Origin of the sequence: Erwinia sp. Eh17-17, assembly GCF_039675725.1 — a bacterium.
Lineage (GTDB): Bacteria > Pseudomonadota > Gammaproteobacteria > Enterobacterales > Enterobacteriaceae > Erwinia.
The window spans coordinates 860,252-975,594 of the sequence record NZ_JBDFQT010000001.1 but is presented as its reverse complement, the minus strand read 5'-3'; the positions used below and the strand labels follow the sequence as shown (position 1 = coordinate 975,594).

Here is a 115,343-nt window from a genome sequence, read left to right as displayed (position 1 = left end):
CCAGCGCATGCTGAAAATGTTCCGTAAAAACTGAGGGGTAGTCCATGTCTGGCGGATTAGTGACGGCAGCGTATATCATCGCTGCGATCCTGTTTATTTGCAGCCTTGCCGGGTTGTCTAAACATGAAACCTCGAAGCAGGGGAATATTTTTGGTGTCAGCGGAATGGCGCTGGCGCTGGTGGTGACCATCTTTGGGCCGGAGACCGGCAATGTTGCCTGGATCCTGCTGGCGATGGTGATCGGCGGCGCTATCGGTATCCGCCTGGCGAAGAAAGTCGAAATGACGGAAATGCCGGAGCTGGTGGCGATGCTGCACAGCTTTGTCGGGCTGGCGGCGGTGCTGGTGGGCTTTAACAGCTACCTTGACCACGGCCCGGGTCTGCTGCCGGTGATGGAAAATATCCATCTGACCGAGATCTTCATCGGTATCTTTATCGGCGCGGTCACCTTTACCGGTTCTATCGTGGCGTTTGGCAAGCTGTGCGGTAAGATCTCTTCCAAACCGCTGGCGCTGCCGCATCGTCACCGGCTGAACCTGTTGGCCCTGGTGGTTTCACTGGCGCTGCTGATTATCTTTGTGCGCACCGACAGCACAGGTACGCAGGGCTTCGCGCTGTTTGTCATGACGCTGATTGCGCTGGCCTTCGGCTGGCATCTGGTGGCCTCTATCGGCGGTGCCGATATGCCAGTGGTCGTGTCTATGCTGAACTCCTACTCTGGCTGGGCGGCGGCGGCGGCGGGCTTTATGCTCAGTAACGATCTGCTGATAGTGACCGGTGCTCTGGTCGGTTCAAGCGGGGCGATCCTCTCTTACATTATGTGTAAGGCGATGAACCGTTCATTCTTCAGCGTGATTGCCGGTGGTTTCGGTACCGACAGCAGCTCGACCGGTGACAGCGAAGAGATGGGCGACTATCGCGAAATTGATGCTGCCGGCACCGCAGAACTGCTGAAAAACTCCACCTCCGTGATCATCACCCCAGGCTACGGCATGGCGGTGGCGCAGGCGCAGTATCCGGTGGCGGATATCACCGCTAAACTGCGCGAACGCGGCATTAAGGTGCGTTTCGGGATTCACCCGGTGGCCGGGCGTCTGCCGGGCCATATGAACGTGCTGCTGGCGGAAGCCAAAGTGCCGTATGACATCGTGCTGGAAATGGATGAAATCAACGACGATTTCAGCGACACCGATACCGTGCTGGTGATCGGGGCAAATGACACCGTGAACCCGGCGGCGCAGGAGGATCCGCGCAGCCCGATCGCCGGAATGCCGGTGCTGGAAGTGTGGAAAGCCCAGAACGTGGTGGTGTTTAAGCGCTCGATGAATACCGGCTATGCCGGTGTACAGAATCCGCTGTTCTTCAAAGAGAACACCCAGATGCTGTTCGGCGATGCAAAAGCTACCGTGGAAGCAATACTGAAAGCGTTATAAACATCAGAGCGGCCGGGACAGGGCCGCAGAAAAAAAGAGCGACCGCAAACGGGTCGCCCTTCACAAGGCTGACCCTTTCTGGTCAGCCTTTTTTTACGGTTATTCAGCCTCTGCTGTTCGGATCCTTTTCGCCAATAAACCAGTACCACAGCGGGATGGACAGCAGCAGGGTAAACACCGAGCTGTAAATCAGGATCATAAAGAACTCAGAGATATACAGCTCGACCGGCCAGGTCGAGAGCGGCATGTTGTATTCATCGATAGCGCCACCGATGATGGCTTTGGTCATCACCATGGCGGCACAAACCCAGAGAATGGCCTGGGCGATGAAGAAGTTCCGGCGTTTTTTGCCGGGGGGGAATAATGACATGATATGTACTCCTGTACCGTTTCCTAGAATTTAACGTTAACTTTCGCCCACCAGGTGCGGCCTGGCTCATTAACCGGGGTATTCGCCGAATAGCCGAACGCGCTGTTTCCGGCCAGGTTAAGGTGTTCGCTGTAGTTCTGATTAAAAATGTTATCCAGCCCGGCGCTGAGTTTCAGCGACTTATTGATCTGCCAGGCCGTATTGGCCGAGAAGACAACAAAGCCCGGACTGCGCTCAAAGTCTTTACCCACGACGTTCCCCTCATTACGTGCGATGCGGCTCTGTGAGCTGACCATGCGCAGCAAACCGCCAGTGCTCCAGTCGCCCTGTTCCCAGCTCAGCCCGACGCGGCTTTCCAGCGGGGGCATCTGCGGCAGAGGCCGGTTATCAGAGGTATTTTCACCCCAGGACCACGCCAGGCTGCTATCCAGTTTGAGCTTTTCCGTCAGTTGATAACTGAAGCCCGTTTCTGCGCCCATAATTGTCGCATCGACGTTACCCGCCCGGCTGAAATAGGGATTGCTGGCGTCGTAGCTGAACAGTATAAAATCACTGACGTGCCCGACATAGCCCGACAGCCAGCCATCGAAACGATCGCCCGAATATTTTGCACCAAAATCCAGCTGGGTGGTCTTTTCCGGCTGCACGGAGTCAAACGCGCGGGAACGTCCGTCGGCTCCGGTCGTGGGGGAAAACAGCTCCCAGTAATCCGGGAAGCGCTCGGTATAACCCACCCCGGCGTACAGCATCAGCGGCAGATTTGCCAGCGTATGCTCAAGGCGCATAAATCCTGCGGGCATTGTAGCGTTTCTTGCCGCCCCGCCGGAAGCGGTGAAATTATCAACCCAGGCGCGATCGAGACGCGCACCGCTGACAATATTGTTACTTTCATCGGCTGCCCAGCTCAGTTCAGCAAAAACGCCCACGTCATGGAAGCGGGCATCCCTGACCCAGCCTTCATCTTCACGGTTACGATGGCTGCTGGTCTGCATATCCATACCGCTTTTCAGCGTGAAGTCAGACCAGAGCCAGGTTCCCATGGCGCGGCCCCCGACGGTACGGCGATCCAGCTGCATCGACATGGCAGAATCCATGCCCATTCCCATATCCGACGGGCTGCGCAGACTGTCATTATCCATAATATGGTTAGCGTAGCTGTAGGAAATCTGCGCCTCAAACTTGTCAAACACCTCGCTGATATGGTTTTTTTCAAACCGCACTCCCAGGCTTTCACGTTTAAACTGCGAGCCATCCATACTGCGTCCGGCGTAGCGAGCCTCCCCATTGCCGCGCCCGGCGGTCAGCTCCACCAGCGTGTCGCTATCCGGCGTCCAGCCCAGGGCGATATCGCTGTTCCACTTGTTCCAGCGCGAGGGCACGCGGTCACCGCTGCCATCTTTATAGTCGGCAGAAATGGAGTGATTACCGATTAACCGCAGATAGCCCCGGTCGCTGCCCATGCTCAGGTCGGCATTCTGATCGAAGCGATCGTTGGAGGCGGCCAGCAGGCTGGCATCCCCCTGCACGCCGGGTTTATCAAAGCGCGGTTTTTCACGTTCAAAGCGGATCGTTCCGGCGGAATTGCCCGGTCCCCACAGCACCGTCTGCGGTCCTTTGGTGATGGTCAGCAGGTCGAAACTCTCCGGTGAGATATAGGAACTTGGGGCGTCCATCCTGGCCGGGCAGGCGCCGGGCATTTCACTGCCGTCCGTCAGTATGCGCAGGCGCGAGCCAAACATGCCGCGAAATACCGGGTCTCCGTTGGTTCCGCCGTTGCGGATCTGAGAAAACCCTGGAATAGTTTTCAGATAATCGGAGCCGTCGCTGGCGGGAACGGGCTGGCGCGGCGTTTTAGGTGACGTGACAACTTCCAGCGGCGAACTCAGCGGAGCCGTCACCGTCATCACGGCTTCATCATAATGGCTGTTGTCGCCGGCCACTACCGGCTGGGAGGCAGCGATCAGCGCGACGCTTATCAGCGATAAGCGAAAGTGTGGGTGCTTCATATAATAATTCCTTGCCTGAAACGAAACAGTCCTGTTAATCAAAGTTCTTACGCGGAATGTCTGATATACATTCCGCGTCAGCAACGGCGAAATAAGCCTTATCGCCGCTGTTCAGATACTTTTATTTATTCGTGACGTATCCTGCGATATTCGCCTGTTTATTTCAGGCGAATATCGCTACTGAAAAAATCATCAGAAAAAATGGCACAGAAAGAGATTAACAGGCAGGCGGGGCGCGCGGCTGGCAAGTACCGGGAAAGAGGGGCGCAGGGAACCAGAGGGTCATGCGCGGCGGTGGGACACGCGATGCCAGGCGGAACAACAGCCACAATAGCGGGGTAAACAGGCACAGCAGCAGCGGGAAATGAACCAGCAGCTGACAGTAGCCGCAGGCAAAACCGTCCATCATGTCCGTGCCGTCTGGCATGGTGTGGTGCTGAACGTGGTCAGCCGGGGGAGCGTCGGTGGATGGCTCAGGCGGTGCGTGCATGGCGGACATATCATCCATGCTCATGCCACTCATATCCATGTTGTGCATTGCCCTGGGGGCTATTGAGGAATGATTTTCACTCGCGGAAGCCTGTGCAACGGATGAGCGCTGGTGTTCCAGTGACATGGAGACATCCGGGGCGATAAACAGCAGCAGGATCGCGATAATAGCGATCAGTGCAGGTATCCGGCACTGCGACAGGCGATATAAGGAAACCAAACAGAAACCTATAGCAGAGTGAAAAGGTGACGAGAGTGTAGCGATTTTTATTGCCGATGTTAATGGGGAATTTAATTAAACCTCTTATTTATCCTTTTCAGCCACCGGGATTAATTCGGATAATATCCCGGACAGCTTCAGATGTTATTTTATTGTTAGTAAATAAAGCGATAATTATTTCTGGTAGCAATCCCGGACTCTGCATCACGAAAAGGCGGACCCTGAATTCCGGTCCGCCTGAGCACTTCACCCTCCGCGGTGAGCGGTGGATTAATCGTCTGCGTCGTTATCCAGTTCGACCGGAGAGACAAAACCATCCGGTTTGATGGCCAGCAGGTCACAGCGCAAATGGTCAATTACCTGTTCAGCGGTATTGCCGAGGAATGCAGCCGACAGTCCGGTACGGCCGATGGTGCCCAGCACCACAACACCGGCATCAAGATGCGCAGCCAGCTCCGGGATCACCTCTTCCGGCAGGCCTTTTTCCACGTGCGTGAATTTTTCATCGATAGAGAACGACTGACGCAGCGCTTTCATTGCCACCAGGTGTTGCCCGCGGATGGCATCGTTGTAGACGCTGGGGTCAAAGTCCGGCAGTTCAATGGCAATATTGATCGGCGTGACCGGATAGGCGCCCACCAGATGGACTTCCGTATGATTGACCCGGTCCGCCAGCTCAAGGGCTTCTTTCACCAGCTTGCTGTTTAAAGGGTCGTGGTGCGGCTCTTCGCTGGCGAGGTTAACGGCAACCACCGCTTTGCCGCCTTCGGGCCAGGCCTGATCTTTCACCATCCACACCGGGCAGGGACATTTACGCAGCAGATGCCAGTCGGTTGGCGTAAACACCACGGCCTGCAGGCGGTCGTGCTGGTGTGCCATTTTAATCACCAGGTCATGTTTGCCGATCAGGACTTCCTGGATAATGGCTTCGAAAGGGCGGTTGTGCCAGATCACCTTAATATCAATCTGCACGCCGGCCGCAAGGTAGGCCTGCGCCTGTTCGCGGATCCATTCCGTGCGCTGACTGACGACCCCTTTACGCATGGTCGTCCGCTCATCGGGAGACAGCAGCGTGGTCATCTCGTAGGAGAAGTCGTAAATGGGAAGAAAACAGGTGATTTTTCCGCCAAGACGCTGATTGAGGTAGACAGCGCGGCGAAGTGCGGGCTGATCGTCCTGCTGGGGATCGATCGCCACCAGAATGTTTTGATATTGAGCCATAACGGTTTCTCCTTACACTGAGCGTGTCAGTTTAAAGATAGCCCAATCGTGGCAAAGGAAGAAGGGAAAAAGTCATTGCCGGATCAATAAAATACCAAATATTGACCCGGCAAACGGTCAGGCGACGGAATGACTCTGACCGGCCAGTTCTGAAAGAATTTCGTGATTTTCGATGGTGATGTACTTACCTTTTACCGCCAGCATGCCGCTTTTCTGAAAACGGCCGAGCAGTCGGCTGATGGTTTCCACCGTTAATCCAAGGTAGTTTCCAATGTCACCACGGGTCATGGTCAGACGGAACTCGCGCTGGGAAAACCCGCGCTGGCCGAAACGGCGTGACAGACCATAGATAAAGGCGGCAAGACGCTCTTCCGCATTTTTCTTAGACAGCAGCAGGATCATCTCCTGGTCGCCTTTAATTTCGCCGCTCATCAGACGCATCATCTGCTGGCGCAGGCTGGGCATTTTACCGGAGAGGTCGTCGAGGGTTTCAAAAGGGATCTCGCATACCATTGCGGTTTCTAACGCCTGAGCAAAGCTCGGATGCTGACTGCCGCTGATGGCATCGAAGCCCACCAGATCACCCGCAAGATGGAAACCAGTAATCTGTTCGTCACCCTGTTCGGTGATGGTGTAACTTTTAATGGTCCCGGAGCGAATCGCATAGAGGGAGCGCAACTCGTCGCCTGCTTTAAACAGGGTTTGTCCTTTTTGAATCGGCTTTTTACGCTCGATGATGTTATCAAGCTGGTCCAGCTCATGCTCATTGAGCGTGAAGGGGATACAAAGCTGACTGATGCTGCAATCCTGGCAGTGAATGGCGCAACCACCCGATTGTATGCGTCTAGTGATAATTCGCTTTTCCGGAATCATAATGTACGCTCGATGATAATTGACTGACATCAATTTACCATTTTTTGTGCGCTGAATGGAACTCATCTGAGCAGTTTTAGGCACAATAAAACTGTGGGTGTTATTAATGAATTAAATTGGTGTAAATTTCGTGTGAAAATTAACCGCCTGATAGGATGATTCGTAGGAATTAAAGGCCTCAATAACGTTTTTGCACTCTACTGATTTTCTGTTTCGATAAACTGCCTTAATGATCGGCATCAACTTTCGGGGGAAAAATGGCTATCAATCTTGAAGAGCAGATGCTGTTTCAACAAGCGATGGAAGACGTCAAGCGGCTAAAAAATGATGATATTGCGCTGAGGCTGAAAAAGCCCGCTGTCCGTACGCCGGATAGCGTGGATGCGCAGGCTGATAATCCGTTAACCAGCGGTCTGCTCGATATTGTGCCGCTGACCACGCCGCTTGAGTTCAAAGCCGACGGCATTCAGCAGGGCGTACTGGATAAACTGTATCAGGGAAAATACCCGCCGCAGGCCACGCTGAATCTGATTCGTCACTCCGTTGAGCAGTGTCGGCAGACGCTGTATCTGTTTATGTTACAGGCGACACGCGACGGGCTACGCAATCTGCTGATTGTCCACGGTAAAGGGCGCGATGACCGTTCCCATGCCAACATCGTGCGTAGTTATCTGATGCGCTGGCTGCCGCAGTTTGACGAGGTGCAGGCATTTTGCTGCGCCCGCGCAAAAGACGGAGGCGAGGGCGCGTGCTACGTTGCCCTGCGGAAAAACGATCAGGCGCGGCTGGAAAACCGCGAGCGGCACGCCAAACGCAGCCGCTGAGGGTTAGCCAGCATGTGATTTGCGGATGGTGGAGAGCAGGATCTCTGCACTCAGGCTCAGGGGCATTCCGGAACGGGTCATGATGCCGATAGGCTCACCGGGGCCGTGTGAGGCGATGGGCAGGGCCGCAAGCGAGTGGTGCAGCAGATCCTCTTTAATGGCTCCAGAGGGGACAAACCAGACGTAGTCATAACGCAGTGCCAGCTGGCGCGCCAGCGAGGTTGACGAGGTTTCCACCAGCGTACCGGGCAAGACGCATCCCTGTTCTTTCAGCATTGACTCGGCAATCCTGCGCGGGGCAGTGCCTTCCGGTGAGATGACCACCGGCCAGGATAATGCCTTTGAAAGCGTGACGTTGTCACTTAAAAGAGGGTGATCGGGCCTGACAACCAGCCGCAGTGACTCCAGAAACAGCAGTTCATAGGTCAGCCCGGTCATCAGAGACGGATCCGCCATGCGTCCAATCCCCACATCGAATTCACCGGCCTTGATGGCGGCAATCAGCACGTTATTGTGCAACGTCGCCACCTGCACGATGGCCTGCGGCTGTTGCTGATGGAAGCGGTCAAGAATGGACGGCAGCATGCCCAGCGCCACGGTGGTCAGCACGCCCAGGCGCATCACTTCGGGCGCGCGCTCCTGCGGCAGGTTGAACGACTGTCCGGCGTGATTGAGCGCGTCGAGAATGCGTACCGCATGGGTCAGAAACTGCTCCCCCATCGTGGTCAGCTGGGCACCCAGCCGCCCGCGTTCAAACAGGCGGACACCCGCCAGCTCCTCCAGCTCGTTAAGGGTTTTTGACAGGGCAGGCTGGCTGAGCGACAGCGTTTCAGCGGCGCGCCCCAGCGTCCCCTGTTGAGCAACGGCGACGAAGGTGTGCAGATGTCGCAGACGAATGCGCTGATTAAACTGATATTTTTTATCCATAGTGCAGAGTAATAACGGCGCAGAGTGGCTGGCAAGTATTCTCTGAGCGTTTTGTTAACCTTATTGCAAAATTTGATTAACATCTTTCCAGGCGTTCTTCGCCCCGACGATCGGCGAACGGGCGGCGGCGCTGATGCGGCGAAATAATGAATAATCCATTGAAAAAGTAGGCGATTCACGGCTCTCTGAGTGAGTGCGATCCCGCCCTCACTTCCGGAAATAACGCGGTTTTTTTTCAGGGAGTATTCCATAACAATCCGTTATGATAGCCAGCACTTTTCTTACAAACCCTGGTCACTGACGTTACAGGCCAGGGTTTATACAGCCTGTGATGGAGCGCGAAGTGGACAGTACCGCAGCGATCGATATCCGTACGTTGATTAATCAGGGCGCATTGAGTCGATATCAGAAACGCATTATCGCCATGAGTTTTGCTGTCGTGGCCATGGATGGCATGGATATCGCGCTGATGGGGTTTATTGCTCCGGCGCTGAAAAGTGCATGGGGTGTGACGAATCACCAGTTGGGTGCCGTGATCAGCGCCGCGCTGATTGGCCTGGCGCTGGGCGCCATGGTTGCCGGGCCGCTGGCAGACCGTTTTGGCCGCCGGGTGATTATTATCTCCAGCGTATTTTTCTTCGGACTGTGGACGCTGGCGACCGCATTTTCCCAGAATCTTGACCAGATGATGCTGTTCCGCTTTCTCACCGGGTTAGGGCTTGGGGCGGCGATGCCCAACGTCGGCACGCTGGTGGCGGAATACTCCCCCGAACGCAAACGCGCCTTTCTCATTACCGTGGTGTTCTGCGGCTTTACCTTTGGTGCCGCGACCGGTGGGTTTGCCGCCTCCTGGCTGATCCCTAATTTTGGCTGGCATGCGGTGCTGGTGATGGGCGGGATCCTGCCGCTGATCATGGTGCCGTTGTTACTGCGCTGGCTGCCGGAGTCCGTTCGCTTCATGATTTCCCGCCATGCACCGGCCGCAAAAATCCGTCAGATTGTCGCTAAGATGCACCCCGGCGTGGTGCATGAAACCACCACCTTTATCCGCAGTGAATCCCCTGCCGATGGCGGGGCGATAAAGGTGGTGCTGTCGCGCCACTACCTCTTCGGCAGCATGATGCTCTGGGGCAGCTACTTTATGGGGCTGTTCCTGGTCTACCTGATCGGTTCCTGGCTGCCGTCGCTGGTCAAAGATGCCGGTATGACGGTGACCCAGGCTGCGCTGGTGACGGCGATGTATCAGGCCGGGGGTACCGTCGGTTCGTTATTTGCAGGCTGGATGATGGACCGTTTCAATGCCAATCTGGCACTGGCAGGGATCTACTTTACCGGGGCGATAGCGACGGTCTGCATTGGCTATGCGCCAGCGGAGGTCTGGGTGCTGGGCGCGGTGGCCTGTTGCAGTGGGTTCTGCCTTAACGGTGCGAATACGGGAATGAATGCGCTGTCAGCCAGCTACTATCCTACTCATGCCCGCGCCACAGGCTCCAGTTGGATGCATGGCGTTGGGCGCATCGGTGCCATTCTCAGCGCGTTTGCGGGCGCACAGATGCTGTCACTGGGCTGGAATATCACGGATGTTTTCTCGTTCCTGGCCATCCCGGCGGTACTGACCACCCTGATGCTGGTGGCCAAATACCTCTACGGCTACCAGCGCACGGCGTGATACGGCACGGGACGACCGGAAAAAAAGGTCTTCATCACGGGTGGGGGCAATCTTTGGCACGGGACGACCGGAAAAAAAGGTCGTCCCCTACGGGGCGGTGGCGGGGTGTTTTCCGTTGTAGGGGCTGACCTTTTTTTCCGTTGTAGGGGCTGACCTTTTTTTCCGGTGTAGGGGCTGACCTTTTTTTTCGGTGTAGGGGCTGACCTTTTTTTTCGGTCAGCCCGCCCTGGAGCCCTGGATCTATTGCAGACTACTATTGCTGACCAGGGTAAATCGACCTGCGCCGATAAACATTACGGCCAGCGCGCCGAAGAAGTAAAGTGCTTCACCTTCCAGCGCCCACGCTCCGACGCTGGTGCGGTCCCAGACCGCGCCTGTTTTCACCAGCAGCGTCGCCACCACCAGATTCACAGCAATCACAAACGCTGCCGGACGCGTCATCAGGCCGATAATCACCATCACCGGGGCGACCACCTCACCTATATAAGCCCCATAGGCGACAAAGCCGGGAATGCCGTGCGCATGCAGTAAGCGAGCGATCCAGCCGACCCCATGTTCGACCTTAAAGATGCCGTGAAACAGCAGCAGGACACCAAGGGAAACCCGCAGTACCAGCTTACCCAGGTCCGGATGGTCGCTGAGACGGGAAAAGCCATTATTGATTGCGCTAAACATAATCTGGTCCTTAAACGTAGCGGCGAAAGATTATCCACCTGCGGCGGGCGATCATCGCACTGAGTAAAATGCCCCTGATATCAGCATAATCTGCAAATCTCTCAGCGTGGTGGACTTTCTCCCCGGCGCTGCAAATAATAACGGCAGAGAGGATTGGAAAAGCCGATGAGAAACGAACGTACATTACGGATTATGACTGCAGAAGGTTGCCTGCGCGGGAGTGTCGAAGAGGAACTTGTCGTCTTTAAAGGGATCCCTTATGCCGCACCGCCGGTGGGCGCGAACCGCTGGAAAGCACCGCAGCCGGTCACGCCCTGGCGCGGTGACAGAGAGGCGACGGCATGGGGGGCCGCCAGCTGGCAGAGCCTGGAGTATTGCCAGGCGATGGGCGGCGGCGATCCCGGCAACCTCAGCGAGGACTGCCTCTATCTTAACGTCTGGACGCCGGACGCTGAACCCGCCACGCCGCTGCCTGTCATGGTGTGGATCCACGGCGGGGGGTTCGCCGTTGGCTCCGGCGGATTAACACCCTATCTCGGTGCGCCGCTGGCCCGGCGCGGCGCGGTAATTGTCACACTCAACTACCGCCTGGGTCATCTCGGATTCTTCGCTCACCCGGCGCTGGACCGCGAATATGCGGACGGCGAAGTGGTCAACAATTTTGCCCTGCTGGATCAAATTGCCGCTCTGCAGTGGGTACAGCGCAATATCCGTGCCTTCGGGGGTAACCCGAAAAACGTCACGTTGATGGGGGAGTCCTCCGGCGCGCGCAGCGTACTGTCACTGTACGCCTCACCGCTGGCGCGGGGTCTGTTCCACAAAGGGATTGTGCAGAGCGCCTACGGCGTACCGGATGTATCGCGTAGCGAGGCGCTGAAAAAAGGAGAGGCGCTGGCGCGCCATTTCGGTCTGAAAGAGGCCAGCGCGGAGCAGCTGCGCGCGTTACCCGCCGATTCCTTCTGGCCGCTGGCCCCTTCACAGGGCGTCGGGCCGGTGGCCATTTCCGGCGACCGGGTATTGCCAGAGCCGATGCTCAGCGTATTTTCTGCCGCCCGGCAGCAGCCGCTTCCGCTGATGATCGGGAGCAACAGCGATGAAGCCAGCGTGCTGGCCTACTTTGGCGTGGATGCGGCAAAAGTGATTGCCGGGATCCGTGATAAACATCCTCTGCTGTTGCGCCTGATTAAGCTGCTGTACAGCGGCGTCTGGGATGACGCTGAGCTGGGGAGGCAGGTGGCGCGCGACATGACCTTTACCACCGTGGGATATATGGCCGCGCTGGCCCAGCACCGGATTGGCAGTCCCGCCTGGCGCTACTACTTTGATTATGTCTCGGAAAACGCCCGCGATCTGTATCGTCATGGCACCTGGCATGGCAATGAAATACCCTACGTGCTCAACACGCTGGAGCAGCTCGATCCGGCGGATGCTGCGCGGCCATTCACCGGGGGGGATCGTGATTTTTCCCGGCGAGTCAGTGAATACTGGCTGCGTTTTGCCCGCGACGCGACTCCCTTCTCCCATCAGATCGCCGGTGAAACCGACTGGCCAGCCTGGCACCCCTGGGGGGATGTAACGCTGCGCTTTGGTCGAAAAGGGCTTGCCGACGTCGTCGTTGAAAAACGCTTTATGCGTCGCAGAATGCAGATTTTTCGTTTGTTGATGAGGGCATTTGTCCATCTCCGCCACGAATAAAGCGTCTGTAACAGCAGGATACTTAATTTATTCTGCTGTATCGAAAATAACCAGAGGTGCGTGAAATTTGCGTCATAGCAATAAGTTATGTTTTATCTCAGATGATTTGACAGGCCAAATCCAGCAATATAAATCGTGTGAATTTCTTTAGTTTTAACACGCTCCGTGCCGATAACTTAGGGTGATAGCCCCTGATAACAACACATTTAATCGGTATCACCAGGTTACGGAGTCACTATGAGATTTTTAAAAAATTATACTATCCGCGCAGTTTTGCTGTGGATTTTGGGCTTTTTCTGCCTGCTCTGGGGCGCTGTCGGTTTGTACAGCGTTTATTCACTGAATCAGCTGAGCGAGGGGAACGCTGTCGATCGACATCTGGTCGGTCAGATGAGCACCCTGAGTAAAGGGAACGACCAGTATTTCCGCGTGATTACCCGACTGTCCCGCGCCATCGATTCAAAAAAGCCGGAAGATATGGCCTCGGTGCAGAAAGCGCTGGATAACATGAGCGCGCTGCTGGCTGATTTTAAACAGCAGTCACCGGGCCCGCTGGATGAGCAGTACGCGACAGCCGCCATCACCAGCTGGCAGAAACTGCTGGATGAAGGCGTGGCACCGCAGGTACGCCTGGCACAGCAGGGGACCCTGGATGACTACCGCCGCCACGCCGCCAGCGTCACCCCTGCGCTCAGCCGTGACTTCGGTGCCAGCGTGGAGAAATTCAACACGGCTGCGGCAGACAAACTCGATGCTACCCGTGTCACCGTCGATCATCTGACCCACACCACCAAAGCCGTGCTGGTCGTGGCGGTGATCGTCGGTCTGCTGATTCTGCTGCTAACTGACCGTTATCTGGTGGTGATGCTGGTGCGTCCGCTGGATACCATTCGCGAGCACTTCCGGGTGATCGCCGATGGCGACCTGACCCAGCCCGTCAATGATTTTGGCCGTAACTGCGTCGGCAAACTGGTGCCGCTGCTGCGGGCGATGCAGGACAGCCTGCGTGAAGCCGTCAGTTCGATCCGCAGCGGTACGGAAAATATCCATCGCGGTGCGGCGGAGATCTCCTCCGGTAACAACGATCTCTCTTCACGGACGGAAGAGCAGGCTTCGGCGCTGGAGCAGACGGCAGCCAGCATGGAACAGCTGACGGCAACGGTGAAATTTAACGCCGACAATGCGCGCCAGGCCAGCTCGCTGGCGGATACCGCGTCAGTGACCGCCAGTAAAGGCGGCAAACTGGTGGGTGAGGTGGTCAGCACCATGCAGGGCATTGCCGGCAGCTCGAAGAAAATTGCCGAGATCACCAGCGTGATTAACAGCATTGCCTTCCAGACCAATATCCTGGCACTGAACGCCGCGGTGGAAGCCGCGCGTGCAGGTGAGCAGGGCCGTGGCTTTGCCGTGGTAGCCAGCGAAGTGCGCAACCTGGCGCAGCGCAGTGCGGCGGCGGCAAAGGAGATTGAAACGCTGATTGCCGATTCCGTTTCGCGCGTCGATACCGGATCAAAACTGGTCGGGGAAGCCGGCAGCACCATGGATGACATCCTGTCATCGGTGGCGGAAGTGACCGAAATTATGAAGCAGATTGCCTCGGCGTCGGAAGAGCAGAGTAAGGGCATTTCTCAGGTGGGGACTGCCATTTCAGAAATGGACAGCGTCACTCAGCAGAACGCCTCGCTGGTTGAGCAGGTTTCTGCCGCCGCCAGCGCGCTGGAGCGTCAGACTGAAGAACTGACCCTGTCGGTGGCGAAATTCCGCCTCTCCGCCAGCAGCGCACCTGCGGGTCATGCCGCTGCACAGCCAGCGAAGCTGAAAAGCCCGCTGAGAACGCCGGGCGCCCCTAAGGCCGGCGCGGCTGACGAGTGGGTGTCTTTCTAAGGCTGTTCACTTAACCACGCCACCAGCTCATCCAGCAGCGGGGGCGACACTAACGACGGGCGACGGATCAGACTATAGACCGCGCCCGTTTTCACACTGCCTGCAAACGGGGCCACCAGGCGCTGCATCGCCAGATCCTCCGCTATCAGCGTCACATCCGCCACCGTCACGCCAAAACCCTGTATCGCCGCGCTGATCGCCAGGTCCATGGTTGAAAAATGCTGATTGCGCTTCATCGGCAGCGTCTGCTGCTGCGCCTGTAACCACAGCTGCCAGTCGCGTTTATCGGCGGTGGGATGCAAAAAAGTCATCTCTGCCAGCGCGGCGACGTTGACCGGTTCGGGCGTACGCAGAGACAGAGCCATCACCGGGGTCAGCGCCTCCTCAAACAGCAGCACGCTGTTGCCCGGCCTGCTGCCGTAGAGGATTGCCGCATCAAAATTGTCCAGCTCGCTGCTGTGGTCAACGGTCGTGGTCAGCGAGACGTGCAGCTCCGGACGAGTCCTTTCCAGCGCCACCAGCTTCGGCACCAGCCAGCGCATGGCACAGGTCGGTGCCTTCAGGCGAATAGCCGCGTTCTGCCTGCTGGCCTGCTGCGCGGCATCAGCCATCTGCTGATAACCACTTTGCAGCGCGGGCAGCAGGCTGGCGCCCTGAGGGGTCAGATGCAGCCCGCGCGCGTGGCGGTCAAACAGCGTAAAGCCCAGCCAGGCCTCCAGTGCGGCGATTTTACGGCTTACTGCCCCCTGAGTAATACACAGTTCACCAGCGGCGCGCGTCAGGTTGAGGTGACGCGCGGTCACGATAAAAGCATGAATGGCATTTAACGGCAGCGGGCGCTGGGGCATGGGGGTCTCTGAGCTATGAGTAAACGTCATGGCTATTATGACAACAATTCGCTTGTCGCCTCAAGTGCCGCCACGTAGAACTGGCATTATCTGTTTTTCCCGACCGGAGTTCCCATGACCATCACCTCTGCGGTGCAGCAGCGCTCTAAATTACCCGATGTCGGCACCACCATCTTTTCGGTGATCGGCCAGCTCTCCGCACAGCACAATGCGATTAACCTGTCGCAGGGCGCACCAAACTTCCCGTGCGATCCTCTGCTGGTTAACGGCGTCACGCGCGCCATGCAGCAGGGGCATAACCAGTACGCACCGATGACCGGTCTGTCCGCGCTGCGGGAAGTGCTGGCGGCCAAAGTAGAGGGACTGTACGGGCAAAAATATGACGTCGCCAGCGAAGTGCTGATCACCGCCAGCGCCAGTGAAGGGCTCTACTCTGCCATAGCGGGTCTGGTCCATCCGGGGGATGAAGTGATCTTCTTTGAACCGGCGTTCGACAGCTATGCGCCGATTGTGCGCCTGCAGGGTGCGACCCCGGTAGGACTGAAACTGCAGGTGCCTGAGTTCGCTATTAACTGGGATGAAGTGTCGGCAGCCATCACCTCCAGAACGCGCATGATCATCATCAATACGCCGCACAATCCAAGTTCGCAGGTGCTGAGCGCGGAGGATCTCGACCGCCTGGCCGCGCTGACCCGCAACACCGATATTGTGGTGCTGTCAGATGAAGTCTATGAACATATTCTGTTTGACGGGCGCAAACATCACGGCATGGCCACTCACCCGGAGCTGGCGCAGCGCAGCGTGATTGTCTCGTCCTTCGGTAAAACCTTCCACGTCACCGGCTGGCGCGTTGGCTATCTGCTGGCCCCGGCTGAGCTGATGGAGGAGGTGGTCAAGGTCCACCAGTTTATGATGTTCTCTGCCGATACCCCGATGCAGGTGGCCTTTGCCGACTATCTGCATCAGCCGGCTAACTATCTGGGGCTGGGCGACTTTTACCAGCGCAAGCGTGACACCTTAGCCAGCCTGCTGCAGTCATCACCGTTTACGCTTTTGCCGTCGGCAGGGTCGTTCTTTATGCTAGCCAGTTATGCAGATTTCAGTGACGAGACTGACAGTGAAATGGTAAAACGTCTGATCGTCGATCACGGCGTAGCCACCATTCCGCTGTCGGCGTTTTACACCGATGGAACAGACAATAAATTGATCCGTCTCTCTTTCGCAAAAGACGAAGCCACTTTGCAGGCGGGCGCCCGCGCACTCTGCCAGGTCAAGCCTCGCTAACAGCATCACTTTGAGGGTAAATGAATGAAGAAACTGAATGCGCTGTTTGTGGCAGTAGGGTTGCTGACGTCGGTGTCAGCGCTGGCGCAGGAAACGCTGCGTTACGGGCTGGAGTCACAGTATCCCCCGTTTGAAAGCCGCAACGCTTCGGGCGAGCTGGAAGGGTTTGATATCGAGCTGGGCAAGGCGATCTGCCAGGTTGGCAATTTCAAATGTAGCTGGGTGGAAAGCAGCTTTGACGCGCTGATCCCGGCGCTGGCCGCGAAGAAGTTTGACGCCATTAACTCCGCGATGAATATCACTGAAGCGCGGATGAAAAGCATCGGCTTCACTAACCCGATTTACCGCATTCCCAGCATGCTGATTGTCAAAAAAGGTTCCGGCCTGCTGCCGACCGTGGACAGCCTGAAAGGCAAAACCATCGGCGTACTGCAGGGTTCCATTCAGGAAACTTTTGCCAGGAAACACTGGGAGCCGCAGGGGGTGACTGTCACGCCTTACCAGGACCAGAACCAGGTGTATAACGACATGATCGCAGGCCGCCTGGACGGTACGCTGGTGATGTCCGCCGCCGGTCAGTCAGGCTTCCTGGAAAAACCGCAGGGTAAAGAATTTAGCTTTGCCGGTAAAGCGGTAGAGGACCCGTTGGTGCTGGGCGTGGGCATCGGCTTTGGCCTGCGTAAAGACGACGCTAAACTGAAAGCAGCGCTGGATGCCGCAATCGTCAAAGTGCAGACCGATGGCACCGTGACCAGGCTGGCCGCGAAGTTCTTCCCCGGCATTGATGTTGCCGTGAAGTAGGCCTGATAACGCCGTGGCGAGGCAAGCCTCGCCACGGCCATTTTACTCCGCTGCCAGCAGGCAGATTTTCTCCGCCAGCTGATACGATTTAACAAACGACGGGATCGGCAGGAACTCGAATTTCGAGTGGAAGTTGTGTGCGCCGGTAAAGAAGTTTGGCGTTAATAACCCCTTCGCTGACAGTGCCGCACCGTCGGTGCCACCGCGCATCGGGATCACTTTAGGCGCAATATCCAGCGCTGCCATTGCGGCAAAGATCAGGTCGATCGGGCGGCGATCGTCGCCGATCGCATTGCTGATGTTGCTGTAGGTGTCGGAAATACTCACCTCGACTTTACCCGTCGGGTAAGCCTGACGAATCACCTCCGCGACCTGATGCATCTGCTGCTTACGCTGTTCAAAACTCACCAGATCGAAGTCACGGATCGAAGCTTTTAATCGAGCCTCGCTGGCGTTGGCCTGCATATCATTAAACCAGGTGTAGCCTTCACGTCCGGCGGTGTGCTCCGGCGTCTGCTGACGGTCAAAATGACCGATAAAGTCCCAGGCCATCAGCAGTGGATTCACCAGCACGCCTTTGCCCGACATCGGGTGGGCGGTCACGCCGGTCAGCGTAATCTCAGCGGCGGCGGCGTTAAAGTTCTCGTACACCACTTCGCCCAGTTCACAGCAGTCGATGGTATAGGCGAAATCGACGTCAAAACGCGTTTTCAGATCCAGCGCTTTCGCTCCGCGCAGGCCGATCTCCTCATCCGGGACAAATGCCACCACGATATCGCCGTGCGGTTGGGCATCGGTCAGATTTTCCATCAGCGTCATCACCACCGTGACGGCGGCTTTATTATCGGCACCCAGCACGCTGGTGCCGTCGCTGAAGATAATCTCCTGCCCGCGATAGGCGTCAATTTCCGGATGCTGCGCCCGGCGCAGCCAGATATCCTGCGCGGCATTCAGGCACAGATCTTCACCCTCGAAGCGCAGGGTCTGAGGGTGAATATGTGGGGAAAGACCGACGTCAACGGTGTCAATGTGGGTAATAAAACCAATGCGCGGCGCGTGAGGGCGGTTACCCGGTTTCACCGCTGTCACCGTCGCAAACTCGTCAATCACCACCTGTTCTAAACCAAGCTGGCGCAGCTCATCGGCCAGCAGCCGGGCCATCTCATGCTGTTCCGGGGTACTGGGCAGAACGGTGGCGGCCGCATCACTCTGGCTGGTCACGGCCAGATAGCGATAAAAACGTTGAGTGAGCTGGCGTGCCAGTGAATCTGTCATAAGCTTTCCTTATTTGTCTCAGGCGGCATGATTTCTGTAATGTGCAAAATCATGTTATTCATGAAAGAGTTATTTACAGGTTTACCCACCACCCCCTGACAATGTCAAATAAAAAGCGAGGATGGAGATGAAGAAAGTGGTATTGCGCACGGTACTGGCGGCTCTGGCGCTGACCGTGGCGTCAGCGGTTTCGGCGAAAACGCTGGTGTTCTGCTCTGAGGGATCGCCGGAAAACTTTAACCCGCAGCTGTACACTTCAGGCACCAGCGTGGATGCCAGCGCGGTGCCGATTTATAACCGCCTGGTGGACTTTACGCCCGGCACCACTCAGCTTATCCCCTCGCTGGCGGAAAGCTGGGATATCAGCCCGGACGGCACGGTTTACACCTTCCATCTGCGCAAGGGCGTGAAGTTCCACAGCAATAAAAACTACCAGCCCACGCGTGATTTTAACGCCGATGACGTGATCTTCTCGTTTATGCGTCAGAAAGATCCGGCCAACCCCTATCACAACGTCTCCAACGGCAGCTACACCAACTTTGAAAGCCTGGAGTTCGGCACGCTGCTGAAAGGCATTGATAAAGTTGATGACCACACCGTGCGCTTTACCCTGGCCCATGCGGAAGCACCGTTCCTGGCCGATCTCGGCTGGTACTTCGCCTCGATTCTGTCAGCCGAATACGCCGATGCGATGCTGAAAGCGGGCACCCCGGAGAAAGTGGACCGTGAACCGATTGGCACCGGGCCGTTTGAGCTGGCGCAGTACCAGAAAGACTCGCGCATCCTGTTCCGTGCGTTCCCCGGCTACTGGCAGGGCAAGGCAAAGCTTGACCGGCTGATTTTCACCATCACCCCGGATGCCTCGGTGCGCGCCGCCAAGCTGGAGAAAAATGAATGCCAGGTGATGCCGTTCCCGAATCCTGCCGACCTCAAGCGTCTGCAGGAGAATCCCGATATCACCATGATGCAGAAAGCCGGACTGAACACCGGTTTCCTCGCCTTCAATACGCAAAAAGCCCCGCTGAATAACGTTAAAGTGCGTCAGGCGCTGAGCATGGCGATTAATAAACCGGCGATTATCGAAGCGGTATTCCAGGGCACCGGCACGGCGGCGAAAAACCTGCTGCCACCGGGGGTGTGGAGCGCCGACCAGGATCTGAAAGATTATGATTATTCCCCGGAGCAGGCGAAAGCGCTGCTGAAAGAGGCGGGAATTGCCCCTGGCACCACCATCGACCTGTGGGCGATGCCGGTACAGCGTCCTTACAATCCGAATGCGCGACGCATGGCGGAGATGATCCAGGCCGACTGGGCGAAAGTCGGTATCAAAGCGAAGATTGTCAGCTTCGAATGGGGAGAATACCTGTCACGGGTGAAAAACGGCGAGCATCAGGCGGCTCTGATGGGCTGGACGACGGCAACAGGGGACCCGGATAACTTCTTCGGACCGCTGTTCAGCTGCACCTCCGCCAACGGCGGCTCCAACTCGTCGAAATGGTGCTATGCGCCGTTTGATAAGCTGATCACCCAGGCCCGCGCCGAGCAGGATCACGAGAAGCGGGTGGTGATGTACCGCGAAGCACAGCAGATCATGCACGATCAGGCCCCGGCGGTGATGATTGCGCATTCGACCATTTTCGAACCGGTACGCAAGTCAGTCACGGGTTATGAAGTGGATCCGTTTGGTAAGCATATTTTCTATCCGGTGGATGTGAAATAAAAAAACCGGGTTGCCCTCCGTGGGGGGGCGACCTTTTTTTCTGGCGCCGCGCAGCGTCTTAAAAATCAAATTTCGCCCTGATCGTGTCATCCTGCCGCTTTAACTCCTGACATACGAAGTCAACAAACAGCGACAGCGCCGCCGACGGCTTGCGGCCGATAGCGGTCTGCACCTGTAGCGATCGCTGGCTCAGCTGATCGGCACCCACCGACTTCAGCACCAGCCCGTGTTCAACCGCCTGATACATCACCGTGAACTGGCTGCAAATAGTGACTGCCAGCGGCGTCTGCAGCAGGAACGTATACAGCGTACTGAAGTTGTTGCAGGTCAGGGCCGGTTCGACAAAGGTGCCGCTCATGCGGCAGGAGAGGTCAAACAGCTGGCGCACCGTGGTCCCCGCATCCGGCAGCGCCAGAGGGTAGGTCAGCAGGTCACTGAGGTGTACCTGCTGCTGCGCCAGCGGATGGTTGTGCTTCATCACCAGCAGCACCGGCGCGGGCCAGGCTGCCACCACCTCCACGCCGCGCTCCGGGTAAAGGCTGAACTGAAACGCCACGTCACACTCGCCGCGCCGCACGATATCAGCCACTTCCAGCGCGCTGGCGACCGTCAGATGGAAGCTGACGCCGGGGTGTAACAGACGAAACTGCGTAAACAGCACCGGCAGCAGGCTGAACGCCATACCATCGGTACAGGCCACGCGCAGCGCCGTGCGTCTCACCGCTTTCAGGCCTTTGATCTCCGCAATGGCATGTTCCATATCCATCATGCTTTTACGCACGTGGTTCTCAAAAATCTGCCCGGCGTCATTCAGCACCATGCCGCGCGCGTGGCGCTCAAACAGCGGGGCGCCGACTTTGGCCTCCAGCCGCTGAATCTGACGGCTGATGGCAGAGACGGCGACAAACAGCTGCTGGCTGGCGGCGCTGAGTGAGCCGCTGTTAGCGACGGCGAGAAAATAGCGAATTTCACTGCTGTGCATCAGTTTGCCTCTTGCGGGTGCATGTTCACTTTTCGTGCATCGCTGCTTTGCCTTTAAAGCAATGCTTGTTTGATTATTTGATGATTGTGGCAAGGCTGAATTCTAGCTTAAAACGGAGTGGCAAACATAAAACAAACATCATAAAAACGGGCAGACACAATGACAGGTGAACAGGCGGTAGCGCAGGCCACGGCGTACTTTGACAGTGGCGAATTCAGACGGGTACTGGCACGCCGGGTGGCATTGCGCAGTGAAAGCCAGCGTGACGATCGTGATGACGTGATCCAGCGGTACCTCGATGAGGAGATGGTTCCGGCGATGCAGGCGCTGGGTTTCAGCACCGAACAGCTGGCGAACCCGCAGGCGCTGCAGCGTCCTTTTCTGCTGGCCACGCGCATTGAAGACCCCCAGCTGCCGACCGTGCTGTGTTACGGCCACGGTGACGTCGTGTTTGGCGACGATGAAAACTGGCGCAGCGGCCTGACGCCCTGGGAACTGGTGGAAGAGGGCGACCGCTGGTATGCCCGCGGCAGCGCCGACAACAAAGGCCAGCATTCGGTCAATATCGCCGCGCTGGAACAGGTGGCCGCCGCCCGTGGCGGCAGGCTGGGCTTTAACTGTAAATTCCTGTTTGAAATGGGCGAAGAGATCAGCTCGCCGGGTCTGAAGGAGCTGTGTCAGCGCCACGGCGAACGGCTGAAGGCCGATATTTTTATCGCCTCTGATGGCCCACGCCTGAACGCGGTGCGCCCGACGCTGTTTCTCGGCTCGCGCGGTGCGGTCAACTTCCGTCTCAGCATTCAGGCTCGCGATCGCGACTACCACTCCGGCAACTGGGGCGGGCTGCTGACTAATCCGGGTACCCAGCTGGCTAATGCGCTGGCCTGCCTGGTGAACCAGCACGGTCAGCTACAGGTAGCCGCCCTGAAGCCACCGGCCATCAGTGCGGCGGTAAAAGCGATCCTCAGTGATATTGAGGTGGGCGACGAAAACGGTCCGCAGATTAACCCGAACTGGGGCGAGAGCGGCCTGACGCCGACCGAACGCCTGTACGGCTGGAATACGCTGGAGGTGCTGTCTTTTCTGACGGGCAACCCGGCGCGTCCGATGAACGCCATCCCCGGCAGCGCCACGGCGGTGTGCCAGCTGCGTTTCGTGGTAGAGACTGACTGGAAAAACATTGGCACGCATCTGCGCCAGCACCTTGACGCCCACGGTTTTCACCAGGTTGAGGTCGAGGTATTACGCGGCTCTCCGGCCACCCGTCTCGATCCGGGCGATCCGCTGGTGGACTGGGCGCTGGGGATCATTGCCCGGACCAGCGGTAAAAAACCGGCGCTGTTGCCGAACCTTGGCGGTTCGCTGCCGAATGACGTTTTCGCCCAGACGCTGGGATTGCCCACGCTGTGGATCCCGCACTCCTATCCGGCCTGCGGCCAGCACGCCGTCGATGAACATATGCTGAAGTCGATAGCGCGAGAAGGTTTACAGATTATGACCGGTCTGTTCTGGGATTTAGGCGAGCAGGGCAACACGCTGCTCGCCCGTCATCGTGCGCACCGCGCACAGGGGGAAGGCCAGTGAGCACCATCGTTCAGCCACCGCAGGCGTTAACACCGAACCTGTATAAAACCCTGTTTGCCACCTGCGTCGGTAACGCGCTGGAGTGGTTTGATATTGCGGTATATGGTTTTTTTGCCAGCTATATCGCCCATGCTTTTTTCCCGACGCAGGACCCGTCGGTGTCACTGCTGCTGACCTTCGGCAGTTTTGGCGTCTCGTTCCTGATCCGCCCGCTGGGTGCGGTGGTGCTGGGGGCTTATGCTGACCGGGTGGGGCGCAAGAAAGCCCTGCTGATGTCGATTACCCTGATGATGCTGGGCGGTCTGATCATTACCGTGATGCCCTCGTATGAAAGCATCGGGCTGCTGGCACCGATCATGATCCTGCTGGCGCGTCTGATTCAGGGGTTCTCCGCCGGGGGCGAATTCGGCAGTTCAACGGCATTCCTCGTCGAACACTTCCCGGAGCGCCGGGCATTTATCGCCAGCTGGCAGTTTGCCACGCAGGGAGCCAGCACGCTGATGGCCTCGGCGTTTGGCCTGGGCCTGACGGCCTGGCTGACAGAAGCCCAGATCCAGGACTGGGGATGGCGCATTCCCTTCGCCTTTGGCCTGCTGATTGGCCCGGTCGGACTATATATTCGCCGCCACGTGCATGAACCCGCCAGCTTTGTGGCGCAGCCCAAATCCCATGCGCCGCTCAAGGACCTGATGGGCCGTCAGAAAACCCTGCTGCTGCTGGCAATGGGTCTGATGGTGATCTCCACCGGCGTTAACTACATGCTGAACTATGTGCCGACGTATGCCACCAAAACCCTGCACCTTCCCGGCTCGGCGGCCTTCACCGCCACGCTGGTGGCGGGCATTATTCTTACCGTTGTCACGCCGCTGATGGGGCTGTGGGCGGAAAAAGTCGGGCGCGTGCCGCTGATGTGGGGATCGCTGATCCTGCTGGCGCTGACCATTTATCCGGCCTTTAAAATGGTGGCGAATAACACCACGCCCACGACCCTGATCCTGCTGGTCGGCTGGATGGCACTGCTGAAATCGGTCTATTTCTCGACCGTGCCGTCAATGATGGCGGACCTGTTCCCGATGGCAACCCGCGCCAGCGGCATGGCCATCAGCTACAACGTGGCGGTCACGGTTTTTGGCGGGTTTGCTCCACTGATCTGTACTCTGCTGATCGCCATGACCGGATCCAGCCTGGCACCAAGTTACTACCTGATGCTGCTGGCGGTGTTCAGTGCCGTGGCGCTGTTCAACAGCCAGCGTCGGGTAGGGCGGTAATACTGACTGGCGCCGACGGATGCGGCGCCATCTCACAACGGACAGGCAGGGTGAGTGGAATGCATTAATTCACCGGCGAAAGAACAATAACAGACGCGTTTTGCCATCATCTGACACCCTTCTGGTGATTTTTGAGACGATTAAATGTGATGCTCATCACATTATTGGCTAAAAAAGTGCCCCTGCACGCCGAATCTCTTTTCTGGAATAAATTGATATTTATTAATGAGTTAACCTGGTTCTTGCGATATTTCCACTCCTTGTAAGGAACACGTAAGTAAAAATGTCTAATTATTCCGGTTGTTACCGTAAATGATAATGATAATAATCGCATTCGCATTTTCACTGGCACCGTCAGGTGCATTTAGCCTGCTCACAGGGCGGGTTTTCCCCAGGTAAAAGGATCGTGAGATGAAAGTCAGGGCGCTATATTCGCTGATGCCGCTGTTGATGGCAGGGCCACTTTATGCTGAAGAATCCGCCGACAGCGGCGGGGAGATGGTCGTCAGTGCCAGCCGAACTGCCAGCGAGAAGAAAGACTCGCCGCAGGTAGTGACAATTATTACCAAACAGCAGATTGAACAGCAGCGCCAGATCACCTCTGATACTTCGCAGATCCTCAGCAACCTGTTGCCGTCCTTCTCTCCCAGCCGCCAGAAAATGAGCGGCAGCGGTGAAACCCTGCGTGGCCGGATACCGCTGGTAATGATTGACGGCATCCCGCAGTCAAACCCGCTGCGGCCGACCGGGCGTGAAATGCACACCATTGATGCCTCGATGATTGAACGCATTGAGGTGATCCACGGCGCCAATGCCAGTAACGGCATCGGCGCGGCGGGGGGAGTGATTAACCTGATCACCAAACGCCCGGAACCCGGTTCGATGAATCAGCACTTCGGGGTGGAGGCCACATCGCCCACGTCGCAGCTGAAAGGCGACACCATGAGCTATAAAACCACCTATGCCGTAGACGGGCGCGAAGAGTATGTCGACTATCTGTTCTCGGCCAGCTATGAAGATCAGGGGCTGTACCTTGACGGCAACAACCGTCCGGTCGGAGTCGATAACACCCAGGGCGACCTGATGAACTCGCGCGCCTATGACCTGCTGGGGAAGGTGGGCTACTGGCTGGACGACGACCAGCGCATCCAGCTCAGCGCCAGCTATTACCAGCTGAAAGGTCAGAATGACTATCTGAGCGTCACCGGCGACCGCGACCGTGGTATTCCGACCACCTCCATCAAAGGCACCCCCGAAGGGGATGCCCCGCACAACAGCGTGTGGAACACGGCGGTCACCTACGACAACTACAACCTGGCCGGGATGAAACTGTCAGCCCTGGCTTACTATCAGCACTACGAAGCGCTGTTTGGTTCCACTCTGTCCGGTTCGTTCCAGGATGCGGCTATTGCACCGGTTGGCACCCTGTACGATCAGTCACGCGCCGTCACCACCAAATACGGCACGAAAATGGCGCTGACCAAAGACGACCTCTGGGACGACTACCTGAAGGTCACGCTGGGGTTCGATACGCTGTTCGACCAGTCGAAGCAGGATCTGTGGGGCACCAAACGTACCTACGTCCCGGAAATTAAATACACCGATCTGTCGCCGTTCTTACAGCTGGAAGTGTCTCCGGTGGAGTCACTCAAACTCTCCGGTGGCGTACGCTACGAATATGCCCGGCTGGATATCGACACCTATCAGACCATTGCCAGCGCAAACAGCGTGACGGTGGAAGGGGGCAAACCGAACTTCGACGAAACCCTGTATAACGTCGGCGCGGTCTGGACGCCGGTGGAGCCTCTCAGCCTGTTTGCTAACTATTCGCAGGGCTTCGCCATGCCGGACGTGGGCCGCGTACTGCGCGGTATTAATCAGCCCGGAATGAGCGCCGGAACGTTCCTCAACCTGCAACCCATCGTCACGGAAAATACCGAGTACGGCTTCCGCGTGCAGCATCAGCCGTTTGATTTTGAACTGAGCTACTACCAGTCGAGTTCGAAACTCGGCAGCCGCGTCGATCGCGTCGGCGATATGTACGTCACGCGCCGCGAGAAAACTGAGATTGACGGTTTTGAAGGCACGCTGGGTTACGCGGTCAATGACGACCACCGTCTGAAGTTAAGCTATTCCCACATGCGCGGCCGCTATGACAGTGATGATAACGGCAGCCTCGATGCCAAACTCGATGGCCTGAACGTGTCGCCGGACCGCATTATCGCCAGCTGGTCGGCTAACTGGTCACCGCAGTGGACCTCCTTTATCCAGGCTAACTGGGCGCTAAGCCGCGAGTTTGACGAAGAAGAGAAAGACTTCACCGGCTACGCGCTGGTGGATGCCGCCGTGGGCTACAAGCTGCCCCGTGGTCAGGTCAATCTGGCGGTCTCCAACCTGTTTGATAAACAGTACATCACTTACTATTCACAAAGTGCGCTGGTGGAGCCGGACCGCTACTTCTCCGGCCGTGGCCGTACGGTGACGCTGGGTTATAACGTTGATTTCTGAGGACATACACTGCCCCGACCGGCGACATCTGCTGCGGCTGGGCGCGGGCATTCTGGCTGCCTGCGTGCTGGCCCCGGCCAGGGCTGCGTCGGCAGTCAGAGTGATTACCCTGTTCCAGGGGGCGACGGATGCCGCTGTCGCGCTGGGGATCACGCCCTGCGCGGTGGTGGACTCCTGGAGTGAAAAACCCACCTACCGCTACCTGCGTGCGGCACTGGAGAAGGTGCCGCACGTCGGGCTGGAAACCCAGCCCAGCCTCGAAGACATTGTCCTGCTGCGCCCGGACGTGATTATTGCCTCGCGCTTTCGCCATCAGGCGCTGGCTCCGCTGTTAAAACAGATCGCGCCGCTGGTGATGCTGGACAACGTCTACCAGTTTAAAGAAACCGTTCAGGCCGTCGGCGTGGCGGTCAACCGTCAGCAGGGCGCGCGCGATCTGCTGGCACGCTGGCAGCAGCGCGTTATTCGCCTGCGCGGCCTGCTGGAGCAGCACTTTTCCCCGCACTGGCCACCGACCGTCTCGGTGCTGGATATTCGCGCTGACCACCTGCGCAGCTATCTGCCGCAGAGCTTTCCCGGTGCCATCCTCAGTGAGCTGGGTTTCGCCTGGAATGAGGCCGCCAGCCAGGCGCCGGGGGTTTCGATCAAACTCAGCGGGCGTGAAAGCCTGCCGGTCGTGAATGCCGATCTGTTCTTTGTGATGCTGCACGCGGAAAAAGCCGTGGTGCGGGATAACTATCGGTCGCTGGTGCAGCATCCGCTCTGGCGGCAGATGCAGGCGCCCCGGCAGCATCAGGTATGGCAGGTAGACAGCGTGACCTGGGTACTGTCGGGGGGCATCATCGCTGCCCTTGCCGTGCTGGATGATGTTGAACGTCTGCTGCTGAACGGGACGGCGGTATGAATCAGGCGCTTAAACTTAGCGTGCTGGCCCTGCTGTTGCTGGCGGCGGTGCTGCTCAGCCTGATGACCGGGGCCAGCTGGATTTCACTGCCGCAGGTTATTGCGGCAGTGACCCGGCACGACCCGATGAACCTGCAGCATATTCTGGTCACCACCTCCCGGCTGCCGCGCACTCTGATGGCGCTGGCCGTGGGGGCCAGCCTGGCGGTGGCGGGCGCGCTGATGCAGGCGCTGACGCGCAATCCGCTGGCGTCACCCGGCCTGTTTGGCATCAACGCCGGAGCGACCTTCTGTATTATTCTGTTCAGCTCGCTGCTGTCACTCTCTTCCCTTAACGCTTTACTGTGGTGCGCCTTTGCCGGGGCGGCGCTGGCGGGAGCGCTGGTGTGGGCCATCGGGACGGCAGGGCGCGGCAGTCTGAATCCGCTGCGTATTGTGCTGGCGGGCGCGTCAATCACCGCGCTGTTTACCGCCTTCAGCCAGGCAATGCTGGTGATCGACCAGCAGGGCCTGGATACGCTGCTGTTCTGGCTGGCGGGATCGCTGACCGAACGCGAACTGTCGGCGGCCTGGCCGGTACTGGCCTTCAGCAGCCTGGGGCTGGCCGTGGCGCTGCTGTTTGCCGGGCAGCTCAACGTGCTGAATGCCGGGGAAGATATTGCCACCGCGCTGGGGCAGAACGCCGGACGCATTCGTCTGCTGCTGGCCGGGTTGATTATCGTGCTGGCAGGCAGCGCCGTGGCGCTGGCCGGCAGTATCGGTTTTATCGGACTGGTCGTCCCGCATATGGTACGCCGGGGGCTGTCGGTGGATCATCGCTGGCTGCTGCCGGGCTGCGCGCTGGGCGGGGCGCTGCTGCTGCTGCTGGCCGATATCCTGGCGCGCGTGGTGATCCTGCCGCAGGAGGTTCCGGTCGGGGTGATGACCGCGCTGTTTGGTGCGCCGTTCTTTATCTGGCTGGCGCGGCGGGGAGGACGCTATGGATAAGATTATTACCCTGCGGCGCGGGCCATTCTCACGTCAGATCAATCTGACGACGCTGCGGCGCGTGCTGCTGGCGCTTGGCGCGCTGCTGCTGGTCATGATGCTGTCACTGAGTCAGGGAAAAGTGACGTTGTCACCTGTGGGCGTGCTGCGTTTACTGTTCAGCGATGACGCCGGTGGCCTGGCGTTTATCGTACAGCAGCTGCGTCTGCCGCGCATTGTTCTGGCGGGGCTGGTCGGGGCCGCGCTGGCGGTGTCGGGGCTGATCCTGCAAAGTATTATCCGCAATCCGCTGGCGTCACCCGACCTGCTCGGCATCACCAGCGGTGCCGGTACTGCCGCCGTGCTCTATCTGGCGTTTTTCAGCCTGACGCTGGGCGACAGTCTGCTGCCGCTGGCGGTGATGGCCGGTGCCGGGCTGGCAACGGGCAGCGTCTGGCTGCTGGCCTGGCAGCAGGGCGCTTCTCCGCTGCGGCTGGTGCTGATTGGCGTGGGGGTATCGGCCTTACTGGGGGCGGTGACCACGCTGGTACTGGTATTCAGCCCGCTGACCACCACGCTGTCGGCCTATGTCTGGCTGACCGGCAGTGTGTACGGTGCCACCTGGTCACAGGCGGTCTCACTGGCATCCTGGCTGCTGGCGATCCTGCCCGCGCTGATCTGGCTGGCGCGTCAGGTGATGGTGCAGCAGCTGGATGAGAGTCTGGCGGGAGGCATTGGCGTGCGCATACAGTGGCAGCGCGGCGGCCTGCTGCTGGTCAGCGTGGCGCTGGCGGGTGTGGCGATCGCCTGGGGCGGCGCGATGGCGTTTGTCGGGCTGATTGCCCCGCATATCGGCAAGCGGCTGGTCTCCGCCGGATTCACCGGGCAGGCGCTGATGAGCGCGCTGGTCGGCGCGATGGTGCTGATCCTCGCCGATCTTATTGGCCGGGTGCTGTTTTTGCCCGCCGATCTGCCCGCCGGGATTTTTGTCGCGGTACTCGGGACACCGTTCTTTTTATATCTGCTGATCAAACAACGTCATGAAGGAAGCTGAGCTATGACGGCTATCGCCGCCCGCAGTCTGACCCTGAGTTATCAGAATCAGACCATTATTGACGACCTGAACATCGACCTGCCGCTGGGAAAGATAACGGTGCTGATTGGCAGCAATGGCAGCGGCAAAAGCACGCTGCTGCGCTCGTTTGCCCGCCTGCTGCAACCAAAGAGCGGTACGGTAGAGGTCAACGGCGGCGATATTCAGCAAAAATCGACCGTTACGGTGGCGCGCGAACTGGCGATCCTGCCGCAAAATCCGCAGGCCCCGGAAGGGATTAATGTGCGCCAGCTGGTCAGTCTGGGGCGCTATCCCTGGCAGAACTGGTTACAGCAGTGGTCAGCACAGGATGAAGCCGAAGTGAATGCCGCCCTGCAGCGCACCGGAACGGCCGCGCTGGCCGACCGCCCGGTGGAAGCGCTGTCGGGCGGGCAGCGCCAGCGGGTATGGATCGCCATGACGCTGGCGCAGAACACCGCTATTTTGCTGCTGGATGAGCCGACGACCTTTCTCGATCTGGCCCATCAGATAGAGGTACTCGACCTGCTGCAGGAACTTAACCGCCAGCAGAATAAAACCATCGTGATGGTGCTGCACGACCTGAATCTCGCCTGTCGCTATGCCGACCATCTGGTGGCCGTCCACCAGCGCGGGGTGGTGGCCGCAGGTGCCCCGCAGGCGATCCTCACGGAAAGCCTGGTCAAAACCGTCTTTGACCTGAACTGCCGCATTATTGACGACCCGTTTTACGGCACCCCGCTGGTGATCCCGTTAAGCCGGCAGCATGCTTAAGGACGGCCACGGAACTCGCTGCGATAGCGGGCGGGTGACGTATTAAACTGCTTTTTAAAATGGCGTCGCAGCACGATGGCTGATGAAAAACCGCTGTGCTGTGCCACCAGCTCCACCGTGTTTTCAGGGGATTTTGTCTAATAGGATAATCTAAATGCGATACTGTGGGCAGGTCATGTCCAGTTTTAAATATTATGGGAAATTGTAAGTGAACAAACAGAACTAACGCGAAAAGATGTAAGCTAATCGGCAGGCTCGGCTTTTCAACGTTTCGAGCTGCGTGCTCCTCACTCCCATCTCCTTTTGGAAATCAATGATGTTGAATAAATGGAATTTTTCTTTACTGGTACTTTCAGCTTTCCTTATTACCTCTGTCGTGGCTGCCGATGAAGTGCCGCGCCCGCTTATTGGCAACAAAATGGATGCTTACATTGGTCCGCGAGGTATTGAAGTGCGCACGCTGCGGCTTGGCGAACTCACCGAACATCAGGCGTTGGTGCAGGTCAGCAACGTGGACAATGACTGGGACGGACGCATTCAGAAAATGGCTGTCCAGAAAACCTCCAAAGATGAACGCTACAGTACCATGGTCGACGGCAAACCTTATGTGGTCCTGATTCTGAACCAAGATCATGGTGAGTTATATTTGCCCGGAGAGAATAAAGAAATGTTTATCTCGTACAGCGATGGTCTCGCGAACGACACTCCCCCCCAGCATTTCCTGACTAAGTATCTGGAACAGTCTGACAAGCAGTAAACACTGTATGGGATTCCGGCGTAGAACCCCATTATACGGTACCATGCCTCATGAACCAGGCAGTCCAGGCTGAATGCCTGGTCCGCGTGCGAAAAAGCAGAAAGGCCGCCTGAGCGACCTTTCTGTCATGGGATGGTATCTGTGCAGCGATGGGAAGGCTATTTCCCCTGTCATCCTGGTAAATAAATAAAACCTGAAACTCGTACCGGTTTAAATCAATCGGGTTGGTGAAATGAGGCTGTAAAATCGGCACCCAGGTATTTAATTATTTGGGAAATATTCCATTTTTATAAGATGACCATAAGTAAGTGACCGACCAACAATTTTCTTTTCCGACAACGAGACTTTTGGAAATTAACTCAAGATCATCAGATATACGTGAGGATATCTCAGAATTATTAATCACTCTGAATGAGTTTTTAAATGCCTTTTCTCTTAAAGAATCAATAAATTCAATATCATCATTCTGAATCTTTTCATTTGCCAATGAATTAAATTCCTTCATCCAGCAATTATCAAAATCCGGTTTATCTCTTAAATTCAATGCGCTATCAGCATTTAATGATTTAAGGAAATCAAAAAATGATGGAGTGGATAAAAAATTATCAATTTCAATTAATTTATTATCAATCATCACATTAACCCTTGCCCTTTGAGCCAATCCTCTATTAAATCAACAGCCTTGGTTGCTGTCACATCAGTACCTAAAGTATAAGTCCCATTTGGAGATTTAACATCAACTTTGATGTCATCTAATTTCGAATACGCTTTCCAAATGGGGATCCTCTACCTGACAGACGAGCAGATAGAAACGCTGACAATTTAAGGATACGAATAGCATCCCGCCAGTGTGTTCTGTGTTTTAGGGGTCAGTTTGGATATCGAGAATTATTGTACGGTAAGGCCAGGTTTTGACCTGTTCTTCTCGTTCGCCGCTACGTGATAGTATGAGCCTCAGTAATCATCGGGGACAGGTAATGAGAGCAAGTATTCGGGCGAAGATAGTGAAGATATGTGAAGCCAAAATTGCGGCTAAAGGGGATGATGTTGGCGTGTCATTTTATGCTTTTTTTGCCAACAAGAATGATAACCCGGAATTACTTATGGAAGTAGCCCAATGGTGGATCATGGAGATGAAGCTGGACCACTTTGAAAAAGCCAGAAAAATCATATCCCTTGTATAGCGTAGTCACAACGTAGCTACTCTACCTCTGACTGGATATTTCGATACAGCGCCTGAATTCGACATATCTGGGAGGGACTGTAGCCTGTGGCGTCTGCGGTTTCGCGGATGCTGAGTTTTTTTACCTGCCGGTAGTACATGACTTTCTGGTGCCGTTCCTGATCGGCCTGTTTGCCCCGATATTTCCCCAGCGTGTGTGCGCGTTCAATTCCCTGTTTTTGCCGCTGGCGGCGGCTCAGCCAGTCTTTATGCGACATTGCGGCCATCAGGTCGATAAGCATATTCACGTCTGAATTCCACCCTGACCTGCTGCCGGTTGAAGGGGATTACGTGATCGCTAAAGCGACCCCAGCTCATTTGTCCGCCCTCATCCAGTCACGCTTTGTTACGTTCTTTGTTAAGGCTTCCTCTCCCTTTGCCGATATACACGGCAAAGCAGCGGGGCATGCTCTTCGCCTCAGTTCGCTTCATCTGTAATGGATTGCACAGACCAATCACCCATCTTTAGTCCTTAAGTAGGCAATAATGAGTCAATCTTCTTTCTGGAACACAGCCGCCCGGTTAAAACGGAGCGGCAGCCAGCCGCGTGCCGGTGTCTTCGACGCCAGCCACCCTCCGGTCACCATGAATGCGCTGGGCTTAAGCCGCCGCAGCACCGGACTGCTGTTAAGTTTTGTTCCACCTCAGGCTGAATTCAGCCGCGTCAGTCAGGCCTGGCAGAGTCTTAACGGTTCTCGCCGCAGCGTGCTGACCCTTTCTTCCAACGGTGCGCTGTGCAGCGGCCGTGGACAAAGTACCTACTGCGATGGGGCCAGCCAGCAGGGGAGCTGGCTATGGCTGCCGGAGAGCCTGATCGCCGATCATGAAGTGCATGAGGTTGACCTGCACGTACAGGATACGCAGACGGCGCAGCAGCGGGTCAGCGCCATCCAACGTGAGCTGGAGCGGATGGCGGTAAAAATGCCGCTGTCAGCCGACCGCACCTTCGCGCTGATCTTCTGCGATGGTTTATCGGCGTCGGAAGGGTTTCTGATGCAGGCCTGGTATGCCTCCGGGCGTTTTCCATGCCTGGCAATCGGCGGTTCCGCAGGCGGGACGCTGGATTTTGACGGCACCTGGATCGGCAACGGCGGGCGGATTTTGCAGGGCAAGGCGGTGATCGTCTTTTGCCAGATGGCGCAGGGGAAGTCATTTGCACCGTTCAAAAGTCAGAACTTCGAACCGACGCAGCAAAGCTGGCTGGTGGCTGAAGCCGACCCGGTGGCGCGCACGGTTTCCTCGCTGTTTGATGCTCAGGGGCGTCAGCACAATGTGATCGGCGCGCTGTGTGAACGGCTACAGTGCGCTCCCGCTGACCTGCAATCCCGCCTCGAGGGACTGACCTTCGCGGTAAAAGTCGGGGAGGAGTACTTTATTCGCTCTGTCGCCCGCTTCCTTCCTGACCGCATTCAGTTTTTCTGCGATCTGGAGTTCGGTGACCGCCTGCATCTGCTGAAAGAGACCGACTTTGCCGCGGCCACGCGTGCCGACTGGGAAAAATTCACCGCGCTCCACGGACAGCCTGCGGCCATGCTGCTGAACGACTGCGTGCTGCGGCGTGCAGGGAATCAGGCCCGGCTGCCGCAGGCGCACTTCTTTTCGGCGATTCCGTCAGCCGGATTCTCCAGCTTTGGCGAAATCCTTGGCGTGCCGATCAACCAGACGCTGTCGGCACTGGCGTTTTTCAACCGTCCCTCGGACGCGATGCGCCATTTCCCGGTGCAGTATGCCGCCTATGCCAGTCACTATGCCCAGCGTGCGCTGCGCCGCTGGGAGGCCCTTAACGCGCTGCAAACCCGCATCGTTAATCAGGTAGTGGAGTATCAGCAAAAGCTGGACCCGCTGATGCAGTCACTGCCGCTGCTGGAGAACGCCACCCGCAGTCAGAGCGAGGCGCTGAAAGCGGCAGAAAGCAATATTCGTTCGATCAGCGATGCGGCCCTCCACAGCCAGCAGGCGCAGCACCAGCTCAGCGCCGGGCTGGATCAGCTGGAGACCATATCGTCCGGCATCACCACCATTAACAGCGGCATCAGTAATATTGCTTTCCAGACCAATATCCTGGCGCTTAACGCGGCGGTCGAGGCCGCGCGTGCGGGCGAAGCGGGGCGCGGTTTTGCGGTGGTCGCCAGCGAGGTGCGCCGTCTGGCGCAGTCATCCAAAGAGCAGGCGGATGCCACGTCACACAGCATTCGCGATGCCGTCAGCACCATTCTGAATATCCGTAAAGTCGCGACTGATACTGTGGAAAGCGCTCGTCATATGGCGCAGGAAAGTATTGATGCCGCCAACGCCATCGCGGCCATGAGCAGCCAGACCGCGCAGGAACGGAAAAGCATCGGTGATAACCTGGATAAACTCAGCGAGATGACGACGGGCATTGATGCGATGCAGGAGGCGGTGGCACAGCTGAAAGTGTTGCAGAAGCTGGTGGTGTCAGGATAGTGACACTGTCACCTTTATCATAAAAAAAAAGCCCCGAAAGGGGCTTTTTTTATCGCTGAAAGTGACTTATTTGGTCAGTTCAGCCGTCATGTGTACGCCGTTATTAAAGTTGGCTTCGGTGATTTTGTAGCTGCTGCCCGCCTGCTGGGCCTGTTCGGCAATCTGCGCTTCAGCGGCAGACAGGGTAGAGGCCGTGGCGGTCACGGTCTGGGCAAAGCTACCGAAAGAGATCAGGGAGAGAGCGGCAACTGCAACGAAAGTTTTGATGGTTTTCATAATGTATTCCTCAGAGTATTTTTTGTCAGTCAGGCGTATCGCCTTGATGTGATAATACTACGCCTGCTAATAATTACTTAAAATCGGAATTTTTTGTCGCTGACGCTCAAATAAACTGAATAACTCCAGGCGTTAATACTGTAACAATTCACGCCCTGACGCCGCAGAATTCTCTGGCATAATCATCAGCTACCCGGCGGTCGCCGGGAGTAAAAATAATATTCATTATGCTGCCTGGCCCACGCTGGCCGGGGCACCTGCAGGTAGGGATAGTTAATGACGTCGAGTAATACCCCCCCGGACAGAAGCGAATCGCTACTGCGCCACCCTTCGTTTGTCGCTTTCTGGCTGGCGCGTACCTTTTCCTCTTTCGGTTTCCAGATGTTTTCTGTCGCCGTCAGCTGGCAGATCTATGCCATCACCAACAGCGCGCTGGCGCTGGGGATGATTGGACTGATGCAGTTCCTGCCTTCTGTTCTGCTGGCACTGCCGGCCGGGCATCTCGCGGATCAGTACGACCGTCGTCGTATTGTGCTGTGCGGGCAGGTGCTGGAGTGGGGAGCGCTGCTGGCACTGATCCTGCTGACCTTTTATCACTGGTCGGATAAAAACGCGCTGTGGGCGCTGGTGTTTCTGATCTCGGTAGCTAAAGCGATTGAAGGGCCGGCCATGCAGTCGATGCTGCCTTCGCTGGTGCCGCCTGCGATGCTGGCCCGCGCTACGGCCGCGGCCGCCGTCAGCGGTCAGAGCGCGGTGATCGTCGGGCCAACCCTGGGCGGCCTGCTGTATGTGGCCGGGCCGGACGTGGTGTACGGCGTGGCCGCCGCGTTCTACCTGCTGTCGATTATGATGATTGCCCGCATCCGCTTTATTCGTGCCGCGCAGCCGCGCCTGCCGGCCAGTATCAAGACGCTGTTTGCCGGGGTGAAGTTCATCCGCGAGCGGCGCGATGTACTGGGGGTCATCTCCCTCGACCTGTTTGCCGTGCTGCTGGGCGGAGCTACCGCGCTGCTGCCAATATTTGCTAAAGATATTCTGCACACCGGGCCGTGGGGGCTGGGCCTGCTGCGCGGTGCGCCATCGGTTGGCGCGCTGCTGGTCGGCGTCTGGCTCAGCCGCAATAAGCTGGAGAAAAATGTCGGCATGATCATGTTCGGGTCAGTGGCCGGATTTGGCGTGGCGACGCTGATTTTTGCCCTGTCGAATCAGCTGTGGCTGTCACTGCTGGCGCTGGCCGCGCTCGGCGGCTTTGATATGGTCAGTATGGTCATTCGCGGTGCGCTGGTGCAGCTGGATACCCCCGATGAGATGCGCGGGCGGGTCAATGCGGTGAACAGTATCTTTATTAACACCTCAAATCAGCTGGGCGAATTTGAGTCCGGTATGCTCGCGGCGCTGATGGGCGCGGTGCCGGCGGCCGTGCTGGGCGGTGTCGGGACGCTGGTGGTGGTCGGCATATGGATGACGCTGTTCCCCCACCTGCGGCGCAGGCAGAAGCTGGAATCGGACCCGGATGCGCACCACCGCTAACGGTATTGGTTAAAAATTCACATCAGAATGAAATATAAAGTTAAATAATTGACAGCTTATGCTCATTTCTCATAACGTGAATTCCAGCCCAATATCATTGAAGAGAATACGGAATATGACCACGCGTTACGCTGACAGAATGGAGGGCGTGAAGCCTTCGGCAATCAGGCAACTGCTGCAGTTCGGAGCAGACCCGACGATCATTTCATTCGGTGGCGGTTATCCGGATTCCAGCCTGTTCCCGGCAAAGGCACTGCAGGACATCTTTGCAGAACTGCTGTCAGGTCCGGGCGAAGTTTCTCTGCAGTATACTCACTCCACCGGGATGCCAAAGCTGCGCCAGCAGATCGCCCAGCGCATGGCGGCAGACGGCATCCACTGTGAAGAAGATCATGTTCTGATCCTCCAGGGCAGTCAGCAGGGGCTGGACCTGGCTGCCAGGCTGCTGATCAATCCCGGCGACCTGATTGCGACGGAAGCCCCGACGTTCCTCGGCGCACTGATCGCCTTTAATACCTGTCAGCCGGGTTACCTGGCGATCCCGATGGATGAGCAGGGTCTGATGACCGACGTGCTGGAAGAGAAGCTGAAAGCCGGGCAGCGCATTAAACTGCTGTACACCGTGCCGGACTTCCATAACCCGACCGGAATTACCCTGTCGCTGGCACGCCGCCGCCACCTGATCCAGCTGGCAAACCAGTACGATTTTATTATCCTTGAAGACTCGCCGTACCGTGAAGTGCGCTACCAGGGCGATAAAGTCGCCACCCTGAAAAGTATGGATACCGAAGGGCGGGTGATTTACTTCGGCAGTTTCTCCAAGATCCTCGCACCGGGGCTGCGTCTCGGCTGGTCCGTGGCGTCGGCTGAAATCACCGAGAAGCTGGGCCTGCTGAAGCTGGCGGCGGATACCCAGTGCAGCACGCTGAATATGGCGGCGGTGTCGATGTATCTGGAGCGTCACAATATTGACGAGCATATCCAGACCATCAAGGCGCAGTATCTGCGTAAAAAGGAGACCATGCTGTCGGTCGTCAGAAGCGAATTCCCGCAGGGCATCAGCTGGACCGATCCTGACGGCGGCCTGTTTACCTGGATGGAGTTCCCGGAAGGGTTTGATACCGCGAAATTTATGCTGGAACATGCGGTGCCGGAGGCGAAAGTCGTGTGGGTGCCGGGGGCCACGTTCTTCCCGACCGTGCAGCGCAATAATTTTGCCCGCTTCAGCTATTCCACCCACAATGATGAGAAAATCATTAAGGGCATGACGGCGCTGGCTGAGCTGCTGAAGAAACATCTGTGATCCCATCGGGTCGACCGTAACAGAAGGTCGACCCCTACGGGGCACCGGAGCCGTGGGTGTTATGGCGGTCGGGCCGACCGTAACAGAAGGTCGACCCCTGCGGGGGCAGCGGAGTCTGGCTGTATGCCCGTTACGCCAGCGGCCCGCCCTGAATGGTTTCACACATCCCGCTGATAATCCGCTCCCCGGTTTCCTGCTTCAGCCCGGCGTACCACTCTGCGGTGACGGCAGGTTCCCTGGCATGGGTGACATCGCAGCGCTTACGCGCCTTCAGCACCAGCTCTTTCACGCGGTCGGCGCGCTTTTGCTGATAGCGGAACAGGGCATCTTCAATCCCCAGCGAGTTACTCTGCAACGCCATCGCCAGCACTACCGCATCTTCCATCGCCGCGCAGCCGCCCTGACCAATGTCCGGCGTGGTGCTGTGGGCGGCGTCGCCCAGCAGCGCGATACGGCCTTTTACCAGACGGGTAAACGGTTCAATATCGTGGATCTCCACGCGGTTGGTGGTTTCCGGATTGATCTGTGCGATCAGCTGCTGTACCGGGGCGGCCCAGCCTGCGAAATAGCGGGTTAAATCATCGCGCAGGCTGCTGCGGTCTTCGGGCAGGCCCTTTGGCAGCGGAACGTCAAAAAAGAAGTAAAAACGATGGCCGGCAACCGGCATCAGCGAGACGCGCTTGCCTTCCCCGACGAAGGTAGTCCACTGATCGGCGGGTGCCAGCGATTCATCAATCTCAACCAGCCCGTTCCAGTTCACATATCCGGCGTAACGCCGTTCGGCAGCATAGCCCAGCACCTCCTGACGCACCACCGAGTGGGTGCCGTCACAGGCGATCAGCAAATCGCCGTGCGCTTCACTGCCATCCTCGAAATAGGCGGTGACACCGTCACTTCTCTGTTCCACGCGGCTGACTCGTTTACCGAACTGCACCCTGTCGCGCCCCCAGCTATCCAGCAGCATCGCCTGGAGTTCCGCACGCGCCACCGGATAGGGGCGCTCCCCGGAGTCCTGCACCAGCGGATCCAGGCTGAACTGCGTCAGGGTCTGCGCGCTCTGATAATCTTTATAAGCCATGTAATGCATCGGGCCGCCAATGGCGCGCAGCGCCTCTTTCATCCCAAGATAATTGAGACACTTGACGCCGTTAGGCCAGATAGAGATGGCAGCCCCCACCGGTTTGATCTCTTTCACCGCTTCGAACACGTCGCTGTCAATCCCGCCGCGCTTCAGCGCAATCGCGGCGCACATACCGCCAATTCCGGCACCAATGATAATTGCTTTCATCTGTTTCTCCTTATCTCTCTCCGGAAGTATCAAGCAATTTCCATACCAGCCTCCTGTGACGTGAAACCCGCCGTGCGGCAGGGCATCAGCCAGCGATGAAACAAAGGTTGCAGTATCTGGCCGGGCGATAATGATGCAATGCACCAAAAGAGGGCTTTCAGTGTGAAACATTTGTTCGGAGTGTGACGATCGGACTGGCAATTTCTGCCATTTTTGCCAAAGTAATCCTCTTCCTCCCTTACAGAGATATGGATATGACCACTATTGCCTGCCTGCACGCAGCCAGAAGTAATATCGAGGTATTCGAACAGGCGTTAACCACGCTGGATTACGAGAACGTTCAGCTGCTGCACCGGGTGGAGAGCGACCTGTTTGCGCAGACACAGGGGGAGAATGGGGTCACGCCGGAGATTATCGCCAGCACACGCCAGGCGATTGAAGCGCTGTGTCAGCAGGCAGATGTGGTGATCGTCACCTGCACCACGCTGGGCGTTGCGGTGTGGGAGGGGGAATTCAGCAAGCCGGTGCTGCGCGTGGATGCCACGCTGGCAAAAATCGCCTCACGCTATCACGGTACTATTCTGGTGCTGTGTACCGCCCAGTCCACGCTGGAGTCCACCACGCAGCTTTTCAGCGCCTTTATCCCCGGCGACCGGCTGTACGTCGAGCTGGTTCCTCGTGCCTGGGCCTGGTTCAACCAGGGCGATATCGACGGCTATCATCAGCAAATTGCTGACTATATTCAGCAACGACCGGAATGCGCCCTTGGCTGCATCGTGCTGGCGCAGGCGTCAATGAGCGGGGCGGAAAAACGGGTCAACAGTACGCTGGCGGTACTGAGCGGCCCGCAGGTTAGTTTGCAGGCGGCGCTGGATGCCCTGCAATAAGGTGAGAATGCCCCTCCGGGCATCGTGCCAGGACGATAGTCGGAAAAAACAGTAGAGTCGGCTCAGAAAATGCTTATGCTGTTAGCTCAAAATGTTATGCCATTGTTAAATCAGGAAGATGAAAATGTTCGATCTGTCCCTCGCCATACTGCTGTTCCTCGCTGCTCTCAGCTATTTCAGCCACAACATGACGGTCACCATTGCGCTGCTGGTGCTGATCGTCATCCGCATGACTCCGCTCCAACAGACGTTCCCGTGGATTGAAAAGCAGGGGGTGACGGTAGGGATTATCATTCTGACCATTGGCGTGATGGCGCCAATCGCCAGCGGCACGCTGCCCGCCACCACTCTTATGCACTCGTTCTTAAACTGGAAATCGCTGCTGGCCATTGCCGTAGGTATTTTTGTTTCCTGGGTGGGTGGGCGTGGCGTAACGTTAATGAGCAGTCAGCCTACCGTGGTCGGTGGCCTGCTGATAGGGACCATTATTGGCGTATCGTTATTCCGCGGCGTACCGGTAGGGCCGCTGATTGCCGCAGGCCTCGTCTCGCTGATGATCGGGAAATCCTGAACAGATATGTTATCCTGCCGCCAAATTTTATCTGACAGAGAAACTTGTGAGCACAAAACAGGACAAACGTAACAAACGCGCCAAACTAAAGCAGAAGCAGGCCAATAAAACCCGCGCCCACGGTCGCCAGATGGATGCCATCGGCCGCCAGAACTATGAGGCGACCCCGGAGATGGTGGAACTGTTCACCACGCTGCCGGACCTGGACGACAGCGGCGATATGCCGTTTGTCGGGCCGGTGTATCACTGGTCGCTGGCGGAGTATCAGTTTGATGGCAGCAACGATGAAGGTGACAAATTACAGGTCGCCGCGCTGTGCGTGATGTACATCCATTGGAAGACCAGCGCAGGATCGACCACGCTGGTACAGAACGAGCTGATTGAAGCGGCACTGCGTCTGGTAGAAGACAACGAGGCCTTTAAGCAGCGTTATCAGCAGGCGGAAGTGGAAGCCGGCGTGAAAGAAGCTTAAAAAAACGGCAGGTACCCTCACGGTGCCTGCCAGTCATCCTGCCAACCCTACTTCAATTCTTCGCTATCCCATTCACTCATTGCTATCAGCCCATCATGATATAAAACTATCATTTTGCAGTATCTGCTGCGCGCAAAATGGGGGTTTTAACGCTAGCGTATGGGCGGAGACTAAGTTAAAAGGAATTTAAATTCCATTTATTAAGCAATTGAAACATAAATTCTTTGAAGTGGGTCATACTTATCAGGGAGATCGCATCGTGGATGATAGATTTGATAAAAGCTATCACGTACTGAAAGGGGGCAGAGCGGGCAGTCTCATTCAAGGGTATCGGGGAGGGATAACGGGGTGGAAAGCACCACCCCGTTGAGGCATTAGCCTGGGTAGATACCGCGATCTTTACGCGCCATCAGGATGCGTTCACAGGCCACAATATAGGCGGCCGTGCGCAGGCTGCACGACTTCTCGCGCGACTTATCCCAGACGTGCACCATCGCTTCGGTCATGATCTTATCCATGCGTTCGTTGATCTCGCCTTCGCTCCAGAAGAAGCTGGCCATATCCTGAACCCATTCGAAGTAGCTGACGGTGACACCGCCGGCGTTACAGACCACGTCCGGCACCACGGTCACCCCGCGAGAGGTCAGCACGTCGTCAGCTTCCGGGAACGTCGGGCCGTTGGCGCCTTCCAGCACCAGGCGGCAGTGCAGTTTTTCCGCACGCTGACGGGTAATCTGACCTTCCAGTGCGGCCGGGATAAGAATGTCCATTTCGACGTCCCAGAACGCTTCCTCGTCAATCACCTGTGCGCCGCTGAATCCGGCAATCTTTTTGTTCGCCAGCTGCCATTCGCTCAGCGCCACCAGGTCAATACCTGCCGGGTTGAACAGCGTTGCGGTGTGGTCCTGAATGGCCACGACGCGCGCACCGGCGTCGTTAAACAGGCGGGCGGCTTCGCTACCAACGTTACCAAAGCCCTGAACCGCTACTTTAGCCCCTTCGATTTCGATGCCGCTGCGGCGTGCCACTTCACGGCCAGTAATAAACACGCCGCGTCCGGTGGCTTTTTCGCGCCCCAGTGAGCCGCCGAGGTGAATCGGTTTACCGGTGACGACGCCGGTAATAGTGGTGCCGTGGTTCATGGAGTAGGTGTCCATCATCCAGGCCATCACTTTGGCGTTGGTGCCGACATCAGGTGCGGGGATATCTTTCTGCGGGCCAATAATCAGGCCAATCTCGCTGGTGTAGCGGCGAGTCAGGCGCTCCAGCTCACCTTCTGACAGGGCAAACGGGTCGACGCGGATACCGCCTTTGGCACCACCGTAAGGCAGGTTAACCGCCGCACATTTGATGGTCATCCAGGCGGAAAGCGCCATGACTTCGTTCAGATCGACGTTAGGGTGGTAGCGCACACCGCCTTTACCCGGACCGCGTGACAGGTTGTGCTGTACGCGGAATCCTTCGAAGTGGCGAATGCTGCCATCGTCCATTTGTAACGGGATATCGACAATCAGAGCACGTTTAGGGTGACGCAGGGTATCCACCCAGCGCGACAGGTCACCGAGATACGGTGCGACGCGATCGATCTGTTGCAGGTAGGTTGACCAGGCCGTTTTGCTGCCTTCAGAAACGTAAGAGAGCTTTTCCATAACAAACCTTTTTGTTTAGCGCCTGTCCGTCTGGCGATTGAACTGTCCGGCGGGTGGCGCTTAGTTATAAATACTGTAATACCGTGGATGGCTCAGTGCTTCTCACTGAGCTGCGGATAATTTAACATCAAAAAAAGGTTTCTAAGTTTTTAAAATATTGTGAAATCCTGTGTGTTCCGGGCTTTTTTGCGGGGAAGATTGCATAGTTAGCATCTCACCGTGCAGGGATCTGTTACGGCGGCAGTTGGCAGGCGTTAATTATGCAGATAAAATGCATATTGGAATTTTTCTTATATTTTTCAGAAATTTGAATGCGATCAAACTTTGACTTTTACGGGTTATTTTTTCGGCACTGGTCCGATGATGGCTTTATTACGATCGCGCGACAGGAGAAGTCACCATGTTAATGGATACCGAACGGCTCAGGCAGGATTTTCCACTACTTAACGCGCTGTGTGCCTTACAACCGGTCACCTGGTTTAATCCAAAAACCACGTCGTTACAGGAGGGCTATCCCCACGTCGGCCTGACGCGTGAGCAGGTGGCGGACGCCAGCGCGCGGCTTCAGCGTTTCGCACCGTGGCTGATGGAGGCGTTTGCGGAAACCCGCACCCGCCAGGGCATTATCGAGTCGGATCTCTGCCCGCTTCCCCAATTACAGGTGGCGCTGGATGCGCGTTACGGGTTGCCGCTGCCCGGCACGCTGTGGTTGAAAAAAGACAGTCATCTGCCGGTTTCCGGGTCGATCAAAGCACGCGGCGGCATTTATGAAGTGCTGGCTCATGCAGAAAAGCTGGCCATTGCCGCCGGACTGTTAACCCCCGACAGCGACTACCGCTGTCTGTCCTCTCCAGCCTGCCGTCAGCTGTTCAGCCAGCAGCGTATTGCCGTGGGCTCGACCGGTAATCTCGGTCTGTCGATTGGGATTATCAGCGCCGCGCTGGGCTTCGATGTCACGGTGCATATGTCTGCCGATGCACGGGCGTGGAAGAAGCAAAAACTGCGCGAACACGGCGTTAACGTCGTCGAATATCAGCAGGATTACGGCGTGGCGGTGGCGGAAGGCCGTCGTCAGGCGGCGTCCGATCCACACTGTTTCTTTATTGATGATGAAAACTCACACAATCTGTTTCTCGGCTATGCGGTCGCCGGGGAGCGGCTGAAGCAGCAGTTCGCCGCGCAAAACATCCCTGTGGATGCCGACCACCCGCTGCTGGTTTATCTGCCGTGCGGCGTGGGCGGCGGCCCCGGTGGCGTGGCGTTTGGCCTCAAGCTGGCTTTTGGTGACCATGTTCACTGCGTGTTTGCAGAACCCACGCACTCACCGTGCATGCTGCTGGGCGTCCACACCGGGCTGCACGATGAGATTTCAGTGCAGGATCTGGGAATTGATAACCGCACCGCGGCTGACGGTCTGGCCGTGGGGCGCGCCTCCGGTTTTGTCGGACGCGCCATGGAGCGATTGCTCAGCGCCTTTTATACTCTCAGCGACGACGAGATGTATGCGCTGCTGGGGTTACTGCATCAGCACGAGTTGCTGGCGCTGGAGCCTTCGGCGCTGGCCGGAATGTGCGGGCCGTGGCGCATCTGCGCTCAGCCACAGGCGCTGGCTCAGCAGGGCATCAGCAGCACCGCGCTTGCCGCCGCCACTCATCTGGTGTGGGCTACCGGCGGCGGCATGGTGCCGGAAGAGGAAAGGGCGGCCTATCTTGAACAGGCGCGAAAAGTGCTTAATCCCTGAGCAAAGAGGCTTCCTGAGATTCGCAGCATAGCGATAAGCGTGTTTCCGTGCTTTGCCTGAACCGAGAGAAACGGTATTCTAGCGCGCTTATTTCATGAAAATCATAATATCCTGAATAGTCAGCGCTGCCGCCAACGTAGCCTGAAGTATGAAGGGTAATACTGAGGTCAATATGATTATTAAACCACGCATCCGTGGCTTCATCTGTGTGACAGCACACCCGGAAGGCTGCAAAGCTAACGTAAAAAAACAGATCGACTACGTCACCGCTCAGGGCGCGATTGCCTCCGGCCCGAAAAAAGTGCTGGTGATTGGCGCATCCACGGGCTATGGCCTGGCAGCGCGTATCTCTGCGGCGTTTGGCTGCGGCGCTGACACGCTGGGCGTGTTCTTCGAGCGTCCAGGTGAAGAAAGCAAACCTGCCACGGCTGGCTGGTACAACTCTGCGGCATTCGAAGAGTTTGCTACCGAAAAAGGCCTGTACGCGAAAAGCATCAACGGTGATGCTTACTCAGACGCGGTTAAGCAGAAAACCATCGAAATGATCAAAGAAGATCTGGGTCAGGTTGACCTGGTGGTTTACAGCCTGGCCGCGCCGCGCCGTACTCACCCGAAAACCGGGGAAGTGTTCAACTCCACCCTGAAGCCTGTCGGTAAATCGCTGGTAACGCGCGGCCTGAACACCGATAAAGAAACCCTGACAGAAGTTGCGCTTGAGCCTGCTTCTCAGGAAGAGATTGACGGAACCGTGGCGGTAATGGGTGGGGAAGACTGGCAGATGTGGATCGACGCACTGCTGGAAGCCGGTGTGCTGGCTGACGGTGCCAAAACCACCGCCTTCACCTACCTGGGCGAGAAAATCACCCACGATATCTACTGGAACGGCTCAATCGGTGAAGCGAAGAAGGATCTGGACAAGCGTGTTCTGACCATCCGCGACACCCTGGCCGCACACGGCAACGGTGACGCGCGCGTCTCTGTGCTGAAAGCGGTGGTTACCCAGGCCAGCTCAGCCATCCCGGTGATGCCGCTGTATCTGTCACTGCTGTTTAAGGTGATGAAAGAGAAAGGCACCCACGAAGGCTGCATCGAGCAGGTGTTCGGTCTGTTTAAAGACAGTCTGTACAATGCCTCACCGATTCTGGATGACACTGGCCGTCTGCGCGCCGACTATAAAGAGCTGAAGCCGGAAGTGCAGGATGAAGTCGCCCGGCTGTGGCAGAGCGTCACCGACGAGACGCTGAACGAGGTGTCTGATTTTGCCGGTTATAAAGCCGAGTTTATGCACCTGTTCGGTTTCGGTCTGGAAGGCGTAGACTACGCGGCGGATGTGAACCCCGACGTGAAAATCAAAAACCTGGTACAGATGTAATTCTGCCAGGGTTTAATAATCAGGGCGGCCTTCGGGTCGCCTTTTTTTATGGCAAATTCGGGAGAATATAATAGACTCAGACATCTGATTCAGGGTGGTACGGTATTTAAGGCAAATTTTATGATGATATGGAGTGGCGTCGGGTTTTTTATCGCAGTCTTTATTTCTTTAGCCTATCTTTTTTGCAAATGGTTATTCGATACGTTCTGGGCGGTTGGTTATTATTCCGCCCACTCATGGACGCTGGGTGTGACGTTCATCCTTGCGGCGGTACTGTCACTGGCCTTTGTCTATGCTCTTAAAAAAGAAGCAGTTTTACTGTTTATCGCCAGAGTCACTGACAGCCGCCCGATGTATCAAGCAGAAATAAGTCATAAATTCTTTTTTGTTCCGGTGCGTTACTGGCCGTTAATTTTATTCTTAACCGGTGCTGGTTTCTGCATCCGTGAAGTCTCGGGCTATTAAGGCCAGTGTTTTAGAGAGTATTCCGATAGTTTGCTTACCGATAATATCAATATACTGAAGCTTAATTTGAAGATGGAAGGTCGAATAATGAAACTGAATAAATCAATGACTCTGGTGGGTTCACTGTGTATGGCTGTTGCTTTTGGGGGTGTTGCCAATATCGCTGTGGCCGCTGAGGCGAAAACCGCACCGGCAGACGCCGCGGCATCTCAGAAAATTTCCCTGCTGGGTGACCATCTGGCGTTTAACGTCAAAGGTTATGTCGCGCAGGCTGTTCCCGGCGGCGGTCCAGGCACCATGTACGTCAACAAGGCTGAAAAGCGCGTAATGTTGATTGGTGAAGATGCCATTCCGGTTGTTGCCCGCGGCGCTTCGGATTCCGATTTCATTAACGGTATGAAATCCATCAAAGATAAGCAGAAACAGGCTTCTCCGGACTACAACGTCATCAGCGAAAAGACCGAAAACGTGAAGGGTCTGGAAGTTTATCACATTGAAGCGACCGACAAGATGGACGGCAATAACGTACAGCAGGCAACCCTGCTGTCTGCGGCTGACAACAAGTTCACCGTTATTCAGGTGATCTCTAACGCCAAAGATAAAACGGGTCATGCTGCGGCAGTGAACAATATTCTTGCTAAGTAAGCGCTAGTATTTGCAGCACCGGGCGGCCGCCACGGCCGCCCGGTGAGGGTACTCTTCCCCCATCCTCCGAACATCCATGACCTGACTGATATTGCTCATCAGTTTACCATCGTGATCCCACGCCTTTTTTCCTTAAAAAAAATCAACGTTTACTGACTGTTCTCCTGGGTATACAGCATAAATTCCACCTTGCCGTCCTCATAATCGTCAGGGATCTGCTGATGCTCCAGCCGGTTGAGCATCAGCGTCAGCGATCGCCTGGCGTGCTCGCGGGTATTCTGGTCGAGGGTCAGCACTACCGCATCCTCTGCCAGCAGCCGGCGGGTAGTCGGGTAAAGTTCGTGGGTGATAAACAGCGAGGTTTTCAGCAGGCGATGGCGGGCCAGCACATCAGCGATCTCCTGGTTGCCCAGCCCGGTATTGTAGATCCCGTGGATCGCCGGACGGTGGTAAAGCTGCTGTTCCAGCTGGCGGCCGATCTGCTGCCGATCGTCCAGCGCGCCGAGAACTTTATGCACATGCAGATGAGGGAATTTACTGGCGATCACCTCACTGAAGCCTTCCACCCGCTGACGATGCGCCAGATAGTCAAAACGCCCGCTGATGATGATGATATCGCCGGGAGTATTCAGCATTTTTCCCATCAGTAGCCCGGCAGTGCGGCCCGCCTGGCGTTGATTGATGCCCACGTGGCAGAGGCGCGCCGCGCCAGGCAGGTCGGTCACCAGCGTGATCACCGGCACCTGCTGCAGGCGGCACTGCTCCAGAGCGGCAAAAATAGCCGGATGCTCGTGGGCAAAGACGATGATACCGTCGCGTTCGGCGGCGGCTCTCAGGATCTGAGCGGCGAGTTTTTCCGGTTCCGCCTCGGCAATCAGGGTGCGGTGCAGGGTGACATGCCCATAGCCCAGCTGCCCGGCGAGCTGGCTGAAATCCTGAGAAAGCTGGCTGAAGAAAAAGGCATCGCTGCTGCTGAGCAGCAGTTCAATCTGCCACGGCTGGCGGTGCTCGTCCGGCAGCAGGCGCTTCAGTCCGGCCTGCTGCGCCGCCTGTAACACCCTTCGCACGGTGGCAGGAGAAACGCCACCGCGTTCATTGATAACCCGGTCAACCGTCGCCACGCCGACACCGGCCTGCCTGGCTACCGCTTCCAGCGTGATCTTCTTCACCCTTCACTCCGTATGATGGCTTTCCATCAAAATGTCGTTTCAGCAAGTATATCGACCAGCGCTATCCTGGCAACGAAACGTTAACATTTAACCGGAACAGGCGTCGCGATCATGGTACAGAAACGTAAGTTTGCCCTGCTGGGCACAGGATTTATTGGTCAGGTGCATGCAAAAAATCTGGCCTCTCACCCGGATATCGAGCTGGTGATGGTCGCGGATCAGGACCGCGATCGCGCTGATGCGATGGCTACCCGCTACGGCGCACGGGTGGGCAGCGTGCTGGAGGCGATAAACAGCGACGCCATCGACAGCGTGCTGATCGCCACCTCTACGCCCTCGCACGCGGAGTTTCTGATCGCGGCCGCCGCCGCGGGCAAAGCGGTTTACTGCGAAAAGCCGATTGACCTGTCGCTGGATAAAGCGCGCCGGGTGGTGGATGAAGTGTCGCGTCATCCGGTGCCGGTCACCGTGGGTTTTAACCGCCGTTTTGACCCGAGCCACAACCAGCTGAAGCAGCATTTTCAGCAGGGGTTGCTGGGTAAGGCAGAGCTGATACAGATGGTGTGCCGCGCCTCCGAACTGCCGTCGCTGAGTTACCTGCAAACGTCCGGCGGGCAGATGCGCGATCAGGCGATCCATTTCTTCGACCTGCTGCGCTGGTTAACGGAGGATGAAGTTGACACCATTGGCGCGCTCGGCTCGGCGCTGGCGATGCCGGAAATCACCGCGTTTGGCGATGTTGATACCTCGGTGCTGATCATGAAGATGAACAGCGGGGCGCTGGCACAGCTCGATAATACCCGGCGAACCGGCTATGGCTACGAGGAGCGTATCACGCTGCTGGGCGCGAAGGGGATGTCAGAGTCTGGCGCGCAAAGCCCGCAGGGGGCGACGCTGTACACTACCGCCGGGATTACGCGCCCGGCGCTGTATGCCGACTGGTTTAACCGGGTCAGAGAGACCTGGTATCTGCATCTGGATGCGTTTGTTCGCTCGCTGAACGGTGAAGCGGTCGCGGTGCCGGGGCTGCACGACGGGTTGCAGGCGCAGGCGATTGCCGAAGCCGCTGTCAAATCGCTGGAGACCGGGAGTTTCTGCAAGGTGCAGGGCGTGTAACGTCTGTTGCAGGGGCGAGGCTGGCCTCGCCCGTTGCCATTGCCGCTATTTTTCCTCGTTAAACACCTGGCCGATCTGACGGCGCACTTCATCCATCGCGGTCAGCGTGGCCAGCGATGCTGAAAGTGGACGCACCGACGATTCTGTTTTCCCCTGACCGACGCACCAGGCAAAATGCACCGCCTCGTGGAACAGCTGGTCGTAACGGTTACGCGCTTCGTCAAAATGCAGCACTCTTCCGCCCTGGCTGGCGGTCAGAGTAAACGGTCCTGGCGCATAAAAGGAGCCGGCGATATTCAACGAGGCGTCGCGCCCGGCAATCACCGCACCGCCCGGAGTGTTACTGAACAGGGTGGTATGCAGAACGGAATGCATGCCGTTGTGATGCGTTAACAGCATTGATGTCTGACCGTTCACCCCGCCCGGCACCTGCTGCCCGGTGGCATAAACCGAGGCAGGCGCGCCCGCTACCTTAACGCTGAAGCCAATCAGATAGCTGCCGAGATCCAGCATCGGCCCGCCGGCCAGATCGGCGTTGAAAATACGGTGATCGGGGGTGAAAAACTCGCCGTGATCGGCCAGCAGTGTGTGCAGGTCGCCCAGCGCGCCATCTTCCAGCAGCTGGCTGATAATGTCGTATTTAGGCAGGAAGTCACACCACATCGCCTCCATACATAACAGACCTTTTTCCTGCGCCAGCACGGCCAGCGCCTGGCCTTCACGGGCATTGAGGGCCAGCGGTTTCTCAATCAGCACATGCTTACCCGCCTGTAGCGCCTGCAAGCCGTCCGGGTAGTGATGATTGTGTGGGGTGGCGATATACACCGCGTCAATATCCGGCTGCGCCAGTAGTGCTTCCGCGCTGCCAAACGCCTGTGGGATCCCCATTTTGCTGGCGAAGGCGTCTGCGCGTTCCTGCGAACGTGAGGCGATGGCGACCAGCTGCTGCGTGGTGCCCTGTTTTAGCGCCCTGGCAAAACGTTCGGCGATCCAGCCGGGGCCGATAATGCCCCAGCGCAGGGCAGGTACGGCTCTGGGATCAACGGTGCGGGGTTGGGGTAACTGGGACGGAAACATGAACACTCCTGATTATAATGAGTAGGGCAATCATTTCACTATAGTCAGCAGCAGGAACACGCGGAATGGCTTTAATGATGGGTTTCCATCAACGCTAAAGCCCTGCCGGGACGAACCCTTTACAGGGCTCACCCGCCGGCAGTCAGGTCAGATTAAACTTCGCATCGGGACGATGGGCTGCCGGCAGCGGCGACAGGTCGTTCATCTCGCTGAGAATGCGTTCGATGTTATTACAGATGGCATCCAGCGGCAGGTCGTTAGCGGCAGTGCCGAACGGGTCTTCCAGCTCTTCGGCCAGCGACTCCAGCGACAGAAAGGTGTACGAGATAAACACCGACACCAGCGGCGTCATAGCGTGCAGGTCAGCGACCAGCGCGAACGGCAGCAGCGTACAGAACAGATAGACGGTGCGATGGACTATCAGGCTGTAGGCAAACGGAATCGGGGTGCTGCTGATGCGCTCGCAGCCGCTGAGAATATGCGCCAGTTCGTTCAGATTATTATCCATGCCGTTATACAGCAGGTCAGAGATCGCCCCTTCTTCGCGGCGGTCTGCCAGCCAGCTTCCCATGCACAGCAGCAGCCTGTTGGCGCGAAACGGACTGGCCAGCACCTCGTCCCGCACGCTTTGCGGAGCCAGACGGCGGATATCGTCACTGGCATCGGTGCCGCGCAGCTGATGCTTCAGGCTCCAGCTGAATGCCATCAGCAGTGCGCCAAACTCACGGACTGCCGCCGGGTCGCGCCGCAGCGCGCCTCTGGCCTGGCGCAGCAGCGAGCGCTGTGCCACCAGCAGTCCGCCCCACAGGGTGCGCGCCTCAACAAAACGCGCATAGCTGGCGCTGTTGCGAAAGCCAAGGAAGATAGCAATCGCCACGCCCAGCAGGCTGAAAGGCGCGGTCGTCAGACGGATCCCCAGGGTTTCATACCACTGATAACAGATCACCGCGAAAACGGCCATCATCAGGTTAAGGCTCAGGCGGAAAAGGATTTTTGATAACACTGCGCCGTGCCAGGAGAAGAGGCGCGGGAACCAGTGCTGATGCGGACGAACGATCATAGTGCATGATATCCAGAGTAATAGCAGGCAGACAACATTTGTATCACTAAAGCGCCACATCATACCCGCCCGGCGTGGGCAGGAAAACGATAACCTTCAGCTACGGCACCTCATTGCAGCAGACGCTGCCGCCGGGTTAGCCGCAATGCGGCATTACAAAGCGGATATTGGTATTTAAATCCGCCGCGTTTTTATGAAAATCTGGCGTCATATTCACCACAACAGGGAGGAGAACCATGAGCCAGAAAACCCCACAGCGAATTAAACTCGGCCTGATGCTACAGGGTGCAGGCGGTTTTATGAATGCGTGGCGTCACCGCAGCGTGCCGGCCGATGCCAGCGTTAACGTTAACTGGTATCACCAGTTAGCCCGTCAGGCCGAAGAGGCCGGGCTGGATTTTCTGTTCGTTGCCGACGGCCTGCACATCAATGAAAAATCTCTGCCGCACTTTCTTAACCGCTTCGAACCGATTGCGCTGCTGTCGTCGCTGGCGGCGGTCACACAGCGTATCGGTCTGGCGGGCACCATTTCGACCTCGTACAGCGACCCGTTCACCGTGGCACGCCAGCTGGCGTCCCTCGACCTGCTGAGTAACGGCCGTGCGGGCTGGAACGTGGTGACCTCGCCGCTGGCGGGTTCGGCGCGTAACTTTGGTAAGGATCATCCTGAACACGGCCAGCGCTACCAGATCGCCCGCGAATATATTGAGGTGGTGCAGGGGCTGTGGGATTCGTGGGAAGAGGATGCGTTTATCCGCGACCAGCAGAGCGGCGAGTTTTTTGACGCCAGCAAGCTGCACAAGCTGAACCATCAGGGGGAACACTTCTCGGTGGAAGGACCGCTGAATATTCAGCGCTCGTCACAGGGCCAGCCGGTGATCTTCCAGGCCGGCGCCTCGGAGTCCGGTATCCGCCTTGCCGCCGCCTCTGCCGATGCGGTATTTACCAATGCGCGCACGCTGGAAGAAGCGCAAACCTATGCCGCACAGCTAAACCAGCAGGTGCAGCAGCAGGGGCGCGAGCCGGTGGGGATTTTCCCCGGTATCAATCCGATTGTCGGTGCTACAGAAGCAGAGGCAGAGGAAAAATACCGCTACCTGCTGTCACTGCTGTCGCTTGAGCAGGCGCTGAACTATCTCGGCCGCTTCTTCGACCATCATGACTTCAGCCAGTACGATCCGGATGGCCCGTTCCCGCAGCTGGGCAGCCTGGGGGAAAACAGCTTCCGCTCGACCACCGATCAGATAAAACGTCTGGCCGCAGAAGAGCAGCTGACGCTGCGTGAAGTCGCTTTCCGCACCACATTGCCGAAAGGCGAATTCTTCGGCACGCCGGAGCAGGTAGCGGACACCTTTATCCGCTGGGTGGAGCAGGGCGGGGCCAGCGGTTTTATTATCTGCGGCCCGGTACTGAATGAAGCGCTGGAGGATGTCGTACGCTACGTGCTGCCAGTGCTGGAGGCGCGCGGCTGGTGGCATCAGGAGGAGAACCACACCACGCTGCGCGACCGTCTTGCCATTCCGGCGCGGCCTAACCGCTACAGCCAGGCGAGATCGAACCTGCGCGAGGCAGGTTAGCTGATGGCAGCCAGCCGCAGGTCGTGCGCTGGCTGCTGTCCCCTCATCAGCTCGTCAGTTCTCTGCGCACGATTGCGGCCCCTGCACTTAACGCATTGAGCTTGCCTCTGGCGACCCGGCGAGATAATGGGGTCATGCCACAGTTAGTCGATGGATAGAGCTTGTCGGCATCGACAAACTGTAAGGCTTTTCGCAGCGTATCCGCGACTTCCTCTGGTGTCTCAATGGTATTGGTTGCCACGTCGATGGCACCCACCATCACTTTTTTTCCGCGAATCAGTTCAATCAGATCCATTGGAACGCGTGAGTTCTGGCATTCCAGCGAGATGATATCGATATTAGAGGTTTGCAGTTTAGGGAAAATTTCTTCATATTGCCGCCACTCCGACCCCAGTGTCTTTTTCCAGTCTGTGTTTGCTTTGATGCCGTATCCATAGCAAATATGTACTGCCGTTTCGCATTTGAGCCCCTCAATGGCCCTTTCTAACGCGGCGATACCCCAGTCATTCACCTCATCAAAGAAAACATTAAATGCCGGCTCGTCAAACTGGATAATATCCACCCCAGCCGCTTCTAATTCTCTGGCTTCCTGATTAAGAATTTTGGCAAATTCCCAGGCGAGTTTTTCGCGGCTTTTATAATGGCTGTCGTAAAGGGTATCGATCATCGTCATTGGACCGGGCAACGCCCATTTAATCGGTTGCTGAGTCTGCTGACGTAAAAACCGGGCATCATCGACAAAAACGGGCTTCTGGCGCGACACCGGGCCGACGACCGTCGGTACACTGGCATCATAGCGATTGCGAATTTTAACAATCTCACGTTTTTCAAAATCAACGCCGGTCAGGTGCTCAATAAACGTGGTGACAAAATGCTGGCGCGTCTGTTCGCCATCGCTGACAATATCAATCCCGGCCTGCAGCTGATCGTTCAGGCATAAACGCAGCGCATCCTGCTTACCGTCAGTTAATTCTTCACCCTCTAATTTCCACGGTGACCACAGCGTTTCAGGCTGTGCCAGCCAGGAGGGTTTAGGTAAACTGCCGGAAGTCGAAGTGGGTAATAATATTTTCATAATAGATGACCTTATTTTTTTAGTTAATCAGAGAGCGTAATTAGCAGACCATTGCTCGATGGTGGTCCGGTATGGTTTGATGAAGTGCTCTTCAGTAAACCGTCCCTGCTCAATCGCCAGATGGCTGCGCTCTTCCCGATCGTAAACAATCTGTGTTAATGCATAATCCTGATGATTCAGGTTGGGTTGATAGTCCTGACCTGCTGCAGCGTTTGCATTGTAAATCTCAGGTCGGTAGATCTTCTGAAACGTCTCCATCGTGCTGATGGTCCCGGTCAGCTCAAGATCCGTATAATCGTTAACTAAATCCCCAACAAAATAGAAAGCTAACGGAGCAACGCTGTCCGGCGGCATAAAGTAACGCGCCTGCAGCCCCATTTTTCTGAAATAGTGATCGGTCATGGATAACTCATTCTGCCGGTATTCAACACCTAAAACAGGATGCTGATATGCCGTCCGGTGATAGGTGTTTTTGCTGGAAACACTGAGGCAGATAACCGGTGGTTTAGCAAAGTTGTCTTTGTAAGTGTCCGAGTTAACGAAGCATTTGAATATTTTCCCGTGCAGATCGCCAAAGTTATCTGGCGTACTGAATTCGGTTTTATTTTTGTTATGGTCTAACAGCAATACGCTAAAGTCATAGTCGCGAACATAGGATGAGAAATTATTACCGACAATGCCGTCAATACGTTCGTTGGTTTTATGATCAATAATATTGGTTTTCAGTACTTCGATCACCGGGAAGGTATTGCCATCACCTGCCACATCCATCTCGACGGAGATAATTTTCAGCTCGACGGAATAACGGTCGCCGTTGGGGTTATCCCGCTGCGCCAGCGTATTGAAGCGGTCGTCAATCATCTTCAGAGCATTGCGCAGGTTTTCCTGACGTTTATTGCCTCTGGCCAGATTGGCAAAGTTGGTGGTAATGCGCGTATTTTCAGAGGGGTTATAATTTTCATCGAAAGAAATGCTTTTCAGCGTAAAAGTACATTCTTTATTCATCGTGATTCGACCCTAATTTCTGATATAAAAACCGAATTAACTTTGCAGTTTTATTCAGTATTTAAAAATTTATCTTCTCTGGCTTTCTTATTCAGCCTTCTTCATAATGCCCAGAGCTATTCGCAGAGCTTATTTATGCCAGAGTAGTGGATTGAGTAAAAGTGATATAATTTCACCGCAGCATGAGTCATCTTCATGATCGCGTCAGGGACGGCATGGTTGCAGCATAGAGATGACGATAATGCACTTCAATCAGCAGCCCTGAGCCGTTATGCCCGGCTCATCAACCGTCAGCACCAGGAAGTCACTATGAATGTTGTTATCCGCCGCGCCGGACGTCAGGACGCTAAACTGATCCTCGCGATGATTGCCGAACTGGCCGAATATGAAAAAGCGCTGCACGAAGTGGTTGCCAGCCAGCAGGACATCGAAAGCTCACTGTTTGCTGAGGACTCCACCTCTGAGGCGCTGATCTGTGAAGTGGAGGGGGAGGCCGCGGGGTATGCGGTGTTCTTTACCAGCTACTCCACCTGGCTGGGAAAGAACGGTATCTATCTGGAAGATCTCTACGTCAGCCCGCGTTTTCGCGGACAGCAGGCCGGTAAAAAGCTGCTGCGCCATATCGCGCAGCTGGCAGTGGCCCGTGGCTGCGGCCGCCTGGAGTGGAGCGTACTGGACTGGAACCAGCCGGCCATCGACTTCTATAAAAGCCTGGGAGCCACCCCGCAGGATGAGTGGGTGCGATACCGTATGGAAGGTCAGGTGCTGAGCGATTTCGCTGAGTCCTGAGTGGGCCGCTCTGTATCAAGGCACCTGAGAGGTGCCTTTTTTTATGCAGTCATTTTCACAGACGGTAACATTATCATTGATAATGATTATCATTTGTATATTATGTCGCAAATTATAATGTAGTCTGCCCGGTCATCAGGGCCTTGTTAGTTGCTATTTCTGAAGCCGTTGTTGAGCGAATACCCATAATAACATCGCAGGTATTTCGCATGCTCAAGTTGACTTCCCGTCAGGGATTACTGCACACCTCGCTCATGGTCGGGACACTGTTTAGCGCCGCCGTCTCTACCGCTAATGCGGCGGAACAGACCGATGATGCGGTCACCGCCAGAACCAGTCCAAAACCGAACGCGGCCAAAGCGCCGGATGACGACGCGGTAATGACCGTGCTGTCGCCCGCAGTGAAAAATGTCGCCGGCAGCTCGGTCACCCTCAGCGCCGCAGAGATGCAGCAGCGCGGCGGCAACGATTTCGGCACCATCATGCGCTATCAGCCGCTGATTGGCGCTGTCGGCAGCAGCGGCGGCTCCTCCAACGGCAAAAGCGGCTTCGACCGTGGCGGCTACACCGGCTATAACATCCGCGGCCTGGAAGGCAACCGGGTGGCGCTGGACGTTGACGGTATTCCACAGCCAGAGGCCACCGGGCGCAGCTACGCCAGCCGTGCCGGGGTCAACACCTTTGGTATCGGACGCGACTATATTGACCCGTACCTGTACGGCCGCGTTGAGATTGAATCCGGCGCGACAGCCACGCAGCGTGCCAATACCGCACTGGGGGGCACCGTCTCCTTCCTGCCGAAATCCGCCGATGACTACCTGAGGCCGGGCAAACATACCGCTTTTGGTTTCCAGAGCGATTACGACTCCTCCAGCCGCAGCTGGCACAACGGCATCACCGCCGCCGCCGGGGATGAAACCCTGCGGGGGATTATGGTCTACAGCCGCCGGGACGGTCAGCAAACCCGTAACAACAGCGATGAGTTAGCGGCCTATCCGGCAAACTGGCACTCCGACGCGTTGCTGACTTCCGCTATCTGGCAGCCAGACGACGAGCACAAGCTGACGGGTACGGTCGATTTCTACAGCAAGGTCAACCATACCCACTATGACAGCTGGGATACCAGCGGTAATACCATCGAAGGGGTGGCGAACCAGCAGAGCAACACCCGCCGCTGGGGGCTGAGCCTGAAAGATGAGTGGACCCCGGTCAATGCCTGGGTCGACAGCCTGAGCAATAAACTCTACTACCAGCACACGGAAGCACATGACAATACCCTGATGCCGTCAGGCACCACGGGCGCGATGCAGCGCGTTTACTCTGATTACAACGTGGACACCTGGGGATACGAAGCACAGCTGGCGAAAACCCTGGGACGGCATGAGCTGCTGGCCGGAATGAACGGACGTCTTTCCGAAACCGAGCGTCCGTTCAGCCAGTCTCCGGCGCAGAGCGGCACCGGCATGACCACCAAACCCGAAGGCGACAGCCGCACCGTGGTGCTGGGCGCGTTCGTGCAGGACAGCATCCTGTTTGACCTGGACGGCCATGCGTTTACCGTGGTGCCTGGCGTGCGCGTCGCCCATCAGGAAACGAAACCGCAGAACCTTGAAAATATGGCTGCCGGTACCGACGTGCTGACTCCGGACGATGCTGAAAAACTCTACGGTAAAACCAACAGCGACACGCAGGTACTGCCGTCCATCAGCTTTAACTACGACATTACCCCGCAGCTGATGACCTATGTACAGTACCGCCGTGGCGCACAGTTCCCGAATGCCAGCCAGCTGTACGGCTCGTGGAACCTGGGCTCCAGCTACCTGGGTAACCGCCAGTATGCCCTGCTGGGCAATACCGATCTGGATACCGAAACCAGCAATAACGTTGAATGGGGCATTAAAGGGCAGGCAACCGACGGCGTGACGCTGCACGGGGCGATGTTCTATAACACCTATAAAAACTTTATTGCCTCTACCCGCTACACTCGCGCTGGCGCAGCGGATAAGTTCGTGAATGTTCCGGCCAATATTGCCACGATTTATCAGGCAGAAAACCGCGATAAAGCCTATATCTGGGGCGGTGAAGTCAGTACCCGCATCAACTACGGCACCTGGTTTGAAGAGGTGAACGGCCTGAGCACCACCCTTGCGCTGGGCTACAGCAAAGGTCAGGCGAAATCCCGCTATGACGGCGATAAATATGTTGACCTCGACAGCGTGGCGCCAGTGAAAGCGGTGGTAGGTGTGGCGTGGGACGACCCGGCGCAGCGCTTCGGTACCGCGCTGACCGCCACCTTTGTAAAAGGCAAGCAGGCGCAGAGCACCAACCGCAACAGCTACCAGAACAGCGGAGCGGCGCTCACCGGGGGGGCAGCGGAATATACCCGCGTGCCGGGCTACGGCATGCTGGATATGACGGCGTGGGTGAAAGTGAGCAAAAATGTCAAGCTGAGCGGTGGGGTATATAACCTGACGGATCGTCAATACCGGGATTATCTCAGCAACCGCGATCTGACCAGCGTGACCGCTCAGGATGCCAGCGACCGCGCGCTGGCCGTGATGCCGGGGCGTAACTTCCAGCTGGGCGTTAACGTCGATTTCTAAGCGTTGACCAGCGGCAGGGGGCGACCGGAAACGGCCGCCCTTTTTTTATTGCGCCGGTTTCCCATGCTGGTCGATATGACCGAGGTCGCGCTCCGGGAAACAGACGGCGCGCAGACGGCGTTTGATTTCGGCCGCATCCGGGAAACCCTCATCCACTTTACGGTTCCAGATCACCTGTTGATTAACGGTGATTTCATACACCCCGCCGGTGCCGGGGATCAGCGTGACCGCGCCGAGATCGGTGCTGAAAGTGTGCAGCAGTTCCTGCGCCATCCAGCTGGCGCGCAGCATCCAGTTACACTGGGAACAGTATTGGATCGTGACAACAGGTAATGGATTCACAGCCGGTAACCTCACAATTTCGCAGACAGACCCGGAGGTTATCTGTCAGGGGGATAATGATCAACTGTTGCAGGCCAGGGGAGGAAAATACGTGCCCGCCCCCCTCCGTCCCGGTGCAGATTCAGGCGCGTTTTGCGGCTAAATGCCTTTTCCCGCTGACCATTTCCCGATTTCTTCTTTGTTCTGTCTCTGCGTGTTTGTTATTGCTGTCGCCTACTTCAGGCAAAAAGAAGGATCGCGGATGGCCTTACGTATTGGCAGTCACCCGAATCATCTCTCACTGTTTATTCTGCATCATCGGGGCGTGCTGGAAACGGCGCTGGCCCCCTGGGGCGGCGTGATATGGACCAATAACCTGCACGGTAGCGAAAGCGCCGCGTGGCTGGCAGAAGGGCGGCTGGATGTGGTCGGGACCGGTTCAACGCTGCCGCTGCTGGCGCAGGAAAGCGGGCTGGATGTCGCCTATCTCGCGGCCTCGCCCGACCACACGGCAAACTGTGCGCTGCTGGCGTTGAAAGACGGGGAGCGCAAGAGCACGCAGGATCTGCGTGGGGCGCGCATTGCAGTGATGAAAGGAACGTTTGCCGATCGCTTCCTGGCCCGGCTGCTGGTGCAGCACGGACTGACCCTTGACGATATCACCCTGATTGACCTTAACGGCAGCGATGCTGCCCGTGCGCTGCGCGAGGGGCGGGTCGATCTGTGGGCGGCCATCGACCCCTGGCTCAGTGCCGCACAGGATGCCAAAAAGATACGCTGCCTTACCCAGGCCGACGGGGTCATCCGTCACCGCTCGCTGGTCTGGTGCCGTGAATCGTGGCTGCATCAGTCGGCGCAGCAGGCTGAGATCCTGCTGAACGTGCTGACAGAGAACGATCGCTGGATCGCCAGCCACAGCCAGCAGGCCGCAGAGCTTATCCACCGGCATCAGCCGGGTTCCTTGAGCGTTACCCGCTGGCAGTCGGCGATCCGCGCGCGTCCCTGGGGCATGCACCGCATCACGCCGCAGCTGCTGGCGGAGCAGCAGCTGCAGGCCGATGACCTGCTGGCCGCCCGGTTTATCCGCCAGCCGTTAACCACGGACTTCGTCAGACGGGATGAAGGCGTTATTTTCTGAGCGGAAAAAATGCTCAAACCCCACTAGTATTACAGGACGCACGATTTCCTGCTGCATCCCCCCTGACGGAGCCTGGCTGATGACACGTATGACGGCGAAAGATTTTCCTCCCGAACTGCTCGAATATTTCGATTTCTACGTCCACGGTAAAATCAGTAAACGTGAGTTCCTGGATAGGGCAGCAAAATTTGTCGTCGGCGGGCTGTCGGCGGCGGCGCTGGGGACGTTACTGACGCCGAATTATGCCTGGGCAGAGCAGGTGGAGTTTACCGACCCTGATATTCTGGCCGAATATATTCACTATCCGTCACCACAGGGGCATGAGCGCGTCAAAGGCTATCTGGTGCGCCCGGCGAAGGTCAGCGGTAAAGTGCCCGCGGTGGTGGTGGTGCATGAAAACCGCGGGCTCAATCCGTACATCGAGGATGTGGCACGGCGCGTGGCAAAGGCCGGGTTTATCGCCCTGGCCCCGGACGGCCTCACTTCAGTGGGGGGCTACCCCGGTAATGATGAAAAGGGGCGCGAACTGCAACAGCAGATCGACCCGACAAAGCTGATGAATGACTTTTTTGCCGCCATCGAATTTATGATGAAGCATGACGCCGCCAGCGGCAAAGTGGGCATCACCGGTTTCTGCTACGGCGGCGGCGTTGCCAATGCCGCTGCGGTGGCATATCCGGAGCTGGGGGCCGCCGTTCCGTTCTATGGCCGCCAGCCACAGGCTGAAGACGTGGCGAAGATCCAGGCACCGCTGCTGCTGCACTATGCCGGGCGCGATACGCGTATTAACGAAGGCTGGCCAGCTTATGAAGCCGCGCTGAAAGAGCACCACAAGGTGTATCAGGGCTATGTCTATCCCGACGTGAACCACGGCTTTCACAATGATTCGACGCCGCGCTATGACAAAGCGGCGGCGGATCTGGCCTGGGACAGGACCATCGCATGGTTTAAACAGTATCTGCTCGCGTAGTGGCCGGACGCTCAGCCCTGCCGCCGTAAGGGAGTTGGCCTGCTGTTCCGGCCAACCCGCGACGGCAGGGTGATATTACTGATATTGCAGATATGCGACGTGCGTTTGCAGATACTCTTCCAGACCGTGACGGCCGTCGGCACCGCCAATACCCGACTTTCGCCATCCCGCATGGAAACCCTGCATCGCTTCGAAATGTTCGCGGTTAATGTAGGTTTCCCCAAATTTAAGCTGCTTCAGCGCCAGCATCGCCGTGTTGATATTCTGAGTGAAAATAGAGGAGGTGAGGCCATATTCACTGTCATTGGCCAGCGCAATTGCCTCGTCCAGCGTGCTGAACTTCATGACCGGCAGCACCGGGCCAAACGTCTCTTCCTGCATAATATTCATCTGCTGCTCAACGTCAGTCAGCAGCGTGGGTTCGAAGAAGAAGCCCGTCTCCCCGGCGCGTCTGCCGCCGGTGACAATCTTCGCCCCCGCCGCCACGGCATCCGCCACTTTCTGCTCAACACGCTGTAAAGCCGCGGCCGTAATCAGAGGCCCCATATCCAGCCCTTTCTGCGTTGCCGGATCGCCCCAGGTGACTTTTTTGAAGGCCGCGCTCAGGCGTTCAACCACCTCGTCATAGACGCCATCCTGCACGTACAGGCGCTCCGCACAGTTACACACCTGCCCGGTATTGATCATGCGCGAGGCAACCACGGCTTTTACCGCCAGGTCGAGGTCCGCATCATTCATAATGATGGCGGGCGCTTTGCCGCCTAACTCCAGCGAGACTTTAGTGATATTTTTCGCCGCCGCCTGCATGGTGGCCACTCCGGCACCCACGCTGCCGGTCAGGCTGACCAGACCAACTTTTGGGTTAGCGGCGAGTTCATGGCCCACCACCGGGCCATAGCCGGTGACCAGGTTAAACACCCCGGCCGGCAGGCCGATGTCGTGCACAATCTCAGCGAAAATAATCGCATTATTCGGCGTCAGCTCGCTCGGTTTGATCACGATAGTATTGCCGGTCAGCAGGGCGGGAGCGGCCTTACGCGCAATCAGGAAGAACGGGAAGTTCCACGGCAAAATCCCCGTCGTGACGCCAATCGCTTTTTTAAACACCAGGATGTTTTCCTGCGGGCGGTCACTCTGCACGATCTCCCCTTCGTAGCGGCGCGCCCATTCGGCCATATAGTCCAGATAGTCAGCGGTAAACAACACTTCCGTTTCCGCCAGCTCCTGGGTTTTCCCCCCTTCCGCGACGATAGTAGCCGTCAGCTCTGCGGCACGCTGGCGCACGCCCGCGGCAATTTTATGCAGCCAGCGGCCGCGTTCCACCGCGGGTAAGGCTTCCCATCCGGACTGCGCCGCGGCCGCGGCATCGATGGCACGCTGCGCATCTTCCGCACTGCCTTCAGGAATACGCGACAGCAGCGCCTCCGTAGCCGGGTTGATCACCTCGATCCAGCGATCGGCGCGGTTTTCAACAAATTCACCGTTGATATACATCTGTTGCTGAACAGGATTCATGGGCAGGTTCTCCGTGACACACTTTTTATAGGGTTGTTAACAGACAGCGTTTTTACTGTTGCAGGCTTTGGAAGATGCATCAGCGGGCAGGGAATCACCTTGATCTGGCTGCCATCAATGAGAGCTGGCTGGCAAAAACGGCAAGAACCCGCTGTCGGCTCTGGCATTTTTTATATTTAGTGATGAATATGAGCAGCTTAGAGAAAAACGCTGTTTAAACAGATGGCTAGAGCTGAGATCGTTGATTTGTGACAGCGGTCGGTGGAAGGCGCTGGATTTTGCCAGTTTTGGCCTCAGTGGGGCAGCCAGCGTAAGGTTGAACAGGTCGCATTCTCCGTAGACTCCTTCGTCATACAGGGCAAACAACAACGAAGGATAAGCAAAAAATGAATGAAGCCATCGTCTCCGGCATTATGTGGCACCTGGTAGGGGCCGCCAGCGCCGCCTGCTTTTATGCACCTTTTAAGAAAGTCCGTCACTGGTCATGGGAAACCATGTGGTCCGTTGGTGGGATCATGTCATGGATCGTTCTTCCCTGGGCGGTCAGCGCTATTTTGCTGCCGAACTTCTGGGCCTACTACAGCTCCTTTTCCCTTGCTCAGCTGATGCCGGTGTTCCTGTTTGGCGCCATGTGGGGCGTGGGTAACATCAACTACGGTCTGACCATGCGCTACCTGGGCATGTCGATGGGCATCGGGATTGCCATCGGGATTACCCTGGTGGTGGGCACGTTAATGACGCCGCTGTTACAGGGCCGGTTTGTTGAGCTGTTCAGCTCTGCCGGGGGGCGGATGACGCTGCTGGGGGTGCTGGTGGCGCTTATCGGCGTGGCTATTGTCTCACGTGCCGGTCTGTTAAAAGAACGTGCGATGGGAATTACCGCCGAAGAGTTCAACCTGAAAAAAGGGCTGGTGCTGGCGGTGATGTGCGGCATCTTCTCCGCCGGAATGTCCTTTGCCATGGACGCCGCCAAGCCGATGCACGACGCGGCGGCCGCGCTGGGCATCGACCCGCTGTACGTGGCGCTGCCAAGCTATGTGGTGATCATGGGCGGCGGGGCGCTGGTGAACCTCGGTTTCTGCTTTGTGCGCCTGGCAACCCGTTCTGACCTGTCGGTGAAAGCGGATTTCTCCGTGGTGAAATCGGTGCTGATCGCCAACGTTGCGCTGTCGCTGTTGGGCGGCACTATGTGGTATCTGCAGTTCTTCTTCTACGCCTGGGGTCACGCCAGCATCCCGGTCCAGTACGACTTCGTGAGCTGGATGCTGCATATGAGCTTCTACGTGCTGTGCGGCGGTCTGGTGGGGCTGTTACTTAAAGAGTGGAAAAACGTCGGGCGCACACCGGTACGCGTGCTGAGCGTCGGCTGTTTTGTGATTATCCTGGCGGCAAATATTGTCGGGCTGGGCATGGTCTCGTAACCGTGAAGGGGCCGGAAGACCGGCCCCTAATTGTACAGGCCAGGACAGGAAAAAAATTTAAGCGAGATGGCGGGAGTGAGCTGAAGGAACAAACCGCTGGCGCCAGGCGCTCGGCGTCAGGCCCGTTTCACGGGTAAAGACCACGGAAAAGTAGTTACTGTCATCAAAGCCGCAGCGCGCGGCGACTTCGCCAATCAGGCTGTCACTGGTGCGCAACAGATGTTTGGCCTGGCACAGCTGTAGCTGGCGCAGATAGTGGCCGACGGTCATCCCGGTTTGCTGGCGAAACAGCTGCTTGAGAGCACGCTCTGACAGCTGGTGCTGCGCGCAGAACGTGGCGAGATCAAAGGGCGCGGCAATCTGCCCCTGAATAGCGGCCATCAGCAGATCCAGCTGTTCCCCTTCGGGCATCTGCCAGGCGCGATCGGAGGCATAGCGGTGGCGTTGCAGCACCAGCGCCAGCTGCAAAAACAGCGCTTCCGTCAGCTGACGCGACAGCAGGTCACTTTTGCGGCTCTCCTGCTCCAGCTGCTTTATCACCCCCCTGGCCAGTGCCATACCGCGCGTGGTTAAACGCCAGGCGGCTGCGTCACGCGGCGGCAACAGCTGCTGCCAGTCCAGGCTCAGCTGGAAACGCTCCGGGCAGTAGATGATGTTGTCCAGCGCCAGTTCATTAACCGACTCATAGCTGTGACAGTCGTCAGCGTGCAGATAGAAGATATCCCCGCAGGTGACCAGCCACGGACGATCATTCATCACGTGCAGGCCGTTACCACGCCACACCAGTACGATTTCATTGAACTCATGCACATGAGGCGGGAAAGAGGGCTGGGAGGTGCGTTCAGCAACGGCTACCGGCATCTGTTCAGACGGCAGATAGTCAGCTTTTGCCAGGCGCAGGAGAGCGGTCACGGGTCACCTCATCAGTCATTTTGTCGCAGTGTACGCGGAGAGCAGCCAAATTCACGCTTAAACAGCGTAGAAAAGTGATTGCTGTCACCAAAACCGCACTGAAAAGCGATATCCGTGACGCGCAGTTCGCTGTGGCGCAGCAGGTGGCGCGCCTCCAGCAGGCGCAGACGGTTGAGATAGCGCTGCGGCGTGCTGCCGGTCTGATGTTTTAACTGACGGTGCAGCGTGCGCAGCGACAGCGAGAAACGGTCTGCCAGAGCCTCCCAGTCAACGTCTTCGCTGTAGTGATCCGCCAGCCAGTCCAGCAGCGCCCGCAGGCGTCCATCCTGATCGTCCGTCGTTTCCGCGCTACAGCCCTGGCGCAGCAGCACCAGCAGGCGCAGAAAATGCATCTCCTGCTCGGCCTGGCTGGCCAGGCTGTGGCTGGCGTGCGGCGCCTCCAGCTGATCGATGAGCTGCCGCGCCTGTGCCAGCACCTTATTACCAATGCGCCAGTGCGACGGATAATGGCCTTCCTGCTCCTGGGGCAGCAGGTGTTGCAGCCCGGCGAGAAAGCGAAACGATTCTGGCCCACGGTACAGCACGTTGGTCAGACACAGATTCTCGGTTTGTTCATATAAGTGCCGGTCGTGGCTGCGCACAAAGCAGACGCAGCCGCTGCACAATGGCTGTGACTGGCCGTTAAACACGTGAATGCCGGCACCCTGTTCGACGATAACAATCTCGTGAAAATCGTCATGATAGTGTTCAGGGAACACGCCCTGCGGCGCACGAGGCTCAATGGCGACCGGGAAGTGCCCTGACGGGAAAAAATCAACGCTGTGTAACACGGTCATGATGGCTTCCTCTTTAACAGTTCAGTAACAGAGTCTACGCAGCACGGTATTCCGGCACCTTGAATTTTTGACACGGAAAAACGGTATCCCGGTGATTTTTTTAAGAAAGGCGTGGGCAAGTGTGAGAAATGCGGGGGGCATCACACCCCGACAGAAAAGGAGCAAGCCACCGAACTGTGAACCACTTCACGTTCATCTTTGCCGTTTTGCCAGCGCTCACACCTGGCTGGCAGTGGCAAGAAGGTAGCAAACCCCGGCTCTTTTACACTGGTGGCATCGAATCATCAGGAAGCTATCACATGAGCCTTCGTCATTTTGTCGCTATCGATCTGGGCGCCTCCAGCGGCCGCGTTATGCTGGCCAGCCACGACGACCGGACCGGTGCCATTACGCTCAATGAAGTCAGCCGCTGCGTAAACCAGCTGGTGACGATGGATAACCGCCAGTGCTGGGATCTCGACGCGCTGGAAAACTTCATTCTTGCCGGGCTGGAAACCATTGACCGTCAGGGCATTGTGCCGGAAAGCATCGGCATTGATACCTGGGCAGTTGACTATGTGCTGCTGGATGCAGAGGGCAGGCGTATCGGGCTGCCGGTTGCCTATCGCGATGACCGCACCCACGGGGTGATGGCTGAGGCCTGCCGTGAACTGGGCCACAAGGCCATTTATCAGCGTACCGGCATCCAGTTTCTGCCGTTTAACACGCTGTATCAGATGAAAGCGCTGTGCCGCGACAGTGCGCCAGAACTGGCGCAGGTGGCCCACGCGCTGATGATCCCGGACTATCTGCACTATCGCCTGACCGGGGAGCTCAACTGGGAGTATACCAACGCCACCACCACGCAGATGCTGAATATCACCAGCGGGCAGTGGGACACAGAGCTGCTGCGCTGGAGCGGGGCTAACCCGGCCTGGTTCGGTCAGCCTTCCCAGCCGGGTAAGCGGGTAGGGGCGTGGACCAGCCCGTCAGGCAACGCCATCCCGGTGGTGGCGGTGGCCACTCATGATACTGCCAGTGCGGTGCTGGCGACACCGCTGTCCGGCGGCAGCGCCGCTTATCTCAGCTCCGGGACCTGGTCACTGATGGGCTTTGAAAGCCTTCAGCCTTTCACCAGCCAGGCCGCACAGGATGCCAACATCACCAATGAAGGCGGGGCCGAAGGGCGCTTTCGCGTGCTGAAAAATATTATGGGCCTGTGGCTGCTGCAGCGGGTGAAGGACGAGCTGGCAATTAACGACCTCTGCCAGCTGATCTCCGATGCCGGACAGCAGCCCGCCTGTCAGTGGCTGATTAACCCGAATGACGACCGCTTTATTAACCCGTCCAGCATGGTGCGTGAAATTCAGGATGCCTGCGCGGAGCAGCGTATGCCGGTGCCGTCCACCCCGGCGCAGCTGGCGCGCTGCATCTTTGACAGTCTGGCGTTCTGTTACCGCCAGGTGTTGCAGGAGCTGGAGCACCTGTGCGGTGAGCGTTTCAGCCAGCTGCATATTGTGGGCGGCGGCAGCCAGAATGCGTTTTTAAACCAGCTGTGTGCGGATGCCTGTGGCATTCCGGTGTTTGCCGGTCCGGTTGAGGCATCCACCCTCGGCAACATCGGCAGTCAGCTGATTGCTGCCGGGGCCGTGAAGGACGTCAGCGCCTTCCGCCAGCAGCTGGCCGGCCATTTCCCCCTTATTCGTTTTGACTCTCACGGTAGTGATGTGTTTCGCCGCCATCAGGCGCGTTTCCTGTCACTGACCTCTTCAGCAAAGGAGCTTTGTATATGACACAGGCCATTGAACAGGCTTTCGCCCTGGCGAAACAGCGCTTCGCCGATATCGGCGTAGACGTAGAAGCTGCACTGGTACAGCTCGACCAGATGCCCGTCTCCATGCACTGCTGGCAGGGCGACGACGTGCGGGGCTTTGAAAACCCGCAGGGCGCACTGACCGGCGGCATTCAGGCGACCGGTAACTATCCCGGCCGGGCGCGTAACGTGGAGGAGCTGCGTTCTGACCTCGATCAGGCGATGGCGCTGATCCCCGGCCCGAAACGTCTCAATCTCCATGCGATCTATCTGGAGAGTGAACAGGCGGTTGCGCGTAATGAAATCAAACCACAGCACTTCGCGGGCTGGGTGGCCTGGGCGCGTGACCGTCAGCTGGGGCTGGATTTTAACCCCAGCTGCTTCTCGCACGAACTGAGCGCCGATGGCTTTACCCTCGCGCACGTTAACGCAGAGATCCGCCAGTTCTGGATTGAGCACTGCCAGGCGAGCCGCAGGGTGTCGGCGTATTTTGGTGAGCAGCTCGGCTCCGCCTCGGTGATGAATATCTGGGTGCCGGACGGTATGAAAGACCTGACCGTCGATCGTCTGGCTCCGCGCCAGCGCCTGATGGCCTCGCTGGATGAAGTCATTAGCGAAAAGCTGAACCCTGCCCATCATATTGATGCGGTAGAGAGCAAACTGTTCGGGATTGGTGCCGAAAGCTACACCGTCGGGTCGAATGAGTTCTGCCTCGGCTATGCCGCCAGCCGCCAGACGGCGCTGACGCTGGATGCCGGTCACTTCCATCCCACAGAGGTGATCTCCGACAAGATCTCCACCGCCATGCTGTATGTTCCGCGCCTGCTGCTGCACGTCAGCCGCCCGGTACGCTGGGACAGCGACCACGTAGTGCTGCTGGATGATGAAACCCAGGCGATCGCCAGTGAAATCGTGCGTCAGCGTCTGTTCGACAAAGTGCATATCGGCCTGGATTTCTTTGATGCCTCTATCAACCGCATCGCGGCCTGGGTGATCGGCACGCGTAACGCCAAGAAGGCGCTGCTGCGCGCGCTGCTGGAGCCGGTCGATATGCTGAAAAAGCTGGAAAACGACGGCGACTATACGGCGCGCCTGGCGCTGCTGGAAGAGCAAAAATCCCTGCCATGGCAGGCGGTGTGGGAAGCCTGGTGTCTGCGCCACGACGTTCCGGCCGGTGCCAGCTGGTTAGGCGATGTCCGCCATTACGAACAACAGATTCTCAGCCAACGTTAAGGGTAAACACATGCAACAGATTCTCAACTCCTGGTTTGTCCAGGGAATGGTGAAAGCGACCACGGATATGTGGCTGAAGGGCTGGGACGAACGCAACGGCGGTAACGTTTCGCTGCGCCTGCTGGACGAAGAAGTCCAGCCGTTTGCCGCCGATTTTGACCGCGAACCGCGCACGCTGGAACTGAGCCAGCCAGCCCCCCTGCTGGCTAACGACTGGTTCCTGGTCACCGGTTCCGGTAAGTTTTTCCGCAACGTACAGCTTGACCCGGCGGACTGTCTGGTGCTGCTGCGCGTCAGTGCCGACGGGCGCGCTTTTACCATTTACTGGGGCCTGACCCATGGTGGCGTTCCGACCTCCGAGCTGGCTTCCCACTTCCAGTCGCACAGCGTGCGTAAAACCGTCACCAACGGCGCTGACTGCGTGATTATGCACTGCCACGCCACGAACTTTATGGCGCTGAGCTATGTGGTGGATCTCGACTCTGCCAGCTTTACCCGCCTGCTGTGGGAAGGCAGCACCGAGTGCCTGGTGGTGTTCCCGGACGGCGTTGGTATTGTGCCGTGGATGGTGCCGGGCACCGACGGCATCGGCAGTGCGACGGCGAAAAAAATGGAGTCGCACACGCTGGTGATGTGGCCGTTCCACGGGATATTCGGTGCCGGACCGACGCTCGACGAAACTTTCGGCCTGATTGATACCGCCGAGAAGTCATCCGAAGTGGTGGTGAAAGTGCTGTCGATGGGCGGCATGAGGCAGAGTATTACCACCGACGAACTGATGGCGCTGGGCGAACGTTTTGGCGTGAAACCCTGGCGCGCAGCGCTGGATGCGAAGCACCATCATGTTTCGTAAGGCGTTTGTCATGCAGGTGCATCCTGATAAACATCAGGAATACGAGCAGCGGCATAATCCCATATGGCCGGAGCTGGCGCAGACGCTGAAGGAGCACGGAGCGCACCATTACAGTATTTTCCTCGACGCGCCGCGCAATCTGCTGTTTGCCGTGGTGGATATTGAGTCAGAGGAGCGCTGGAATGCGGTGGCACAAACGGAGGTATGTCAGCGCTGGTGGCAGTCGATGTCTGAGTTGATGCCCTCGAATGCGGACCACAGCCCGGTGAGCGCCGAGCTGACACCGGTGTTTTATCTCGCTTAAACAAGGGCGGCTGAGGCCGCCTTTACATCATCAGCGCCAGGCGCGACTTCTTTCTCTCCCCCTGACCCTTTCCTTTAAGAATGACCTGAAGTGCGAGGCGCTTCACCATCAATACGCTAAGATTGAAGCTGGTTCATGTTCAGGAGATAGCGATGAGTAAGGTATTTATTATTGGTGCTGCAGGTAACATTGGCCGCCGTCTGGTGAGCCAGCTGGCAGAACGCGGGCACCAGCCGGTGGGGCTTCATCGTCACAGTGAACAGGCTGAACAGTTGAAAAATCTCGGCGCGACGACGGTACAGGGTGACCTGACGGCACTCAGCGCAGGCGATTTTGCCGCACTGATGCGCGGCTGCGACAGCGTGATTTTTACCGCCGGCGCGGGCGGCAAAGGCGGTAAAGAAACCACCAATGCGATTGATGGCAAAGGACTGGAGCTGGCGGTCGCCGCCGCAGAGCAGGCCGGGGTGACACGTTTTCTGCTGGTCTCGGCGTTTCCGGAAGCCGGGCGCGGAAAAACCGGGTCCGACACCTTTGAGAACTATATGGCGGTGAAAAAGCAGGCCGATGTGCATCTGGCTGCCAGCGATCTCGACTGGGTGATTTTACGGCCCGGTACGCTGGTGGATGACGCAGGCAGCGGTAAGGTGAGCGCCGGGCTGGCTATTCCTTACGGCAACGTTGCGCGTGATAACGTGGCTGCCGCCCTGGTTGCCCTGGTGGAACAGCCGCAGGTGACGCACAGGATCATTGAGCTGACCGACGGCACCACGCCGGTGGAGCAGGCGATTGCTCGGCTGGGCGGGAAAGCCTGAGATGAAATTATTGCTGGCCGGAGCCAGCGGACTGGTGGGCGGACACGTCCTGCGCCTGGCGCTGGCCGATGCGCGGGTGACCTCGGTAGTGGCTCCGGTAAGGCGCGCGCTGCCGGCACACCCCCGGCTGCTGGCCCCGATAGTGGATTTCGACAATCTGCCCCAGGGAGAAGCCTGGTGGCAGGCCGATGCGATGATCTGCACGCTCGGCACCACCATGAAGCAGGCCGGCACCCGCGAGGCGTTTAAACGCGTGGACTACCACTACCCGCTGGCGTTCGCCCGGCGGGTTAAAGAGCAGGGGGCCGCCACCTGCGTGCTCAACTCGGCGGCCGGAGCTGACACGGACTCACGCTTTTTCTATAACCGGGTTAAGGGCGAGCTGGAGCGCGATCTGGCGCGGCTGGCGTTTGCTTCCCTGACGCTGGTGCGGCCGGGGTTGATTGGCGGACAGCGGCAGGAGGTGCGCCCCCTGGAATCGCTGATGATGCGCGTGCTGCGCGTGGCAGGGCCACTGTTACCAAAAAGAATGCGCCTCAACCCGGCGGAAAATATTGCCAGGGCGCTGCTGGAGGCGGCCCTGAGTCCACAACCCGGCGTGCATAGTGTTCCGCCAGCGGCGTTAATCTGAATGATGGCTGTTATCGAATCTGGCAGTTTGCTGGCAAATTTAACTACAAAAAGCGAGTTTTGCTTAAGTCATACAATGTAAGATCCCGGTTGATCAAAACCATTTTTTTGCCAGGGGTATTAAGTGACCCTGTCTGTCAGGTTTTATGATTAGGGATGCAGTCCAGGACTGTTGAAACTTGAAATGGAGCAGTATAAGGAGTCGGTGATGGATAACCGGAATACCCTTGTTGAAATGTGCGCCTGCTACGCGCTAGATATCACGGGAAGCACTTTGCGACCGGACGTGCTGAGGTTCAAAGGCCGTGAGGCGCTAAGCGAACCATTCCGCTGGACGATAGAGTTCACCGCACCACCGGGGGATGTGCGGCCTGAACAGGTGCTGATGCGCTTCGCCAGCTTCCACATGCGCGACGGCAAAGCGGTGCACGGCATCATCAGCCACTTTGAGCGCCTGTCCACCTCCGCTGACGAAACCCGCTACGCTGCAACGCTTGAACCCCGCCTCTCACTGCTGTCCCGCACCCGCCAGTGTGCCGTATTCCAGAACCAGTCGGTGCCGGAGGTGGTGGAGCAGGTGCTGCGCCAGCACGGGCTGGAGGGGCCGGACTTTGAGTTCCGCCTGTCCCGCGAGTACCCGGACCGCGAGGTCATCACCCAGTGGCGCGAGACCGGCCTGGAATTCATTCAGCGTATTCTGGCGGAGGTCGGCATCTGGTTCCGCTTTGAGATGAACCAGAAGACGGAGCTGGAGGTGGTGATTTTCGGCGACAGCCAGCTGCAGTACGTGTTTGACGTCACGCTGCCGTATCAGGAGCCGTCCTGGCTGCTGGCGCAGGCGTCGGTGTGGGGCGTGCGCACCTGGAACGAGGTGGTCAGCGGCATGGTGCAGACGAAGCACTACAACTACCGCGAGGCCGGCACGCCGCAGGAGGCCAGAGTGGCCGCGCGCAGCGGGGCGGTGACCACCGGGCAGCAGTATTGCTACGCCGGGCCGCCGTACCGCGAAGCCGGGGACGATACCGACCCGGAGCCGGAAACCGAAAGCGGTGCCTTCTATGCGCGCATCGCTCACGAGCGCGAGCTGAACAAGTCGGCGCGCATTCACCTGTTCAGCAACGCCTCACATCTTGCCCCCGGCCAGGTGCTGGAGCCGCAGGGCGATATCATCAGGGCGCTGCAGGAGGGCGTCATCATCACGCTGGCGACCTTTACCGGCTCACGGGACTCGCGGCTGCACGTCTCGGTGTGGGGCCAGCCTTACACCGAACGCTACTGCTTCCGGCCCGCCTGCCCGGCGCGCCCGGAAATTCACGGCGCGCTGCCCGCCCGGATTGAAAGCCGCGAGAAGGGCGATATCTACGCGCACCTGGACGGGCACGGGCGCTACCGGGTGCGGCTGGACTTCGACCGGGCAGACAGCGGGCAGGGCTACGCGTCCCTGTGGCTGCGCATGGCGAAGCCGTATGCCGGAAGTGACTACGGCTGGCACGCCCCGCTTATCGACGGCACCGAGGTCGCCATTGCTTACGGCAACGGCGACATCGACCTGCCGTATATTTCCCACGCCCTGCACGACTCTGAGCACCCGGACCCCGTGGCGCGGGACAACCACACGCGCAACGTGCTGCGCACCCCGGCCAACAACAAGCTGCGCATGGAGGATAAGCGCGGGGAAGAGCATATCAAGCTGGCGACCGAATATGGCAAAACCCAGCTCAGCGCCGGGCATATCGTCGACGCACGGGAGAAGCCGCGCGGCAGCGGGGTGGAGCTGCGCACCGACGAGCACGGCACGCTGCGCGCGGGCGGTGGGCTGTTCATCAGCGCCGACGCGCAGCCGGAGGGCAAGGGTCAGGTGCTGGATATGGAGGCGGCGCTGAAGGAGATTGAGCAGCTTGAGCGGCAGCTTGAACAGCTCCAGGCAGCGGCACAGCAGGCCGAAGCGCTGAAGGCGGACACCGAGGCGCAGATAGCGATGTTTGAGCAGCGGCTGAAGCCGCTGAATGAAATCCTGCACTTCTCGGCCCCGGAAGGCATGGCGTTTACCAGCGGCGAGGATATGCAGCTGGCCGCCGCGGACAACGTGGTTATCAACGCCGGGGGCGACATCAGCGCCGGGGTGATGGGCAATATGACGGCGCTGGCGGGGGAGAAAATCGGGCTGTTTGCCAGAACGGGGCAGCTGAGCCTGAAGTCGGGTGAAGGGCCGGTGGAGATGCAGGCGCAGAATGGCGGGCTGGAATTCTTTGCGCAGAAGAAGTTCACGCTCACCTCAACCGAAGACATCCTGTTCGCCGGGAAGAAGCGCATCACGCTGATGGGCGGCGGCAGCTACCTGAGGATAGACGGGTGCAGGATAGAATATGGCACGACGGGGGTGTACCAGCGCAGGGTGAAAAGAACGTCGAAGCGGCCCGCGCAGAATATGCCGCTGACGATGCCGCGGATGGGCACTGCTTATATCTACTCGGCGCTTTACCAGCTACAGGATAAAAACGGCAGCATTCTAGTGAATGCACCTTATCGTCTTACCACCCCGTCCGGGCAGACGGCAGCGGGCTACAGTGATGGTGAAGGACGAACCGTGCCGGTTTATACCCGCGCGGCGGAAGATGTGGATCTGCACGTGCTGGTGAAACCCGCACAGCCAGAAGAAACTATGTGGTTTATCGGCGAAACCGATGCGCAGCAACTGGAAACTGAACTCAGGGAGAGGGAATCATAATGGAACTGCCCGATTCACCAACAGCTACACCCGATATTCTCACCGGGAAAAATAACCAGCCGTGGGACTGTACCACCACAGGCATCGAAATGGTTGAGAAGCAGTCGCGCCTGCCAACTGCGGGAAACCGTCAGTACCTGCATATCAAAGTCGAGTATGCAATGCGTTTTCCCGACCTGTCGGCGGAGGTTCGCCGCAAAGGACAGACCAGAAGTTACCGGATGAACCTGAAGCAAATCTTGATGAGCAGTCTGATCAGGCTTGACGAAATCGCCCGTGATTTTTACTGGAATTACAAAGCCGAGGTGTCATTTGACATGCGCACCACGCCGCCGCGCCCGTTTCTCAGCAGTACCTTGCTGGAAAAAGACGGTCCCGGCAGGCGTCATACTACCAACAGGTTCCCGGTGCCGGGGAAAGGGATTTACCGCCGCCCGGATGTGATTATTGTGAAGAACAGGCAGGATCGCTGGCCGGGGCTGGCGGGGCCGGATACTGAAGGTCAGATGCACGCTGATAACCTGGCCCGCCTGGTGGAGGTGAAGTTTCCGGGAGATGAACTTTATGAAGATCAATACGATGAATATATGCAGATTGTTGGCAGGGAAAGGAGCCGGATGACCATACTGGAAATCCACGACTGCCGTCCGGAAGAGCAGCAGTGGGTGGATCAGGTGGTCAACGTGACGATGAAGGCCTGGAAAACCAGCGGGGCAAAATACTGGCCGCTGTTTCTCTACCCGCCGATTTTTATTCCCCGCCCGCCCGCCACCCCAGCTGCGGCGCGGGTCGAACCCTGGACCTGGACCGGTAAAGCGGTGGCCGACCTGAGCGAAGGCGCGATACGCGGCGTGGCCGAAGGCTGGAATGCGCTGTCAAAAGAGACGCGCCGGGCGCTGAAAAAAACGGCGGGCTGGCTGAACGACAGCGGCGAGTGGGTTTACCGGCAGGGGAAGGAAAGCTGGATCTGGTTCAGCCGCACGGGTAAATACGTGGCCGAGTGGAGCAATGAGCAGATCCGCTCGGCGTGGGCAACGGTTCAGCAGGCGACCGATATGACGCTGGAGATGCTGAAGCAGGTGGACTGGGTGCAGGTGCTGGCGGACGTGGGCAAAACGGTGGGCGTTATCGTGGTGGTGGTCGGTATTGCGGCGGCGGTGATTTATCTGGGGATACCGGCAGCCGTTATCGAAATATTTTTGCTTATTGTGCGACTGGCGATAACTGCCTGGGACAAGCTGGCGCTAATCCTCGGTTCAGGGGCAGCCGCAGGTTTACTGGCGTATTAAGGAGCGGTAATGGGAATGGAAGGTTTTGAACTGAACTACATCGAAAAATGGCTACCGGAAGCATCGGTAAAGTACAAAGACGGCAGCCCGGCAATTAATCTTGGCCTGATAATTACGGTGTTCTTTAAAGACGGACATACGCCAGAGGTTCGCCGCAGGATGGTGGAGTGTGTGGATAAGTATTATGCGGAGTTTAAGCCCCATCTGAAGAAACATCTAACCAGAAACTGGGTGGGTATTACTGCTAATAATTACGCTAAAAAACGTCAGGAAATCCTCGACTCAACCCCGGAAGAGATTTTCTCCTGGTATCTGGGAAGTACAGATAAAGATTTTCTGGCTCCTGATTATAGTATTCTCATCATGGGGAAGCGTATCTACCACAACGATAATGATCGCTCAGTCATTAAGTTAACGCTTCCGTTATCATTGCTGAAAACACCGGGCGGTAAAAAGTGTTATGAAGCATGGATTAGGTGGCTATGTAACACTTTCGCGGTGGAAAGTGGCTATGCGGGGCTGTCCTTTGTTCTCCCCTATGCTCGTGAAAGAATGTTCCCCTATGAGTTTGCTCTGGCGCAGCGGTTTTCCGGCGTCATGGTCGATTCTCTTGGCACACTGGAAGGCGGTGAAGCCGCTGAGTGGCTGAAAGGTGCCTGCTGGTATACCATCATCGGCACACCCTGGCTGGAAAAACTGGGTGGTGCAGAAAAGCTAAAGCACCGCCTGGCTAAAACGCCCGAGATCAGCCTGCTTCCCTACAGTAGCGGTATCATTCTCAAAGCGGGTGACCTGCCACCCGCACTGGGCGAAATGAAAGCCGAAGGGTTACCGCCGCTGCTGGTAAAAGTGAATCAGATAATACGTCCTGTTCGCTACGATGGTCACAGAGGTTTGCACTTCTATTCCGAATACGAAAACCTGCAGTTTGATAAAGAGTCCTCGATGAAATGGTTTGCCCGCTTCGACGAAGCCAGCGACCTGCTGGATAAAGAGGAGAGCGGGAAATCATACGACCCGGTACGTATTACCTGCTGGACCGGTAAAGTTGCCCCCCATGCCGGAGAGTGGGCGGCGATTGTTAACGGTGCCACCGAATATATCCAGACGCGTGAAGGGCAGAAGATGCCGGAGTATGAGGATAAATACGGTAAGAAGCACCGCGCCTGCTGGAAGCTGCTGAAGCGTGACGACGAAGGCAGCGTGTTTATTATTCCTGATTAAGCCCCCACTGAAAAACTATTTTCAGGCGCATCTTTTACAGAATGCCTTTCAGCCGGCACGTCGGGGACGTTAGGCTGGCCACGGCAAAGAACGTGAACATCAGCACCGGGCAGCTTAGCCTGAGGTTTTCAGGGGCAGCTGCAGGTTCACTAAGGAGCGATAATGGAAATGGAAGGTTTTGAACTGAACTACATCGAAAAATGGCTACCGGAAGCATCGGTAAAGTACAAAGACGGCAGCCCGGCAATTAATCTTGGCCTGATAATTACGGTGTTCTTTAAAGACGGACATACGCCAGAGGTTCGCCGCAGGATGGTGGAGTGTGTGGATAAGTATTATGCGGAGTTTAAGCCCCATCTGAAGAAACATCTAACCAGAAACTGGGTGGGTATTACTGCTAATAATTACGCTAAAAAACGTCAGGAAATCCTCGACTCAACCCCGGAAGAGATTTTCTCCTGGTATCTGGGAAGTGCAGATAAAGATTTTCTGGCTCCTGATTATAGTATTTTGATTATGGGGGAACGGATTTTTCAAAATGACAATGACCGCTCCGTGATTAAGTTAACGTTTCCGCTATCACTGTTGAAAGAACCTGATGGAAAAATGCGATATGAAGCATGGATTAGGTGGCTATGTAACACTTTCGCGGTGGAAAATGGTTATGCGGGGCTGTCCTTTGTTCTCCCCTATGCTCGTGAAAGAATGTTCCCCTATGAGTTTGCTCTGGCGCAGCGGTTTTCCGGCGTCATGGTCGATTCTATTGGTACTCTTGAGGGAGGGGGTGCAGCCCTTAGTCTGAAAGGTGCCTGCTGGTATACCATTCTTGGTACACCGTGGCTGGAGAAACTGGGTGGTGCAGAAAAGCTAAAGCACCGTCTGGCTAAAACGTCCGAGATCAGCCTGCTTCCCTACAGTAGCGGTATCATTCTCAAAGCGGGTGACCTGCCACCCGCACTGGGCGAAATGAAAGCCGAGGGTTTACCTCCGCTGCTGGTGAAGGTCAATCAGATTATCCAACCTGTACGCTTCAATGGGTCACGCTCTCTTCATTTCTATTCCGAATACGAAAACCTGCAGTTTGATAAAGAGTCCACCATGAAGTGGTACAGGCGCTTCGACGAAGCCAGCGACCTGCTGGAAGCAGCTGTTAAAGCGTGATGATAAAGGTAGCGTGACTATTATTCCTGACTGAATCCCCCATGAATCAAGTTGTCTCTACATTACTGCACTCCATACCGATGTTTTACTCAGTGGGAGGCATATAATTCCGCATCTAAAATGGGCATTGCCACGGAGCTGGAGCTGGTTATTTTGAGCCGGGGGACCAGATTCACCTGCACCGGCCTTACAGAACGTTTTCGGTTTTGTTTAACGGACCGGCAGGGTGAGCATGAGTGCCGCTCAGTATTGTTTAATGGCATGGCACCGCGTGACAGGAGCCAGAAGTCTGATAAAATCCCGCCATACGTCGCTTATCGCTCTGCTTTCGGAATAGTTTGAACAATGAATTATGGGATTAAAAGTAACGCCATCAGAGTAGCGATTTTTATGGTTTGTGCGGTGCTGATGGTTGTCGGCTATCAGACATTACATGAGTGGTATGCGAAACATTATCAGATAGTCTCCCACCGCAGTGTGGGATTGAGGTTTGTCGCTTTTTATTTTTATTACCTTGCCTTACCCGCGTTATTCATCATTGCCTTTATTCCCTGGCGCTGGGGGAGTGTTGTCTATTTATCCGTCATGGGTGTTCTGCTGTTCCTGTGGTTTCCCTATCATCCGCTGCGTGTGACAGGGATGGCCGCCTGCACCACCGGCAGTTACCTGCTGTTAAATGCGCTCAAATGGAAGTGCAGGGTGTGATGACGTTACCCTCCGCCAGATCCCAACCTGTTAAAGGCGGTCGTTCATCATATCGGGGACAGGACCTGTCCCCGTGGCCGCTAACCGGTTCACCGGTTCAGTCATCCAGCGCCCGGCGGTGATCGTCGGCCCGCAGCGTCATCAGCGCGGCGATGCTGACAACGGCGGTCGCCATGACGTAAAACGCCGGAATATCATTATTGCCGGTTTGCTTTATCAGCCCGCTGATAATCAACCCCGCGCAGCCGGAGAACAGGGCGTTGGACAGCGAATAAGCCAGCCCCAGCCCGGTGTAACGCACGTGGGTGGGAAACATCTCCGACAGCATGGCGGGTCCCGGACCGGCCAGCAGACCCACCAGCCCCCCGGCAAACAGCACCACCAGGCATTTCACCACCATGCCGACCTCCGGCATCTGTAAAACCTTCAGCAGTGGCCAGGCAAAAATCAGCAGCATCACGCTGGCAAACACCATCACGTTGCGGCGTCCCAGGCGGTCGCTGAGCATCCCGGCAGGCAGGATGGTCAGGGCAAAACCAATATTGGAAAGCACGGCAATCACCAGCGCCTGGTTCAGCCCGGTATGCAGCACCGACTGTAAATAGGTGGGCATCACCACCAGATAGGTATAACCCGCCGCTGACCAGACCATCACGCGGCCAATGCCCAGCAGGATCACCCGGAACACCAGTCCCCCCTGCGGGGCATCAGGTAACATTTTTGCCTGACTGAAGGTCGGCGTCTCTTCCAGCTGCATGCGCAGCCACAGGGCAACCAGCCCCAGCGGCAGCGCCGTCAGAAACGGAATGCGCCAGCCCCAGCTGTGCAGCGCCTCGCTGCTCAAGGTTGCCGTCAGCACGGCAACCATCGCGGCCCCGGCCAGCAGGCCAAAGGCGACGGTCAGCGACTGCCACGCGCCGTACAGGCCGCGTTTTCCTTTCGGCGCGAACTCGGTCATCAGGGAGACGGCACCGCCGTACTCGCCCCCGGCAAACAGGCCCTGAAGGATCCGCAGCAGCGTAAGGATCAGCGGGGCGGCCAGGCCGATGGAGGCATAGACCGGCACCAGACCGATGGCGGCGGTGGCCAGGGTCATCAGGATCAGCACTGCCACCAGCGTCGGCTTGCGGCCGATCCTGTCGCCAATGCGGCCAAATACCATCGCACCCAGCGGACGGAAGAAGAAGGCAATGGCGAAGGAGGCCCAGGTGAGAATAATCCCCGTCAGCTCGGACTCCCCCTGCAGGGTGAAAAAGTTGCGGGCGATCACCGTGGCGAGAAAACCATAAACCGCAAACTCATACCACTCAATAAAGTTGCCGACGGCACCGGCGATCAGCGCTTTTTTACGTAACTGTTCAGACTGTGTCATGATTCTCCGGCCTGTAGATAAGATGAGACGGGCGTTTACTCCACACTGCACACTTCTGAGGCACTCTGCCAGAAAATGATGCCCCATCTGCGATCGTTATGCGTAAAGCGTTAACGATAACCCACTGTTTTATCGTAAAAACCATTCTGGCATAACTCTTGCTCTGTTATTCACAGCAGCAGCGTTACACAGATAACCGATCACAATAGCAGGCTAGGGTTCCGGTCCACGCAGTGGATGACTGGTCCGAGAGCTGGCGACCTCGGTAGGGGTTACACGGCGGGATAAAAGCCCGGGAGACAGCAACACCACCGGTGTCGCGCTGCCCCGTATATTCCGCCAACACCGAGGTTACAATGAAATTATCCCACATCCTCAGCATCTGCCTTCTCAGCGTCAGCGCGCTGGTCAGCGTGCCAGCCCAGGCCGCCGCGAAAAAAGAGTTTAACGTCTGCTGGACCATCTATGCCGGATGGATGCCGTGGGGCCAGATTGCCAGCTCCGGGATCATCGACAAATGGGCGGCCAGATACGGCATTAAAATCCACGTTACCCAGCTCAACGACTACATCGAATCCATCAACCAGTACACCGCCGGTCAGTTTGACGGCTGCACCATGACCAACATGGATGCGCTGACCATTCCGGCCGCCGGGGGCGTGGACTCGACCGCGCTGATCCTCGGCAGCTACTCCGAAGGCAACGACGGCGTGGTGCTGAAAGGGAAAGGCAAAACCCTGAAAGACCTGAAAGGGATGAAGGTCTATCTGCCTGAGCTGTCGGTGTCCCATTACCTGCTGGTGCGCGGGCTGGAAAAAGCCGGATTACAGGAAAAAGACGTCACGGTGGTTAATACCTCGGATGCCGACATTGTCTCCGCCTTTGCCACCAGCGGCGTGCAGGCCGCCGTGGCGTGGAATCCGCAGCTGTCGGCGATCAAAAACACGCCCGACACCACGGAAGTCTTCGAGTCCTCACAGGTGCCCGGCGAGCTAATCGACATGATGGTGGTCAACAGCGCGGTGCTGAAAGACAACCCGGCGCTTGGCAAAGCCCTGACCGGGGCCTGGTATGAAATGATGGCGCAGATGAAAGCGGGCGATAAAGCCGCGCTCAGCGCGATGGCGCAGGCCTCCGGTACCGATCTGCCCGGCTACCAGGCCCAGCTGAAAACCACCCACCTGTTTTACACCCCGGCCGACAATCTGAAATTTGTCAGCGATGCCGAGCTGGCGAAAACCATGCAGCGCGTAGCGAACTTCTCCTTTGAGAAAGGGCTGCTCGGCGACGGCGCGCAGAGCGCCGACTTTATCGGCATGAGCTTCCCCGGCAACGTTACGCAGGGCGACAGCAGCAATATCAAACTGCACTTTGACGACAGCTACCTGAAAATGGCCGTCGCCGGCACGCTGTAACCCATACCCTGAGGAGCCTGCACCATGCGGCAAATTAATCGACACCCCGACCGGGGCATGCACCTGATGCTGGTTGTGCTGCCGTTTGTGCTGGTCATCGCCGCGTATTTTATCGGTTCGGCGCTACGGCTGGAGGCGAACCCCCATGACAAACTGCTGCCGGGACTGGGGCAGATGATCGACGCAGTGCAGCGCATGGCGTTCACCCCGGATAAACGCAGCGGTGACTATCTGTTATGGATGGATACCGCCGTCAGCCTGGGCCGGCTGCTGATCGGGCTGGGCATTGCCAGTCTGCTGGGGCTGTGCTTTGGCATCGCGTCCGGGGTATTCCCGATGTGGCGCTCGCCGCTGTCGTCATTTATGACGGTGGTGTCGATGGTGCCGCCGCTGGCCATTCTTCCGGTGCTGTTTATCGTTTTCGGGCTGGATGAACTGTCAAAAATCATGCTGATTGTCATCGGCATCACGCCGATGCTGGCGCGTGATCTGGAGCAGCGGGCGCGGGAAATTCCGGCAGAGATCCTGATCAAAGCCCAGACCCTGGGAGCCAGCAGCTGGACGGTGGTGCTGCGGGTGGTGCTACCGCAGCTGCTGACCCGGCTGCTGACCTCGCTGCGCCTGCTGCTCGGCTCGGCCTGGCTGTTCCTGATCTCCGCTGAAGCCATTTCGTCCACCGCCGGTCTGGGTTACCGCATCTTCCTGGTGCGCCGCTATATGGCGATGGACGTGATCCTGCCTTATGTCATCTGGATTACGCTGCTGGCCTGGCTGATGGACCTTGGGCTGCGTCGCCTTAACCGGCTGTGTTTCCCCTGGGCTCAGGGAGATAAATCATGAGTTTTATCACGATCAAACAGCTCTGGCAGGAGTACGGCCGTCACGTGGTGCTGGAAAACCTCAATCTGAGCATTAATGAAGGGGAGTTCTGCACCCTGGTCGGGGCTTCCGGCTGCGGAAAATCGACCTTTCTGCGCCTGCTGCTGGGTCAGGAAAAACCAAGCCGCGGCCGCATTCTGCTGGAGGGGCAACCGCTGAAGGCCGAGCCGGACGCCAGCCGTGGCGTGGTGTTCCAGCGTTACTCGGTGTTTCCCCACCTCAACGTGCTGGATAACGTCGCCATCGGGCTGGAGCTGTCGCAGGCCCCGCTGACCGGACGCCTGTTTGGCCGCCGAAAAAAAGCGGCACGCGAGCAGGCGGCAGAGATGCTGACGCGGGTGGGATTAGCCCATGCGCTGCAGAAATATCCCGCGCAGCTGTCGGGCGGGATGCAGCAGCGTCTGGCAATTGCCCAGGCCTTCATCATGCGTCCGCGCATCCTGCTGCTCGATGAACCGTTTGGCGCGCTTGACCCCGGCATCCGCAAGGATATGCACAGCCTGCTGCTGTCGCTGTGGCAGGAAACCCGGCTGACCGTGTTTATGGTCACCCACGATCTGTCCGAAGGCTTCAACCTCGGCACCCGACTGCTGGTGTTCGACAAAGTCCGCATTGATCCCCACGAACCCAACGCCTGGGGGGCGCGCATTACCTACGATCTGCCGCTGAATGAAACCCGTCTGCGGCAGCGTCAGCAGCCCGGTCTGGTGATCCCGCACCCGGCGCTGGCGGCCACATTATTTAATAAGGAGATTGCTGATGAATCACCCCTGTGAAGAGACGTTACCCGGCGGCGGTCACACCTCGCTGGTCGTGAAAAAAGGGCAGATCCTGCGCCTGACCGACAGCGAAGGCGGGGCCAACGTCAGCCTGATGCTGTTTAACGCCAGTGAAAAAAGCGAACGGCTGAACCTGCCGGACACGCTGAAAGGGCAGCACACTGCAAAACTGACCGCCGGGCACTGCCTTTACTCCGATATGGGCCGCGTACTGGCCGCGATCGTGACGGACACCTGCGGCTGGCACGACAGCTTTGGCGGCGTGCTGAACGCTGCCGAAGTCGCTGAAAAGTACGGCCAGGGGCGCTATCAGGAGCTGCGCAACGGCTTCCACCGCAACGGGCTGGATAACCTGCTGGTAGAGATGGGCAAGTGGAACCTTGGCCTTGAAGACCTGCATATGGTGCTCAACCTGTTCAGCAAAGTCACGGTGGATGAGCAGGGCGCGTTCACCTTCCATGCGCAGCACGCTGCGCCGGGTAGTGTGGTGGAGCTGTACGCGCCGATGGACGTACTGGTGGTGCTGACCGCGCTGCCACATCCGATGGATCCTAACCCGGAATACCACCCGCGCCCGGTGCAGCTGAGCCTGCGCAATGCCAGCGATGAACACCTGCTGGAGGGATGCAAAACCTCGCGCCCGGAAAACCTGCGCGCCTTCCAGAATATTGAGCGCTTTGCCGTTTAAGGAGCCACCTGATGACATTGACTGCCAGTGACAGACAGCCCGCCGACGCGGTGTACCGCCATACCATCCCGGCCGGAGAACCCTTCCTGTTTGAGGTGAAAAAAGGCCAGACCCTGCGCCTGCACGATATCGACGGTAACCAGGCGGTCGATACGCTGTTCTACAGCGCGGCCAGCCCGCGTGAGCGCTACGATGCCCAGCGCACGCTGCGCCGTCAGAACAATGCCTATCTGACGGTCGGCAGCGTGCTCTACTCCAACCTTGGCAGCCCGCTGCTGACCCTCGTGGCGGATACCTGTGGGCGTCACGATACGCTGGGCGGGGCCTGTTCCCAGGAGAGTAACACCGTGCGTTATCACGCTGACACCCGCCACATGCACAGCTGCCGCGATAACTTTCTCTGCGCCTGCCTGCACGACGGAAGGCTGAACAAACGCGATATCGCCGCCAACATCAATTTCTTTATGAACGTGCCGGTGACGCCGCAGGGCGGACTGACCTTTGCCGACGGTATCTCCGCCGCCGGGAAGTACGTGGAGCTGCGCGCAGAATGCGACGTGATTGTGCTGATCTCCAACTGTCCGCAGCTCAATAATCCCTGCAACGGCTGGAACCCGACGGCTGCCGAAGTGCTGGTGTGGAACTGACCGGCTGAAAATACGCGATTTTCCCCTGGGGACGACCTCAGGCGGCCATGATTCTGGCGGGACGGCCCGCCCTGGTGTGAGTCTTCCTGATGTTCAAAAAACTGCTGATTGCTAACCGGGGCGCGATTGCGTGCCGTATCTTACGTACGCTGCGCACCATGGAAGTGAGCGGCGTGGCGGTATTTTCTGAAGCGGATGCCGGCAGCCTGCATATCCGCGAGGCCGATCGGGCCATCAGCCTGGGCGACGGCCCGGCGGCGCAGACCTATCTGGCGGTGGAAAAAATCATTGCGGCGGCGCGGGAAAGCGGCGCAGAGGCGATCCACCCCGGCTACGGTTTTCTCTCGGAAAACGCGGCGTTTGCCGAGGCCTGTGAAACGGCAGGGATTGTTTTTGTCGGCCCGACGGCAGAGCAGCTGCGCCTGTTCGGGCTGAAGCATACCGCGCGCGCGCTGGCAAAAGCCCATCAGGTGCCGCTGCTGGAAGGCACGGATCTGCTGGAGAACGTGGACGCCGCGCTGACGGCGGCGCGTGCGGTAGGCTATCCGGTGATGCTGAAAAGCACCGCTGGCGGCGGGGGGATCGGCATGCGCGTCTGCCACGACGCCGACGAGCTGGCGCAGGCCTTTGACGCGGTAAAGCGCCTGGGCCAGAACAACTTCAGCGACGCCGGGGTGTTTATTGAGAAATACATCGCCCGCGCGCGCCATCTGGAAGTACAGATTTTCGGCGACGGTCAGGGTGAAGCGATCGCCCTGGGCGTGCGCGACTGTTCGGTACAGCGCCGCAACCAGAAGGTGATTGAAGAGACGCCAGCCCCTAATCTGCCCGTCGGGATAGCCGACGCCCTGTGTGCCGCAGCGATTACCCTGGCAAAAGCGGTCAACTACCGCAGCGCGGGCACGGTGGAATTCGTATATGACGCCGCCGCAGAGCAGTTCTGGTTCCTTGAGGTTAATACCCGGTTACAGGTAGAGCACGGCGTTACCGAACAGGTCTGGGGGGTGGATCTGGTACGCTGGATGATAGCCCTGGCGGCAGGCGACCTGCCGCCGCTGGCGCAGCTTGCCGTGACGTTGTCACCTCAGGGCCATGCGATCCAGGCCCGTGTTTATGCCGAAGACCCCGGTCGTCAGTTTCAGCCCTCGCCGGGACTGCTGACCGACGTGAGCTTCCCGCCCGCTGACGGCCAGCGGCTGCGCATCGATACCTGGGTGGAGTCCGGCTGCGATATCCCGCCGTTCTTTGACCCGCTGCTGGCGAAGATCATCACCTGCTGTGCCACGCGGGAACAGGCAATTGCCGCGTTGGACACGGCCCTGAACGAGACGCGGCTTTACGGCGTGGAGGTCAACCGTCAGTATCTGCAGCAGATCCTGCGCTCGGCACCGTTTGCCAGCGGTGAGCCCTGGACGCGCTATCTCGACTCCCTGAGCTATCACGCCACCACCGTCGAGGTGCTGAGCGCCGGAACGCAGACCACGGTGCAGGATTATCCCGGCCGCCTCGGCTACTGGGCCGTCGGTGTGCCGCCGTCCGGTCCGATGGATGACCGCGCGCTGCGCCTCGGTAACCGCCTGCTGAACAACGCTCCCGATGCGGCAGCGCTGGAGATCACGCTGAGTGGCCCGACGCTGCGCTTCAATACCGCCAGCGTGGCGGTGGTGTGCGGCGCGGCGTTGGCGCTGACGCTGGACGGTGTCCCGCTGCCGATGAATCAGACGTTCCACATCCCGGGGGGGGCCACCTTAACCCTGGGCACCCCTGAAGGGGCCGGGGTGCGCAGCTATCTGTGCCTGCGCGGCGGGATTGCGGTGCCGGACTATCTGGGCAGTAAAAGCACCTTCACCCTCGGCCAGTTTGGCGGCCACGCGGGCCGTGCGCTGCGTACCGGAGACGTACTGCATCTGACGGCGCTTACGGACTTTTCGGCCGGAGAGAGGCTGCCTGCGGCACTGGTTCCTGACCTGCCCGCGGTCAGAACCTTACGGGTGATCTACGGCCCTCATGCGGCGCCGGAATACTTCACCCCCGGCTATATCGACACCTTCTTTGCGACCGACTGGGAGGTGCACTTTAACTCCAGCCGCACCGGGGTACGCCTGATCGGTCCGAAGCCGCAGTGGGTGCGCGAGAGCGGCGGCGAGGCCGGGCTGCATCCGTCCAATATTCATGACAACCCGTATGCCGTGGGGGCGGTGGATTTTACCGGGGATATGCCGGTGATCCTCGGTCCCGACGGGCCAAGCCTGGGCGGTTTTGTCTGCCCGGTCACGGTGATTGAAGCGGACCTGTGGCAGGTGGGCCAGCTGAAAGCGGGGGATCGTCTGCGCTTTGTGCCGGTGAGTATCACCACGGCACGGCAGCTTAACGCCGGGCGTCAGGCTGAACTGGCACAGCTCAGCCCGGCAGAACCGGCCTGGCAGGCGGCGGCCTTAACTTCGCCGGTGGTGCTGGATACAGGCCATGACGATCGTCGCCTGGTGGCGCGCCTGTCCGGGGATACGCATCTGCTGCTGGAGATTGGCGCACCGGAGCTGGACCTGGTGCTGCGTTTTCGCGGTCATGCGCTGATGCAGGCGCTGGAGGCGCTGCACCATCCGGCGATAATCGATCTGACGCCGGGTATCCGCTCGCTGCAAATTCACTACCAGCCGGACCGGCTATCGCAGTGTGAGCTGCTGGCCATCATCAGCGAACAGTGGCAGTCGGTTATCAGCCTGGACGATCTGCGCGTGCCGTCGCGGGTGGTTTATCTGCCGCTCTCCTGGGATGACCCGGCCTGTCAGCTGGCGATTGATAAGTATATGACCACGGTGCGCCGCGACGCGCCCTGGTGCCCGAGCAACCTGGAATTTATCCGCCGTATTAACGATCTGCCGGATATTGAGGCGGTATTTAATACGGTGTTTGCCGCCAACTATCTGGTGATGGGGCTGGGAGATGTTTACCTCGGTGCGCCGGTTGCCACGCCGCTCGATCCGCGCCACCGTCTGGTGACCACCAAATACAACCCGGCGCGCACCTGGACTGCGGAAAACTCGGTGGGTATTGGCGGTGCTTACCTGTGCGTGTACGGCATGGAGGGGCCGGGGGGCTATCAGTTTGTCGGGCGTACATTGCAGATGTGGAACCGCTACCGGGAGGTGGCCGACTTTGGCGGTAAGCCCTGGCTACTGCGCTTCTTTGACCAGATCCGGTTTTACCCGGTGTCGGCGCAAGAGCTGTTGCGCATCCGTCGTGATTTCCCACTGGGACGCTATCCGCTACGCATTGAGCACACCGAACTGGCGCTGTCAGACTATCAGCAGTTCCTGGCGGAAGAGGCCAGCGGCATCAGCGGTTATCGACAGCATCAGCAGTCAGCGTTTAACGCCGAGCGTGAACGCTGGATAGCCAGCGGCCAGGCGCATTTTGACAGTCAGGAAGTTGTGGCGGAGTTGAGCGAAGATGCGCCATTAGCCGCCGGGCTGTTGGCCGTTGAGAGTGCCATCACCGGTAATCTCTGGCAGGTGAAGAAGGCAGTGGGTGACAGTGTCACGCAGGGGGAGGTGCTGGTGATCGTTGAGGCAATGAAAATGGAGATCCCGCTGCTGGCGCCGTGCGATGGTGTCATTCATCAGGTGCGCGTTCAGCCGGGGTCGGCAGTGCGCGCCGGGCAGTGCGTGGTGGTGATCGCGGTATAATCGTGAACCCGGTTCGACCGGAATGAGGGTTGAACGTGATGGCAGATTGTAGGGGCGGACCTTTTTTTCCGGTCCGCCCTTAACATCCGGTTCGACCGGAAAAGAAGGTCGAACCCTACAACGGAAACCTGGCCGACCGGAATGATGGTTGAATCCTACAACGGTCACCTGACCGACCGGAATGATGGTTGAATCCTACAACGGTCACCTGACCGACCGGAATGATGGTTGAATCCTACAACGGTCACCTGACCGACCGGAATGATGGTTGGATCCCACGACGGTCCCCTGGCCGACCGGGATGATGGTTGAACGTGATGGCAGATTGTAGGGGCGGACCTTTTTTTCCTGTCCGCCCTTAACATCCGGTTCGACCGGAAAAGAAGGTCGAACCCTACAACGGTCACCTGACCGACCGGAATGATGGTTGGATCCTACGACGGTCACCTGGCCGACCGGAATGATGGTTGAATGTGATGGCAGATTGTAGGGGCGGACCTTTTTTTCCGGTCCGCCCTTAACATCCGGTTCGACCGAAAAAGAAGGTTGAACCCTGCAACGATCGCCTCACCCGCCAAAGACTAGCGGATACTCTCTGTCAGCCACTGCTCCAGCTCTGTCAGCTCGGCAGCCTGCTGCGGAAATGCTACCTTCAGCAGCGCCACCTGCGCGGCCATTGCCTCCGGGCGATACTGCGTCCCCGGTAGCTGCTCAGCCAGCTGTTCCAGCGGGGCCAGGTTCAGGCTGTCGCTGAAAATCTGACAGCGGCTGATACTCCCGCGCTCGACGTCCACGTGGATCTCCACGCCGCCCCAGCTGAAGCGGTGATCCAGCAGATGCTGAAACTGGGGTGCCTGACCAAAATTCCACTGCCAGCTGCTCTGCTTAGCAAACTGCGCCTCAAAGCCCGGCAGGTCGGGCAGTGCCGTCGGGGAAATATGCTCCGGCTGACACGTTTCCCCAAAATGTTCAAAAAATGCCGCCGTCACCGCGCGGCTGATGGCCTCAAAGCTGATGCCGGGCACCAGCTCAGCCAGATTGGCGACGCGGGAGCGTACCGAGGTAATGCCTTTCGCCTGCAACTTCTTCACGTCCGGGTTGAGATAGTCGGCCAGGCGCGAGAGGTCCGCATCCAGCAGGACGGTACCGTGATGGAAGCCGCGATCGTGCGTTTCATGGTAGGCCGAACCGGAAATTTTGCGCACGCCGTCGGAGGTATTCACCACCAGATCGTTACGCCCGGAGGCTTCAGCCGCAACGCCAAGCGAGGCGAGGGCGCGCAAAATAATGCCGGTCGATACGCTCTTATCGTATTCCGGTTTCCCGGCCATAAAGGTAAAGCAGACGTTACCGAGGTCATGAAACACTGCACCGCCGCCGCTGCTGCGCCGGGCCAGCCGGATGCCGTCATCGTCCATACGCCGCGTGTTGCACTCTTTCCACGGGTTCTGTGAACGCCCAATCACGACGGTTTCCGCATTACGCCACAGGAACAGCACGCGCTGGGTGGCCGGCATCTGACGAAATATGCACTCCTCCACGGCCAGATTGAACCAGGGGTCGTACGAATCAGATAACAGTAAACGCAGTGTGGACATGCTTGACTCCATTGAAGTTTTAGCGGCGAGAGATGATACCATCCCCGCCGCAAACATCCAGACGGCGTTCATGCTCCCCTTATGCTCTCCGTCAGGAAAGGCTCATCAGCGGCATCAGTGGCTGAATTTCACCCTGCGAATGATGTTTTTTCAGCTGAAACTCGTCGCTGTTAACCACCAGTACCGGGGTGGTGAGGTCGTAACCGGCGGCTTCAATTTCAGCCTTATCAAACGCCAGCAGCGGCGTTCCGGCGCTCACCCGGTCGCCTTCTTTTACCAGCGGACGGAAGTGCTTACCCTGAAGCTCAACGGTGTTCAGCCCGACGTGGATCAGCAGCTCGGCACCGTTATCGCAGATCAAGCCAACGGCGTGATGGGAGTCAATCAGCGTGGCCACCACGGCATCACACGGGGCGGTCACCAGGCCTTCACTGGGGCGAATGGCGATGCCGTCTCCGAGCAGTTTGCCTGCAAAGGTTTCATCCGCAACGCTTTCCAGCGCGATCACCGTCCCTGTCAGCGGGCTGAGCAGGTTCAGACTGCGCACCTGCAGCGGTGCGCCGGCGCTGACCGGCGTGGCGGCGGGTGCCCGCGGAGCCGTCTGCGTCTCTTCATTGAGGGTTTCGGCGGCCACCGGATCTTCAAAGCCGACGAACTGCACCATCACAATGGTCAGAATAATGGCCGTGGCGCTGCCGGCCAGCTCACCGATAAACGACATCGGTGCCTCAGGGCTGATGGCATTCACCAGGGTAAACAGGCCGGGTAACGCGGCGTAAGCGTAATAAAGCGAACCGAACAGGCTGGCGACCACGGCCCCGACAGCACCACCGATACAGCCGCAGATAAACGGTTTTTTAAAGCGCAGGGTGACGCCGTAAATGGCAGGCTCTGTGATGCCGAAAATCGCGGTTACGCCCGCCGACAGAGAGGTGGCTTTCAGCTCCCGGTTGCGGGTTTTCAGGAACACGCCAAACACCGCCGCCATCTGACCGATCACCGCTATCGTCTGGTAGGCCTGGAAAGAGTCATAACCCTGGGTATCGAAGTTCGCCATAATCACCGGCGTAATGCCCCAGTGTACGCCGAAAATCACCACAATCTGCCATACGCCGCCGATCACGGCAGCGGCGACCGCAGGCGCAAAGGCAAACAGGGCGTTATAGCCGCTGGCGACGCCCATGGCCGCCCAGGTAGTGATCGGGCCAATCACAATCAGCGTCAGCGGCACAATCACCACGAAGCAAATCAGCGGTGTGAACAGCGCGCTGACCACCTCCGGCAGGCTTCTTTCCACGCGCTTTTCAAGCCACGAGAGCGCCCAGACGAGGAACAGCGGCGGTAACACTGACGAGGTATAAACCGTTTTCGCCAGCGGAATAAACAGGAAGCTGATGGTTTCGCCCCCGGCAATGCGGCCTGCCATCGCGGTCAATTCCGGGTTGATCAGGGCACAGCAGCAGAGCACGGCAATAAACGGATTACATTTAAAGTGCCGGGCCGCCGTAATGGCAATAAATACCGGCAGAAAAGCAAACGGCGTCCACGACATAAAGTTGAAGATGGCGTAGGTGCCGCTGGTTTTAATATCGGCATCAATCAGTCCGACGACAATTAATATCCCCTGAAGGATCCCGGCTGCCGCCAGAATATAAACGATGGGGGCAAACACCGCTGACATGGTGCCAATCACGGCATCCAGCCAGCGCGTTTTTTGCTTAGCCTTTCCGCCGCTGTGCTGATCGCCCAGTACGGACGACAGCGCATTAAAGACATCGGCCACGTGGGTGCCAATCACCACCTGGAACTGGCCTCCGCTCTCGACGACGGCAATTACGCCCGGCAGGCCCTGGACTTTTTCTTTGGCTCCGGCAGGGGTTTCGTTCAACACCAGCCGCAACCGGGTCGCACAGCGGGAGAAGGTATCGATGTTCTTTTCGCCGCCAACTTCGTGAAGTATATCAGTCGCTAACTTATTGTAATCCCTGATGACCGCCATTTTTATCGACCTTTTTTTATGGGTGAAGAGAGAGGTAACAGAAGGTGAAACCGATTTCATGCTAACAGTGGTCCCGATTTCTGCAACCGGTTTCATATGATAGCGTGAGCTGTTTCACAGCGATTGATGGCAGGGGGTTAACGTCGTCCGGCCGTACAGGGCAGTATGGCCCAATTTCATCGGGTATTGTCTTTATGCCGTCTCACGCTGATCTCTCTGACTGCTTATAGTGAGGGTCATTCACCCCGCCGGAAAATATCCCCGGCGGGGATAGCCTGTTAATGAAGAGAAAAACCGGAGAGTCAGATGAAATTAACCCAGATTCGTAATGCGACCATGGTGCTGGAATATGCCGGGAAAAAGTTTCTTATCGACCCGATGCTGGCGCCTAAACATACCTTTGACAGTTTTCAGGGATTTGCCCGGCCTGAGCTGCGTAATCCGATGGTAGACCTGCCGGTTACCCTTGCTGAATTGATCGACGTGGATGCGGTATTTGTCACGCATACTCATATCGATCACTGGGACGAGGAAGCGCAGAAGCAGCTGCCGAAAGCGATCCCGATTTATACGCAGAATGCAGCCGATGCTGATCTGATCCGCTCGCAGGGCTTTAACTGTGTTTTCGTCCTGCAGGCCGAAAACCGCTTTCTCGACGGCATCACCGTGTGTAAAACCGATGGCCAGCACGGCAGCAACGAGCTGTATGCAGACCCGGTACTGGCAGAGATGCTGGGCGATGCCTGCGGGCTGGTATTCACGCATCCCGCTGAAAAGAAACTGTATCTGGCGGGCGACACAGTGTGGGTGAAGCCCTATATCAAAAACCTGCTCCACCATAAGCCCGATGTGGTGGTGTTAAATATCGGCTATGCGGTCAGTGATATTTACGGTCCGATCATCATGGGCAAAGACGATGCGCTGCGTACACTCCGGGTGTTACCGGAAACCATTGTCGTTGCCTCTCATATGGAAGCGGTCAATCACTGCATTCTGAGCCGTGATGAATTGCGCCAGTTTTCGCTTGAGAATAACATTGCCGGTAGCGTAATGATCCCTGAAGACGGAGAATCACTGGTTTTCTGAACGTTGTGAATCCCTTCGCAGGCGAGGGGAAACGCTATCCGCCAGATAAGGAACAGTATGCCAGGACGTAAAGTCGCCGTGATTGCCACCCAGGGGGTGAGCGCCTTTCATTTTTCGGTGCCGTGTATTCTCTTCGGCACCGTGATGGCCGGGCAGGATCTGTTTGAGGTTAAGATCTGCGCTGAGCAGGCGGGAAGGGTGCAGTCCGATCACGGACTTTCCATCCACGCTGAACACGGGCTGGACGCCGTGGCCGCGGCGGATATCGTTGTCGTTCCTTACTGGAGCCATCCGGAGGAAAGGCCTTCCGGGCCGTTGCTTGATGCATTAAGACGCGCATGGGAAAACGGTGCGGAGGTGGTCGGGCTTTGCCTGGGGACCTATGTTCTGGCCTATGCCGGGCTGCTGGATCACCGCCGGGCTGCAACGCACTGGGAGTATGAACATGACTTCAGCGCCCGGTTTCCCGACATCAGGCTGGACACCAACGCGCTCTATACCAGCGATGAGCGTCTGATCACCTCTGCCGGTACGGCGGCGGGCATCGACTGCTGCCTGAATATTATCCGGGAACACTACGGCGTGGCCGTGACGAACCGGGTTGCCAGGCGGATGGTTATTCCGCCATATCGCGAGGGCGGCCAGGCTCAGTATATTGAGCGGCCCGTTCCGGTCAGCTCGCGCGACAGTAAAATGAATGAGCTAATGGACTATCTGCGCAGTCATATCGACACTCCCCACAGCGTCGATTCACTTGCCCGCTTTGTCAGCATGAGCCGCAGAACGTTTACCCGTCATTTTATTAAGGCGACCGGAATGAGCGTCAGTGACTGGATGACTGCCGAACGGTTGCAGCGCAGTCAGGAACTGCTTGAAACTACCGACCACAGCATAGAGAAAATAGCCGGACTGTCAGGCTTTAATTCACCGGTTTCATTCCGGCAAAGTTTTCGCTCCCGGTTTAACGTCAGCCCCAGCGAATGGCGTAAAACGTTTCGCGGCCCTTCACCGCAGAACCCGGAGTGCTAAGTCATGCCGTACGGGTCAAAAAATAGCGCTATTTTATAAGAATTTTTACCTGCCGCAGGGCCAGAACAAAGCTTATATTCTGCGACGAAGGAAGCACGGAGTTGCCAAAGGAAGTGGTCAAAAACCAATAAGATTAACTTTTTTGCATGCCATTATTCTGATGGCGGTGAGGTTTGTAATGCTTTTAAAACGCAGCGGTACCATTGCAGTGGTGTTATTAATTACGCTTTCAGTCTCGGCCTGTGGCATGTCTCACCGTGGCAGAAACACCGCGATTGGTGCGGGTGTCGGTGCCGTAGGGGGCGCGGTGCTCACCGGTGGCAGCACCTGGGGAACCCTGGGCGGCGCGGCCATCGGTGGCGTGATTGGGCATCAGGTCAGCCGCTAAGCTGACCTGCGCTTCACGCATTACGGTCTTCGGTACAGGGCAAAACTACGGCCTTCCAGCTCAACATTCTTCTCTTTAGTGATGATCTGGCCCGGTTTTGCTCTGTCCGACGTGCAGAGCTCCAGCACCCAGCCTCCCTCACCAAACTGGGGGATCAGGAAGGGCACATTCCCTTCGAAAGGATTGAACAGCATCAGCACGTCGTGCCAGACCCCGTCCTGTTCTGCCAGATCGGCGCGGCCAATATATACCCCAAGGGTTGAGCCTTCGTCCCACTGCTCCGGCTGCTGAAAACCCCCTCCGGCATTAAACCATTTGATTTCCATATCATCACGCCAGCTTTCACGCCGCAGCAGCGGCTGCGCAGCGCGCAGCGCGATCAGCTGCCGGGTAAACTGGCGCAGCGCCTCGCCGCTTTCCGGCAGGCTGTCCCAGTCAATCCAGGAGATTTCGTTGTCCTGACAGTAACCGTTGTTGTTGCCGCGCTGGCTGCGGCCAAACTCATCGCCAGCCAGCAGCATCGGTGTTCCGTGAGAAAACAGCAGGGTGGCGAGGAAATTACGTTTCTGACGTTCACGCACGGCGTTGATGCCTTCATCGTCCGTGGGGCCTTCAACACCGTAATGACAGGAACGGTTATCGTTGTGACCGTCGTTATTGTCTTCGCCGTTGGCCTCGTTGTGCTTGTCGTTGTAGGACACCAGGTCATTCAGCGTGAAGCCGTCGTGAGCGGTGATAAAGTTGACGCTCTCCCACGGACGACGACCGCGCTGGTCATAGAGGTCGCCGGATCCGAGCAGGCGGGCGGCAAAGTCGGTGGAGACGTTGTCTCCCTTCCAGTATTCGCGCACCGTGTCACGATACTTGTCGTTCCACTCCGCCCAGCCCGGTGGAAACCCGCCCACCTGATAACCTCCGGGGCCAATGTCCCAGGGCTCTCCAATCAGCTTCAGGCGCGAGAGCACCGGGTCCTGCATGATGGCATCGAAAAAGCCGCCGCGCGGATCGAACCCTTCCGGTTCCCGGCCAAGAATGGTGCCCAGATCGAAACGGAAACCGTCGATGTGCATCGATTCTGCCCAGTAGCGCAGGGAGTCCATAATCATCTGCAACACGCGCGGGTGCGAGGTGTTGACGGTGTTACCGGTGCCGGTATCGTTGATGTAATAACGGTGCCGATCCGGCAGGGTGCGGTAGTAAGAGTAGTTATCAATGCCCTTGAAGGAGAGCGTTGGCCCCAGCTCGTTGCCCTCCGCCGTGTGGTTGTAGACCACGTCGAGGATCACCTCGATGCCGGCGTCGTGGAAGGCGCGCACCATGTCGCGAAAGCCCTGAATACCGCGCGGGCCGAAGTAGCGCGAAGCGGGCGCGAAAAAGCCCAGCGTGTTGTAACCCCAGAAATTCTTCAGCCCCTTGTCCAGCAGGTGCTGATCGTCCGGGAACCAGTGCACCGGCAGCAGTTCCACCGTGGTGACGCCAAGGCTTTTGATGTACTCCACGCAGGCTGGATGCGCCATGCCCTCATAGGTACCGCGCAGCGCCTCGGGCACGGCGCTGTTGAGCTGGGTAAAGCCTTTGACATGCGTTTCGTAGATGACCGTTTTTGCCCACGGCACCACCGGGCGGTTTTCATCACGCCAGTTGAATTCGTCAGGGTCGATTACGCGGCATTTGGCGGTGAACGGTCCGCTGTCGCGCGTATCGAAGGTCAGATCCTTATCCTCATGCCAGAGATCGTAGGCAAAGTGCGCCTCATCCCACTCGATGTCTCCCGCCAGCTCACGCGCATAGGGGTCAATCAGCAGTTTATTCGGATTAAAGCGGTGACCGTTTTCCGGGTCATAGGGGCCATAGACGCGGTAGCCGTATAGCGCGCCGGGTTGCAGATCGGGCACATAGCCATGCCAGACTTCATGGGTGTATTCCGGCAGCGTCAGACGGGCGATCTCATTCTTCCCGCTGGCGTCGTACAGACACAGCTCCACGCGTTCGGCATGGGCGGAAAACAGGGCGAAGTTCACCCCTCTGCCGTCGAAATTAGCGCCGAGCTGGTGGTTTGACCCTGGTGTTATTGCAAAAGGCTTGCCGTTTGTCATTATTTTCTCTTCTTCCGTAGCCGATCGACAGGCCATTTACCCTCAAATGGCCTCTGTTCTTTCACTTCGTTATTCACTGATCAGTATCAGCGGCAGGTGACGGTTATCCGCAGGCGGCGTGACCGCATCGGTAATAAAGGTCACCTCTCCGCTAAGAATATTACGGTAGCGACGGTGGGCCAGCGGTGCAGACAGAGCGAGGGTCGTTGCACCTGCCTGAGCCGCGCCATCTGCCAGCTCCAGCACCAGGCGCGGCAGGATCACCAGCAGCGCATCCGTGCGGTCATAGCGGGCAAAGGCGATAATATGTTCATCGCCCTGACCGTCAGCCTGCAGCGGCAGATAGTCGCCCCGGCGAAACAGCGGCGGTCTGGCCTGGCGGACAGCCAGCAGGCTGGCAATGATGTGCAGGTTCAGCTCGCCGCTCAGCCAGTGCGCCTGCGAGCTGTCTACCGGAGTCTGACGCTCTGCCAGCATCCGTGCCAGCGCGCTGAAGTCCGGTTCGCGGCGGTTATCGGGGTCGATCAGGCTGAAATCCAGCGTCTCGCTGCCCTGGTAAATATCCGGCACGCCCGGCGCGGTCAGCTTCACCACGGTCTGCGTCAGGCTGTTGACTAGCCCGGCGCGGATAAACGGCTGGAGCGAGGCGCTGAAGTCCTGCAAAAAGCCCGGATTAGCCGGGGAAAGCAGGTGGCGGGCATAGTCGAGCACCGCATTCTCATAGTCGTCATTGACGGCCGTCCAGTTGGTGCGCTGCTTGGCTTCGCGCAGGGCTTTTTGCACATAGGCCAGGAAGCGTTCTTCCAGCGCCGCCAGCCCGGCCACATCGTCCGGCTGCAGGGTGGCAGGCCAGACGCCCGCCAGCGCCTGATAGAGCATCCACTGTACCGGAGGTTTCGGTGCCGGGCCGTCGTCGAGCCTTGCCACGTGCTGCTGGTTCATCGAGCTCCAGCGTGAGACGCAGGCAGCCCAGTGCTCCGGGGCTTCCGACAGGGTGTACAGCCGGGCTCTGGCATCTTCCCCGCGTTTGGTATCGTGCGTGGTGGTGCCGGACAGCGCATCCGGCTGCTGTTGCAGGCGGTCGATCATCTCTTTGTGAAAACGGCCGGGGGAGAAGGCGCGCGGCAGTGGCTCTGCGCCGACTTCGTTGAGCGCCAGCGCCATATGCTGACGGAAGAACAGCGTATCCTCGACGGATTTCGCCATCAGCGGCCCGGTCAGCTGCTGAAAGCGCGTGCGGAAGCGGCTGGCGCTGGCGCTGTCAGCCACCTCGCCTTTGAGGATGCGCAGCAGATGATCCAGCGCGGCAGGCTGCGGTGCCGTGCTGCTGCGGCTGACGCTCTCCGCCACGTTTTGCAGGCGTTCAGCGTCGGCGGCGGGCAGTCCGTCCTGCGTACCGTAAGTACGATAGACCGGGAAGGCGACCAGCAGCTCGCGCAGCGCCTGGCGCAGGGCGTCCTCATCCAGCGCGGCGTTTTCTGACCCGGCGATCTCAACGGCCAGCTTCAGCAGGGTGGTAAACTCTCCGGCGAAGTTCTTATCGGCCATCAGCAGCTTGGCGGCGCGCAGCTCTGCCGCCATATTCACCGGTTTATCAACCACATCATTATAGATTTTGCGCAGCGCCGCGATCTGAGTGCCGTCGACCAGCGCGTCGGAAAGTGCCGCCATAAACTCGTAGCCGGTGGTGCCGGACACCGGCCAGTCCTCCGGCAGGCGTTCATCTTTACCGAGGATTTTTTCCACGGTGATGTAGCAGTTCTCTCCGGCCTGCTGGCGCAGTTGTGCAAGATAGGCCTGCGGATCGGCGAGCCCGTCAACGTGATCGACCCGCAGGCCGTCAACCGCGCCAGAGTGAACCAGTTCCAGGATCAGCCGGTGGGTATCATCAAACACGGTGCTGTCCTCAACCCGCATGCCGACCAGCCCGGTAATTTCAAAAAAACGGCGGTAAGAGAGGTTGCTGGCGGCTTCGCGCCAGTCCGTCAGCTGCCAGGGCTGCTGCTGGTGTAGCCCGGCGATCTGCGCCTTATCGGTCAGCGCCAGCAGCTCCGCCTCGCGGCCGCGCCAGCTGTCAGGATGCAGCGGGTAAAAGTTATCAAAGTAGGCCAGGGCCGGCCTGCCGCTGGCGGGGTCGGCTTTAACGGCGATTTCGCCGTTCTCCAGCGCCGTTTCAAAGGTGTCACCGAGAAACGGCAGGGTCAGGCGGCGCGACCAGTCGATATCAAAATGGTGCGCGTAGCGGCTTTTTTCCCCGTGCTCAATCACGTCACGCCACCAGGCATTCTCCAGCGACGCGGCCATATGGTTCGGCACGATATCGAGGATCAGGCCCAGCCCGGCATCTTTCAGCGCCCTGACCATGCGGTCAAAGCCGGCGCGTCCGCCGATCGCCGGTTCGATCTCATTGGCGTTGGTAACGTCATAGCCATGGGTGGACCCGGAGGTCGCGGTGAACACCGGTGAAGCATAAAGATGCGTGATGCCAAGCTCCAGCAGGTAGGGAACCAGAGCCGCCGCGCGGTCAAACGTCATGCCGTTACGAAACTGAATGCGGTACGTGGCGCCAGGAATGGTCATTGGCTGTCTCCCGGTAAAAGGCGAACGACAATCGCGTTCGGGGTCAGAAGCGCGGTTTCATCTGGCCAGGCAAAGATCGTCGCACCCGGCTGGGCGGGCAGCGGCTGTGCATCGGGGCCGAGATTGACGGCGACAGACAGCGTGCCCTGCGGGAAGGTCCAGCTGACGGCCAGCAACCCCGGCGCGGTTTTCACTATCCGGCCCGCATGGCCGCCCGCCGTGGCCAGCAGCGGCACAACATGCTGCTGACGCAGGGTTAACAGCCGTCGGGTCAGTGCCAGCCAGCTTTTTCCTTCCGGGGTTTCCGGCTTGTTCCAGTCAAGCCTGGAGGCGGCGAAAGTGGATTCTGCGTTCGGGTCAGGCACCGTTTCGCCCTCGTGTCCGGCGTGCCCGGCAAACTCTCGCGCCCGACCCTCGCGCACCGCGCGGGCAAGGTCACCGTGAAAGTCAGTGAAGAACAGGAAGGGGTTTGTTTCGCCGTACTCTTCGCCCATAAACAGCAGCGGAATATGGGGCGACAGCAGCAGCAGTGCCAGCAGCACCTTAGTGCGCTCCGCGCCGGCCAGGGAAATCAGCCTTTCTCCCTGCGCCCGGTTACCGACCTGATCGTGGTTCTGGATAAAGTCGACAAAGGCGGCAGGCGGCTGCCCGCGGCTGTCCACCCCGCGAGGTTCACCGGACTGCGGCGAGACTTCACCCTGATAGATAAACCCTTCGGCCAGCGCGCGCGCCACGCCCAGTTCCGGGTCAGTGGCAAAATCCTGGTAATAGGCGTGGGTTTCCCCGGTCGCCAGAACGTGAACCGCGTTGTGGAAGTCATCATTCCATTCGCCGGTAAACAGCGGCGCGCTGCCGTCTGCGTCACGCGGGTGCAGGAAGATCACATTGCGACAGTCTTCGGTGGTCAGATGCACGGGGCGCTGCGGGATTTCCGCACGAATGCGGCGGGCAATCTCCGTCAGCACGTGCGGCTGCTGAGGGTCCTCAATCTGGTCGATGGCGTCGAAGCGCAGACCGTCAAGCCGGTACTCCTGCAGCCAGAAAAGTGGGGCACCGATAATATACTGGCGCACCGCCGGAACGTCGTAGGCAATGCCCGCGCCCCAGGGCGTGGCGCGCTCCTGATGGAAAAAGTCGGGTGACAGCAGCGGCAGGTAGTTACCTTCCGGGCCAAAGTGGTTAAGGACGATATCCAGCACCACGGAAATACCGTAGCCGTGTGCCGCATCGACAAAGGCTTTAAAGTCATCCGGGGTGCCGTAGGCGGCATGGGGTGCATACAGCAGCACGCCGTCATAGCCCCAGCCGCGCTGGCCGCCAAAATGCGCCAGCGGCAGCACTTCGATCATGGTGATGCCCAGCGCGGCAAGCCCGGCCAGTTTTTCCGCTGCGGCGCGGAACGTCCCCTGCGGCGTGAAGGTGCCGATATGCAGTTCGTAGACCACGCTCTCTTCCCACGGACGGCCAGCCCACTGCGGGTTTTGCCAGGCGTAGCTATCCGGGGCAACGACCAGCGACGGCCCGTTCACGTCCTTCTGCTGTGCGCGGGAGGCCGGGTCCGGTACGGTCATCCCGTCGGCCAGTACGAACTGATACTCCGCGCCGGGTGAGACGCCAGCGACGTTGATTTCAAACCAGCCGTCGCCGCTGGCGGCCATCTCCGTGTCGGTGCCGGAGAGCCTGAGCGTGACTTTTTTCTGGCCGGTGGCCCAGAGACGAAAACAAACGGTGTCGGCAGCCACGAATTCGGCTCCCCATTTTTTGGAGAATGATCGGGATTCCATTGCGTGTCCTCGTTGTCATGCGCCAAACAATCATAGACTAAGTTGGTGTGACTGGTGGGAATGAGAAAAAAGGGGATAAAGAAAGCGCTGGCCGGGCCGATAACCGCAAAGAGATCAACGCCCAGGGATTTGCCATCGTTAACCATAAGGATGATGTCATCATGTCTATTAATATTCATACGCTAAAAAATCTTCGCTCCGCTTTAGTTTCAGCGCTCCACCTGTCGATACAGCATGGCGAAGGCCAGCAGGGTCAGGAAGATACTGACCGTATTATTGACGTGCTGCGCCAGGTGGAACTGACGACCCTGCTGCAGGGCACGGCGATTTATGCCATCGCCGGGACGCAGGGCGCGGGTAAAACCACGCTGGCCAAAGAGATCCTCGGCATTGACGATCTGTTGCTGGAGGGCAATCCGGGGCGGGGCGAGCAGGTGCCGCTGTTTATTGAACAGTGTGACAAAGTGGCTGCCGGTCAGCCGGACATCATCTTTGTCTGTCTTAACCGCGACAGCGGAGAAATTGATCGAAACTATCGGGCAACCCCGGAAGAACTGAAAAGAGTACTGCGCGACTGGAGCGCCGTGCAGAGCTTTGAGAAGGACAGTCTCAGGCTGCTTTATCCGCTGATCCGGATTAATCAGCAGCAGTCGTTTATTGATGAGAATATCACCTGGGCGCTACTGCCGGGCTATGAGCTGGTCAACAGCCGTAACCATCAGTGGCAGGAGATGATGCGTCATGTGATGGTCAATGCGCGCGGTGTGCTGTTCGTCACCGACCAGACGCAGCTGGCTAATGACAGCAGAACCACCGTGCTCGACGATTTACGTGAAAACTTCAGCCAGCGCTCCCCGGTGATTGTGGTGTCGAAAACCGAAGCACTTAATGAGCAGGAGCGGGAAGAGGTGAAAGCCAGTGCGATGGCTCGCTTCGCCAGCGACCCGGCAACGGGCAGGGATAGCGTGGTGACCACCGGGGTCGGCAATCGTGAAAGCTGGATAGATGCGCTTCGGGAGACGGTAAAAGATAACCTCACCAGCAGCTATGCCTCCGAAGCCGTGGCGCTCGATCGCTTTATGAGCCTGATTAAAGGTGATGTGGGCGAAATCATCGATAGCCTGAAAATGCTGTGCGATACCCGCCAGCAAAACGAATCCGTCATTGACGATATTCTTGGCGAATATGACAAATCAGTCGCAGCCTATGAAACCCAGCTGCGTAAGGCGATAAAAAATCAGACGCAGCAGCATCTCATTCAGGCTGTTGCGGTCTGTAAAGATCGCTACAAAGCAGAAGAGGTGGGGTTCATCAACAACGCGAAGATTCTGGGACGCCGTTTAGCCTTCCAGGGGCTTGAGGTGGACGACGATCGTCACGCCAGAGTGATGCAGGCCTGGCAAGCGCAGTATGAAGGTCAGGACATCAGCGAGCGCAACATCTCGGCGCTAACCACACTGAACCGTAAGACGCTGGCGAAAAGCGGACTGCTGCCGGACGCGAATATGCCGTCACCGCAGGCGATATCGCTGGCGCAAAAAATGGGTTATCAGGTTCAGCCACACCAGTCAGGCACGGGCATCGTTAATCCGGGGTTGCTGGACGGGTTGCAGACGCTGCTGCGCGGCAAAGAGGTGTCGCAGTTCGAACAGCTGAGTGCGGCGCTGAAAGTGCTACCGGCGCTGTCGCTGGAGTTCGGTCTGGCAGAGATCGCTCTGCGCCAGGACCCGGCCTGCACCATTCCGCTGGCCGACGAGATACTGCCGCAAACCATCTTCGAGACGTTATTTTCAGGCAGTGACAATTACCACCCGATTAAAACGGCGCTGATGGCTTTTGTCGGAGCTGATGCCGCTGACGGCACGCTGGATGGCAAAACCACCACCGATAATCCGGGCGGGGCCTTTACGCCGCTGGCGCTGGTGGGCAAAGCGGCGCTGGTGGCGAGTATTGCCTACGGTCTGTATCAGCTGACCGGGGTGATCCGCGACAGCGATAAAGCGCAAATTTATTATATTAACCAGCTGATGAGCGAACTGGCCTTCCAGAATGAACAGTTCATCATCGGTCACTACCACGAGATGATGGACGGGGTTCGCCAGCATATCGAAGGGAATTTGCACCGTATCTATGGCACTCAGGATGCGCTGAGTAACAAAAGTACCATCATGCTTACCGTGAAAAAACTGGTAGCCGTGCAGAAAGAAGCCAGATTATATGAAGCTAACGTCCAGCAAGTCCTGGCCTGACCTCTGCCAGCAGCGCTATGACTGGGCCGAGCAGAGCTATACCACCTTTCTGGGCCAGTTTGATACCGCAAGGCTGATCCAGACGGCAAACGGCGCCTCCCGTCAGGTTTCGGTGATTGTCTACGGCCCGGCACAGGTGGGGAAAACCTCGTTTATCCTCACCCTGCTGGGCGTACGGGAAGAGCGTTTCACCGAGCTGAACAAACTGCTGCGCGGGGGGCAGACGCTGGGCAATATGTCTACGGCAAGGTCATACCGCTACCGCATCGCTGAAGATAACGGCTGGTACTTCAGCCATGTTAATCACGGCCAGCAAAGTCTGGATGACGACGCGGCGGTTGCGGTGTTTGCCAGCCTGCGTCAGGAGGTGGAGCAGGGTCGCCGCGTCTATGACAGCATTGACGTGTTTATCCCGCAGCGCTTTTTTAACCTGGAGAACCAGGCCAGCCACCATTTTTTGATCCGCGACCTGCCGGGCACGCATTCAAAAAACAAGAATGAACAGCATTACGTGAATCACCTTGCCAGCCGCCATCTCTCTTCGGCGGATGTGGTGCTGCTGATCGGGCGGGTGGATGCGCTGTCATTTCTTCAACAGGAAGAGCTGGGGAACCCGCTGTTGTCCGACTGGTACTGGCATCCGCACCGCTACAAGGTTGTGCTGACCAGAGCCTGTTCGAATGCCACGCTGCGCGGCATGCTGGAGAAGAGCGCACCGGGCAAAGCGGAACTGCAAAAGTACCTGCTGAAACAGATCAATACCATGGAGCAGGATCTGCCTGATAGCGTCAGTCAGCTGATTTACCCGGTGGAGTGCGGGCATTCGTGGCAGGCGATAGTGGCGGCTGATGACGACTATAGCAGGCAGTGCAGGGCACTGCGCGATGAGGTATTAGCCGACCTGACGGTCACCCTGCATCAGGCGGCCAATCCGCTGTCAAGACTGCGAACCGGCTATGCGCTGCCGCAGATGATTCAGCAGAAGATCGTCGCAGAGCAAGAAGACTGGGGGGCAGAAAAAGCGCGGATCCGGCGTCAGCTTCAGCGACATCACGCCGTTCGCTCACGCTATCGGCATCTGAATGACAGCACTCAGTCCGCAACTGAAAAGCTCAGCATTCAGCTGAATGAATGCCGCGATCGATGGCCGGGGGAAAGTGCAGACGATCTGTATCAGGCGTTTGAGCAGCGACTGGCATTACTTTCAGAGACGGAGACGCTGGCATATCTCAACGCGATTATTGCTGACTTCCGGATCTTCTCTTCATCCGTCTGGCGCGAGGCGTGTATTCATCATCAGCTCCCGATCGGTGCGGCACCGGATGGCGGCCATATTCGCGCGCTGGAGAAACATCTGAAGAGTTACTGGGTTGAGACCTATCTCTTCTCAAGCACGTTCAGGGAGGATTTATCTGCGCTGCTCAGAGCCTGTCGTGCTGATGCCGGTGTTCTGCAGGAAAAAATCGCCCATCTACTGCTGGTTGAAAAAGAACGAAAAATCAAGGATCTGGAAAAACTTCAGCGTCGGCTCAGGCATCGTGCAAGACGCATTTCCCTCGTGTTAACAGCGTCAGAAGGTAAAATTGCCGCTCTGCGACAGCAGGAAGAACGGCTAACGGACGATCATGATGAACGGATTTCACTTTATTCAGATCAGCTTGGTAAAAGCAAAGAGTTCCGCAGCGTGATTTCTTCCGCCATGCAAAAACGGACGCGGGAAATTACGGCGCGCATATCAGACCCCGGAATCAATAACAGCGAACGCCTGGCCTGGCTGTTAATGCAGAGAATGTTAAATAACGATTTTAAATTTGTGCAATCACTCGGTGAAGAGAATGATTAGGCTGAAAACGATTATTGCGTCCCCCCAAAAAGCCAGTGAAGAGCAGATGCTGGATACCTTAGTTCAGGAGCTTTTTCTTAGCACGCTGCGCAGTGAGCTTGATAAACAGAAAGCCAGCCAGGCGCAGGCGCTGGACGACGCCTTATTTACCCTGGATAAGGCCCGGACCAAATCCCTGCAGAATATCACCTCTGAGTTTTCCACCCTCAGGGAAAATCTGGAGGGACAGCAGCAGGAAATTGGCGAATTAAGCGGGGATGCGCAAAGGTTCTACCAGCAGGTTAATCTCAGCATCAGGGAGAGCCGGGAGGAGGTTGACGTCCTTTCACAGCGCCTGAGTCAGCTCCGGCAGGACATTGCCCGCCAGGATGAAAGGCAGAGTGAACATCATAGCGGGCTGGTGCAGCAGCATCAGGCGCTGAGCGAACAGCTTAGCAGCCTGCATAGTCACGCCACGGCGGCCGCGCGCAAAACTCACCGCCTTCTCTACTGCGGGCTGGCTGTTATCGGGCTTAGCACCGTGGCGCTGGTGGGGCTGGGGCTGATGGTGTGGTTGATCAGATGAATGGCGTACCCCCTTGCCGGACACGCGGCAAGGGAGTTTCGTTATTAGTCTACTCAGGCTGTGCATCAAAAATAACATAAAGTTTGCGCATCGGCGTTTCGACCACCCAGGTGCCCTCGGTATGCGCCGCAAAGAATAGGGTGTCTCCGCCTTTAAAGGTTAGCGTGGCTTCGCCGTCCGGGGTGAAGGATCCCGAACCGCTGAGAAAATGCATCACCTCTGCCTGCTTCACGCCGCGACGATAGCTGCCCGCGCCGCATTCAAAAATACCGGTATCAATGTCTTCCTTACCGGGGATCGCTATCTGAATCCCTGATAAAGGGATCGCGCCCGTACCCGGCAGGCCCGCTACCGTTCCCCAGGATTCCATCGTTTCAATGGCGGCAGGCTGTTCAATTTTTTGCACTTTCATTGCAGTGATTCCCGTTGGTGAATGTGTTCCGGCTGCCTTCCAGATTAAGACGTTTACCAAACACATAACGCAACGTTTACGCCGTCTGTTAACACATTTGCATGCATTCAGTACGGAGTCTGGTAGAAAATTTCGAGGGGAAGAGAGCAGGGAAGGCAGGACCCGCAGGGTGTACCCCGGCGGGTCATGGGCATGAGGTTAATGCGTGCTGGTGGCATCACCCCAGCGGTTTTTCAGGTAGCGCACCGCTTCCTGGGTCTGCGGCCGGTTGAGGTAGTCCTCGCGGAACAGGATCGTACCGCTGACTCCCGGCAGTGACTCGTTCAGGTCCAGCTGTTTTTTCAGCTCCGGTACGCCGCCCTGTATCGTCCAGTCAGGCTCGTTCTTCGACGGTTCGCCCACTTTATACAGCGCAATACCAATGTAGAGGCGGGTTTTAGTCGGCTTCACCACGTCGGCCCACCACTTTGCCAGCACGTCATAGCGCGCGGCCTGGCGTGAAAATGGCCAGTACACCTGTGGGGCAATGTAGTCCAGCAGACCCTGCTGCACCCAGAGACGGGTGTCGGCAAATGACTCATCATATGCTGCGGCGCCGCGCGTGTCTGAACCGGCCGGATCGTGCGAGAGGTTACGCCAGACGCCAGCGGGGCTGACGCCAAATTCGACGCCGGGTTTTAACTGTCTGACGGTGCGCGATACCTGCTCAATCAGCTGCCGCGTGTTGTGCCGCCGCCAGTCTGCTTTGCTGCTGAAGCCCTGGCCATACTGTCTGAACGTCTGGCTGTCGTCGAGCATTGAAGCGGGGGATTCCGTATAGAAATAATCATCGAACTGCACGCCGTCGACGGGATAGTTCGCCACGACTTCGGCCACGATGCTGGTGATCCAGTCGCGAGCCTGTGGGATACCGGGGTCGAGCACCAGGCGGTCGCCGGAGGTGCGGATCCAGTCGCGATGCAGCACATAGACGCTGGCGGGCTGCTGCGACAGCGTGCGGTTCAGCTCTGCAACCGTGGAGGCCCTGGTATTGACGGAGACACGGTAGGGATTGAACCAGGCATGGACTTTCATGCCGCGCTTATGCGCTTCATCCAGTATAAACCGCAGCGGGTCGTAACCCGGATCCTGACCGATTTTCCCCGTCAGCATATCCGACCACGGCAAAATTTTTGACGGCCACAGCGCGGTGCCGTCAGGTTTTACCTGAAAGAACACGGTGTTAATACCGAGGCTTTTCAGTTTATCCAGTTTGTCCGTCAGGGCTTTCTGCTGCTGGCTGATGCGCAGCGCCGCACTGCTGACATTCACCGAGGATACCGGCGGCCAGTCGAGGCGCGATACCGTCGCCAGCCAGACTCCGCGCATCGGCTGCTGGCTGTGTGCGGGCTGCGTCGGCAACGGCGGTTTTGTCACCGGGGGAAACGGTGTGACCAGCGATTTTGGCGGCCCGGAAGAGCAGCTGACCAGTAACAGCGCGGCGGCGACCAGGCACGCGCCCGCTTTTTTAACCCTCACGGCAGAGGAAAGATAACGACAACGGGCGATGATAAACTCCGGTTTTTTCTGATGGTTATAAGAAAAGGATCATTCTCAACCTATCCGGGACAAAGTCAATGGATGGGGGCAGGGTGCTCTTGATTTTAGCGGGCCGCGTAATGAAATATGAACGGTTTCATCTGACGTTGCCCCTGGCTATCTGTTAAACGGTTATATTCATCAATAATTTAAAAGGGGTATTATTTCTTTACGTAAGTTAATTGATTATATTATTGATAAGTATAGTTTATCTATCATGCTGTTTTGTATGTTATATTCAGACGTAATTCCAGGGAATATTGCTGTTTTTACACTACATCGGGCAGCAGATCGGCAGCGTGAGGTTCAGTTGATCCAACATTATAAGCAGGTACAACAAGTTTTCCCTTTCTGGAGAGCCGTTGAGGCTTTAACTCCACAGCAACTCGATAAAGACAATCCTGATGACCCGTTAAATCCGGCATATAAGATTAGCCCAGGAGGTTATCTTCCCTGGCATGATGCGAAACATATGCATAAACCACTGCCTTATAATAAAGTCTGGCGCTATACGGCTCAATGCACTGTTTACGATCTCTCTTTACTTTCCCGGCTGCTTGAAAAAAAAATAGGCACGCATGAAAAAGTCTTCGAAGACAGAGACAAAGGTAGCAGCCGGCTTTTCGATATCAGCTTTAATGAACTTGGCATCCCGCAGTTTGAGTCATTCATGCTGTCACTTCCCGTATGGTCTGCCGGGCAGATTTTACATCATGAGCACGGCGTTCATACTCTGGAAGAGAGTATTTCCGCGGACTTATCTGACCTGACGCCTGCCGGCGATTTTATTCCTTTTATTGATAGTGGTTTTACAGATTTCGATCTGTTAACCCAGCATCTTATGCAATGGATAGCGGATGAAGCAGTTGGCTTGCAGCAACAAAAATTAGCAGCCGATCCCGCCTGGATATTAAAGCTGGCTGACCTGGTGATTGAAAAAACCTATTTCCCACGCGCAGTCATCAACAGCAGAGTCACCTGTCTTGTAAAATGCAGCCAGGTTAAAGCACCTGTACCGGATAAGAATATTGAAAAACTCAACGGAACAAGTGCTGTCCGGCATCTGAATAAAACAGAACAAAAAGAAAATCAGGCTATTGCCGTCCCTGACGACTTATTAAACAGTTTCTTCATCAAGGAATTACGCCACCTCGGGCAGATATGGCAACGTCAAGATTTTGGACCCGGGTTCGCTGAGTATATGAGTGCTATCTCAGAGCCTGAGAGACCGCGAGTTGATATCCGTTCCGCAGAGGGGTTAAGCCTGGCCTTTAAAAGACTGTTGCCAACACAGCCCCCGGCCGGCGCATGGCCCTCACAACACCCACTGGCATTCAGCCAACAGTTAGCCGTCAACGAAATCTGGCGGCGTCATGCCGACCAGTCAGGCCTGTTCGCGGTTAATGGCCCTCCGGGAACAGGGAAAACCACTTTACTTCGTGATGTGGTTGCCGCTGTCGTTACCGAACGGGCAATTAAATTGATCGATCACGTAGATGATGTATTTTTTGAAAAAAAATCCATCAAGCTCGGTGACCGCTGGATCCCGTATTATCCACTTCATGCAGCGATAAAGAAATCGGCTATTGTTGTTGCCTCAGCTAATAATGGCGCGGTGGAGAATATCTCTCTTGAACTGCCCGGTGAAGAAGCAGTACCAAAAAATGTTGCTGGCAAAAGTGACTATTTTGCAGATCTGGTTTCTGAGCTGATTGGTAAGCCTGGTTGGGGGCTACTGGCTGCCAGACTTGGTAACAAAGGGAATCGGGACGAATTTATGAACGTTTTCTGGTGGCGCAAACCAGAGGACGATAAGAATGAGAATTCACCGCCACCGGATATATTTAGCCCTCATTTAGGTGAAGGGCTTTTTTATCATCTCAGAATGATTCGTGATGGGAAAAGGGCACCTGTCATGCAATTTTCTGATGCAGTCTCACGCTTTAAAAAATCACAGGAAAGGGAAATAAAATATCGCCAGAAGCTGATCGGATACTCACGACTGTATGAACAGATCAATGCACTGCGCAGCGAAATTAATAAAACCATAGAGCTGCAAGGTTTGATTAATACCCGGCTTGTACAGGCTCGCAGGGTTCTGTCTGCATTAGAGGCAGAGATTCTGCAACTGGAAGATATTTGCAGAGACCAGTTTGGTCAACTCAATGCGGCTGAAAAAAGACTGGAACAGCATGAGTCAAATAAGCCTGGCCTGCTGGCAGGTCTTGCAAGCCTGGGGCGTTCCCATCGGGAATGGTGGGATCGGTATCATCGATTGACGCTGGAATGTGATGCTATCCGGCATGATGTTAGTCCACGGCAGTCAGCATTAGCGACATTAAAAATGAAGCAGGTTGATGCTTCTAAAACCATCTTTGCACTGGGGCTGGAGTTACAACAGGCTGATAGTGCATACGTTACCAGCAGCGAAAGTTTTAAATCAGCAGAGGCCCAGGTTGAACAGGTTAAATCAGCGACGCAAGGGTTCTGGCCAATCACTGATGCGCCTGATGATGTCAGGGAAAAATCAGCACCATGGGCCCAGGAAGACTGGCGTCTTGCCAGGGAAGATCTCTTTCTGGCCGCATTGGATGTTCACCGATCGTTTATTGAAAACCATCCGAAACAGATCATTAGCAATATTCACATGGCAAGTAACTGGCTACAGGGAAAACATTTACCAGAAGAACAGGCTGAACTAGCACTCGATTCTCTGTCTCTAATCGTTCCGGTAATTTCCACGACGTTTGCCTCTATTCCCCGCATGTTTAAGAATATTAGTCGGGAAGCGATAGGGTGGCTGCTGATCGATGAGGCTGGTCAGGCGCTGCCTCAGCAGGCTGCCGGTGCTATCTGGCGTGCGGCCAGAACAGTGGTAGTCGGTGACCCTAAACAGTTGGAACCTGTCAGTGGAATTCCTTCGATTGTTGAGGGCGCTCTTGCCAGGCATTATGGTGTGCCATCCGCCTGGTGGCCAGGTCAAGTATCGGCGCAGGTTCTGGCTGACCAGAGTATGAACTTAGGAACCCTTCTCCCGGATCAGAATAAAGGGTCTGTCTGGGTTGGCTGCCCGTTACGGGTTCACCGACGCTGTGATGACCCCATGTTTACCGTCAGCAACAGAGTCGCTTACGATGGCTTAATGGTGCAGGGAAAGAAGGAGACTGCCACATTATTACCCGAAAGTTGCTGGATAGACGTTGTGGGTAAGAACTGTGAGGGAAACTGGATTGTAGAAGAAGGCCAGGCAGTTAAGAAGCTTTTACTCGAGCTGAGGGATGCCCATCAGGTTCAATCGGAGAATATTTTCCTGATCTCCCCGTTCAGGGATTGTGCCGTTAAACTACGCCGTCTTGCTGCTGAACTGGGATTCGATACCAGGAAAACGGGCACGGTGCATACCACTCAGGGCAAAGAGGCCAGCGTGGTGATATTTGTTTTGGGTGGCAATATACAGAAACCCGAAGCCAGACAATGGGCTGCCAGCCGACCTAATTTGCTCAATGTCGCAGTGAGTAGAGCAAAGGAACGCTTGTATGTCATAGGTGACCGGGCACAATGGCAAAAGCAGACCTATTTCACCACGCTTGCGAAAAACTTACCTGAAAATCACTTTCAGTCAGAATTTAAATCACTTTCCACCCGCCCGACAGAGCCGGTGAGTGATGTTGATTCGCCTTTAACAGTTTCGTTTTCATCAGCAACCGATCATTGAGGTTATCAGTGAAGATTCATCGTGCGGGTAAAATAAAAATGCTCTATCGCAAAGTGAATACCACCACATGGGGTCAGGTACAAAATCACTTCGGCGGCGAGTATCGGTGGGAACGACATAAAAAGCAGGCTGTAGATGAGGAGTTGCCAATGCGTGAAGGAATGCATGGCAAACTTGAACGCGGGCGCGACTATACGCCGCTGTATAAATTCCTGCTGAGTAAAGTTGGTCAGCGCTGGGATGATGTATATAAGGAAGCAGTAAGTCGACTTGACACGCCTGAACCGATTTTCTATATGGTAAAGCGGCATCGTAAAGACTGGACCAGCTATGTACGCTACGGAGAATCAAGTTATTTCAGTGGGTTATGCATTGATGATGATGGCTTGCTGCAAAAGATAAATCCGGAATTTACAGCAGAAGATGTCCCAGTGCATTGCCGCTGTTGCACGCATACGTTTAACGGCGAAGTGGTTCCGGTGACATAGGATGTTCAGCGGGATAACGCTACGTGAATTTTTGTGTATCACACCCCTGATAAGTGCGTAGAATTCACGTAGCGTCACCAAAAAAAACGTGTGATCTAATGGGATTGGGAACAATTAATGAGATATCAGGCCAGATTGATTGATCGGGGCATCACTGACGTTGAGGCTGACGATATTGATACTGTGAACATCAATCCATTTGCCCATTTAGGTGAAAAAGACAGAAGGGTGCTCATCAGTGAAAACGGTGAGCCGGTTATGGTTCTGCAATTATTTATCCGCGCCGATGAAGACGGCTTTTTGATCTCCAGCGCATTCTGCGGCTTGCTGTGCAACGATCGACACATCGCCATCATCTGCGGCGACCATCTTCATATTTTTGAACTGGCCACAGGCAACGTCAGGAGTCTGCCACTCAGTGACTGGGTTGGTCATATTTACTCTGTACCTGATATTACTTCGGACAGGCTGCATGACCAGTTTCTCGTGGCGACTTACTGCTACGTTTTCCTGGTGGATATCACAGAAGGGATTGTCTGGAAATCCTGTCGATGTGCGATTGATGGCGTCGTCATTCACGCGATTGAAGACGGGATCATTTACGGTGATGGCGAGTGGGATCCGCCAGGAGGCTGGGAACCGTTTGAACTGTCATTGATAAACGGTGAAATGATACGTATGGGACGTAGCCGGTGAGGTGCAATCAGTGGGTGAGGAGAGCCATTGATTGCCGGGTTATGGGGGACTTATTGACCAGTCCGTAACCTGATATCTAATTTAACATAATATACATTATGCGCATCTAAGTGCCCGTAGCTCAATTCTGCTGTTGCTATCTGTCCACTTATGGCCGATACACCGCTAACGTCATCTGTTGCCATCTTCTTCACTTTTCCACATCTTGATACATACTGATTCATGCCCCACGCTCAGAGAGCGGCTCTCTTTTTACTGCAAGGTTTGATGAATGAATAACACCCGCCGGTTGTGTCTGGTACTGGGCGATCAGCTGTCGTTTGACCTGGCTTCGTTGACGGCGCTGGACGCTCAGCGTGATGCCATTCTTATGGTTGAAGTGATGGAGGAAGCGCGCCACGTACCGCATCATCCGCAAAAAATTGCGCTGATCTTCAGTGCGATGCGCCACTTTGCCAGCGCGCTCAAGCTGCGGGGTTTTTGCGTACATTATGTCAGCCTTGATGACCCGCAGAATGCCGGTTCAGTGCCGGAGGAACTGCTACGCTGGCAGTCGCTGTTGAAGCCTGATGAGTTGCATATCACGGAATGTGGCGACTGGCGTCTGGAGCACTCCCTTAAAACGTGTGGCCTGTTGATACAGTGGCATTCAGATACGCGCTTTCTTTGCTCTCGTGAGGCGTTCGCCAACTGGGCAAAAGAAAAGAAACAGCTGCGTATGGAGTTTTTCTATCGGGAGATGCGCCAGAAAAGCGGATTGCTGATGAACAGCGACGGCACTCCGGTGGGCGGCAGCTGGAATTTTGACGCAGACAATCGCAAGGCTCTGCCGAAGAAAGGCGTTGCCGCGCCCTATCCTGCCCGCTTCAGTGCAGATGCTATTACCCAGGATGTACTTCAGCTGGTACGCAAACATTTTGCCAGCCACTACGGATCCATCGATGTCTTCGATTATCCGGTAACCCACGCTGATGCACAGTCGCTGTGGGAGTATTTTCTTGATTATGGTCTTGCCGGGTTTGGCGACTATCAGGATGCGATGGCCACTGATGAGCCCTTTTTATTTCACGCGCGCATCAGCGCCGCGCTCAATATCGGTCTGCTGGACTTCAGGAAACTGTGCCGCGATGTTGAGTCCGCCTGGCAGTCTGGCCGAATCAGGCTCAATGCGGCCGAGGGTTTTATCCGCCAGCTGATCGGATGGCGTGAGTATGTTCACGGCGTCTACTGGCTGAAGATGCCTGATTATGCCGGCTACAACGCGTTTGCTAACAGCCGGTCGCTGCCGGAGTTCTACTGGACCGGCAAAACGCAGATGAACTGCATGCGCCAGGCCATCGGCCAGAGCCTTGAATATGCCTATGCTCACCACATTCAGCGGCTGATGGTGACAGGCAACTTTGCGCTGCTGGCGGGCATCGCCCCGGAGGAGATATGCGAATGGTATCTTGCCATTTATATGGACGCTTTCGACTGGGTTGAGTTACCCAATACCCTCGGTATGGTAATGCATGCCGACGGCGGCTTCCTGGGGTCTAAACCCTACTGTGCCAGCGGCCAGTACATAAACCGCATGTCTGACTACTGCAGTAGCTGCGCGTATAACGTCCGTGAAAGCACCTCAGATGATGCCTGTCCTTTCAACGCCCTTTACTGGCATTTCATTATGCGGCACGGCGAGCTGCTGCGCACAAATCACCGCATGGCGATGACGTATAAAAACCTCGACCGCCAGACGGAGTCTAAGCGCCAGGCGCTGTGGGAACGTGGTCAGAGGCTACTGAATAAACTTGATTGCGGAGAGTCATTTTGAAAAAAAGCGAACTTCCGACAAAGATCTGTACCGTGTGCGGACGCCCTTTTAGCTGGCGGAAAAAGTGGGAAAAGAACTGGGATGAGGTGCGTAAATGCTCAGAGCGCTGTCGGCGTAAACAGTAATGGCGTCTGCAAGACTTCAGCAACGACGCCATCATGCTTTTAACTCAGTTTACTCATTGCCCCACTGATTCAGGAACGTCGCGATCTCATCAATCCGCTGCTCGTCAATCCCCGCTTCGCTGGCAATCTCTTTCTGGGTATCTTCACTGATCTCTTCGTTATTCATTAAACGGGTGATCAGCAGCTGGAAATAACGCGCCAGCGGTTCACGGTCTGACTCGTTGACCGGCGTGGCGGCTTCCGTCGAGTACTCATCGGCGATGTCGTAAAATTTAATCGGTACTTCATTACTCATAGGTCGCTCTCCAGGGTTAATCTTTATCTCATTCAGGAGTGTACTGTGTAATGGTATCCGATCTGATACCTTTTTCGTAATTTACCGGGCCACCCGGTCAGTGCAGTTTTTTCTAAAGGGAAAATCGACAATGTTTCACCTTATTTTCAGCCTGCCGGGCTGGTATGTTATTGCCCGCTTTATTGTTCCGCTCTCCCTGCCGTTAGCATTAAAAATAGTCCTGTCGCTGCTTGCTCTGCTCGCCACTCAGTATCTGTTAGTCAGCCGCTTCACCTCTGGCAGTATATTTTCGCCGGAGATGCCGAGAACGGCGATTATCCTGTTCAACTGGGCGTTCTGCGTCGTTCTTTTTCTTGCCTTCGCGCAGCTGATGATCGACGCAGTTACGCTGATTTCGCTGCTTTTAAGACACCCAGTCACGATTATTCCCGGCGTTCGCTACCTGGCGGCGTTGCTGGCCATCGGTTTTGCCACCTATGGCGTTCAGCAGGCCATCCGCGTTCCTGCGCTGAAAGACGTGACGCTTGAGGTTGCCGGTTTACCTCAGGCGTTCGAAGGTTACCAGCTTCTTCAGCTCACCGACTTACACATTACCCGGCTGTTTAACGCCCGCTGGACGGCAGAGCTGGTCAGACAGGCCAACGCGCTGAACGTGGATCTCATTGTGGTGACCGGAGATGTGATTGACGGCACGCTGGCAAATCGCAGGAAGGACGTCGAACCGCTGCGCGGGCTGCATGCACGGGATGGGATACTGGCCATCACCGGCAATCATGAGTATTTCTTTGAACAGCAAGCCTGGACGGAGTATCTGGCCTCGCTGGGGCTGAATCCCCTGCTCAACCGCCACGCTGTTATCGCACGCGGCCCGGCCAATCTGGTGATTGCCGGGCTGACCGACGCTTCCGCGTCAGCGCGCGGTGCGGATGGCCCGGACCTGGCGCAGGCACTGAAAGGCGCACCTGAAAACGCGCCGGTGGTGTTACTCGATCATCAGCCGCGAAACGCACGTAAAAACGCCACGCACGGCGTCGATATTCAGCTGTCCGGCCACACGCACGGCGGCCTGATCGCCGGATTTGACCGCCTGTTTGCCAGACCTAACGGTGGCTTCGTGTCCGGTCTGTACGATGTCGACGGTATGCAGCTCTACGTTAACAACGGCACCGGGCTGTGGCCAGGAATGGCGGTGAGGTTAGGACGACCGTCAGAGCTGACCCGCATCACACTGACGCGTAAAAAATAATACTATTCCCTGCTTTCGCCATGCAAAAACGTGAGCAGGGATCCTGCCTGACGGCAGTCGCCCTATTCCCCACTGAAATA

97 protein-coding genes, 1 pseudogene and 1 riboswitch (1 of these 99 cut by a window edge) are annotated in these 115,343 nt (G+C 57.1%); of the genes and pseudogenes, 64 read left to right on the top strand and 34 right to left on the bottom strand.

Annotation, left to right across the window (positions count from 1 at the left end; all coding sequences use genetic code 11):
- Positions 1–34 carry the end of a Re/Si-specific NAD(P)(+) transhydrogenase subunit alpha gene (gene pntA, locus ABEH87_RS04300; RefSeq protein ID WP_346574208.1) on the top strand. The gene continues 1,496 nt to the left of window position 1, outside the view, so the window shows 34 of its 1,530 coding nt (coding positions 1,497–1,530); its start codon lies beyond the left edge, outside the window; it ends in the stop codon at positions 32–34.
- A 10-nt stretch (positions 35–44) separates the two neighbouring features.
- Positions 45–1,433: a Re/Si-specific NAD(P)(+) transhydrogenase subunit beta gene (pntB, locus tag ABEH87_RS04295; RefSeq protein WP_346574206.1), complete on the top strand. Its 1,389-nt coding sequence runs from the start codon at positions 45–47 to the stop codon at positions 1,431–1,433.
- Positions 1,434–1,536: 103 nt separating this feature from the next.
- Here the strand turns inward: pntB and ABEH87_RS04290 are convergent, their stop codons facing one another.
- From ABEH87_RS04290 to ABEH87_RS04270, 5 genes are all read right to left on the bottom strand, one after another.
- Positions 1,537–1,803: a DUF2534 family protein gene (locus tag ABEH87_RS04290; protein WP_346574205.1), complete on the bottom strand. Its 267-nt coding sequence runs from the start codon at positions 1,801–1,803 to the stop codon at positions 1,537–1,539.
- 23 nt (positions 1,804–1,826) lie between these two features.
- Complete coding sequence (locus tag ABEH87_RS04285; protein WP_346574203.1) at positions 1,827–3,809, bottom strand: TonB-dependent copper receptor; 1,983 nt, start codon at positions 3,807–3,809, stop codon at positions 1,827–1,829.
- A 217-nt stretch (positions 3,810–4,026) separates the two neighbouring features.
- Positions 4,027–4,518 carry a DUF2946 domain-containing protein gene (locus ABEH87_RS04280; RefSeq protein ID WP_346574201.1) on the bottom strand — a complete coding sequence of 164 codons (492 nt, stop codon included), beginning with the start codon at positions 4,516–4,518 and terminating at the stop codon, positions 4,027–4,029.
- 270 nt (positions 4,519–4,788) lie between these two features.
- On the bottom strand, positions 4,789–5,739 hold the full coding sequence (gene uspE / locus ABEH87_RS04275; RefSeq protein ID WP_346574199.1) for a universal stress protein UspE: 951 nt from the start codon (positions 5,737–5,739) through the stop codon (positions 4,789–4,791).
- Between the two features lie 117 nt (positions 5,740–5,856).
- Positions 5,857–6,612 carry an FNR family transcription factor gene (locus ABEH87_RS04270; RefSeq protein WP_346574197.1) on the bottom strand — a complete coding sequence of 252 codons (756 nt, stop codon included), beginning with the start codon at positions 6,610–6,612 and terminating at the stop codon, positions 5,857–5,859.
- 263 nt (positions 6,613–6,875) lie between these two features.
- Between ABEH87_RS04270 and smrA the strand changes: the two genes are divergently transcribed.
- Positions 6,876–7,436, top strand: a complete 561-nt coding sequence (gene smrA, locus ABEH87_RS04265) for a DNA endonuclease SmrA (RefSeq protein ID WP_346574580.1) — start codon at positions 6,876–6,878, stop codon at positions 7,434–7,436.
- 3 nt (positions 7,437–7,439) lie between these two features.
- Here the strand turns inward: smrA and ABEH87_RS04260 are convergent, their stop codons facing one another.
- Positions 7,440–8,363: a LysR substrate-binding domain-containing protein gene (locus ABEH87_RS04260; protein ID WP_346574195.1), complete on the bottom strand. Its 924-nt coding sequence runs from the start codon at positions 8,361–8,363 to the stop codon at positions 7,440–7,442.
- A 343-nt stretch (positions 8,364–8,706) separates the two neighbouring features.
- Between ABEH87_RS04260 and ABEH87_RS04255 the strand changes: the two genes are divergently transcribed.
- Complete coding sequence (locus ABEH87_RS04255) at positions 8,707–10,032, top strand: aromatic acid/H+ symport family MFS transporter (protein WP_346574193.1); 1,326 nt, start codon at positions 8,707–8,709, stop codon at positions 10,030–10,032.
- A 240-nt stretch (positions 10,033–10,272) separates the two neighbouring features.
- Here ABEH87_RS04255 and ABEH87_RS04250 read toward each other — a convergent pair whose 3' ends face one another.
- Positions 10,273–10,707, bottom strand: coding sequence for a DoxX family protein (locus ABEH87_RS04250; RefSeq protein ID WP_346574191.1), 435 nt, complete (start codon positions 10,705–10,707; stop codon positions 10,273–10,275).
- Positions 10,708–10,872: 165 nt separating this feature from the next.
- Between ABEH87_RS04250 and ABEH87_RS04245 the strand changes: the two genes are divergently transcribed.
- Together ABEH87_RS04245 and ABEH87_RS04240 are read left to right on the top strand one after the other, a co-directional pair.
- Entirely contained in the window at positions 10,873–12,402 is a 1,530-nt protein-coding gene (locus ABEH87_RS04245) for a carboxylesterase/lipase family protein (protein ID WP_346574189.1), read from the top strand.
- Positions 12,403–12,639: 237 nt separating this feature from the next.
- Complete coding sequence (locus ABEH87_RS04240) at positions 12,640–14,286, top strand: methyl-accepting chemotaxis protein (protein WP_346574188.1); 1,647 nt, start codon at positions 12,640–12,642, stop codon at positions 14,284–14,286.
- Here the strand turns inward: ABEH87_RS04240 and ABEH87_RS04235 are convergent.
- The gene (locus ABEH87_RS04235; protein ID WP_346574186.1) at positions 14,283–15,134 is read right to left on the bottom strand and encodes a LysR family transcriptional regulator; all 852 of its coding nucleotides are present in this window, start codon (positions 15,132–15,134) and stop codon (positions 14,283–14,285) included. The two genes, ABEH87_RS04240 and ABEH87_RS04235, sit on opposite strands and share 4 nt — an antisense overlap.
- Before the next feature lie 114 nt (positions 15,135–15,248).
- Between ABEH87_RS04235 and ABEH87_RS04230 the strand changes: the two genes are divergently transcribed.
- Both ABEH87_RS04230 and ABEH87_RS04225 read left to right on the top strand, forming a co-directional pair.
- Complete coding sequence (locus ABEH87_RS04230; RefSeq protein WP_346574184.1) at positions 15,249–16,418, top strand: methionine aminotransferase; 1,170 nt, start codon at positions 15,249–15,251, stop codon at positions 16,416–16,418.
- Positions 16,419–16,442: 24 nt separating this feature from the next.
- Complete coding sequence (locus tag ABEH87_RS04225; protein WP_346574183.1) at positions 16,443–17,219, top strand: transporter substrate-binding domain-containing protein; 777 nt, start codon at positions 16,443–16,445, stop codon at positions 17,217–17,219.
- A 42-nt stretch (positions 17,220–17,261) separates the two neighbouring features.
- On the opposite strand, the gene pepT is transcribed toward ABEH87_RS04225, so the two are convergent.
- Positions 17,262–18,494, bottom strand: a complete 1,233-nt coding sequence (gene pepT / locus ABEH87_RS04220; protein WP_346574181.1) for a peptidase T — start codon at positions 18,492–18,494, stop codon at positions 17,262–17,264.
- A 127-nt stretch (positions 18,495–18,621) separates the two neighbouring features.
- Between pepT and ABEH87_RS04215 the strand changes: the two genes are divergently transcribed.
- Entirely contained in the window at positions 18,622–20,214 is a 1,593-nt protein-coding gene (locus ABEH87_RS04215) for an ABC transporter substrate-binding protein (RefSeq protein WP_346574179.1), read from the top strand.
- Positions 20,215–20,272: 58 nt separating this feature from the next.
- On the opposite strand, the gene ABEH87_RS04210 is transcribed toward ABEH87_RS04215, so the two are convergent.
- Complete coding sequence (locus ABEH87_RS04210) at positions 20,273–21,196, bottom strand: LysR family transcriptional regulator (RefSeq protein WP_346574177.1); 924 nt, start codon at positions 21,194–21,196, stop codon at positions 20,273–20,275.
- 159 nt (positions 21,197–21,355) lie between these two features.
- Here ABEH87_RS04210 and ABEH87_RS04205 point away from each other — a divergent pair, with 159 nt between their 5' ends.
- From ABEH87_RS04205 to ABEH87_RS04175, 7 genes are all read left to right on the top strand, one after another.
- Positions 21,356–22,780, top strand: a complete 1,425-nt coding sequence (locus tag ABEH87_RS04205; RefSeq protein WP_346574175.1) for a M20 family metallopeptidase — start codon at positions 21,356–21,358, stop codon at positions 22,778–22,780.
- The gene (locus ABEH87_RS04200; protein ID WP_346574173.1) at positions 22,777–24,048 is read left to right on the top strand and encodes an MFS transporter; all 1,272 of its coding nucleotides are present in this window, start codon (positions 22,777–22,779) and stop codon (positions 24,046–24,048) included. The genes ABEH87_RS04205 and ABEH87_RS04200 overlap by 4 nt, the downstream gene beginning before the upstream one ends.
- A gap of 411 nt (positions 24,049–24,459) precedes the next feature.
- On the top strand, positions 24,460–26,556 hold the full coding sequence (locus ABEH87_RS04195; RefSeq protein ID WP_346574171.1) for a TonB-dependent receptor: 2,097 nt from the start codon (positions 24,460–24,462) through the stop codon (positions 26,554–26,556).
- Positions 26,546–27,460 carry an iron-siderophore ABC transporter substrate-binding protein gene (locus ABEH87_RS04190; RefSeq protein WP_346574169.1) on the top strand — a complete coding sequence of 305 codons (915 nt, stop codon included), beginning with the start codon at positions 26,546–26,548 and terminating at the stop codon, positions 27,458–27,460. Before ABEH87_RS04195 ends, ABEH87_RS04190 begins: the two co-directional genes overlap by 11 nt.
- On the top strand, positions 27,457–28,446 hold the full coding sequence (locus ABEH87_RS04185; protein ID WP_346574167.1) for an iron ABC transporter permease: 990 nt from the start codon (positions 27,457–27,459) through the stop codon (positions 28,444–28,446). The genes ABEH87_RS04190 and ABEH87_RS04185 overlap by 4 nt, the downstream gene beginning before the upstream one ends.
- Entirely contained in the window at positions 28,439–29,479 is a 1,041-nt protein-coding gene (locus ABEH87_RS04180; protein ID WP_346574165.1) for an iron ABC transporter permease, read from the top strand. The genes ABEH87_RS04185 and ABEH87_RS04180 overlap by 8 nt, the downstream gene beginning before the upstream one ends.
- Before the next feature lie 3 nt (positions 29,480–29,482).
- Entirely contained in the window at positions 29,483–30,271 is a 789-nt protein-coding gene (locus ABEH87_RS04175; RefSeq protein ID WP_346574163.1) for an ABC transporter ATP-binding protein, read from the top strand.
- On the opposite strand, the gene ABEH87_RS04170 is transcribed toward ABEH87_RS04175, so the two are convergent.
- Complete coding sequence (locus ABEH87_RS04170) at positions 30,268–30,387, bottom strand: hypothetical protein (protein ID WP_346574161.1); 120 nt, start codon at positions 30,385–30,387, stop codon at positions 30,268–30,270. The two genes, ABEH87_RS04175 and ABEH87_RS04170, sit on opposite strands and share 4 nt — an antisense overlap.
- 197 nt (positions 30,388–30,584) lie before the next feature.
- Between ABEH87_RS04170 and ABEH87_RS04165 the strand changes: the two genes are divergently transcribed.
- A complete protein-coding gene (locus tag ABEH87_RS04165) occupies positions 30,585–31,028 on the top strand; it encodes a hypothetical protein (RefSeq protein WP_346574159.1) in 444 nt (147 codons plus the stop codon).
- A 265-nt stretch (positions 31,029–31,293) separates the two neighbouring features.
- On the opposite strand, the gene ABEH87_RS04160 is transcribed toward ABEH87_RS04165, so the two are convergent.
- On the bottom strand, positions 31,294–31,662 hold the full coding sequence (locus ABEH87_RS04160; RefSeq protein ID WP_346574157.1) for a hypothetical protein: 369 nt from the start codon (positions 31,660–31,662) through the stop codon (positions 31,294–31,296).
- A gap of 343 nt (positions 31,663–32,005) precedes the next feature.
- Here ABEH87_RS04160 and ABEH87_RS04155 point away from each other — a divergent pair, with 343 nt between their 5' ends.
- Entirely contained in the window at positions 32,006–32,212 is a 207-nt protein-coding gene (locus ABEH87_RS04155) for a DUF6500 family protein (RefSeq protein ID WP_346574155.1), read from the top strand.
- A 16-nt stretch (positions 32,213–32,228) separates the two neighbouring features.
- Here ABEH87_RS04155 and ABEH87_RS04150 read toward each other — a convergent pair.
- Positions 32,229–32,495: pseudogene (locus ABEH87_RS04150) on the bottom strand (resolvase); the annotation flags it as partial.
- 241 nt (positions 32,496–32,736) lie between these two features.
- Here ABEH87_RS04150 and ABEH87_RS04145 point away from each other — a divergent pair.
- Positions 32,737–34,695 (top strand): methyl-accepting chemotaxis protein, encoded by a 1,959-nt coding sequence (locus ABEH87_RS04145; protein ID WP_346574154.1) that lies wholly within the window; start codon positions 32,737–32,739, stop codon positions 34,693–34,695.
- 66 nt (positions 34,696–34,761) lie between these two features.
- Here ABEH87_RS04145 and ABEH87_RS04140 read toward each other — a convergent pair whose 3' ends face one another.
- On the bottom strand, positions 34,762–34,971 hold the full coding sequence (locus ABEH87_RS04140) for a YdgH/BhsA/McbA-like domain containing protein (RefSeq protein ID WP_346574152.1): 210 nt from the start codon (positions 34,969–34,971) through the stop codon (positions 34,762–34,764).
- A gap of 276 nt (positions 34,972–35,247) precedes the next feature.
- Between ABEH87_RS04140 and ABEH87_RS04135 the strand changes: the two genes are divergently transcribed.
- On the top strand, positions 35,248–36,501 hold the full coding sequence (locus ABEH87_RS04135; protein WP_346574150.1) for an MFS transporter: 1,254 nt from the start codon (positions 35,248–35,250) through the stop codon (positions 36,499–36,501).
- A 115-nt stretch (positions 36,502–36,616) separates the two neighbouring features.
- The gene (locus tag ABEH87_RS04130; protein WP_346574148.1) at positions 36,617–37,804 is read left to right on the top strand and encodes a PLP-dependent aminotransferase family protein; all 1,188 of its coding nucleotides are present in this window, start codon (positions 36,617–36,619) and stop codon (positions 37,802–37,804) included.
- A 130-nt stretch (positions 37,805–37,934) separates the two neighbouring features.
- On the opposite strand, the gene hpxO is transcribed toward ABEH87_RS04130, so the two are convergent.
- Positions 37,935–39,092, bottom strand: a complete 1,158-nt coding sequence (hpxO, locus tag ABEH87_RS04125) for an FAD-dependent urate hydroxylase HpxO (RefSeq protein WP_346574146.1) — start codon at positions 39,090–39,092, stop codon at positions 37,935–37,937.
- A gap of 254 nt (positions 39,093–39,346) precedes the next feature.
- Between hpxO and ABEH87_RS04120 the strand changes: the two genes are divergently transcribed.
- The 3 genes from ABEH87_RS04120 (at position 39,347) to ABEH87_RS04110 (ending at position 41,022) form a co-directional block, all read left to right on the top strand.
- Complete coding sequence (locus tag ABEH87_RS04120; protein WP_346574145.1) at positions 39,347–39,979, top strand: hypothetical protein; 633 nt, start codon at positions 39,347–39,349, stop codon at positions 39,977–39,979.
- Positions 39,980–40,103: 124 nt separating this feature from the next.
- A complete protein-coding gene (locus ABEH87_RS04115) occupies positions 40,104–40,550 on the top strand; it encodes a DUF441 domain-containing protein (RefSeq protein ID WP_346574144.1) in 447 nt (148 codons plus the stop codon).
- 46 nt (positions 40,551–40,596) lie between these two features.
- Positions 40,597–41,022, top strand: a complete 426-nt coding sequence (locus tag ABEH87_RS04110) for a hypothetical protein (protein ID WP_346574142.1) — start codon at positions 40,597–40,599, stop codon at positions 41,020–41,022.
- 374 nt (positions 41,023–41,396) lie between these two features.
- On the opposite strand, the gene ABEH87_RS04105 is transcribed toward ABEH87_RS04110, so the two are convergent.
- Positions 41,397–42,671: a Glu/Leu/Phe/Val dehydrogenase gene (locus tag ABEH87_RS04105; protein WP_346574140.1), complete on the bottom strand. Its 1,275-nt coding sequence runs from the start codon at positions 42,669–42,671 to the stop codon at positions 41,397–41,399.
- 406 nt (positions 42,672–43,077) lie between these two features.
- Here ABEH87_RS04105 and ABEH87_RS04100 point away from each other — a divergent pair, with 406 nt between their 5' ends.
- From ABEH87_RS04100 to ABEH87_RS04085, 4 genes are all read left to right on the top strand, one after another.
- A complete protein-coding gene (locus ABEH87_RS04100; protein WP_346574578.1) occupies positions 43,078–44,412 on the top strand; it encodes a D-serine ammonia-lyase in 1,335 nt (444 codons plus the stop codon).
- Between the two features lie 172 nt (positions 44,413–44,584).
- Positions 44,585–45,784 carry an enoyl-ACP reductase FabV gene (gene fabV, locus ABEH87_RS04095; protein WP_346574138.1) on the top strand — a complete coding sequence of 400 codons (1,200 nt, stop codon included), beginning with the start codon at positions 44,585–44,587 and terminating at the stop codon, positions 45,782–45,784.
- Between the two features lie 120 nt (positions 45,785–45,904).
- Positions 45,905–46,249 carry a hypothetical protein gene (locus ABEH87_RS04090; RefSeq protein WP_346574136.1) on the top strand — a complete coding sequence of 115 codons (345 nt, stop codon included), beginning with the start codon at positions 45,905–45,907 and terminating at the stop codon, positions 46,247–46,249.
- Positions 46,250–46,336: 87 nt separating this feature from the next.
- Entirely contained in the window at positions 46,337–46,894 is a 558-nt protein-coding gene (locus tag ABEH87_RS04085) for a hypothetical protein (RefSeq protein ID WP_346574134.1), read from the top strand.
- Positions 46,895–47,043: 149 nt separating this feature from the next.
- Here the strand turns inward: ABEH87_RS04085 and ABEH87_RS04080 are convergent, their stop codons facing one another.
- Positions 47,044–48,063 (bottom strand): LacI family DNA-binding transcriptional regulator, encoded by a 1,020-nt coding sequence (locus tag ABEH87_RS04080; protein ID WP_346574133.1) that lies wholly within the window; start codon positions 48,061–48,063, stop codon positions 47,044–47,046.
- A gap of 111 nt (positions 48,064–48,174) precedes the next feature.
- Between ABEH87_RS04080 and ABEH87_RS04075 the strand changes: the two genes are divergently transcribed.
- Positions 48,175–49,179 (top strand): Gfo/Idh/MocA family oxidoreductase, encoded by a 1,005-nt coding sequence (locus ABEH87_RS04075; protein WP_346574131.1) that lies wholly within the window; start codon positions 48,175–48,177, stop codon positions 49,177–49,179.
- A gap of 45 nt (positions 49,180–49,224) precedes the next feature.
- On the opposite strand, the gene ABEH87_RS04070 is transcribed toward ABEH87_RS04075, so the two are convergent.
- Together ABEH87_RS04070 and ABEH87_RS04065 are read right to left on the bottom strand one after the other, a co-directional pair.
- Complete coding sequence (locus tag ABEH87_RS04070; protein ID WP_346574129.1) at positions 49,225–50,256, bottom strand: Gfo/Idh/MocA family oxidoreductase; 1,032 nt, start codon at positions 50,254–50,256, stop codon at positions 49,225–49,227.
- A gap of 142 nt (positions 50,257–50,398) precedes the next feature.
- On the bottom strand, positions 50,399–51,316 hold the full coding sequence (locus ABEH87_RS04065) for a bestrophin family ion channel (RefSeq protein WP_346574127.1): 918 nt from the start codon (positions 51,314–51,316) through the stop codon (positions 50,399–50,401).
- A gap of 236 nt (positions 51,317–51,552) precedes the next feature.
- Here ABEH87_RS04065 and ABEH87_RS04060 point away from each other — a divergent pair, with 236 nt between their 5' ends.
- On the top strand, positions 51,553–52,893 hold the full coding sequence (locus ABEH87_RS04060) for an LLM class flavin-dependent oxidoreductase (RefSeq protein WP_346574125.1): 1,341 nt from the start codon (positions 51,553–51,555) through the stop codon (positions 52,891–52,893).
- A gap of 46 nt (positions 52,894–52,939) precedes the next feature.
- Here ABEH87_RS04060 and ABEH87_RS04055 read toward each other — a convergent pair whose 3' ends face one another.
- Both ABEH87_RS04055 and ABEH87_RS04050 read right to left on the bottom strand, forming a co-directional pair.
- The gene (locus ABEH87_RS04055) at positions 52,940–53,968 is read right to left on the bottom strand and encodes a methionine synthase (RefSeq protein ID WP_346574123.1); all 1,029 of its coding nucleotides are present in this window, start codon (positions 53,966–53,968) and stop codon (positions 52,940–52,942) included.
- A 27-nt stretch (positions 53,969–53,995) separates the two neighbouring features.
- On the bottom strand, positions 53,996–54,973 hold the full coding sequence (locus ABEH87_RS04050; protein WP_346574121.1) for a DUF1852 domain-containing protein: 978 nt from the start codon (positions 54,971–54,973) through the stop codon (positions 53,996–53,998).
- A 309-nt stretch (positions 54,974–55,282) separates the two neighbouring features.
- Between ABEH87_RS04050 and ABEH87_RS04045 the strand changes: the two genes are divergently transcribed.
- Both ABEH87_RS04045 and ABEH87_RS04040 read left to right on the top strand, forming a co-directional pair.
- Positions 55,283–55,762, top strand: a complete 480-nt coding sequence (locus tag ABEH87_RS04045; RefSeq protein ID WP_346574119.1) for a GNAT family N-acetyltransferase — start codon at positions 55,283–55,285, stop codon at positions 55,760–55,762.
- 209 nt (positions 55,763–55,971) lie between these two features.
- Positions 55,972–58,365, top strand: coding sequence for a TonB-dependent receptor (locus ABEH87_RS04040; protein WP_346574117.1), 2,394 nt, complete (start codon positions 55,972–55,974; stop codon positions 58,363–58,365).
- Positions 58,366–58,410: 45 nt separating this feature from the next.
- Here the strand turns inward: ABEH87_RS04040 and ABEH87_RS04035 are convergent, their stop codons facing one another.
- The gene (locus tag ABEH87_RS04035) at positions 58,411–58,707 is read right to left on the bottom strand and encodes a SelT/SelW/SelH family protein (RefSeq protein WP_346574115.1); all 297 of its coding nucleotides are present in this window, start codon (positions 58,705–58,707) and stop codon (positions 58,411–58,413) included.
- 241 nt (positions 58,708–58,948) lie between these two features.
- On the opposite strand from ABEH87_RS04035, the gene ABEH87_RS04030 reads away from it, so the two are divergent.
- A complete protein-coding gene (locus ABEH87_RS04030) occupies positions 58,949–59,824 on the top strand; it encodes an ABC transporter substrate-binding protein (protein ID WP_346574113.1) in 876 nt (291 codons plus the stop codon).
- Positions 59,825–59,903: 79 nt separating this feature from the next.
- A complete protein-coding gene (gene yghX, locus ABEH87_RS04025; protein WP_346574111.1) occupies positions 59,904–60,794 on the top strand; it encodes a YghX family hydrolase in 891 nt (296 codons plus the stop codon).
- Between the two features lie 75 nt (positions 60,795–60,869).
- On the opposite strand, the gene aldA is transcribed toward yghX, so the two are convergent.
- Positions 60,870–62,309, bottom strand: a complete 1,440-nt coding sequence (gene aldA, locus ABEH87_RS04020; protein ID WP_346574109.1) for an aldehyde dehydrogenase — start codon at positions 62,307–62,309, stop codon at positions 60,870–60,872.
- 386 nt (positions 62,310–62,695) lie between these two features.
- On the opposite strand from aldA, the gene rhaT reads away from it, so the two are divergent.
- Entirely contained in the window at positions 62,696–63,730 is a 1,035-nt protein-coding gene (rhaT, locus tag ABEH87_RS04015) for an L-rhamnose/proton symporter RhaT (protein ID WP_346574107.1), read from the top strand.
- A gap of 57 nt (positions 63,731–63,787) precedes the next feature.
- On the opposite strand, the gene rhaR is transcribed toward rhaT, so the two are convergent.
- Together rhaR and rhaS are read right to left on the bottom strand one after the other, a co-directional pair.
- Positions 63,788–64,642, bottom strand: a complete 855-nt coding sequence (gene rhaR / locus ABEH87_RS04010; RefSeq protein WP_346574105.1) for an HTH-type transcriptional activator RhaR — start codon at positions 64,640–64,642, stop codon at positions 63,788–63,790.
- Positions 64,643–64,653: 11 nt separating this feature from the next.
- On the bottom strand, positions 64,654–65,478 hold the full coding sequence (gene rhaS, locus ABEH87_RS04005; RefSeq protein ID WP_346574103.1) for an HTH-type transcriptional activator RhaS: 825 nt from the start codon (positions 65,476–65,478) through the stop codon (positions 64,654–64,656).
- 299 nt (positions 65,479–65,777) lie between these two features.
- On the opposite strand from rhaS, the gene rhaB reads away from it, so the two are divergent.
- The 11 genes from rhaB to ABEH87_RS03950 all read left to right on the top strand — a co-directional run bounded on the left by rhaB (position 65,778) and on the right by ABEH87_RS03950 (position 78,212).
- Complete coding sequence (gene rhaB / locus ABEH87_RS04000; RefSeq protein WP_346574101.1) at positions 65,778–67,250, top strand: rhamnulokinase; 1,473 nt, start codon at positions 65,778–65,780, stop codon at positions 67,248–67,250.
- Entirely contained in the window at positions 67,247–68,503 is a 1,257-nt protein-coding gene (locus tag ABEH87_RS03995) for an L-rhamnose isomerase (protein ID WP_346574099.1), read from the top strand. Before rhaB ends, ABEH87_RS03995 begins: the two co-directional genes overlap by 4 nt.
- Before the next feature lie 10 nt (positions 68,504–68,513).
- Positions 68,514–69,356: a rhamnulose-1-phosphate aldolase gene (gene rhaD, locus ABEH87_RS03990; RefSeq protein ID WP_346574097.1), complete on the top strand. Its 843-nt coding sequence runs from the start codon at positions 68,514–68,516 to the stop codon at positions 69,354–69,356.
- Positions 69,346–69,660 (top strand): L-rhamnose mutarotase, encoded by a 315-nt coding sequence (gene rhaM / locus ABEH87_RS03985; RefSeq protein WP_346574095.1) that lies wholly within the window; start codon positions 69,346–69,348, stop codon positions 69,658–69,660. The genes rhaD and rhaM overlap by 11 nt, the downstream gene beginning before the upstream one ends.
- Positions 69,661–69,812: 152 nt before the next feature.
- Positions 69,813–70,475 (top strand): NAD(P)-binding oxidoreductase, encoded by a 663-nt coding sequence (locus ABEH87_RS03980; protein ID WP_346574093.1) that lies wholly within the window; start codon positions 69,813–69,815, stop codon positions 70,473–70,475.
- A gap of 1 nt (position 70,476) precedes the next feature.
- The gene (locus tag ABEH87_RS03975) at positions 70,477–71,106 is read left to right on the top strand and encodes an NAD-dependent dehydratase (RefSeq protein ID WP_346574091.1); all 630 of its coding nucleotides are present in this window, start codon (positions 70,477–70,479) and stop codon (positions 71,104–71,106) included.
- Positions 71,107–71,313: 207 nt separating this feature from the next.
- Positions 71,314–73,833, top strand: coding sequence for a type VI secretion system tip protein VgrG (gene vgrG / locus ABEH87_RS03970; RefSeq protein WP_346574090.1), 2,520 nt, complete (start codon positions 71,314–71,316; stop codon positions 73,831–73,833).
- Positions 73,833–75,122: a VRR-NUC domain-containing protein gene (locus ABEH87_RS03965; protein WP_346574088.1), complete on the top strand. Its 1,290-nt coding sequence runs from the start codon at positions 73,833–73,835 to the stop codon at positions 75,120–75,122. The genes vgrG and ABEH87_RS03965 overlap by 1 nt, the downstream gene beginning before the upstream one ends.
- A 9-nt stretch (positions 75,123–75,131) precedes the next feature.
- Positions 75,132–76,346, top strand: coding sequence for a DUF3396 domain-containing protein (locus tag ABEH87_RS03960; RefSeq protein WP_346574086.1), 1,215 nt, complete (start codon positions 75,132–75,134; stop codon positions 76,344–76,346).
- 162 nt (positions 76,347–76,508) lie between these two features.
- Positions 76,509–77,507 (top strand): DUF3396 domain-containing protein, encoded by a 999-nt coding sequence (locus tag ABEH87_RS03955; RefSeq protein WP_346574084.1) that lies wholly within the window; start codon positions 76,509–76,511, stop codon positions 77,505–77,507.
- 345 nt (positions 77,508–77,852) lie between these two features.
- Positions 77,853–78,212, top strand: a complete 360-nt coding sequence (locus ABEH87_RS03950; protein ID WP_346574082.1) for a hypothetical protein — start codon at positions 77,853–77,855, stop codon at positions 78,210–78,212.
- Between the two features lie 97 nt (positions 78,213–78,309).
- Here ABEH87_RS03950 and ABEH87_RS03945 read toward each other — a convergent pair whose 3' ends face one another.
- On the bottom strand, positions 78,310–79,584 hold the full coding sequence (locus tag ABEH87_RS03945; RefSeq protein WP_346574080.1) for an MFS transporter: 1,275 nt from the start codon (positions 79,582–79,584) through the stop codon (positions 78,310–78,312).
- A 202-nt stretch (positions 79,585–79,786) separates the two neighbouring features.
- Positions 79,787–79,885, top strand: a riboswitch (guanidine-I (ykkC/yxkD leader).
- 55 nt (positions 79,886–79,940) lie between these two features.
- Between ABEH87_RS03945 and ABEH87_RS03940 the strand changes: the two genes are divergently transcribed.
- The 6 genes from ABEH87_RS03940 (at position 79,941) to uca (ending at position 87,678) form a co-directional block, all read left to right on the top strand.
- Positions 79,941–80,999, top strand: coding sequence for a putative urea ABC transporter substrate-binding protein (locus tag ABEH87_RS03940; protein ID WP_346574078.1), 1,059 nt, complete (start codon positions 79,941–79,943; stop codon positions 80,997–80,999).
- Between the two features lie 24 nt (positions 81,000–81,023).
- Positions 81,024–81,839: an ABC transporter permease subunit gene (locus tag ABEH87_RS03935; RefSeq protein WP_346574076.1), complete on the top strand. Its 816-nt coding sequence runs from the start codon at positions 81,024–81,026 to the stop codon at positions 81,837–81,839.
- Positions 81,836–82,654 carry an ABC transporter ATP-binding protein gene (locus ABEH87_RS03930; RefSeq protein ID WP_346574074.1) on the top strand — a complete coding sequence of 273 codons (819 nt, stop codon included), beginning with the start codon at positions 81,836–81,838 and terminating at the stop codon, positions 82,652–82,654. The genes ABEH87_RS03935 and ABEH87_RS03930 overlap by 4 nt, the downstream gene beginning before the upstream one ends.
- On the top strand, positions 82,638–83,345 hold the full coding sequence (locus tag ABEH87_RS03925) for an urea amidolyase associated protein UAAP1 (protein ID WP_346574072.1): 708 nt from the start codon (positions 82,638–82,640) through the stop codon (positions 83,343–83,345). Before ABEH87_RS03930 ends, ABEH87_RS03925 begins: the two co-directional genes overlap by 17 nt.
- Positions 83,346–83,356: 11 nt before the next feature.
- On the top strand, positions 83,357–83,992 hold the full coding sequence (locus ABEH87_RS03920) for an urea amidolyase associated protein UAAP2 (RefSeq protein WP_346574071.1): 636 nt from the start codon (positions 83,357–83,359) through the stop codon (positions 83,990–83,992).
- 89 nt (positions 83,993–84,081) lie between these two features.
- On the top strand, positions 84,082–87,678 hold the full coding sequence (gene uca / locus ABEH87_RS03915; RefSeq protein WP_346574069.1) for an urea carboxylase: 3,597 nt from the start codon (positions 84,082–84,084) through the stop codon (positions 87,676–87,678).
- A gap of 581 nt (positions 87,679–88,259) precedes the next feature.
- Here the strand turns inward: uca and ABEH87_RS03910 are convergent.
- Both ABEH87_RS03910 and ABEH87_RS03905 read right to left on the bottom strand, forming a co-directional pair.
- Entirely contained in the window at positions 88,260–89,276 is a 1,017-nt protein-coding gene (locus ABEH87_RS03910) for a lipoate--protein ligase A (protein WP_346574068.1), read from the bottom strand.
- Positions 89,277–89,367: 91 nt separating this feature from the next.
- Positions 89,368–91,275, bottom strand: a complete 1,908-nt coding sequence (locus ABEH87_RS03905; RefSeq protein WP_346574066.1) for a beta-glucoside-specific PTS transporter subunit IIABC — start codon at positions 91,273–91,275, stop codon at positions 89,368–89,370.
- Positions 91,276–91,581: 306 nt separating this feature from the next.
- Between ABEH87_RS03905 and ABEH87_RS03900 the strand changes: the two genes are divergently transcribed.
- The 3 genes from ABEH87_RS03900 to ABEH87_RS03890 all read left to right on the top strand — a co-directional run bounded on the left by ABEH87_RS03900 (position 91,582) and on the right by ABEH87_RS03890 (position 93,778).
- Entirely contained in the window at positions 91,582–92,361 is a 780-nt protein-coding gene (locus ABEH87_RS03900; RefSeq protein WP_346574064.1) for an MBL fold metallo-hydrolase, read from the top strand.
- A 57-nt stretch (positions 92,362–92,418) separates the two neighbouring features.
- Complete coding sequence (locus ABEH87_RS03895; RefSeq protein ID WP_346574062.1) at positions 92,419–93,390, top strand: helix-turn-helix domain-containing protein; 972 nt, start codon at positions 92,419–92,421, stop codon at positions 93,388–93,390.
- 178 nt (positions 93,391–93,568) lie between these two features.
- The gene (locus ABEH87_RS03890) at positions 93,569–93,778 is read left to right on the top strand and encodes a glycine zipper 2TM domain-containing protein (protein ID WP_346574061.1); all 210 of its coding nucleotides are present in this window, start codon (positions 93,569–93,571) and stop codon (positions 93,776–93,778) included.
- Between the two features lie 20 nt (positions 93,779–93,798).
- Here ABEH87_RS03890 and glgX read toward each other — a convergent pair whose 3' ends face one another.
- From glgX to treZ, 3 genes are all read right to left on the bottom strand, one after another.
- Positions 93,799–95,874: a glycogen debranching protein GlgX gene (gene glgX / locus ABEH87_RS03885; protein ID WP_346574059.1), complete on the bottom strand. Its 2,076-nt coding sequence runs from the start codon at positions 95,872–95,874 to the stop codon at positions 93,799–93,801.
- 69 nt (positions 95,875–95,943) lie between these two features.
- On the bottom strand, positions 95,944–98,454 hold the full coding sequence (gene treY, locus ABEH87_RS03880) for a malto-oligosyltrehalose synthase (RefSeq protein WP_346574057.1): 2,511 nt from the start codon (positions 98,452–98,454) through the stop codon (positions 95,944–95,946).
- Positions 98,451–100,238, bottom strand: coding sequence for a malto-oligosyltrehalose trehalohydrolase (treZ, locus tag ABEH87_RS03875; protein ID WP_346574055.1), 1,788 nt, complete (start codon positions 100,236–100,238; stop codon positions 98,451–98,453). The genes treY and treZ overlap by 4 nt, the downstream gene beginning before the upstream one ends.
- 161 nt (positions 100,239–100,399) lie before the next feature.
- Here treZ and ABEH87_RS03870 point away from each other — a divergent pair, with 161 nt between their 5' ends.
- The 3 genes from ABEH87_RS03870 to ABEH87_RS03860 are packed head-to-tail and all read left to right on the top strand — an operon-like array spanning position 100,400 to position 104,895.
- On the top strand, positions 100,400–102,487 hold the full coding sequence (locus ABEH87_RS03870; protein WP_346574054.1) for a hypothetical protein: 2,088 nt from the start codon (positions 100,400–100,402) through the stop codon (positions 102,485–102,487).
- Positions 102,456–104,330 carry a hypothetical protein gene (locus ABEH87_RS03865; RefSeq protein WP_346574052.1) on the top strand — a complete coding sequence of 625 codons (1,875 nt, stop codon included), beginning with the start codon at positions 102,456–102,458 and terminating at the stop codon, positions 104,328–104,330. Before ABEH87_RS03870 ends, ABEH87_RS03865 begins: the two co-directional genes overlap by 32 nt.
- Positions 104,323–104,895: a hypothetical protein gene (locus ABEH87_RS03860; RefSeq protein ID WP_346574050.1), complete on the top strand. Its 573-nt coding sequence runs from the start codon at positions 104,323–104,325 to the stop codon at positions 104,893–104,895. Before ABEH87_RS03865 ends, ABEH87_RS03860 begins: the two co-directional genes overlap by 8 nt.
- A 49-nt stretch (positions 104,896–104,944) precedes the next feature.
- Here the strand turns inward: ABEH87_RS03860 and ABEH87_RS03855 are convergent, their stop codons facing one another.
- Together ABEH87_RS03855 and ABEH87_RS03850 are read right to left on the bottom strand one after the other, a co-directional pair.
- Complete coding sequence (locus tag ABEH87_RS03855; RefSeq protein ID WP_346574048.1) at positions 104,945–105,307, bottom strand: cupin domain-containing protein; 363 nt, start codon at positions 105,305–105,307, stop codon at positions 104,945–104,947.
- A gap of 198 nt (positions 105,308–105,505) precedes the next feature.
- Positions 105,506–106,855, bottom strand: a complete 1,350-nt coding sequence (locus ABEH87_RS03850) for a glycoside hydrolase family 10 protein (RefSeq protein ID WP_346574576.1) — start codon at positions 106,853–106,855, stop codon at positions 105,506–105,508.
- A gap of 259 nt (positions 106,856–107,114) precedes the next feature.
- Between ABEH87_RS03850 and ABEH87_RS03845 the strand changes: the two genes are divergently transcribed.
- The 5 genes from ABEH87_RS03845 (at position 107,115) to ABEH87_RS03825 (ending at position 113,722) form a co-directional block, all read left to right on the top strand.
- Positions 107,115–110,600 carry an AAA domain-containing protein gene (locus ABEH87_RS03845; RefSeq protein WP_346574046.1) on the top strand — a complete coding sequence of 1,162 codons (3,486 nt, stop codon included), beginning with the start codon at positions 107,115–107,117 and terminating at the stop codon, positions 110,598–110,600.
- Between the two features lie 8 nt (positions 110,601–110,608).
- Complete coding sequence (locus ABEH87_RS03840) at positions 110,609–111,088, top strand: hypothetical protein (RefSeq protein ID WP_346574044.1); 480 nt, start codon at positions 110,609–110,611, stop codon at positions 111,086–111,088.
- A 117-nt stretch (positions 111,089–111,205) separates the two neighbouring features.
- Positions 111,206–111,784 (top strand): hypothetical protein, encoded by a 579-nt coding sequence (locus ABEH87_RS03835; protein ID WP_346574042.1) that lies wholly within the window; start codon positions 111,206–111,208, stop codon positions 111,782–111,784.
- 271 nt (positions 111,785–112,055) lie between these two features.
- Positions 112,056–113,597 carry a cryptochrome/photolyase family protein gene (locus tag ABEH87_RS03830; protein WP_346574040.1) on the top strand — a complete coding sequence of 514 codons (1,542 nt, stop codon included), beginning with the start codon at positions 112,056–112,058 and terminating at the stop codon, positions 113,595–113,597.
- Positions 113,594–113,722 (top strand): DUF2256 domain-containing protein, encoded by a 129-nt coding sequence (locus tag ABEH87_RS03825; RefSeq protein ID WP_346574038.1) that lies wholly within the window; start codon positions 113,594–113,596, stop codon positions 113,720–113,722. The genes ABEH87_RS03830 and ABEH87_RS03825 overlap by 4 nt, the downstream gene beginning before the upstream one ends.
- Before the next feature lie 49 nt (positions 113,723–113,771).
- Here the strand turns inward: ABEH87_RS03825 and ABEH87_RS03820 are convergent, their stop codons facing one another.
- Complete coding sequence (locus tag ABEH87_RS03820) at positions 113,772–114,017, bottom strand: DUF2543 family protein (RefSeq protein ID WP_346574036.1); 246 nt, start codon at positions 114,015–114,017, stop codon at positions 113,772–113,774.
- A 130-nt stretch (positions 114,018–114,147) separates the two neighbouring features.
- On the opposite strand from ABEH87_RS03820, the gene ABEH87_RS03815 reads away from it, so the two are divergent.
- Entirely contained in the window at positions 114,148–115,263 is a 1,116-nt protein-coding gene (locus ABEH87_RS03815; protein ID WP_346574034.1) for a metallophosphoesterase, read from the top strand.
- Positions 115,264–115,343: the final 80 nt, after the last annotated feature.

Bases quoted from the DNA above. Each gene is read 5' to 3' on its own strand.
- pntB (WP_346574206.1), top strand. From the start codon at position 45: ATGTCTGGCGGATTAGTGACGGCAGCGTATATCATCGCTGCGATCCTG.
- ABEH87_RS04290 (WP_346574205.1), bottom strand. From the start codon at position 1,803: ATGTCATTATTCCCCCCCGGCAAAAAACGCCGGAACTTCTTCATCGCC.
- ABEH87_RS04285 (WP_346574203.1), bottom strand. From the start codon at position 3,809: ATGAAGCACCCACACTTTCGCTTATCGCTGATAAGCGTCGCGCTGATC.
- uspE (WP_346574199.1), bottom strand. From the start codon at position 5,739: ATGGCTCAATATCAAAACATTCTGGTGGCGATCGATCCCCAGCAGGAC.
- ABEH87_RS04270 (WP_346574197.1), bottom strand. From the start codon at position 6,612: ATGATTCCGGAAAAGCGAATTATCACTAGACGCATACAATCGGGTGGT.
- ABEH87_RS04260 (WP_346574195.1), bottom strand. From the start codon at position 8,363: ATGGATAAAAAATATCAGTTTAATCAGCGCATTCGTCTGCGACATCTG.
- ABEH87_RS04250 (WP_346574191.1), bottom strand. From the start codon at position 10,707: ATGTTTAGCGCAATCAATAATGGCTTTTCCCGTCTCAGCGACCATCCG.
- ABEH87_RS04245 (WP_346574189.1), top strand. From the start codon at position 10,873: ATGAGAAACGAACGTACATTACGGATTATGACTGCAGAAGGTTGCCTG.
- ABEH87_RS04240 (WP_346574188.1), top strand. From the start codon at position 12,640: ATGAGATTTTTAAAAAATTATACTATCCGCGCAGTTTTGCTGTGGATT.
- ABEH87_RS04235 (WP_346574186.1), bottom strand. From the start codon at position 15,134: ATGCCCCAGCGCCCGCTGCCGTTAAATGCCATTCATGCTTTTATCGTG.
- ABEH87_RS04230 (WP_346574184.1), top strand. From the start codon at position 15,249: ATGACCATCACCTCTGCGGTGCAGCAGCGCTCTAAATTACCCGATGTC.
- ABEH87_RS04225 (WP_346574183.1), top strand. From the start codon at position 16,443: ATGAAGAAACTGAATGCGCTGTTTGTGGCAGTAGGGTTGCTGACGTCG.
- pepT (WP_346574181.1), bottom strand. From the start codon at position 18,494: ATGACAGATTCACTGGCACGCCAGCTCACTCAACGTTTTTATCGCTAT.
- ABEH87_RS04215 (WP_346574179.1), top strand. From the start codon at position 18,622: ATGAAGAAAGTGGTATTGCGCACGGTACTGGCGGCTCTGGCGCTGACC.
- ABEH87_RS04210 (WP_346574177.1), bottom strand. From the start codon at position 21,196: ATGCACAGCAGTGAAATTCGCTATTTTCTCGCCGTCGCTAACAGCGGC.
- ABEH87_RS04205 (WP_346574175.1), top strand. From the start codon at position 21,356: ATGACAGGTGAACAGGCGGTAGCGCAGGCCACGGCGTACTTTGACAGT.
- ABEH87_RS04195 (WP_346574171.1), top strand. From the start codon at position 24,460: ATGAAAGTCAGGGCGCTATATTCGCTGATGCCGCTGTTGATGGCAGGG.
- ABEH87_RS04185 (WP_346574167.1), top strand. From the start codon at position 27,457: ATGAATCAGGCGCTTAAACTTAGCGTGCTGGCCCTGCTGTTGCTGGCG.
- ABEH87_RS04180 (WP_346574165.1), top strand. From the start codon at position 28,439: ATGGATAAGATTATTACCCTGCGGCGCGGGCCATTCTCACGTCAGATC.
- ABEH87_RS04175 (WP_346574163.1), top strand. From the start codon at position 29,483: ATGACGGCTATCGCCGCCCGCAGTCTGACCCTGAGTTATCAGAATCAG.
- ABEH87_RS04165 (WP_346574159.1), top strand. From the start codon at position 30,585: ATGATGTTGAATAAATGGAATTTTTCTTTACTGGTACTTTCAGCTTTC.
- ABEH87_RS04160 (WP_346574157.1), bottom strand. From the start codon at position 31,662: ATGATTGATAATAAATTAATTGAAATTGATAATTTTTTATCCACTCCA.
- ABEH87_RS04155 (WP_346574155.1), top strand. From the start codon at position 32,006: ATGAGAGCAAGTATTCGGGCGAAGATAGTGAAGATATGTGAAGCCAAA.
- ABEH87_RS04145 (WP_346574154.1), top strand. From the start codon at position 32,737: ATGAGTCAATCTTCTTTCTGGAACACAGCCGCCCGGTTAAAACGGAGC.
- ABEH87_RS04140 (WP_346574152.1), bottom strand. From the start codon at position 34,971: ATGAAAACCATCAAAACTTTCGTTGCAGTTGCCGCTCTCTCCCTGATC.
- ABEH87_RS04135 (WP_346574150.1), top strand. From the start codon at position 35,248: ATGACGTCGAGTAATACCCCCCCGGACAGAAGCGAATCGCTACTGCGC.
- ABEH87_RS04130 (WP_346574148.1), top strand. From the start codon at position 36,617: ATGACCACGCGTTACGCTGACAGAATGGAGGGCGTGAAGCCTTCGGCA.
- hpxO (WP_346574146.1), bottom strand. From the start codon at position 39,092: ATGAAAGCAATTATCATTGGTGCCGGAATTGGCGGTATGTGCGCCGCG.
- ABEH87_RS04120 (WP_346574145.1), top strand. From the start codon at position 39,347: ATGACCACTATTGCCTGCCTGCACGCAGCCAGAAGTAATATCGAGGTA.
- ABEH87_RS04115 (WP_346574144.1), top strand. From the start codon at position 40,104: ATGTTCGATCTGTCCCTCGCCATACTGCTGTTCCTCGCTGCTCTCAGC.
- ABEH87_RS04105 (WP_346574140.1), bottom strand. From the start codon at position 42,671: ATGGAAAAGCTCTCTTACGTTTCTGAAGGCAGCAAAACGGCCTGGTCA.
- ABEH87_RS04100 (WP_346574578.1), top strand. From the start codon at position 43,078: ATGGATACCGAACGGCTCAGGCAGGATTTTCCACTACTTAACGCGCTG.
- fabV (WP_346574138.1), top strand. From the start codon at position 44,585: ATGATTATTAAACCACGCATCCGTGGCTTCATCTGTGTGACAGCACAC.
- ABEH87_RS04090 (WP_346574136.1), top strand. From the start codon at position 45,905: ATGATGATATGGAGTGGCGTCGGGTTTTTTATCGCAGTCTTTATTTCT.
- ABEH87_RS04085 (WP_346574134.1), top strand. From the start codon at position 46,337: ATGAAACTGAATAAATCAATGACTCTGGTGGGTTCACTGTGTATGGCT.
- ABEH87_RS04075 (WP_346574131.1), top strand. From the start codon at position 48,175: ATGGTACAGAAACGTAAGTTTGCCCTGCTGGGCACAGGATTTATTGGT.
- ABEH87_RS04070 (WP_346574129.1), bottom strand. From the start codon at position 50,256: ATGTTTCCGTCCCAGTTACCCCAACCCCGCACCGTTGATCCCAGAGCC.
- ABEH87_RS04065 (WP_346574127.1), bottom strand. From the start codon at position 51,316: ATGATCGTTCGTCCGCATCAGCACTGGTTCCCGCGCCTCTTCTCCTGG.
- ABEH87_RS04060 (WP_346574125.1), top strand. From the start codon at position 51,553: ATGAGCCAGAAAACCCCACAGCGAATTAAACTCGGCCTGATGCTACAG.
- ABEH87_RS04055 (WP_346574123.1), bottom strand. From the start codon at position 53,968: ATGAAAATATTATTACCCACTTCGACTTCCGGCAGTTTACCTAAACCC.
- ABEH87_RS04050 (WP_346574121.1), bottom strand. From the start codon at position 54,973: ATGAATAAAGAATGTACTTTTACGCTGAAAAGCATTTCTTTCGATGAA.
- ABEH87_RS04045 (WP_346574119.1), top strand. From the start codon at position 55,283: ATGAATGTTGTTATCCGCCGCGCCGGACGTCAGGACGCTAAACTGATC.
- ABEH87_RS04040 (WP_346574117.1), top strand. From the start codon at position 55,972: ATGCTCAAGTTGACTTCCCGTCAGGGATTACTGCACACCTCGCTCATG.
- ABEH87_RS04030 (WP_346574113.1), top strand. From the start codon at position 58,949: ATGGCCTTACGTATTGGCAGTCACCCGAATCATCTCTCACTGTTTATT.
- yghX (WP_346574111.1), top strand. From the start codon at position 59,904: ATGACACGTATGACGGCGAAAGATTTTCCTCCCGAACTGCTCGAATAT.
- aldA (WP_346574109.1), bottom strand. From the start codon at position 62,309: ATGAATCCTGTTCAGCAACAGATGTATATCAACGGTGAATTTGTTGAA.
- rhaT (WP_346574107.1), top strand. From the start codon at position 62,696: ATGAATGAAGCCATCGTCTCCGGCATTATGTGGCACCTGGTAGGGGCC.
- rhaS (WP_346574103.1), bottom strand. From the start codon at position 65,478: ATGACCGTGTTACACAGCGTTGATTTTTTCCCGTCAGGGCACTTCCCG.
- rhaB (WP_346574101.1), top strand. From the start codon at position 65,778: ATGAGCCTTCGTCATTTTGTCGCTATCGATCTGGGCGCCTCCAGCGGC.
- ABEH87_RS03995 (WP_346574099.1), top strand. From the start codon at position 67,247: ATGACACAGGCCATTGAACAGGCTTTCGCCCTGGCGAAACAGCGCTTC.
- rhaD (WP_346574097.1), top strand. From the start codon at position 68,514: ATGCAACAGATTCTCAACTCCTGGTTTGTCCAGGGAATGGTGAAAGCG.
- rhaM (WP_346574095.1), top strand. From the start codon at position 69,346: ATGTTTCGTAAGGCGTTTGTCATGCAGGTGCATCCTGATAAACATCAG.
- ABEH87_RS03980 (WP_346574093.1), top strand. From the start codon at position 69,813: ATGAGTAAGGTATTTATTATTGGTGCTGCAGGTAACATTGGCCGCCGT.
- ABEH87_RS03975 (WP_346574091.1), top strand. From the start codon at position 70,477: ATGAAATTATTGCTGGCCGGAGCCAGCGGACTGGTGGGCGGACACGTC.
- vgrG (WP_346574090.1), top strand. From the start codon at position 71,314: ATGGATAACCGGAATACCCTTGTTGAAATGTGCGCCTGCTACGCGCTA.
- ABEH87_RS03965 (WP_346574088.1), top strand. From the start codon at position 73,833: ATGGAACTGCCCGATTCACCAACAGCTACACCCGATATTCTCACCGGG.
- ABEH87_RS03960 (WP_346574086.1), top strand. From the start codon at position 75,132: ATGGGAATGGAAGGTTTTGAACTGAACTACATCGAAAAATGGCTACCG.
- ABEH87_RS03955 (WP_346574084.1), top strand. From the start codon at position 76,509: ATGGAAATGGAAGGTTTTGAACTGAACTACATCGAAAAATGGCTACCG.
- ABEH87_RS03950 (WP_346574082.1), top strand. From the start codon at position 77,853: ATGAATTATGGGATTAAAAGTAACGCCATCAGAGTAGCGATTTTTATG.
- ABEH87_RS03945 (WP_346574080.1), bottom strand. From the start codon at position 79,584: ATGACACAGTCTGAACAGTTACGTAAAAAAGCGCTGATCGCCGGTGCC.
- ABEH87_RS03940 (WP_346574078.1), top strand. From the start codon at position 79,941: ATGAAATTATCCCACATCCTCAGCATCTGCCTTCTCAGCGTCAGCGCG.
- ABEH87_RS03935 (WP_346574076.1), top strand. From the start codon at position 81,024: ATGCGGCAAATTAATCGACACCCCGACCGGGGCATGCACCTGATGCTG.
- ABEH87_RS03930 (WP_346574074.1), top strand. From the start codon at position 81,836: ATGAGTTTTATCACGATCAAACAGCTCTGGCAGGAGTACGGCCGTCAC.
- ABEH87_RS03925 (WP_346574072.1), top strand. From the start codon at position 82,638: ATGAATCACCCCTGTGAAGAGACGTTACCCGGCGGCGGTCACACCTCG.
- ABEH87_RS03920 (WP_346574071.1), top strand. From the start codon at position 83,357: ATGACATTGACTGCCAGTGACAGACAGCCCGCCGACGCGGTGTACCGC.
- uca (WP_346574069.1), top strand. From the start codon at position 84,082: ATGTTCAAAAAACTGCTGATTGCTAACCGGGGCGCGATTGCGTGCCGT.
- ABEH87_RS03910 (WP_346574068.1), bottom strand. From the start codon at position 89,276: ATGTCCACACTGCGTTTACTGTTATCTGATTCGTACGACCCCTGGTTC.
- ABEH87_RS03905 (WP_346574066.1), bottom strand. From the start codon at position 91,275: ATGGCGGTCATCAGGGATTACAATAAGTTAGCGACTGATATACTTCAC.
- ABEH87_RS03900 (WP_346574064.1), top strand. From the start codon at position 91,582: ATGAAATTAACCCAGATTCGTAATGCGACCATGGTGCTGGAATATGCC.
- ABEH87_RS03895 (WP_346574062.1), top strand. From the start codon at position 92,419: ATGCCAGGACGTAAAGTCGCCGTGATTGCCACCCAGGGGGTGAGCGCC.
- ABEH87_RS03890 (WP_346574061.1), top strand. From the start codon at position 93,569: ATGCTTTTAAAACGCAGCGGTACCATTGCAGTGGTGTTATTAATTACG.
- glgX (WP_346574059.1), bottom strand. From the start codon at position 95,874: ATGACAAACGGCAAGCCTTTTGCAATAACACCAGGGTCAAACCACCAG.
- treY (WP_346574057.1), bottom strand. From the start codon at position 98,454: ATGACCATTCCTGGCGCCACGTACCGCATTCAGTTTCGTAACGGCATG.
- treZ (WP_346574055.1), bottom strand. From the start codon at position 100,238: ATGGAATCCCGATCATTCTCCAAAAAATGGGGAGCCGAATTCGTGGCT.
- ABEH87_RS03870 (WP_346574054.1), top strand. From the start codon at position 100,400: ATGTCTATTAATATTCATACGCTAAAAAATCTTCGCTCCGCTTTAGTT.
- ABEH87_RS03865 (WP_346574052.1), top strand. From the start codon at position 102,456: ATGAAGCTAACGTCCAGCAAGTCCTGGCCTGACCTCTGCCAGCAGCGC.
- ABEH87_RS03860 (WP_346574050.1), top strand. From the start codon at position 104,323: ATGATTAGGCTGAAAACGATTATTGCGTCCCCCCAAAAAGCCAGTGAA.
- ABEH87_RS03855 (WP_346574048.1), bottom strand. From the start codon at position 105,307: ATGAAAGTGCAAAAAATTGAACAGCCTGCCGCCATTGAAACGATGGAA.
- ABEH87_RS03845 (WP_346574046.1), top strand. From the start codon at position 107,115: ATGTTATATTCAGACGTAATTCCAGGGAATATTGCTGTTTTTACACTA.
- ABEH87_RS03835 (WP_346574042.1), top strand. From the start codon at position 111,206: ATGAGATATCAGGCCAGATTGATTGATCGGGGCATCACTGACGTTGAG.
- ABEH87_RS03830 (WP_346574040.1), top strand. From the start codon at position 112,056: ATGAATAACACCCGCCGGTTGTGTCTGGTACTGGGCGATCAGCTGTCG.
- ABEH87_RS03820 (WP_346574036.1), bottom strand. From the start codon at position 114,017: ATGAGTAATGAAGTACCGATTAAATTTTACGACATCGCCGATGAGTAC.
- ABEH87_RS03815 (WP_346574034.1), top strand. From the start codon at position 114,148: ATGTTTCACCTTATTTTCAGCCTGCCGGGCTGGTATGTTATTGCCCGC.